Genomic DNA, 113,229 nt, shown 5'->3' on the forward strand with positions numbered 1-113,229 from the left:
CCTTGGCTGCGGACTCCTTCGCCTCCTCGGCCGCGGCCTCCGCCTTGGCCGCGCCCGCCTTCTCCGCCGCCGACTTCGCGGCCGCAGTGCGTGCCGCGCTCGTTCGTGCCGCCGTGCGCTTAGCGGCCGCGGAACGCGCCGCCGCCGCCTGGCTCTCCGCCTTCACCCGCGCCGTCTGCGCGGTCGTCGCTCTGGCGGCGCCGGACGGCGAGCGCCGAGGCTTTGTCGGAGGAGAGGAATCCTTGGGCGCGCGAGGGTCATTGGGAGCTCCGGTCATGCCCTTCACGGTAGCAACCGGCGGTGAGGTGCACGGGGCCGACGACCCGAAGTGACGGGATCCGACGCACAGGATGTCGCCCATGACCAACCTGGGAATGAACCGAGCAGTATGTAACGGAATGGCATCGCACCCTCTCTGCGCATGAAGGACTCAGGGCGGATCGATACCATGATCTCCGGCACGAGGAAGTGTCCCATCGGTGACGTAACCGTGAACACACGTAACAGGAGTATTTCTGTGACTCTTCAGACCATCATTCTCGCTGCCGGGATGGGCTCGCGCCTCGGGCGCTCCCTCCCGAAGCCGCTGACCGAGCTCAACGACGGGCGTTCGATCATGCGGCAGCAGCACGACAACATCCACGCCGCTTTCGGCGACGACGTGCGCATCACGACCATCGTGGGCTATCGTGCGGAGACGATCATCGAGGCGTTCCCCGATGTGAACTACGTGCACAACGAGCGCTACGACCAGACCAACACCTCCAAGAGCCTCCTGCGCGGCCTCGCCGCCACGGGCCGCAAGGGTGTGCTCTGGATGAACGGCGACGTCGTGTTCGACCCGCGCATCCTGGGACGCGCGATCGCCTACATCGAGCGCGACCAGTCCTTCGTCACGGTCAACACCGCCAAGGTCAGCGACGAAGAGGTCAAGTACACGGTCGACACCGAGGGCTTCATCAAGGAGCTCTCCAAGACCGTCAAGGGCGGCATCGGCGAAGCCGTCGGAATCAACTACATCTCGTCCCGCGACAAGCAGGCGTTCATGCGCCAGCTGCAGCGCGTGGACGACCAGGACTACTTCGAGCGCGGGCTCGAGCTCGCGATCGTCGAGAACGGCCTGCTGCTCGAGCCGATGGACATCTCCGACCTGTACGCGGTCGAGGTGGACTTCGCCGAGGACCTGGAGCGCGCGAACCTCTTCGTCTGACGCTCCTCACGCAGAGAGAGCCCGTGCCGCGACTGCCGCGCACGGGCTCTTTCCGCATTGCGAGCGTTCTCGCAGGGCCGTCGACATAGGCTCTGCTCCATGGGGCGAAAAGAAGGCAAGGGCAGGGACGACAGCACGATCCATCGGATCCACTCCCTGCCGGATGACGCGCCCTGGGCGGGCGGCCTTCCGCCCACCGGATCCTCGGAGCACCCCGCCCACATCCGCGGCCTCGACCGCGTCCTGGCCGTGCAGCGGCCGCTCGTGCTGGCGCACATCCGCAGCATCCGGCTGCGCCACCCCGACGCGACTCCGGCGCAGATCATCACGCTGCTGGAGCGGCGCTACCTCGCCGCCGTCACGACCGGCGGTGCGGCGGTCGGAGCGACCGCGGTGATCCCCGGGATCGGCACGGGAGTGACCCTCGCCCTCTCCGGCGTCGAGACGGCAGGGTTCGTCGAGACCACGGCCCTGTTCGCCCAGTCGATCGCCGAGGTGCACGGCATCACGGTGACGAACCCCGATCGCGCGAGAGCCCTCGTGATGACCCTCATGCTCGGCAAGGAGGGGGTGGATCTGATCCGTCAGCTCGCCGGGCAGGCCGGGGGCAAGGGGGTGGGCCGGCCCGCCTACTGGGGCGAGCTCGTGACGAAGTCGCTGCCGCGCGCCGCCGTGGGGCCGCTCGCGGATCGGCTGAAGAGCATGCTCATCAAGCAGTTCGCCGGCGTGGGCGGCGCATCGTTCCTCGGGAAGGCGCTGCCTTTCGGCGTCGGTGCGGTGATCGGCGGCGCGGGGAACCACGTGCTCGGCCGCAGGGTGCTCGCCAGTTCGCATCGAGCGTTCGGCCTTCCGCCCCAGGCGCTGCCCGCGGAACTCGAACCCGTGCCGGGCGCGCGACGCATCGAGCACCGGATCGCCCGCGGTGCGCAGCTGGCAGGATCGGCCGTGGCCGGAGCGGCCGGCAGCGCCGCTCGAGGCGTCGGCTTCGTCGGCCGCAAGGCCGTGGAATCGCTGCACCGCAAGCCCGCGCCGATCTCCGCCCCGGAGGCTCCGGGACCCGAGCTGCACCCGATGGAGCCCGACCGCGACCTCTGATCGGTCCGCACAGTCGCACGCACACGCGGGTTCTGCACCATGCCCGTGACCGCGGGGCAAGACGTCGTCCCCGCGTCGGCGCCCGCCCCTAGCGTGACGCCATGACCCGCTCCCCCGGCCCTCCGCAGCCGCTCATCCCCCCTCCGTCGTACCCCGTGCCGTGGGACGTCGACCGCCGCGACCGCACGCACCCGATGCTGACGAACCAGGGTGCGGCGGTGCAGTTCGCCCGTGTCTTCGCCCGCACCTCGCGCGATCCGGGGCGCACCCTCCTGTGGGGACATGTCGAGCACGGCGACCAGCTGGAGGTGTGCCTGTGCGACACGGACGTCGACGACGTCGTCGTCACGCTCGCCTGGTTCCGCCCCGAGGACGGGCGGGAGTACATCTGGCGATTCGTCGTGTGAACCGAGGCACGGGTCGGATCGACGAAGGACGACTGCACCGTGCCGAGCCTGTTCGGTGCTGCTCGGAGGCCGGAGTGCGACTCCGGCGTGAACGCCCCCATCGGGTCCGACGGCCTGGTGTACTCTCGAATCCCTCCCTGGGAGACTCCTGAGCACGAAGGACGGGATCATGAGCTCAGCACTGACCGGCAACAGCCGCACGACCCGCCTGGCGCTCCTCGTGGGCGTCGCCGCCGCGACCGTCGGCATCATCTACGGCTACGACTCGTCGAACATCGGCGGGGCCATGCTGTACCTCGCCAAGGACTTCCACCTCGACGCCGCCGGGCAGTCGTGGGTCACGACCACGGTCGTGATCGGCGAGATCCTCGGGGCTCTGTGCGGTGGCGCGCTCGCCAACCGGATCGGCCGCAAACCCACCATGGTCGCGGTCGCCCTGTGCTTCGCGCTGTTCTCCCTGCTGTCGGGTGTCGCCCCGTTCCTGTGGGTGCTCGTGGTCGCCCGGTTCCTGCTCGGACTGACGATCGGCATCTCGGTCGTCGTGGTCCCGGTCTTCGTGGCCGAGTCGGCGCCCACCCGCTCCCGCGGCGCGTTCCTCGTGCTCTACCAGGTTGCCACCGTGTCCGGCATCATCCTCGGTTATCTCGTGGCGATGGCGCTGGCTCCGACCGAGAGCTGGCGGTGGATGCTGGGACTCGCGGCGATCCCCGGCGTGATCATCACCCTCGTGCTGCTGCGGCTGCCCGACACGGCCCGCTGGTACGTGATGAAGGGCCGCACGGCCGAGGCACGGACGACCCTCGCCCGGATCGAGGGCCCGGAGGTCGACGTCGACGCCGAGATCGAGACGATCACCGCCGGTTTCGCGGCCGCGCACACCACGTCCTGGCTCGACCTGCTGCGCAAGCCCTTCCTGCGCGCGACACTGTTCGTCGTAGGGCTGGGCTTCTTCGTGCAGCTGACCGGCATCAACGCGATCGTCTACTACAGCCCGCGCATCTTCGAGGCGATGGGCTTCACCGACGACATCGTCAAGCTCGGCCTCTCCGCCCTGGTGCAGGTGGCGGGCCTGGTCGCGGTGTTCATCGCGCTGCTCGTGATCGACCGGATGGGTCGCCGGCCCGTGCTGCTCATCGGCATCGGCACCATGATCCTGGCCAATCTGCTGCTGGTCATCGTCTTCGCGATCGGCGGTGGCCACTTCGACGGTGCGCTCACGATCGCCGGCTTCATCGGTCTCGTGCTGTTCACCGCGGGCTTCACCTTCGGCTTCGGATCCCTGGTCTGGGTCTACGCCGGTGAGGCCATGCCCGCACACCTGCGCTCCCTCGGTGCGAGCGTGATGCTCACGAGCGATCTCGTCGCCAACGTCATCGTGGGCGCGTTCTTCCTCACGATGCTGAACGCTCTGGGAGGCGCCGGCGCCTTCGCCGTGTTCGGGGTGATCGCGATCATCGCCTTCTTCTTCGTGGTGTGGCTGGCGCCCGAGACCAAGGGCCGTCCTCTCGAGGACATCGGTCGGTATTGGGAGAACGGCGGGCGCTGGTAATCCGGCGCGCCCGGAGCCTGCGCCCTGGGGCCACGCAGGTCCGGCATGAAAGGATCGACGCGTGAGCCATCGCGATCCGTCCTCCCCCGACGCGGGCGCCCCGCTGTCCGGCGCGGGCGTGTCGTTCGTGATGCCGGTCCTCAATGAACGCGCCTACCTCGAGCATGCCGTGGCATCGGTCCTCGCGCAGGACGTGGATGGACCGACCGAGCTCGTGCTGGCGCTGGGCCCGTCCTCCGACGGCACCACGGAACTGGCCGAGCGCATGGCCGCGCGCGAGCCACGACTCCGGATCGTGCACAACCCCGCCGCCGACATCCCGGTCGGGCTGAACGCCGCGATCCGCGCCAGCAGGTATCCCACCGTCATCCGCGTGGACGCGCACTCCGAGCTCTCGTCCGGATACGCCGCACGCGCGCTGGCCACCCTCGAACGCACCGGAGCGGGGAACGTCGGCGGCGTGATGCGCGCCGACGGTCGCACACCGTTCCAGGCCGCCGTCGCCCGCGCCTACAACTCCCCGGTCGGTCTCGGCGGCGGCAGCTACCACGGCGGCACCCGGGAAGGCAGGGCGGAGTCCGCGTACCTGGGCGTCATGCGCCGTGCCGTCCTCGACGAGGTCGGGCTCTTCGACGAGTCCATCCGACGCGGTGAGGACTGGGAGCTGAACCTCCGGATCCGTCAGGCCGGGCACACGGTGTGGTTCGATCCGCAGCTCGCGGTGACGTACTGGCCGCGGGAGAGCTGGATCCGACTCGCCCGCCAGTTCCGCTCCACGGGCGCCTGGCGTGGCGAGCTGGTGCGGCGCTACGGCCGCAGCAACGGGGTGCGCTTCTTCGCGCCGCCCGCTCTGCTCGTGATCCTGGCGCTCGCGGTCGTCGTCGCAGTGCTGCAGCTGACCGGGGTGCTCACCGGCGTCGGCTCGATCGCCGCCTCCGCCGTGTATCTGCCGCTCATCGCCTATGCGCTGCTCGTCATCGCGATGGCGCTCACTCCCGCGCGCCCCACGGACCCGTCGCGCAGCCCACGAGAGCGCCTCTGGACGCTCGCCGTGCTGCCGACCATGCACCTCTCCTGGGGGCTGGGCTTCCTCATGGGGGTGCTGCGCGGCGCGCACGACACCGTCGACACCTCGCGGCTCGGCTCTCGCAACACACCGCTGCCCTGACCGGCGGGCGGATGCGCTCCGTCGAGGGCGCGGCGGCTGTCAGGCCTCCAGCCAGCCCAGGTCCAGGATCCGGTCGACCACGCGCACCGAGGCGGACCCGTCGTCGCGTCCATTGAACTGCGCCTGCCAGGCGACGTACGCGGCCGCGTGCGCCGCCACCGCCGACACATCGGAGAGCGCCGCGACCAGCTCCTCCTGCGTCCGCAGGAGCGGCCCGGGCGCACGTGCGGCCAGGTCGAAGTAGAAGCCGCGCAGTTTGCCGCGGTAGTGCTCGAGATCCGGCACCAGGAAGTACATCGGCTTGCCCGTCGCGCTGAAGTCGAACATGACGGAGGAGTAGTCGGTGACCAGGGCATCGGCGACGAGCAGCAGCTCGGCCGTGTCGGGGTAGCCGGTGACGTCGATCACGCGGGATCCGGCCTGGTCGCGCCCCGGGCGGATCGTGCGGGAGTGCCCGCGCACGAGCACGACCGCATCGGCGGCCGCCGCGAGCGCGTTCGGATCCAGGAAGTCCACCATCTCGGAGCGGTCGTCGCGCCAGGTCGGCGCATACAGCAGCACCCGCTCGTCCTCCCCGATCCCGAGCGCCGTGCGGATGCGTGCGGCATCGCCCGTCAGGAGCACGTCGTTGCGCGGATAGCCGTCGACCCAGATCGGCTTGCGCAGGAACGCGTAGGCCTTGCGCAGCACGCGCTCCGCATAGGGGTTCTGCGCGAGCAGCACGTCCCAGCGCCGCGACTCGCGGATGACCGCGAGCCAGCGCCGGGGGTGCAGCCCAGGGCGGTGCAGAGCCAGGCGCTTGAGCGGGGTGCCGTGCCAGGTCTGCAGCACGCGCTGGCCGGGCTTGCGGTCGAAGCGCCGGCGCAGCCAGTCGTTCACGACGAGCAGCCGCGCGTCCGCGCGCGCCCGCCACCACTCCGGCGACCCTTCGACGACCGCGATCGCTCCCTCGGGCACGGGGACGGACAGGTCCACGACGCTCCAGTACCGGACCACACCGGGTGCGCGTCGCGCGAGCTCGCGGTCGATCGCACCGGGATTGCAGCCACTGGACTGCCCGTAGAAGGCCTCGAAGAACACCGCGTTCTCGCGGGCGCCGGGCAGTGCCGCATAACGGCCCTCCAGCGCGAGGCGGCCCTCGGCGGTCTCGTAGGCGGGATCGATCGGCGGCGCGATGCGCACCGCCCCGCCCGCAGCGGCCACACGGAGTCCGGCCAGCAGCGTGCTCTCGATCTCGAGGTCATCGACCGGCACTCCGTCCACGGTGACGGCGTAGTCCCCGCTCGGCAGCGGAAGCTCGGCCCCGCCCCATCGCGAGGCCCGCAACGGGAGCGTGGCGTTCCACGCATCCGGACCGTCCTCGGCGATGCGCGCGGTCACGACGGCACGGCGGCCGGCGAGCTCGACCTCGCCCGGCGCGGAGCCCTCCCCCGTGACAAGCAACGCCTGCCGCTCCTCATCGACGCGGATGGACGTGACGCGGGGGGTCGTCATGCGGTTCCCTTCGGGGCGGGGGTAGGAGATACGCGGGTCGTCGCGGCGGGGACCGGCACGGCCCGGCCGGTGGCCGCGCCGGTGCGCGCGAGGATCGCGGCGAGCACCCGTGCGGTGTTGCCGCCGTCGCGGTGCGCGTGCATGTGCGCACTGAGATCTCGGGAGAGGCCGGACCGGCGCTCGAACTCCGCGCCGTCCTCCAGGGTCGCCTGCAGCTGCGCCGCGGCGGCGGTCCAGTCCGCGGCGGGGTCGGGGCCGGCGACCTCGGCGTAGTCGCCGTAGAAGCCGCGCGAGGTCGCATACGCGACCGGATCGGGGGCGAGGTAGATCACCGGCATGGCGAGCAAGCCGACGTCATAGGCCATCGACGAGTAGTCGGTCACGAGCACATCGATCGCCGGCAGCACCGGCGTGATGTCGGGCACGAGAGCCGAGCCGATCGCCCGAACGCGCTCCGAGGGCACGGGAGGGCGGTACTCGCCCTCGCCCAGCGGATGCGAACGCACCAGCAGCACGCTGTCGGTGCGTTCGAGGACCTCGAGGATCCGCTCCCACTCCGCCTCGCTCGGCACGGCGGGGTCGGGGGCGCCGTCGCGCCACGTCGGCGCGTACAGCACCACACGGGCGCCGTCGGCGATCGCGCCGACCGCGGCATCGCGGCGCGCGACCGCATCGGCGCGACGTCGGGCTGCGTCCCCGGTGGAGAGCACGTCGACGCGCGGTTCGCCGGTGACGAGCACCTGCTGCACGCCCAGCCCGAATGCCGACTCCAGGCGCCCTCGGGAGCGGTCGGACGCCGCGGGCAGCACGCGGATGCGCCGGCTCTGGGCACGGTAGAGCAGCCCGAGCAGCTTCTGCAGCGGCACGAAGCCGGGCAGGAACGCGCTCTGCACGGTCGCCGGGGAATCCAGCCCGATGCGCTTGAGCGGGATCCCGTGCCAGAGCTGGACGAGGTAGGCGCCCGATGTCGCATAGCGGTTGACGTCGCCGAATCCGTGGGTGACGACGACCACGCCGGCACGAGCCGTGGCCCACCAGCCGCGAAGTCCGTTCTTCGGGATCGCGCGGATGCCGAAGGCTGCGGCGTCGCGCTGCTCGCGCTCGGATCCGGTGAGCCAGAGCGGCTGCAGACCCGCTTCGCTCGCTGCCCGCCAGAGAGCGAGGGCTCCGTCGCCGATCCCCGCGCCGCAGCCGATCACCCAGCCCTGCCCGCGCGGGACCAGCAGCGTCCCCACGCGGCCGAGCAGATAGAGCGGGATCCTCAGCAGCTTGCCGGCGTTGCCCGCACGGAAGGAGAAGGACGCCACCCCGCGAGCCTACCCGTCGACGGGGCCGACGAGGAAAGCCGGCGCGACGTCGGCGGAGCCAGGAGCAGAAGGAGCGCCGTGCAGGCGGAGCCGATGACCTGGTTGCCCCGTACACGCGAAGGACGCCACCCGCGATGTGCTGCGAGGTGGCGTCCTTCGTCGGATGCAAGATCCCGGTCGAGTGGGAGCGATGGCCCGATCAGAGGGGGCGGATCACTGGGACAGAGTGCCCAGCGTGACCTTGATGTCCTGCGACTTCCCGTCGCGGTTCACCGTGAGGGTCGCGGAGCTGCCGCCGGCGACCGAGCGGACCTGCGCCGTGAGGTCGCTGGCGTCGGTGATCGGGTTTCCGTTGAAGCCCGTCACCACGTCGCCGGCCTGGATGCCCGCGTTCGCCGCGGCTCCCCCGCTGGTGACCGAGGCGATCGCCGCGCCCACGACCGTGGCGCCCTTCTGGCCGCTCGCGTCCTGCACCGTCGCACCGAGCAGGCCGTGCGTGGCCTTGCCGTCCGCGATGATGTCGTTCGCGATGCGCTTGGCGATGTTCGAGGGGATCGCGAAGCCGACGCCGATGTTGCCCGACTGCCCCGACGAGGAGGACGAGGATCCTGCGCTCGCGATCGCGACGTTCACGCCGATGAGCTTGCCGTTGCTGTCCACGAGCGCGCCGCCCGAGTTTCCGGGGTTGATCGCGGCATCGGTCTGGATCACCGAGATCGAGATCGTCGCCGCCGCGCTCTGGGAGCCGGATCCGCGGCCGGGGATGTCGAACTGGAACGGCTGCTGCGAGCCGTCCTGGTTCGGGGTCTGCTGCTGGTCTCCGTTGGAACCCTGCGACGGGGCGGCGGAGGACTGGATCTGGATGCTGCGGTTGAGCGCGCTGACGATACCGGTCGTGACCGAGTTGGACAGACCCAGCGGCGCACCCACGGCGACCGTCATCGATCCGACGTTGAGCTTGGACGAGTCGGCGAACTCCATCGGGGTCAGGCTCGAGCCGTCCTTGACCTGGATGACCGCCATGTCGTAGGTCGCGTCGATTCCGACGACGGTGGCGTCGAGGATCCGACCGTCCGAGGTGGTCACCTTGATGGTGGGGTTGGAGACCTCGCCGTCCAGCGTCACCACGTGCGCGTTGGTGAGGATGTGGCCCTCCTTGTCGAGCACGATGCCCGATCCGGATCCCGCGGCGCTGGATCCGGAGACCTCGATCGTGACCACGGAGGGCACGGCCTTGGCAGCGATCGCGGTGGCCTCCGACACGGACTCCGGGTTGTTCACCGTGACGGTGCTCGGGCCGGTGCTGGTCTTGGTCGACGAGGAGTTCGATGCGGTGAGCGAGCCGTACCCAACGGCTCCACCGACGCCGGCGATGCCCCCGACGAGAGCCGCGGCGATGATGATCGCGGCGATCTTGCCACCGCCGACGCCGCTCTTGACCTTGTGCTCCGCGACCGGGGCCGCCGTCGCGGCGGTGCCGAACGCGGCACCGGCGTGTGCGCCGGAGTGCCCGGGATTCACGGGTTGCGTCGGCTGCGTCTGCTGCGGCATCGCAGAGGCGACGGTGGGCGGGATCGGCGCGGTGGGCGCCGTGGCTCCGTCCGGGATGGGGGCGCCCGGGGTGGGCACGGGGGTGGACGAGAACGACGGGGGCACGGAGTGTCCGGCGTCGGGGTGAGGCGTCTGCTCGTTCATGTCTGCTCCTTTTGAACCTTGCCCTTACAGACTGACGGCCGTTTCTGTGTTTTTCTTATGCCCGCTGGGAGATTCCGCTATGGCGTTACCCTGGGCGGCATGGGAATCCTGCCTGGCGCCTGGCGCCGCACGGCGGCCGGCGCCGGACTGCTCTCCGCAGCCGGCGAGGTCGCCCCTACCATCTTCGCCGAGATCTCCGCACTCGCGGGCCGTACGGGGGCGATCAACCTCGGGCAGGGGTTCCCCGATGAAGACGGTCCGGCCGAAGTGCTCGAGACCGCCCGTGCCGCGATCCTCGGCGGCGCGAATCAGTACCCGCCCGGACGCGGCGTGCCCGACCTGCTGCAGGCGATCTCCGAGCACCAGCGGCGCTTCTACGGCCTGGACGTCGATCCGGACCGGGAGATCGTCGTGACCGCCGGCGCCACCGAGGCCATCGCCGCGGCTCTGCTCGCACTCGTGGACGGCCCTGAGGACGAGATCGTCGTGTTCGAGCCGTTCTACGACTCCTATGCCGCGATCGCGGCGTTGAGCGGCGCCACCCTGCGCACCGTGCCGCTGCGCCTGCCCGACTTCCAGCCCGATCCCGACGAGCTCGCGGCGGCGATCACGGATCGCTGCCGCGTGATCCTCGTGAACGACCCGCACAATCCCACCGGCGCCGTGCTGAGCGAGGCCGTGCGGGCCGAGATCGTGAGGCTCGCGCACGAGCACGATGCCGTCATCATCACGGACGAGGTGTACGAGCACCTCGCCTTCACCGCCCCGCACGTCCCGATCGCCACCCTGCCCGGCGCGGCGGAGCGCACGCTCACGATCTCCTCGGCGGGCAAGACGTTCTCGGTGACCGGGTGGAAGATCGGCTGGATCCACGGGCCCGCCGAGCTGATCACCGCGGTGCTCAGCGTCAAGCAGTTCCTCACCTACGTCAACGGCGGGCCGTTCCAGCCTGCGGTGGCCGCGGGGCTGCGCCTGCCCGACGCGTTCTTCACCGACGCGGCGGGACGGCTGCGTGCGAAGCACGACCTCCTCGCGGAGGGCTTGGCGGCGGCCGGTTTCGAGGTGCATCGCCCGGACGGCGGCTACTTCACGGTCGCCGACGCCACCGCGATCGGCGGGGCGGACGCGGACGCGTTCTGCCGGACGCTGCCGGAACGGATCGGCGTCGCCGCGATCCCGCTCACCGCGTTCGTGCGCCCCGAGCATCGTGACGCGTACCGCGGCCTGGTGCGCTTCGCCGCATGCAAGCGCCCCGAGGTGATCGCGGAGGCGGCGGAGCGCCTGGCGGGACTGCGCGCCGGGGTCTGACGGGCGTCAGCGCGGCACGACCCGGTAGCGGCGCAGCCGCAGCACCGGGTTGATCTCGCGCGTGCGGGCGACGAGCGCCGGGTCCAGCTCGGCGACGGCCACTCCCTCCCCCGTGCCGACGCCGGCCACCGTGACGCCCTGCGGGTCGATCACGGCGGAGTGCCCCACGCCGACCGGCGTCGGGTGGTCCGCGGCGACGACGTAGGCGGTGCTCTCGATCGCGCGCGCCGCCAGCAGCGTGGTCCAGTGGTGCTCCTTGAGCGGGCCGCGCACCCACTCCGCGGGCACGACGAGCGCCTCCGCGCCGGCGTCGACGAGGGTGCGCGCGACCTCGGGGAAGCGCAGGTCGTAACAGGTCATCAGCCCGAACGTGAGGCCGTCGACGACGAAGGTCGCCGCATCGCCGACCTCTCCCGCCTCGATCCAGCGCGACTCGGACTGCCCGAAGGCGTCGTACAGGTGCTGCTTGCGATAGACGGCGAGCAACCCCGCGCCGTCCACCGCCACGAGGGTGTTGCGGATGCGTCCGGCGCTCGCACGCTCGACCAGACCCGCGACGATCACGACCCCGTGCCGGCCCGCGAGCTCCCGCAGACACCCGGTGAACGCGTCGTCCACCTCCTCCGCGTTCGCGGCGAGCGTCTCGTCCAGCGGATCCACGAAATAGCTGGAGTACTCCGGCAGCACGATGAGCCGCGCCCCGCGGCCGGCCGCCTGCGCGACGAGGTCCCCGATCCTCTCCCGGTTCGCCGCACGATCGGCGACAGGCGCGAACTGGCACACGGCGACGGAGACGGCGGTCATCGCTCCATCATCCCGCACCCGGACCGGTCGGGAATCCGCGCGCCCGGAGTGGCCGGAACCCGCGACCGCCGCCGTCGGCGGGAGGACAATGGAAGCACTGGCCCGCGGCACGTCACCGGAGCCGGAGGAGGCGGTCCCCATGACCCCGCTCATCATCATCTCCGTCGCCGTGATCCTCGCGATCATCGTCTTCTTCATGGCGGCTCGGATCGTCCGGCAGTACGAGCGCGGCGTGGTGCTGCGCTTCGGCCGGCTGCACAACGTGCGCGAGCCGGGGATCCGGTTCATCTTCCCGATCGTGGACGTGCTCATCCCGGTCTCGCTGCGGATCGTGACGATGCCGATCCAGTCGCAGGGCATCATCACCAAGGACAACGTCACGGTCGGCGTCTCCGCGGTGGCGTACTACCGGATCATGGATCCGGTGAAGTCGGTCATCGCGATCGAGAACGTGCGGGCGGCGATCGACCAGATCGCGCAGACCACCCTGCGGCGCGTCGTGGGCCAGCACCACCTCGACGAGATCCTGTCCGACACCGCCGCGCTCAACGCGAACATCCGCGAGATCCTCGACGTCACCACGGTGGACTGGGGCGTGGAGGTGACCCTCGTCGAGCTGAAGGACATCCTGCTCCCCGACACGATGAAGCGCGCGATGGCGAAGCAGGCCGAGGCCGAGCGCGAGAAGAGGGCGAAGATCATCGCCGCGGAGGGCGAGGCTCTCGCCGCCGCCCAGCTGGGCACCGCGTCCGACACGATGATGTCGCACCCGCTCGCCCTGCAGCTGCGCACGCTGCAGACGCTGGTCGAGATCGGCGTGGACAAGAACACGCTGGTGATCGCCCCGGCGCCGCTCGTGAACTCGATCGGCGACGTGATGAACATGATCGACCGGGAGGCCGCTGTCGCGCAGATGCGCGCGCACTGAGCGGACGGGAGGGCGGCGCCGTGACGCCGCCCTCCCGGGTCGTCATGCGACGGGTTCGAGCGCCGGGTAGTCGATGTAGCCCTCTGCCGTATCGCCGTAGAACAGCTCGGGTCGCGGCGTGTTGAGCGAGGCGTCCTGCGCCCAGCGGGCCGCCAGGTCGGGGTTGGCGATCACGGGCCGACCGACGGCGACCGCGTCCGCCCAGCCCTCGGCGACGAGCGTCTCCGCCTCCTCCTTGACGGTCACGTCCGCGAAACCGGAGTTGACGATGAGCGGCGTGCCGGCGGTGCGGCGGAGGTGCTGCACGATCTCCGCCGTGGGCTGCGCGTAGAGGACGTCGATGAACGCGAGGTCCAGCGGGGCCAGCCCCTGGGCGACCGCCGTGTACGTGGCCCGAGCGTCCGCGTCGTCCTGCTCGAGAACGCCCTGGATGTTGTGCTGGGGCGACAACCGGATCCCGGTCCGCTCCGCGCCCACCGCGTCGGCCACGGCGCGCGTGACCTCGACGGCGAAGCGGGCGCGGTTCTCGGGAGAGCCGCCGTACCCGTCCTCGCGGGTGTTGGATGCCGGAGAGAGGAACTGATGCACCAGGTAGCCGTTCGCGCCGTGCACTTCCACCCCGTCCATGCCGGCGGCGATCGCGTTGCGCGCCGCATCCACGAACTGCGCCACCACCGCCGTGATCTCCTCTTCGGTCAGCGCGTGCGCGACCGGGAGCTCGGCCTTGCCGTGGGGGGTGCGCGTCTCCCCCGGCGCGGCGAGGGCACTGGGGCCGACCACGCGCGGCTCACCGGAGATGTCAGGGTGGGAGATCCGGCCGCCGTGCATGAGCTGCATCACGATCGTGCCGCCCGCCGCGTGCACGGCATCGGCGATCCGACGCCAGCCGTCGATCTGCGCGGGGGTCACGATGCCCGGCTGTCCCGGGTAGGACTTGCCCTCGGCGGACGGCCAGGTGCCCTCGGTGAGGATGAGGCCCTGTCCGGACCGCTGCCGGTAGTACTCCTCCATCGTCGCCGTGGGCACCCCGTCCTCCCGGGCGCGGGTGCGGGTGAGGGGCGCCATGACCACGCGGTTGGACAGCTGCAGGGCGCCGAAGACGGCGGGTTCGTAGAGATTCACAACGGGGGGTAAGGCGCGGTGTGCGCACGGTATTCCGGCTTCGGCATGCGGATCATCGCAACGCCGGATCCCACCCTCGGCGCGACGCACGATCGTCGTATGACGAAGGCCCCCTGATCAGATTTTCCCTGATCAGGGGGCCTTCTCTTGTTGCGGGGACAGGATTTGAACCTGCGACCTCCGGGTTATGAGCCCGGCGAGCTACCGAACTGCTCCACCCCGCGGCACAAGGAATAGCCTAACACGGGATCTCGCAGTGCGCGAATCGAGCGCTACTTGGTGGTGCTGCTCCCGCTCCCCTCGAGCGCGATCAGCCGGTTCACGGCGTCGGTGAGCTTCTGATCCTGCACGGCGAACTCCGAGAGATTCCCCGCCTTCAGCGCGGCGTCGCGGGCGACCATGGCCGCCTTCGCATCCGACAGGGCCGCCTGGAACGCCGCGTCGCCGGTGGGCGGCGTGGTGCCGGTTCCCGTTCCGGGGGTCGGCGTGGGCGTGGGCGTGATGTTGTTGTCGCCGCCTGCGGCGCCCGAGTCACCGCCGAACAGCTGATCCAACGCCTCGGTGAGCGTGTCGGCGAAGGCGATCTTGTCGCCGAACGCGACGAGGATCTTCTGCAGACGCGGCACCTGGGTGCCACCCGACGACTGCACGAACACCGGCTGCACGTACAGGAACCCGCCTCCGACGGGCAGCGTCAGCAGGTTGCCGTGGGTCACCTTCGACTGCCCCTGCTTGAGCAGGTTGAGCTGCTGGCCCACGGTGGGATCCGAGTCGAACGAGTTCTGCACCTGGCCGGGGCCGGGCACCGTGGTGTCCGCGTCGATCTCCAGCATGCGCAGCTTGCCGTAGGAATCCGACTTCTTCCCCGCGGTCGAGCCCGCGTCGGCATCGACCGACAGATAGCCCATCAGCACGTTGCGGCTGTTCGACCCCTGCGAGGCGGGGATGAAGCTCGTGTACATGGAGAACTGGGACTGATCCTGTCCCGGCATCTTCATGGTCAGGTAGTACGGCGGCTGCAGCTCGGGGTTGGCCGAATCGCTCTGCGGGTCGTTCGGGGTCTCCCAGAGGTTGTCCTGCCGGGCGAACGAGGCGGCATCGTTGACGTGGTAGGTGCCGAGCATCGCGCGCTGCACCTTGAACAGGTCGGTCGGATAGCGCACGTGGCTCATGAGCTGCGCCGACATGTCGCTGATCGGCTTGAGGGTCTGCGGGTAGATCTTCTGCCACGTCTTCAGCACCGGGTCGGTCGGATCCCACGCGTACAGCGTGACCTTGCCGTCATAGGCGTCGACGGTGGCCTTGACCGAGTTGCGGATGTAGTTGATGTCGTCCGTCACGAACCCGGGCTGCGTGTTCACCGAGTCGCTGATGGCCTTGGGCAGGTTGACCGTGGTCGAGTACGGGTAGCTCGAGCTCGTGGTGTAGCCGTCGACGATCCAGACGATCCGACCGTCCACGATGCTCGGGTACGGGTCGCTGTCCAGCGTCAGGTACGGCGCTGCCTTCTGCACGCGGGTCGCCGGATCCCGGTCGTACAGGATCTGCGAGTCCGCGTTCACGCTCTCCGAGAAGAGGATCTGCTCGGACTGGAACTTCAGCGCGTACAGCAGCTTGGCGAAGAAGTTGCCGATGCGCGGGCCGCCGTCACCCGTGAAGGTGGTCTTCGTCTGGTTCTCGCTCGAGTCCTGCCCGCGCGGGTAGTCGATCTCGACCGGAGAGGTGCCCTTCGGAGCCCCCACGATCGAGTACGCCGGCGAGTTCTCGCCGAAGTACACCCGCGGCTCGAACTTCTCGGTGCTGGTGAGCGCCCCGGACGTCGGGATACCCCGCTCCAGGAACACGGGCTCGCCGTCATCCGTGCGCTTGTTTCCCGCCGCGGCCACGAGCCCGTAGCCGTGCGTGTAGACCAGGGTGCTGTTGTTCCAGGTGGGGCTGGGGATCCGGCCGGTGTCGATCTCACGGACCGCGACGACGGCATCCTGCGTCTTGCCGTCGAGCGTGTAGCGGTCGACGTCGAGTTTCGACGGGAACTTGTAATAGCTGCGGTACTGCTCGAGCTGCTGGAACGTCGGGCCGATCACGTTCGGATCCATGATCCGGATCGATGCCGTCGTGTCGGCGTCGCTGCGCAGCTGCCCGGACTCGGCCGTGGTCTGCGCCTTGAACGGAGTGGTCTCCACGCCGTCGATGCCGTACGCGGCCTTCGTCGCCTTCAGGTTCCGCTCGTAGTACTGCGCCTGCAGTTGGTTCTGGTTCGGCTTCACCTGGAAGGTGTTCACCGCCCACGGGTAGGCGATGCCGAGCACGAGGGCCGCCACGATGAGCAGCGCCGTCGCCGCCAGCGGGAAGCGCCAGTGCCCGATCACCGCGGTGACGAAGAACAGCACGGCCACGAGCGCGGCGATGATCGCCAGGATCGACAGACCCGGGATCACGGCGTTCACGCCCGTGAAGGCCGCGCCCGTGATCTTGTCCTCGGTGGTCGTGAGCGTCTTGTACCGGTCCATCCACAGGCTCACCGCCTGGGTCAGCAGATAGACGCCGGCGATGACGGCCAGCTGCACGCGCGCCGCCTTGGAGATGCGCAGCTCGCCCTGGCCGATCCGCACCGAGCCGTACAGATAGAGCACGAGCGCCGACACCAGCAGGCAGAGGATCAGCACCGCGGAGATGAAGCCGAGCAGCGCCTCGTAGAACGGCAGGTCGAACAGGTAGAAGCCGGTGTCGAGGTGGAACTGCGCGTCCTTCTGGCCCGTCGCCGTCCCGTTGGCCCACTGCCAGACGGTCTCCCACTGTCCCGCGGCGGTGAAGCCGGCGAACAGGCCGAAGAAGACCGGCATCCCCCACATCGCCAGGCGACGCAGCGGCTCGACGACCTCCTGGTACCGATCCAGCTGCGAGCTCAGCCGCACGTAGACGGGCCGCATCCGGTACGCGAGCTGGATGGCGATGAACATCGGCGCCGCCATGCCCAGGAAGCCGACCACGAACATCGTGGCGGTCGCGATCCAGCGGGTGGTGAGCACGCCGGCGAAGTTCAGCTGGTCATACCAGAGGAAGTCGGTGTACATCGTCGCGAACACGAAGAACGCGGCGATGAGCACGGCGAGGATCACCACCGTCGCGAGGACGATGCGTCGGGCAGTACGGGGCGCGGCCGGTGCGGGTGAGGTGGTCACGGTCCCATCCTAGGTCGGGCACTTTGGCGAGTCCCCGAGCCGTGCGCGTACCGGCTTCGCCCGTCGCGAACGCGCTCGCTACTTCTTCACGTCCCCGGCGGTGCAGGTGGGCAGCGCCGCGACGTCTCCCCCGTCGGCGATGACCTTCAGCGCATCCAGCGACTGCTTCAGGTTGTCGGTGCGGACCACCGTGAGCCCGGACGGGACGTGTCCGTACACCTCGTCGCAGTTGGATCCCGGCGCGAGGAAGTAGTCCGCGCCCGCCGCGCGGGCGCCGTACAGCTTCTGTCGGATGCCGCCGATCGGGCCGACCGTGCCGTCGCCGGTGATGGTGCCGGTGCCGGCGACCTGCTTGCCGCCGTTGAGGGCGCCCGGGGTGAGCGTGTCGATGATCCCCAGCGCGAACATCATGCCGGCGCTCGGGCCTCCCACATTGTCCAGCTGCAGCTTCACGTCGATCGGGAAGTGATACTTCTGCTGCAGCGTGATGCCGAGCAGCCAGCGAGCGGTCCCGTTGTCGGTCTGCTTCTTCGGGGTGATCGAGACGTCCTGCTGCGTGCCGTCGCGCTCGATCGTCAGCGCGATCGGGGAGCCGCCGGACTGCTGGATCTCGGCGCGCATCGCGTCCGTGTCCGCGGGGTTCGCCCCGTTCACCGCGATCACGGTGTCGCCGGCCTCGAGGATCCCGTGCGCGGCGCCGTCGGCGGTGACGGACGCCACCTGGATCGTGACCGGCACGTCATGACCGAGCTCGCGGAGGGCTGCGGCGGTCGCCTCCTGCTGGGAGTCGACCATCATCAACTGGTTCGCCTGGTCGCGCTGCGTCGTGGTGACACCCTGCGGGAACACCGAATCGACCGGCACGACGGCCTTGGAGGGATCGAACCAGGCGAGCACGAGCTGCATCCAGGACGGCGGGTTCTCTCGATTGCCCACGACCTGCACCGTGGTGAGATCCAGCGCGCCCTTGGTCGGATGGGTCTCGGCGCCCGTGACTGAGATCAGCGGCACGGCCTTGCCCTTCGCGTCCTTGACCTCGCCGAGCGTGTTGAAGACGGGTCCCGGCTGCTCGATCACGTAGGGCAGCGGGAGGAAGGTCAGCACGAGCAGCGCGACGAGTGACGCGATGAACGCGATCAGCCCGATCCTGGTGCCCCGGGATGCGCGCCGCGCCACGCGGATCGCGACCGCGTCGGACTCTTCCGGTCCGGTCTGCTCGGGACCGCTCGACGCGGGACTGATCGTCACAGGGCCTCCAGGCCGGGGTATCGGATGCTCGTTCGCGAGCGGCGTACAGCTGAGCGGTCCGTTCCCGGCGCATCCTGTGGTGGTGCAACTAGCGTAGTCAGCACGGGCTATACACGTGCTGAGAGGGCTTCCGATGGCTGAGAACGACCCGAACCCCGACGACTTCATGGAGATGCTGCGCCGCATGCTCGGCGGATCGGCGGAGGGCTTCGATCTGAGTGCCCTGCAGGGCATGGAGGGGCTGAACCTCGACCCCGCCATGATGCAGCAGATGATGCAGCAGATGCAGAACGCCATGAGCAGCGACCCGTGGGAGACCACGCTGCGCCAGGCCCTGCACATCGCCAACCGCGACGGACAGGGCATCGACGCGGGCTCCCGCTCGTCCATCGCCGACGCCTTCGCCCTCGCGGATCTCTGGGTGGGCGAGGCGACCACGATCTCCGAGCTCGGCTCCGCCCCGCGGGCGCTCACACGCGGCGAGTGGGTCGAGCAAACCCTGCCGGTGTGGAAGGAGGTCGCCGCCCCTGTGTCCACGAGCATCGCCGACGCACTGATGAGCGCCCTCGAAGGGCAGACTCCCGAGGACATGCAGGGCATGGTGCAGGGCGCCGGGCGCCTGATGCGCGGAATCGGCAGCTCGGTGTTCGCGATGCAGTTCGGCCATGTGCTCGGCAACCTCTCGCTCGAGGTGGTCTCCGGCGGCGATGTGGGCATCCCCGTGCTGCCGGCCGGCACCGCGGCCGTCATCCCGCAGAACCTCGCCGCGTTCGGCGAAGGGCTCGAGATCCCCGAGGACCAGATCGCCCTGTACCTGGCAGCCCGGGAGATCGCGTACGCGCGGCTGTACCGGCACGCGCGCTGGCTGCATCTGCACGTGATGACCCAGATCACCGAGTTCGCGAAGGGCGTGACGGTCGACGTCGACAAGCTCGAGGACGTCGCGGGCCGGCTGGATCCATCGAACCCCGAGGAGCTCCGCGAGGCGATCGAGGGCGGCGCCCTCCTGCCCGAGCTGTCGGACGTGCAGCGCGAGGCGCTGGAGCGCCTGGAGAACCTCATCGCGACGATCGACGGATGGGTCGACGTGGTCACCACGCAGGCCACCTCTCGGCTGCCCGACAGCGTGCGGATCGCCGAGGCGGCGCGTCGCCGCCGTGCCGCGGGGGGGCCCGCCGAGGACGCGCTGGGCGCCCTGGTCGGGTTGAAGATCCGCCCGCGCCGGCTGCGCGAGGCCGCCGCGATGTGGCGCGCCGTCACCGAGGCGGTCGGCGTGGAGGCCCGCGATGCCCTGTGGGACTACCCCGACCTGATGCCGGACGCCTCCGACATCGACGACCCGGCCGCGCTCGTCGCGCGGCTGCAGGCGCGTGCCCGCGGTGAGCAGCCAGCGCCCGACGAGATGGACGAGGCCCTCGAGCGGCTGCTCAGCGGCGACGACTTCGGCGGGCCGGCCGACGCGGACGGTCCTGCGGAGGAAGGTCCTGCTGCGGAAGGTTCCGCCGACGAAGGTCCGGACGACGGCGGCACGGGCGACGCCGGCGGATCCGGCGACGGGTCCGGCGAGAAGCCGGTCTGACCGAGTTCTCCACCGATTCCGCATCGCGCTCCCGCTCGGGGCGCGGATCCGGTCATGATCGGGGCATGTCCACGATCCGACTCGATCCCGCGCACCCGGTGCTGTGGCGCGACGCCGACACCGTGCAGCTCGGCGTCGACCAGGCGCTGACGCTGCCCGTGGACGCGCCCTGGATCCCCCGTATGCTGCAGGAGCTCGCACACGGGATCCCCGCTCGCGCCTTCGAGGTCGTCGCCCACGGGGTCGGGGCCCCGTTGCCCGCCGCCCGCAGACTGCGCGCTCAGTTGGATCCGGTGCTCATGGAGGTCGTCCCCCGCTCCGCGGTGCGACTGATGCCTTCTCCGGTCGTCGGCGCCCGCACTCTGCTGCGCTTCGAGGAGGCGCTCGCAGATGCCGGCGTCGATGTCGTGGATGACGCGGAGTCGGTGACGGTGGTCGTCCGGCACGGCGCGGTGCCTGCAAGGGACGTCGCGGCGCTGCTGGCCGAGGACCGGCCGCATCTGCCGCTGGCCTTCGACGCGGGAGGATCGACGGTCGGGCCTCTCGTGCTGCCGGGACGGACGCCGTGTCTGTCCTGCCGCGACTCGCACGACCGCGAGCGGGATCCGGCCTGGGCGGCACTGCATGTCCAGCTGCTCGAGCGGGATCCGGGCCGGGTCGCGCTCGGCTCGATCGCGACCGCCGCGGAGGCGATCGCGGATCTGCTCCGCACCAGAGCCGAGGCGGTGCGGGACGGCTCGGGTCGGCAGATCCGGATCACCCGCGACGGGCGCCGATCATCGCGGACGGCGGGATTTCACGCAGACTGCCTCTGCCGATCTCCGCAAGGAAGCGCGACGGCCGCCGCCCCGCACGATCAGCGTCCCTCGACCAGGTCATCGTCAGCGCTCGCGCGGCCCGCGTGACCCCGACGTACGCGAGCCTGCGCTCCTCGTCGATCGCGTCGAAGCCCGTCGCGTAGGAGATCGGCAGCAGTCCCTCCGAGCAGCCCACGAGATACACGTGCGGCCATTCCAGGCCCTTCGCGGCGTGCAGTGTCGACAGGGTCACCGTCCGCAGCACGGGCTCGTGCTGATCCTTCGCCCGGGCGAAGAGATCGTCGGCGAAGCCACGCATGGTGGTGCCGGTCGGAGCGTCCTCCGCGAGGCGCAGCACGGCGCGGCGGGCCTCCCAGGCGTCGCGCAGTGCTCCGCCGGCCTCGGGCGGATCGTCGGTGTAGCCGAGACCGCGCAGCACATCGCGCACGGCCCCGAGGAACGAGTGCTGCTGCGGCGCGACGGCGGCGGCGCGCAGGGCCTGCACGGCCTGGCGCACCTCGGGCAGGTCGAAGAAGCGCTTCCCGCCGAGCACCGTGGCGGCGACCCCGGCCGCGGCGAGCGCCTGCAGCAGCGCCCCGGACTGCGAGTGGGCACGGTAGAGCACCGCGATCTCCTCGGGCGGGACGCCGTCGGCGATGCGCGCGGCGATCGCCGAGGCGACGCCGCGGGCCTCCTCGGCATCGTCGTCGAACGCGACCACGACCGGATCCGGAACGCTGATGGCCGGAGGATCGGCAGACGCCGGGGCTGCGGCCGGCACGAGCTCGAGCGCCCCGGGACGCCCCTTCATGAGCGCGTTCGCGACGCCGAGCACTCCTGCTGCGGAACGGTAGTTTGTCTCCAGCCGCACCACGGTGGCATCGACGTGGCGGCGCTCGAAGTCGAGCAGGTAGTGCTGGTCGGCGCCCGCGAAGGAGTAGATGGTCTGCGAGGCGTCGCCGACCACGCACAGGTCCCCGCGGTCGCCGACCCACAGTTCGAGCAGTCGGTGCTGCAGCGGCGAGACGTCCTGGAACTCGTCGACGGTGAAGTGCCGGTACTGCTCGTGCACCGCGGCGGCGACCCGGGGTTCGGCCTCGAGCATGCCCGCGCATGCGAGCAGCACGTCCTCGAAGTCGAGCTGATGCCGGTCGTCCTTGAGCGTCTCGTAGGCACGGGAGAGCTCGGCCACCTGGTTCTCGTCGAACCGTCCGACGGACCGTCCGCGCTGCGCCGCCTCCTCGATGGACAGCATCGAGACCTTGCGCCACTCGATCGCCGATGCCAGATCGCGCAGCGTGGCGGTGTCGGGTCGCAGGCGCAGCATGTCCGCGGCCTGGGCGAGCAGGCGCACCTTGTTGTCCACGATCGCGGGGGCCGGGACGCCGGCCAGCTGCGGCCAGAAGAAGCCGAGCTGCGACAGGGCCGCGGCGTGGAAGGTGCGCGCGGCGACGCCCTGCACGCTGAGCGCCCGCAGCCGACCGCGCAGCTCCCCCGCCGCTTTCGCGGTGAACGTCACGGCCATGACGCGCGACGGCGTGTAGGCACCGGTCTCGACACCGTGCGCGATGCGATGCGTGATCACGCGGGTCTTGCCGGTGCCCGCACCCGCGAGGACCGCAACCGGGCCGCGCAGCACCGAGGCGGCCTCGCGCTGACGTTCGTCGAGGCCGTCGAGGGCGCTCACCGCCGGAGCCAGTCGACGATGAGACGGTGCGCGATCGAGGCCGCGCCGGGCAGCCCCACGGGACCGTTCCCGTCCAGAGCGGATGCGACCTCGGCGCGGGTGAGCCAGCGCACGTCGATGATCTCCTCGCCGTCCCCCTGCACGTCCTCCTCGTCGACGGCGGTGGCGTGGAAGCCGACCATGAGCGAGCGAGGGAAAGGCCAGGGCTGGGAGGAGAAGTACGCCACATCGCGCACGCGCACGCCCGCCTCCTCGAACAGCTCGCGGTGCACCGTGGTCTCGAGCGACTCCCCCGCCTCGACGAAGCCCGCGAAGCAGGAGTAGAAGCGTCCCTTCCACTGCGCGTTGGCGCCGAGCAGAAGCCGTTCGCCGTCGGCGCTCTGCACGGCCACGATCACCGCGGGGTCGGTGCGCGGAAAATGCTCGCGCCCGCACGAGGGGCAGTGCCGGGACCAGCCGCTCTGCCGCAGCTCGGCGGCGCTTCCGCAGGCCGGACAGAATCCGGCATCGCGCAGCCACCCGGCCAGGGCGATCGCGGCGACGATCAGCTCGCCGTCGGCGGCGTCCACTTCGGGAAGCGCTTCGCGCAGGTCGCTCCAGCGCGGCGCCCAGGATGCCTCCGCATCGGTGTCGTCCTCCGGGTCCTGCACCGCGAGGAGCAGGCCGGATCCGTCGGCACGTCGTCCCAGGAGCGCCCAGTCCCGGGTGCGGGCGAGGACGGAGTCATTCGCGGAGAGGACGATGAGGCCATCCCCCAGGGGAACGCGGCGCTCGCGCACGACCAGGACCCCGGTGCGCGCGTCGGCGCGCAGCCGGTCGATCGTCCGCGGGTCGTCGCGCCACTCCGCCGCTCTATCGAGCGCCGCACCCTCGGGGGCGCCTCCGTCGAGCGCTGCGCCCTCCCCGGCTGCTCCTCCGACGTGCGGTTCGGCGTCGGCGTTCGGTTCGGGGACGGTCTCCGGCACGGTCTCGACTCCCCTTCTCACAGGCGTGGCGGGCCCTGTGCGGACGAGGCTCGACCTACCCTGGTGACATGGCTCGCTCACCCTTCACTCTAGCCGCGGCCGTCACTGCGGCGGTGCCCGGAGCCGATGTCGTCGGCGCGCGCGCCCTGTCCTCCGGCGGCGACGGCCGTTTCGATTCGGCCGTGGCGACGCTCGCCGACGGCACGGAGGTGGTGATCCGCGCCTCCAACGACGACGAGACCGCCTCCGAACTCGCCAAGGAGAGCCTGGCGCTGCGCGCCCTCACCGCAGGCGCACGGTCGATGCTGCGCTTCGCCGCCCCCGAGCACCTCGGCGACGGGCGTGTCGGGGAGACGCGTGCACTGGTCACGACTCTGCTGCCCGGCTTCCAGATCGACGCCGCCGACGTGCCCCCCGGACCCGGCGCCGCTGTCGCGATCGGCAAGGCCATCGCGGGCGTGCACGCCCTGCCCGCGTCCGTCGTCCGCAGCGCGGGACTCGCGGAGCGGACGGCCGCCGAGGCGCGCGACGAGGTGCGCCTGCTCATCGATCGCGCCGCGGCCACCGGCCGCGTCTCGGCACGTCTCACCGTGCGCTGGCGCGAGGCGGTCGACGCCGACGACCTGTGGCGCTTCGAGTCCGCCGTGACCCTGGGCGGCGCACATGCGGAATCGTTCGTGTTCGCGGACGACGACGAGCGCGGTCCCAGGGTCACCGGCATCGTCGGGTGGCATGCGCTGTCCATCGGCGACCCCGCCGTGGATCTCGCCTGGCTGACCCTCGCCGCCGACGCACGCTCCGACGTGCTGGACGCCTATGCGTCCGCGACGCTGCGCGCTCCCGATGCGGGTCTCGCCACGCGCGCCAGGCTGCTCGCCGAGCTCGAGCTCGCGCGCTGGCTCCTGCACGGGCATGACACGCATCGCACCGACATCGTCGACGACGCCGCACAGCTCCTGGATGCCCTCGCGGAGGGGATCCATGACGACCTCGCCCCGCGCGCGGGCGCCGGCGCCGGTGTGGACGAGGCGATGTCGGCTCTCGACCGGGTACCCGCCACCGGCGCGACTCGCATCGACACCTCCATGCAGACCGACACCTACGATGCGAGAGCGTTCGCCGGGATCTCGATGGACGACACCTCCGCCTTCGGTCCGCGCGGAGCCGAACGAGCGGAGGAGGACGAGGCCGACGGCACCTCCGGGACCGCCGAGAAGGACATCGAACCCGATGACGCCACGACGGACGGCACGTCCGGAGAGGACTTGACCGCGACGGGCCCGATCGAGGACCTGGATCCGAACGCGACCGAGGATCTCGGGGATCTGCGCGCGTCGCTCGCACCCACCGGCACCGCCTCGCGGGGATCCGCGGACGGGGACGACGAGGACCGCCGGGAACGGCCCGGCACACTGCTGCCGAGCGAGGGCGGCATCGCAGGCTCCGACTCCGACGTCGCGGAGGCTCACCGCGCGGCGCGGGCCGCGTTCCAGCGCTGGACCAGCGCCTCCTCCGAGTAGACGGTGTCCCCGCGCAGTACGAGGTCGTCGGCGACGTAGAACAGCGCCACGTCGATCTCGTCCAGCGGCACGCCGAATCGGCGGTGGTAGGCGAGACGGTACAGCGCGAGCTGCAGCATGCGCTCCTCGCGCTCGGCGGCTGACGCCGGGGGCCTGCCGGTCTTCCAGTCGACGATCTCGATCCGCCCACCGCGATCCTCGCGCCGATAGACGGCATCGAGCTTGCAGATCACGATGCGCGCCGGTTCGCCCTCGCCGACGGGCAGGGCGAAGTCGATCTCGGTCTCCACGGCGATCGGGCGGAGGGACGCCCACTCGCTGCGCTCGAAGATCTCCCGGAGGCGCGCCAGGTCCTCGGCATCGGCGCGGGCGATCTCGTCCCCGGCGTCGCCCTCGGACGCGCCTGCGCCGTCCCCGGCGAGGGAGAGCTGATCATCGTCGAGGTCCCACAGTGCATCGTCCAGCGACGTGCCGACGCCCACCGCGCCGGAGCGGTGCTCGACCCAGGCATGGAAGAGCGTGCCGAGGCGGGTCTGCCGGTACGGGCGCTCCGGCATGGGACGCGCGATCGTGCGGACCGTGCCGCCGTAGTCGGTGACGTAGTCCTTGAAGCGCGAGGCCGGCACGCGCGTGGGCGCGTCCGCGACCACGCCGCGCTGCCGCGCCGCCCGCTCGGCGAGCAGCCGGGAGAGCTCCTCGCTCGGCGCCGGTGCGTTCGGATCCGCCATGGCCCGGCGCACCTCCTCGGCGGCACCCGCGACGCGCTCCCTGCGCCCGCCGAGCGGATCCATCGGCCAGGTGCTCGTCCGCGCCGCACCCTCGTACGGGTTGTCCTCGGACTGGGGGCCGGGCAGCGGGTCGAGTCCGAGCTCCTCGATCGCCTCGAGCAGATACGGGCTGGGCTTGCGCATGTTCTTCTGCCCGGACCAGTGCGAACCGGTCATCAGAAGGTCGGTGCGCGCCCGGGTGACCGCGACGTACGCCAGCCGTCGTTCCTCGGCGCGCTGGTAGTCGCGATAGGCATCCTTGAACCGTCGCAGCGCGCCGCCGTGCGGGTAGGCCTTGGTGACGCCCGCCGCCAGCGAGTCCAGTGCGGCCTTCTCCCGCTTGCGGGGGTCGTCTCCGGCCGCGTCCCTGGCGGACTGCGGATCCCACGCGAACCGCGGCAGCGCGTCGCTGTCCCCGCGCAGCGCGAACGGCACGACGCCGAAGCCGAACCAGCCCTGCGCATCGGCGATGCGTCCTGGCAGCTCGTCCTCCACGAGCCGGACCACGGCGACCGCGTCCCACTCCAGCCCCTTCGAGCCGTGGATCGTGAGCAGCTGCACCACGCCCGGCTCGGGCGGCTCCGTGCGCGGCATGAGCTCGTCCGTCATCTCGGCCTTGTCCAGCCAGGCGAGCAGGCTCGAGATCGTGCCGCGATCGTCGGCGACGAGGAACGCGCGCACCTCGTCGCCGAAGGCGCGCAGCTGGGTGGCGGCGACCCTCGCCGGACCGCGCGTCTCGTTCACGGCGAGCTCGATGTCCAGGCGCAACTCCGACTCGATCCTGCGGATGAGTTCGAGGATCGGCTGACCGGCCGCCCGGCGCAGGCGCTCCAGGGTCTCCCCCGCCGCGCGCAGCCGCGCACGCCCCGTGGGGCTGATCCGCTCCAGCAGTCGGTAGTCGTCGCGCGCGGTGCGCACGAAATCGACCGCGTCGACGATCGACACCGCCTCGTCGGCGCCGCGCGACGAGCGCAGGCGCTGCTTCAGCTCGTCCGTCAGCGGGGCGAGCGCGCCGTCCCGCACCGCGAGTTCGCGCGCCAGGTCGTACAGCGCCGCCATGTCCGCGACGCCGATCGCGAAACGAGGACCGACGAGCAGCCGGATCAGCGCGGAGCCCGCGGTCGGGTCGTGGATCACCCGCAGCGCCGAGACCACGTCGACCACCTCGGGCGTCGCCAGCAGCCCGCCGAGGCCGAGGATCCGGTGCGGGATGCCCTGTGCCGCGAGGGCACCCGCGAAGGTCTGCATGTGCCGCTTGGACCGGAACAGGATCGCTCCCGTGTGCGGGCGATGATCGGGCGAGCCCGCTCCGGCTGCTTCGTCGTGCGCGGCGCGGCGCTCCGCGAACCACGTCGCCACCGCCTCGGCCTCGTCGTCCGCGGTCTCGCGGTACTGCACCTGCACCCGGCCGACGCCGGATCCGGGACGCGGTTCGAGGGCCGGGACGTCCAGGCCCGGACGCTGGAGCGGAAGCAGCAGGCGATTGGCGACATCGAGGATCCGCTCGTCGTTGCGCCAGCTCGTCATCAGGCTGTAGGTCTCGGCGCTCCGCTCTTCGGCGAACGTCCGCCCGAAGGCGTAGAGGTTGTCGGCGCTCGCGCCGCGCCACCCGTAGATGGACTGGTGCGGGTCGCCGACCGCCATCACGGCTCCGTCCCGGAACAGCGCGGCGAGGAACCGGGTCTGGATCACGGACGTGTCCTGATACTCGTCCAGCAGCACGACGCGGTGCTGCGCGCGCAGCTCGGCACGAACCTCGGGCGACGCCTGCACGATGTCGAACGCGCCGCCGACCTGGTCGGCGAAGTCGAGCACGCCGCGGCGCCCCTTCTCCGCGATGTACTCGCGCACCAGATCCGCGAGGATCGGCATCGTGCGGAGGTTTTCCACCGCCTTGGCCACGTCGACGTTGCCGCGGAAGGGCTCGAAGTCGGAGGCACACGAGACGGCGATGCGGACCATCGCGTCCAGGTCGACCCGATGGTCGAGCACATCGCCCGCGAGACGCTGCACGGCATCGATCACCCCGTTCAGCGATCGGTCCACCTCGTCGAGGCCGTCCAGCTCCGCGCGCAGCACGACCGCGCGGGCGATGAGCCACGACGCCGACTGGCTGAGCATCGCCGCATCGGGATCGCGGCCGATGTGCGCGGCGTGCTCGCGCACGATGCCGTCCGCGAATGCGTTGTAGGTCGACACGCGGGGCCGGATGATGAGATCCTCCGCAGCGCGGGGAGCCGTCGGATCCCACCCGGTGTCGAACCGCACGGCGAGTTCGTCCAGCACCTCGCGCTGCACGGCGGCGCGCTGCGCGGGACCGGTCGCCGCCCCCACCCGGTCGAGCGCGCCGGTGCGGACGATCTCCGCAAGATGCGGCAGCAGGCCCCTGCGTCCGTACTCGTCGATGCGATCGAGGCGCAGCGCGATCCGCTCGGCGAGCTCGCCGGCGGCCTTGCGGGTGAAGGTGAGCCCGAGGATCTCGTCTCTTTCGACGTGACCGTTCGCGACGAGCCAGACCACGCGGCCCGACATGGTCTCGGTCTTGCCGCTGCCTGCGCCGGCCACGACGAGCGCCGGCGCAGGCGGCGCCTCGATCACGCGCTGCTGCGCCAGGGTGGGCGTGGGCAGCCCGAGGGCCGCGGAGATGTCGGTGGCGGCGATGCCGTGTCCCGGGCCCCAGCCGCCCTCGACGGCGCCGTCCAGCAGGGGGGTGCCCACGCCGCCCGGCGCGCCCGCGCCGCTCACGCGCTCACCGCCGGGATCGTGTGGATGCGGCACGGGCTGATCCGCACCTGCGTGTCCGCGCAGTGCGCCTCGACCTGCGCCGTGAAGCTGGACGCGGCCATGCCGCGGCCGGCCTCGGCGACGCGCGCCAGGAACGCGGTGCGCGCCTCGTCGCCCAGCCGATGCTGGTGCGCGACGCGATAGGGGCTCTGCCCGATGGTCTGGGCGACGAGCACGAGGCGCGCACCGGCGAGCGCCGCGGGGTCGGCGTCCTCGACCTGCCCCTGCTCGACCGCGAGCTGATACGCGGCCAGTTGGGCGTGCTCGGTCACGAGCGCCTCGGTGCCAGGCTCGTACTTGCCGGTCTTCAGATCCACGACCACCACGCGCTCTCCTCCGGCGCCGTCCGCCATCGTGTTCCAGGTGCGTCCGCGCGCGGCCTCGTGCTCGCCGGAACCCGCCGGATACGCCTCCACACGATCGATGTAGCCGCTGACGACCGCCTGCTGCGACGGCTTCTCGGGGTCGACGGGATGTGCGGACGGCTCGGCGGCGAGATCGACGGCGAAGCGGAATCCGCCCTCGGAGGCGACCACGCGGCCGCCCTCGCGCTGCACCTCGGCCAGGTAGTCGTGCAGGCGCTGCAGGTACAGATCCGCCCTGCGGCGCTCCTTCGCGTCGATCCACGGCGTCTCGAAGTCGAGCTCACCCCAGCGCTCCTCGAGGATGCGTCGCATGGCCTCGAGGTCGCCATCGGGCACGTGCTCCATCGCCGCGTGCACGATCGTGCCGATCCCCGCCGAGGGCGGAGCCACGGTGTCACCGCCGAGCGCCGCCACCGCCCAGTTCACCCCGCACTCCTCGAACGCCTCGAGCCGCGAGGGCGAGACCGGCACGGATCCGGTCTCGAGATCCCGCAGTGGCCGGTCGTCGGACGGTCCTCGCACACCGAACCACTCCTCGGGATCCGCCCCGGGCGCCTCCGCTTCGGCCAGCAGTCGCAGCTGCGCGGCCGCCTCGGACCGCGCGGCCGGGTCCGGCGAGGTCGTGAGCACTCGGCGGTGCTTGGCGACGAGGCCCCGCAGCGTCAGCGGATGGGCGTGCCGCTCCTGCGCGGGGAGCGGATCCGGCAGGAATCCGAAGAACGCACTCGGACTCTGGTCGTCGTCGTCGACCGCGGTCACGAGGAGCCGGTGGCGTGCGCGGGAGAGCGCCCGAACGAAGAGACGCAGCTCGTCGTGCAGCGCCGCGCGACGTCGGTCGAGCGTGGAGTGCTCGTGCTCCGGCTCGCCGGAGCGGGCGGCGGCGACCGCCTCACCGAGCCGCCAGGTCTCGAGCAGTCCGCCGCGCAGCCGGACGTTCGGCCACACCCCGTCCTGCAGGCCGGCGATCACGACAGCGTCGAACTCCGTGCCGAGGGCGGTGGCCGGCGTCATCAGGGTGACCGTGGCAGGGCGTTCCGGCGCGGAGAGGGAGTCCTCGGGCACTTCGCTGTCGAGGATGTCGTGGATGAACGCCTCCGGTCCCTTCTCCGGCGCGCGTTCGACCGAGCGCTTGGCCGCGTCGAACAGCGCGACCAGCGCGTCCAGGGCGCGTGCGGTCTCGGCGCCGGAGGGAGAGCCCGCGGCTTCCTGCCAGGCGAGCGCGAGGCGGCGTCCGTCGGCGGCGCGCGAGGAGTCCCATACGCGCCAGAGCAGCTCGTGGATCGTCTCCCCGCGCAGCCGGGCCTCGCGCACCTCGTGCAGCACGGTGCCGAACCGATCCGCGGTGCGGGCCTCCGCGGTGTCGATCCGGGCGAACCGCGCGGGCTCCGCGAGCCCGTCACGCAGCAGCAGCCGGGCCGGGGCGGATCCGCCGGCCTCCAGCTCGAGATGACGCAGTCGCGCGCGCAGCCGGCGCAGCCCCACGCCGTCCAGTCCTCCGAACGGCGTGCGCAGCGCCTCGGCGAGCAACTGCGGATCGCGCTCCGTCGGCTCGGTGAGCGCGAGCCGCACGATCCCGACGATGTCGCGCACCGTCGTCTCGGTGCCGAGCGGGCGCTGCACGCCGGCCGCTCGCGTGGGCACCTCCCGGGCGGCGAGCTCGGCCTCCAGCGCGGCGACCTGGCGGGTGTCGTGGGCGATCACCGCCATGCGCTCCCACCCGATGCCTCGCAGCAGGTGCCATTCCCGCAGCGTGTGCGCGATGAGGTCGTGCTCCTCGTGCGGCGAGGGAGCGACGAACGCCTGCACGGCGTCCCCGGCGTCCCCGGCCTCGGTCGCGCTCGGCGCCCGACGGTGCTCGACCCGCCCCGAGGCGCCGATCGTCTGCACCACGGTGCGGGTGAGCGCGGTGAGCGGCGGATCCTGCCGATGCGCCGCGTCGAGCACGTGCACGTCGCCGAGCATCGCGGCGAGTCGCGCGAACAACTCGGGACCGGCGCCGCGGAACGCACCCGACGAGATGTCCGGATCCCCGAATGCGAGCACCGCGATACCGCGCTCGCGCAGGGCTTCGACCAGTGCCACCCCGCCCGCGGTGAGCTCCTGCGCATCGTCGATGAGCACGACGCGCAGCCCGCCGAGCGGGCCCAGCATCTCGGGTGGCGCGGTGCGCAGGATCGCGGCCGCCTCCGCGAGCAGATCGGCGGCATCGCGGTGCGCGGCGCGCGCACGGTCCAGCACCCTCCGGTAGGACTGCGCGAAGGATCCGACGGCACGCCAGGCCGGGCGCTCCGACCGTCCCAGCTCAGCCGGCGTGACGCCGAGCTCCGTGCACTCCGCGAGGAAGGCGCGCAGCTCGGAGCGGAACGCCCTCGACGAGCGCACCGTGGCGGCCAGGTTGTCCGGCCAGCGGCTGCGGAGCCCGTCGACCTCGTCCTCCGCATCGCCGGAGAGCAGATCCGCGATGATGCGATCCTGGTCGGCACCCGTGAGCAGCGCCGGCGGTTCCTGCCCGGCATGCACCATGGTGCCGCGGACGAGCTGGAACGCGAACGAGCCCAGCGACCGGGCGAGCGGGCCCGGCGTCGCGACGCGCACGCGCACGCCGATCCGGTCGCGCAGGGCCGTGGCCGCCTGCCTGTTCGGAGTCAGGGCGAGCACCTGCTCCGGGGCGAGACCGGCGTCGATGAGAGCGGCGACCCGCTCCACCAGCGCGTGCGTCTTGCCCGTTCCCGGCGCACCGATCACGGTGCCGACCGCCGTCGCAGGGGCGCCGATCACGGCCGCCTGCGCGGGCGTCGGAGCAGGCTGTGCAGGCATGCTCCCACGCTATCGGCCGCGGCGGACATCGCGTCCCCGGGCTGCTCCGCGACACCGGGCAATCGCCCTCGGCGAACACCGCCCGGCACGCGGTCCCGCCCGCTCGCCCCCGCGATAGAGTGACGGGACATCGACCTTTCAAGGAGCATTCCGTGGAGATCCGCATCGGCATCATCAACACCGGCCGCGAGCTCAGCTTCGAGACCTCGGCATCCGCCGACGAGGTGCGCACGCAGATCGCCGGCGCCCTCGATCAGGGTGCGAGCCACGTGACGCTGAGCGACACCAAGGGCAACTCCTACATCGTGCCGACCGCGAACCTCGGCTATGTCGAGCTCGGGACCGAGGAGTCCCGCCGCGTCGGCTTCGTGGCCTGACGCGGGCCAGGGCCGCATGTACATCCTGCTCGCGCTGATCGCCGCCTGCGCACTCGGCGTCGTGGTGCACTTCGCGATCCCCCACCGGGAGCTCCGCGGGGTCGCGCTCGTCCCGGCGATCGCCACCGCCGTCGCGGCGGCGGCCTACGCGCTCGGCCAGTGGGCGGGGCTGAAGGAGTCGAACGCGTGGCTGTGGCTGATCGCCCTCGGCGGAGCGGTCGTGATCTCGGCCGCCGTCGGCGCGGTCCTCACCCGCGTGCGTCGTCACGGCGACGCCGTGCGCCGCGCCGAGCTCGGCGTCTGAGCCTGGCGTGACCGCCTCCGGGCGCGGGGATCGCGCTCGCACGCTGCGCGGGATCCGGCTCTGTCTGGGAATCCTGATCGTCGGCCTCGTCGTGAGCGGCGTCACCGCGTTCCCCCTCCGCGAGGAGCTGCGTCTCGCCGCAGGGGTTCTGGACGGTTCGGTCCTGTCCGCGCTGCTTCCGGATGCGACGGCGTGGGTGAACCGCGTCGCGGACGCCCTCGCCGACACCGGGACGCGGTATCCGTTCATCGCCTATGGCACCGACTGGCTCGCCTTCGCCCACCTCGTCATCGCCGTCGTCTTCGTGGGCCCACTGATCGACCCTGTGCGCAACATCTGGGTGATCCAGTTCGGCGTGATCGCCTGCGCCGGGATCGTTCCCCTCGCCCTCATCGCCGGATCGGTCCGCGGGATCCCCTTGGGATGGCAGCTGATCGACATGTCGTTCGGCGTCCTCGGGGTGATCCCTGTCGCTATCGCCTGGCGGCTGACCCGTCGCCTGGAGCGCATGGACGCCGCCCGTTCGACGGATCCGCCGGACGATGTCGAGAACAGGGATCCGGTTCCGTCTCCTCTGTGAAGCGGCCAGAATGGGCCGCACCGACAGGGAGGTCGACATGACCAAGTATCTGATGCTCAAGCACTACCGCGGAGGTCGTCCGTCGGCGAACACGACGCCGATGGATCAGCTCGCCCCTGAGGACTGGGCCGCGCACATCCAGTACATGCAGGACATGGAGCAGCGGCTCATCGCCTCGGGAGAGATGGTGTCCGCAGAGGGACTCTCGATGGATGGCGCGTGGGTGCGCTTCGACGGCGAGGGTCGCCCTCCGATCGTGGACGGCCCGTTCGCCGAGACGAAGGATCTCATCGCGGGATGGATGCTCGTCGAGGTCGACTCGTACGACCGCGCTCTGGAACTCGCCGCGGAGCTCTCGGCGGCGCCCTGGGCCGGCGGCGAGCCGCTCGGCGAGTGGCTGGAACTGCGCGAGGTCATGAGCGCGCCGCCCGCCGAGCTGGGATGACGCCCGAGGACGCGGCCGCGCTGCGCCGCGCGATCCCCGAGGTCGTCGGCATCCTCGTCCGTCGCGGGGCGGACTTCGCCTCGGCCGAGGATGCCGTGCAGACGGCGCTGGTGCGCACCGTCGAGCGGTCGGGCGCCCCGCCACGGGATGTGCGAGCGTGGCTCGTGACCGCGGCATGGCGCGCGTTCATCGATCAGGTGCGCAGCGACTCCGCGCGGGCGGCGCGTGAGGAGCGCGTCGCCCGCGAGCCGGATGCCGGCGCCGTGCCGCAGCACGACGACACGCTCGGTATGTACTTCCTCTGCGCGCACCCGGTGCTCACGTCCGCCTCGGCGATCGCCTTGACGCTGCGTGCGGTGGCGGGACTCACCACGCGGCAGATCGCCGAGGCGTTCCTCACCCCGGAGGCGACGATGGCGCAGCGCATCAGCCGTGCCAAGCAGCGACTCGCCGGCATCCCGCTCGACCGCCCCGGGGATCTGTCCCGCGTGCTCGGGGTGCTGTACCTGCTCTTCAACGAGGGGTACTCGGGCGAGATCGATCTCGCGGCCGAGGCGCTGCGCGTCACCCGCCAGCTCACCGCGCTCGTCGACGAGCCCGAAGCGCACGGGCTGCTCGCCTTGATGCTGCTGCATCACGCCCGGCGGCCCGCACGGGTCGTCTCGGGCCGCCTGGTGCCGCTCGCCGCGCAGGATCGCCGGCGGTGGGACGTCGCGGCGATCGCCGAGGGAGTGCAGATCCTGCAGGCCGCACTCGCCCGCGACCGCCTCGGCCCGTACCAGGTGCAGGCCGCGATCGCCGCCCTGCACGCCGACGCCGCGAGCGCGGCCGACACCGACTGGGTGCAGATCGTGGAGTGGTACGACGAACTGCTGGCGTTCTCGGATTCGCCGGTGGTCCGCCTCGGTCGCGCGATCGCGGTCGGCGAGGCGGACGGCCCGCAGGCCGGCCTCGTGGCGCTCGGGGCCGTGGACGAGAGCGTTCCACGCCATCGCGCGGCGCTGGCCTACATGCACGAGCGCGCCGGAGACCTCGAGACGTCGGCAGCCGACTACGCCGAGGCCGCGCGGCGCGCGACCAGCGTCCTCGAGCAGGAGCACCTGCTCCGCGAAGCCGAACGACTTCGACGTCGCTCCTAGGAGGCGAGCCCCATCGCGTCCATCCGCCGGGCGTGCGCGCCCATGAGCTCGGTGAACACCGGCTCCAGCTTGTCGTCCTCGGCGCCGGGGAGGTGCGGGCGCAGCGCCGCCCGCGCCACGAGGATCGTGTCGCCCACCAGGCGGCGCCCCCACATCGACAGCAGGGAGCGCCACTGCTCGTCGCTCGCGATCGTGGCCTGCACGATGCCGATGATCTCGTGCCGGTCGTCGGCCTCGGAGAGGATCCTGGCGACCTTCGCCCCCGTCTCGCCGTAGCTCGACGCGAGAGCGAGATAGAAGTCGTCAAGCATGCCCGCGGTGAGGTACACCGCGAGCATGGTCTCCGCGATGCGCGGGCCGAGCGTCTTGCGGCGGAAGGCGTCGAGCTGCTCGCGGAACGGCAGCATCACCTCGGTCGGCCTGTCGCCGTGCGCCGAGATGATCGCGACGATGCCATGGTGCTTGGCGAGGGCCGCCCCGGCGGCTCGGGAGAGGATCTCCTTCTCCGCGAGATCGTCGGTCGCGCGGATGAGGCGGGTCAGCGTCTCGAAGTAGCCGAGCTGCAGATAGGCGGCCTGACCGAGGAAGGTGTTCAGCTCGGGCGCCAGTTCCGCGAAGTCGACCCGGGTCGCGTCACCCGCATCGCCCCGGGAGCGGAGCACCAGCGTGCGCCGCGGCGCCTTGTCGCGCTGCCAGAACCACCTCACCACGCGCCCAGCCTAGTCGAGCCGTCGCCCGCGAACCGGGGCGCCGCGCACGCCGATCATTCCGATCCCGGAGAGGAGAGCCCGCTCCGGTAGGCTGGATCCCGCTCCGGCGACGGATCGGAGCCCCGCGCCTGTGCATACGGATTCGGCGTGGACCCCATCAACGAGGCGGCGCCCGCGATCGCAAGGCCCGCCGGACAGGCAATCAAAGACTGTGACTTCTTTCGCCGATCTCGGCATCGATCAGGACATCGTGGACGCCCTCGCGGCGAAGGGCATCGTCGACGCCTTCCCGATCCAGGAGCAGACCATCCCCCTGGGCCTGCCCGGCCAGGACATCATCGGACAGGCCAAGACCGGCACCGGCAAGACCTTCGGATTCGGCATCCCCGTGGTGCAGCGCCTCGGGCTCGACCCCGAGCCGGGCGTCAAAGCGCTCATCGTCGTGCCCACCCGCGAGCTCGCGGTGCAGGTGTACGAGGACATGGACCTGCTGACGAGCAATCGCTCGACCAGCGTGGTCGCGATCTACGGAGGCAAGGCCTACGAGGGTCAGATCGACCAGCTCAAGGCCGGTGCCCAGATCGTCGTCGGCACCCCCGGCCGTCTCATCGACCTCGCGGGCCAACGGCTGCTCGATCTCTCGCACGCGACCGAGGTCGTGCTCGATGAGGCCGACAAGATGCTCGACCTCGGCTTCCTGGCCGACATCGAGAAGATCTTCTCCAAGGTCCCCGCCGTGCGTCACACGCAGCTGTTCTCGGCGACGATGCCCGGACCGATCGTGGCGCTGGCGCGCCGGTTCATGACGAACCCGATCCACATCCGGGCCAACGACCCCGACGAGGGCCTCACCCAGGCCAACATCAAGCACCTGGTCTACCGTGCGCACTCGCTGGACAAGGACGAGGTCATCGCCCGCATCCTCCAGGCCGAGGGTCGCGGCAAGACGGTGATCTTCACGCGCACCAAGCGCGCGGCGCAGCGACTGGTCGACGAGCTGAGCGACCGCGGCTTCAACGTAGGCGGCGTGCACGGCGACATGGGCCAGGATCAGCGCGAGCGCTCCATGGCCGCGTTCAAGGCCGGCAAGAAGGACGTTCTGGTCGCGACCGACGTCGCCGCTCGCGGCATCGACGTCGATGACGTCACCCACGTGATCAACCACACGATCCCGGACGAGGACAAGACGTACCTGCACCGCGCCGGTCGCACCGGTCGCGCCGGCAAGACCGGCATCGCGGTCACGTTCGTCGACTGGGAGGACCTGCACAAGTGGGCCCTCATCAACCGCGCGCTCGAGTTCGGCCAGCCCGAGCCCATCGAGACCTACTCGTCGAGCCCGCATCTCTACGAGGACCTCGACATCCCGGCCGGCACCAAGGGCCGCCTGGTCACCGCCCCGGTGTCCGAGAAGCCGGCCCGCAAGCAGCGCGAGCCCCAGCGAGCCGCCGACGCGGCCGCAGAGGGCACGAGCGAGGGCACCACGCGCCGTCGCCGCCGCCGCCGCAACGCGGAGGACGAGGTCGGGTCGACCTTCGCCGAGGGCGCCGACGCTCCCGCCGCCAAGGCCTCGGGATCCGGTGACTCCGATCGCGCCGCCGAGGGATCCGGAACCCACGACGGCCAGGGCGCCGAGCACCACGACGGCAAGCCCGCCGCACAGCGTCGTCGCCGCCGTCGCCGCCGCCCCTCCGGCGGTGCCGCCGCGGGCAGCGCCCCGCAGCCCGGGGCCTGACCGCCCCCGCTCTCACCGACGCTCCCGTCACAGAAGGTGGGGCGCGAGCGCCGAGACCCCCACTGAGCGTCGAAACCCCCTCACAGCGACGGATCTGCAAGGGGGTTTCGACGCCAGAAGGGGGTTTCGGCGATGAAGGCTCGAAACGCTCCGACCCGGGCAGGCGACGATCGACGCGGGCAGGGTCAGCCCGCGCGGGCAGGGTTACCCGACCGGATACACCGGCGCCGAGCCGGAGCCGCGATCGATGATGCGCTGCAGCATGGCCGGATCCGTCGTGTTCTCACCGGGAACGTTGGGCTTGCCCGCGCCGTGGTAGTCGCTCGAACCGGTCACGATGAGGTCGTGCTCCACGGCGATGCCGCGCAGCCATGCGCGCCCCTCGGCCGTGTTCTCGCGATGGTCGACCTCCAGTCCGCCCAGGCCCGCATCGATGAGGCGCCGCAGGGTCGCATCGGTCATGCGCTCGCGGCCGGCCGGATGCGCGATCACCGGCACTCCCCCTGCTCCGACGACGAGCTCGATCGCCGTGAGCGGATCCGGTGCGTAGTGCGCCTCGTAATATCCCTGGCGCGGATGCAGGATCCCGTCGAAGGCCTCACTGCGGTCCCGCACGATCCCGCGCGCGACGAGCGCATCGGCGATATGCGGCCGCCCCACGGTCGCGCCGGGATCGGTCTGCTCCAGCACGTCCTCCCAGCGCAGCGCGTAGTCGCGGCCGATGTTGCGCACGATGCGCTCGGCGCGCCCGATGCGGTCGTCGCGGATGCGCGCCGTCTCGGCGAAGAGATCCGGATCCGTCGGGTCGAACAGGTACGCGAGCACGTGGACGCTGCGCCAGCCGTCCTTGGACGACAGCTCCATGCCGGGGATGAACGTCATCCCCCGCTCCGTCGCGGCAGCGGCGGCATCGACCCACCCGGCCGTCGTGTCGTGATCTGTGAGGGCGATCGTGCGCAGCCCCTCGTCCGCCGCGCGGGCGACGAGGGTCGCGGGATCCTCGGTGCCGTCCGAGCGGTTCGAATGCAGATGCAGATCGATCGGCCCGTCGAAGAGGGCGGGGCGTGACGTCGGATCGGCATCGGTCATCCTCCGAGCGTAGCGATCCCCCGACGCTCGGACCTCCGCGGCCTCGACGGCAGGGCGGATCCCCGGCTGCGCACCAGATGCCTCACAGATCCGCTCGCCTAGGCTCGAAGGCGATGTTTCGACTGATCGGGATCCTCCTCACCGTGCTCTTCGCGATCGCCACGGCGATCGTGACCTGGCCGCAGTTCTTCCACCTCGAGCAGACGTTCCCGATCACGCAGATCGTGGCCTCACGCGCGGTGCTCGTGCTCGCGTTCGGCGCGATCCTGGTGCTGGCGCTGCTGCTCCTGCTGGCCCGGCCGCTGCGCGGGTTCGCGGCGTCGATCGCGCTCGTCGCCCTGCTCGGCGGCGGCGCGTCCGCGGCCATCCTCGCGGTGCGCGGCGTCGACACCGCCGACGCTCTGCCGGCCAAGACCGCGACGAGCGTGCGCGTGCTCGCCTGGAACACCGCGGGCGAGGCGGTCTCGGCGAACGAGATCGCGACCACGATCGTCGCCCAGAAGGCAGATGTCGTGGCGCTGCCGGAGACGACCGAGGCCGTGGGCGAGGAGATCGCGCTCACGCTGCGCGAGGCGGGGCACCCGATGTGGGTGCATCACGTGCAGTACCGGCCCGAGGTCACCCAGGGGCCGGATTCGTGGCAGACCACGGTGCTCATCTCGCCCGCACTCGGCGACTACGCGGTCATCCCCTCCTCCGCCGACGGGTCCAGCAACACGTCCTCGGTTCCGAGTGCGGTCGTGATGCCCGTCGACGGCGACGGTCCCATCGTCGTCGCCGTGCACACCGTGGCCCCGCGCCAGGACGAGATGGCGGACTGGACGCAGGATCTGCGGTGGGTCGCCGACCAGTGCCCTGCCGGGAAGAACGTGATCCTCGCCGGAGACTTCAACGCGACCCTGGACCACATGGGCGGGCTCGGCACCGGCGGCGGCGACCTCGGCGCCTGCCGCGACGTGGCATCCCGCTCCGCCTCCGGGGGCGTCGGCACCTGGCCGACGACGGTGCCGGCCCTCCTCGGCGCCCCGATCGACCACGTGATGGCGAGCGCGCACTGGCGCGCGACCGGATCCGCCGTCCTCCCTGCCGGATCAGGCGGCAGCGATCACCGCGCCCTCATCACGCAGCTGGAGCCCGTGACCCCGTAGCGTGCAGGCGCAGGCTCGTTGGTCGGGACGCTCAGCGATGCGCACGCGGCCGGACGACGAGCGCCGCGATCGCGCGCCATCCCCCGAGGAACACCAGCAGCGAGACCGTCGCGACGATGATGAACGCGACCGCGGTCGTGCCGCCGCTCACGACCCGCAGGATCATCCCGAGCACGACCGTGACCACGGCGAGCAGCACTCCGGTGCGCACCGGTGCGGCCGGTGCCCGCCACGCCCGGAGCACCAGCCAGCCCGCCGCGAGTCCCACCAGGAACGGCCATGCCGTCTCCAGCACGCCCAGCGCGTCGACCGCGCGCTCATGGCTCGCCCGGCCGATCACCGCGAAGACGATCACCAGCACGGCGTCGATCCCCAGCGCCCACGGCCAGGACGGAACGGATCGGCGGACGGAGGCGGCTTCGGTCATGCCTCCACGCTAGCTCGGCGGGCTGTGCGTCGCGTCCTGGGAGGATCCGCTGCCCTCCTCCTACCCTGATACCCGGCTATCAGCAAGCATTGAAATGGCTGGGAGCGCCCGCTAGAAACGATGCAGGGCCATCCGCCCGCGCCGACCTGTCGGCACCCACCCCCACGAGAGGACCCTCACCGATGAGGATGCCAACCCCCCACCGCTCGTTCCGCACCATCGCCTGCACCGTCGCGGCGCTGGGCCTGGTTCTGGCGGGCTCCGTCAGCGCCACCGCGGCGACGAGCGAGCCTTCGACGCCCGTCCCGATCACCCCGCCGGACGGCACGGTCATGAGCTACGTGGTCAACACCGGCCAGGCGAACCCGGGCCAGACGCGCAAGGCGGAGAAGGCGGTGACCGACGCCGGCGGCGTGGTCGTGCAGAGCTGGCCCGAGATCGGCGTCGTGATCGCGCAGTCCGATCGCGCGGCGTTCCGCGAGAACGTGAAGGCCAAGGGCCGCAACGTCGTCGCGTCGGTCGGCGCGACACGCACGGTCGAGGTCAAGGACAAGGTCACCGGCCCGCAGGCGCCCTGGGGTCCCGGTTCCTCGGGCTGGAAGCAGGGCAAGAACAAGCCCGTCAATGGCGACGAGCCCACCGAGCCGGTGCCCGCGACCGGTTCGGACTCGCTCGAGGGTCAGCAGTGGGACATGACGATGATCCAGGCGGATCAGGCGCACAAGGTCACCGACGGCAGCCGCAACGTCCTCGTCGGCGTGCTGGACTCGGGCATCGACCCGACCCACCCGGACCTGCAGGCGAACATCGACGTCGCCGACTCGGTCAACTGCACCACCGGCGGGCGCCCCGACCAGACCGACGGCGGCTGGTACCCGACCACGTCCGACCACGGCACGCACGTCGCGGGCACGATCGCGGCAGTCCGCAACGGCGTCGGCATCGTCGGGGTCGCCCCGAATGTGCGCCTCGCGTCGGTGAAGGTCGTCAACGACGACGGGTTCATCTACCCGGAGTACGCGGTCTGCGGCTTCATGTGGGCGGCTCAGCGCGGCATGGACGTCACGAACAACAGCTACTACATCGACCCGTTCGAGTTCTGGTGCGACGACCAGCCCGACCAGGCGGCGGTCCGCGAGTCCGTCGCCCGCGCCGTGAACTGGTCCAACTCCAAGGGTGTCGTGAGCGCGGCCGCGGCCGGCAACTCCGGGCTCGACCTCACGGTCAACACGCGCGACGAGGGCAGCCCCGACGACGCCGCGCAGCCGACTCCGCGCACGATCAACCAGGGCTGCAAGGACATCCCGGCGCAGGTCCCCGGTGTCGTGACGGTGTCGTCGCTCACCCAGACCGGTCAGCTGTCCTACTTCTCCAACCGCGGTCTCGGCGAGATCGACGTGGCGGCGCCCGGATCCCGGATCCTGTCCACGATCCCCGGTGCGAAGTACGGCCTCAAGAGCGGCACCTCGATGGCGTCCCCGCACGTCGCGGGCGTGCTCGCCCTGATGAAGTCCGCGCACCCCGAGCTGACCCCGGCTCAGATGGTGCAGAAGCTCGAGGACGACGCGACGCCGACCGAGTGCTCCGCCCCGCAGTACGACGAGGGCGCCGCCTGCGTCGGCACTGCCGAGCTGAACAGCTACTACGGCCACGGCATCGTGAACGCGCTCAAGGCCGTGCAGTGATCTGACGCGGTTCGCACGAAGGGGCCCGGGGCGCTGCGAGGCGGTCCGGGCCCCTTCCGCTGCCGCGGCGGGCGGATCCGGCTCCCGTCCGCCGGTGAGAGGATGGATCCATGACCTCCGAGCACGACACGATCGAGCAGCAGGGCGACGCCGCCACCGCGACCACCTCGACGACGACCAACCGCCGCCAGCCCTTCCCGCAGGGCTTCCTGAACACCATCTCGACGGGCTGGGCCGAGCGCCCCGAGTCGCTTCCCGCTCCGCGCGCGCAGGCGCCGTACGCGGCCGCCCGCCGCGCCGCCGTCTCCGCGGCCTTCCCCGGCAAGCGCCTGGTGCTCCCGGCCGGATCCCTCAAGCAGCGCAGCAACGACACCGACTACCCGTTCCGCGCGCACTCGGCGTTCGCGCACCTCACGGGATGGGCCGCCGACTCCGAGCCCGACTCGCTGCTGGTCTTCGAGCCGACCGCGGACGGCCACGACGTCACCCTGTACTTCCGCGAGCGCGCCGACCGCACCACGAGCGAGTTCTACTCCGACGCCACGATCGGCGAGTTCTGGATCGGGCCGCGTCCCGCACTCGCCGGCGTCGCCGCCGACCTGGGCGTGGCCACCGCGCATCTCGACGACTTCTCAGCGGGCGACCACGATCTCGTGGTCGACGACGACGACGAGCTCACGCAGTTCGTGTCCGAGCTGCGCCTCGTCAAGGACGCCTACGAGGTCGCCGAGATGCGCCGTGCCGTGGAGATCACCGCGAACGGCTTCGACGACATCATCCGCGACCTCCCCCGCGCGATCGCGCACCCGCGCGGCGAGCGCATCGTCGAGGGCGTCTTCCACCAGCGCGCCCGCAGCGACGGCAGCTGGGAGGGCTACGACACGATCGCCGCGTCCGGGCCGCACGCCTGCTACCTGCACTGGACCCGCAACGACGGCGCGGTGCTGCCGGGCGACCTGATCCTCATCGACGCCGGGGCCGAGGCCGACAGCCTCTACACCGCCGACATCACGCGGACGCTGCCGGTGAACGGCACGTTCAGCCACGTCCAGCGCCGCATCTACGACACCGTCGTCGAGGCCGCGGACGCCGCGTTCGCCGCCGCGAAGGTCGGCGTGCCGTTCCGCGAGGTGCACGCGGCCGCGATGGACGTGATCGCCCGCCGCACCGCCGAGTGGGGTCTGCTGCCCGTCTCCGCCGAGGAGGCGCTCGACGCCGACAAGGGCGGCCAGCACCGCCGCTACATAGTGCACGGCACGAGTCACCACCTCGGCATCGACGTGCACGACTGCGCCCAGGCGCGCCGCGAGATGTACTACGACGGCCTCATCGAGCCGGGCATGGTGTTCACGATCGAGCCCGGTCTGTACTTCCAGATCGACGATCTGACGGTTCCCGAGGAGTACCGCGGCATCGGCGTGCGCATCGAGGACGACATCCTCATCACCGCCGACGGCCCCCTGAACCTGTCGGCCGCCATCCCGCGCACCTCCGTCGAGGTCGAGGCGTGGATCGCCCGCGTGCAGGGAACCGCGTCCTGACCGAGGACATGCATCCGGATCAGGCTCCGGTTGAACGAGGCCGCCGCGACCGAGAGGATCGCGGCGGCCTTTCCCGCACTCGCGGAGCTGCCCGTCCACGCGCTGTCGACGCCCGGCACGGTGAACGCGCTGTTCCGGATCGGCGACGCGCATGTCGCCCGGTTCCCGCTGCAGTCGGCGCCCCTCGACGACGTCTCCGCGGAGGCGCGCGCCCTCGACGAGTTCGCGACGTGCTCGCTGTTCCCCGCGCCCGTCGTGGACGGCGTCATCGACCGGGATGAGGACTACCCCTCCGCGTGGTCGGTCCAGACCTGGATCCCTGGGCGCACCGCCGCCGAGACGCTGTCGGAGGAGGATCCTGGTGCACTCCCGCTGCTCGCCGACGATCTGGCGCGGCTGATCGGGGCCCTGCGTCTCACACCCCTGCGGGGGCGGACGTTCGACGGCCGGGGCCGCGGCGGCGAGCTGCACGCCCACGAGGAGTGGATGGCGGAGTGCTTCGCGAGGAGCGGGCACCTGCTGGATGTTCCGGCCGCGTGTGCGCTCTGGGAGCGCCTGTCGCGGATCCCGCATCCCAGCACCGAGGTCATGTCGCACAAGGATCTGATCCCGCCGAACCTGCTGGTCTCGGACGATCGTCGGCTCGCCGGCGTGCTGGACGGCGGGTCCTTCGGAGCCGCGGATCCGTCGCTCGATCTCGTGGTCGCGTGGCACCTGCTCGGACTCGACGACCGGCGCCGGCTCCGGGCCGCGCTGGGCTGCGATGACGACGAGTGGCGCCGTGGCGCCGCGTGGGCGCTGCAGCAGGCGATGGGCCTCGGCTGGTACTACGAGCGCACCAATCCCGTCATGGCCGCCCTCGGCCTGCGCACCATGCGACGGCTGCTCGCCGATCCGGATCTGGGCTGAGGCCCCGCTCTCCGGCGGAGCGGTCGCGGCCCTCAGCCTGCGTCGTGCTCGCAGAGCGCGGCGGCCATCTGGCGCACGGCCTGCTCGATGACCGGGCGGGGCGTGGCGAGGATGAACCGCAGATAGCCCTCCCCTGCGGCGCCGCAGGCGATGCCGTCGGTCATCGCGACCCCCGCGTGCTCCCGGAAGAACGCGGCGGGCGAGCCCTCGATGCCGAGTGCTCGTGCGTCGAGCCAGGCGATGTACGTACCCTCCGGTGCCCGGTAGCCCATGCCAGGGATGTGCTCGGCGAGCAGCTCGCCCAGGAGGCGTCGGTTGCCGTCGAGGTAGTCGAGCGTGTCGTCGAGCCAGTCCCGGCTGTCGTCGAAGGCGGCCGTGGTCGCGATGACGCCGAGGTTCGCCGTGCCGTGCTCCGCCCAGGCGACCTCGGGTCGTGCCCACGTCTCGGCATCCGCGTCGTTCGTCAGGATCACCTGCGCCGCCTTGAGGCCCGGCAGATTGAACGCCTTCGAGGCGCTGGCCGCGGTGATCGTGTGCCCCGCCGTCACCGCGCTGATGCTCGCATAGGGCACATGCCGATGCGGGGCGAAGACGAGCGGCGCGTGGATCTCGTCTGAGAACACGCGCGCGCCGTGCCGTGCGACGACCTCCGCGACGGCCTCGAGCTCTGCCCGCTCGAACACCCGCCCCAGGGGGTTGTACGGGTTGCACAGGATCAGCAGGCCGCCGCCGTCCGCGAACGCCCGGTCGATGCCCTCCAGGTCGTAGACGTGGCGACCTGAATCGACCAGCATGGGCACCTCGACGATCTCGCGATCGTGCATCGCGGGGATCGTCAGGAACGGCATGTACGCGGGCGTGGGCAGCACGATCTTCGAGCCGGGCTCGGTGAAGAAGTCGATCGTCGCACGCAGGGCGGTGAGAACGTCGGGCACGGCGCGGATCCGATCCGCCGGCACGTCCCAGCCGTAGCGCTCCTTCTGCCAGCGCGCGGTCGCCTCGGTCATACGCGTCCGCACGGCCGCCGGCAGGTATCCGGTCAGGCCGTCGTCGATCGCGTCCTTCATGGCGGCGGCGATCGCCGGCGCCGGAGGGAAGTCCATCTCGGCGACGAAGGCGCCGATCGCCTCGGGGAAGACCGACCACTTGAGGCTGCCGATCTCACGCAGCCGGTCGATCCCGATCGCGTCCCATTCCTGCGCCGTGCTCATGCGTCTCCCTCTGCGGTCCTGCCGGATGCGCCGGTCGTCGACGCGTCCGCGCCGGCCCCCGACCGTGCGAACTCCGCGACGAGGGGCGCGAGATCGGCCCCGACCTCGGCGGCCGGGCGCTTGCGGCCCTTCACCTCGAACGAGTGCCCGCCGCCGTCGATCCAGACGATCCGCGCCTCCTGGCAGGCGGCGACCGCCTCCTCGAGCTGCGACAGCGGCTGCACGAACGGGTCGTTCGTGCCCTCGACGAACAACTGCGGCTGCGGCACCGCGGGCAGGTGCTCGATCCGCGGCTTCTCCGGCTTGCCCGGCTGATGCAGCGGGTAGCCCAGATAGACCAGCCCCGTCACGGCGAGACCGCCCTGCTCAGTGGCGGCCATCGATGCCATCCGTCCGCCGTACGACTTGCCGCAGGCGATGACGGATCCGGAGCCGCGTTCGCGCGCCGCAGCCGCCACGGCGTGCCAGGCGAGCATCGCGTGCGCCGCCGGCCCGGGCATGCGCCGGCCCGCCTCGACGTAGGGGAAGTTGAACCGCAGCGTATGCAGTCCCACGGCGCGCAGACCTGCGGCGAAGCCGAGGAGGAACGGATGATCCATGCCCGCACCCGCGCCGTGCGCGATCGCCACGATCGGCGCATCGGCACCGGCGCGATCCTCAGCGGCGGGGCCGAACGCGGCCGACACCTCGATCGGCCCGGCGGGCAGCGGAACCGCGATCCGGAACCGCTCCTCGACCGTTCCCATCATCGCGAGGCGCCGTCTCCCGCCGGGTTCTCGCCCTCGGCGGGGGCTTCCGCCGAGGGCGGCGTCTCCAGAGGGTGGTTCTCCGCGGGCGCGGCCGGGGCCGTATCGGGTGCAGGGGCATCGTCCGTTGCCGTGGGCACGGCGGGCTGCACCGACGCGACCGGCGGCGCCGGCGGCATCGGCGGGCGCGGCGGCGCGATGCGCTCGCCGTAGCGCGGCGGCTCCTCGACCCGCTCGCCGTACTGCGGGGGCGCTGCCGCGGTCGTTCCGGCGGCAGGAGCGGGCTGCGGGATCGGGCTCACGGCACGACCGAGCACCTGCCGCGCCTTGCCGACCGAGTCGGACAGCACGGTCACCTCGTAGTGATCGGCCTTGAGCTGCATCACGCTGGCGTAGTCGCGGCGACGACGCACGATCGAGTACGTGATGAGGCTCAGGATCATGCCGATCGCGACGCCGACGAACAGGATCCCCACGAACGCCTGCATCGGCACCGCGGGATTGCCCAGCACGAAGATCGCCGAGAGGAAGAGGCCGATGAGCACGCCGTTGACCGCGCCGGAGCGCGCCGCGTTGGCGTAGCCGAGCCGGCCGGTCACGCGCTCCACGGTCTGCACGCCGACGCCAACGATGGCGATCGCCCTCGCCGGGATCTCCCCCGCGATCAGCTGCGAGACGAGCTTCTGCGCCGCCTCGTACTCCGAGACGGAGGCGACCGTCTCGCCGATCTCGCCCGCGGTGCCTGAAGCGTTCATCATGCTCATCGGTCCATTGTTCCATGCGCCCGCGACAGGGCCGCCGGATGCCGTCACCCGCCCCGGATCCGGGGGCGCAGGACACTACGCTGGAACCATGAGCACACAGCGGGTATTCGTCGCACGCCTGGCCGGGTGCGCCGTGTTCGACCCCGCCGGCGACCGGATCGGGAAAGTCCGTGATGTCGTCGTCGTGTACCGAAGTAGCGCGGCACCGCGTGTGATCGGCCTGGTGTGCGAGATCCCCGGCCGCCGGCAGGTGTTCCTCTCGATCGGACGGGTCGGATCCATCAGCACCGGACAGGTCATCACGTCCGGGCTGATGAACGTGCGCCGCTTCAAGCCGCGCAACGGCGAGGTGCGCATCATGGCCGAGCTCATCGGCCGGCGCGTCGACTTCTCCGACGCCTCGGGCACCGCGGTCATCGAAGACGTCGCGATCGAGCCGAACCGGCTCGGCGAGTGGTCCGTGAGCCAGCTGTTCCTGCGCAAGCCGAAGACCAGCGCCTCGCCGTTCGCGAAGGGCCCCACCACGTTCGCGACCTGGAACCAGGTGCACGAGCACAACCGCCCGGGCGAGGCGCAGTCCGCCGAGCAGCTGGTCGCCACCTATTCCGAGATGCACCCCGCCGACCTCGCGAACACCCTGCTCGACCTGCCCCAGCAGCGTCGCATCGAGGTCGCCGAGGAGCTGCCGGACGAGCGGCTCGCCGACGCCCTCGAGGAGATGCCCGAGGACGATCAGATGGACATCCTGGATCGCCTCGGCGACGAGCGCGCCGCCGACATCCTCGACCAGATGGAGCCGGACGACGCCGCCGACCTGCTCGCGCAGCTCCCCCAGGGCCGTCTGGAGCACCTGCTCGAGCTGATGGAGCCGGAGGAGGCGGAGGACGTGCGCATGCTGCTGCGCTACAGCCCCGACACCGCGGGAGGTCTGATGACCCCCGAGCCGATCATCCTCTCCGCCGACGCCACCGTGGCCGAGGCGCTGGCGCTCATCCGCCGGCACGAGCTGCATCCTGCCCTGGCCGCTGCGGTCTTCATCACGCTGCCGCCGTTCGAGACGCCCACCGGGCGCCTGCTCGGCGTCGTGCACTTCCAGCGGATGCTGCGCTATCCCCCGCACGAACGGCTCGGCGCCATCGTCGACGACACTCTGGAACCCGTCCCCGCGACCGCGTCGGCGGCCGAGGTGGCGCGCATGCTGGCCAGCTACGACCTCGTGTCGCTGCCCGTCGTGGACCAGGCGCACCGACTGGTCGGCGCGATCAGCGTCGACGACGTGCTCGACTACCTGCTGCCCGACGACTGGCGTTCGCACGACGCGGATGACCGCCCCGGATCCGCGTCGTCCGTGCCGACCCAGGGAGCGGCCGGATGATGGCGAAGTCGGGCCGTCGCGGGCTTGACCTGCCCCGCGGCCGCTCCAGCATGCTCGGACGCGGCACATCGACACCGTCGAGCGACACGTTCGGGCGGTTCTCCGAGGCGTTCGCGCGGGCGATGGGCACCTCGGGCTTCCTCATCGGGATGTCGGTGTTCGTCATCGTCTGGCTGTGGTGGAACATCGCCATGCCCAGGGAATGGCAGTTCGATCCCGCCGCGACGAACTTCACGCTCCTCACGCTGATCCTCTCGCTGCAGGCCTCCTACGCCGCCCCGCTGATCCTGCTCGCGCAGAACCGTCAGGACGACCGCGACCGCGTGCAGATCGAGCAGGACCGGCAGCGCGCCGAGCGCAACCTCGCCGACACCGAGTACCTGGCGCGGGAGATCGTCGCGTTGCGCATGGCGCTCGAGGAGCGCTCCGCGCAGGGCGTCACCCGCGAGGTCCTGCGCGCCGAGCTCCGGGCGATGCTCTCGGAACTCCGTAACGAGGATCCGGCGGAGCCGACTCCGTGACCGGCGAGCTCGCCGACGCGGTCCGCCGCGCGGTCGGCGCCGTCACCGACCCCGAACTGCGCCGCCCGCTGGCCGATCTCGACATGCTCCGCGACATCACGGTCGCCGGCGCGGTCGCCCATGTCGGCATCGCGCTGACCATCGTGGGCTGTCCCGCTGCGAACCGGATCGAGGCCGACGTGCGCGCCGCCGCGGCCGCCGTGCCCGGGATCGACGCGGTCGAGGTCGCCGTGGGCGTCATGACGCCGGAGGAGCGCCGCGCCCTCACCGAGCGTCTGCGCGACGGCAGGGCGCCCCGGCAGATGCCGTTCGGCCCGGATTCGCTCACGCGCGTGATCGCCGTCACGAGCGGCAAGGGCGGGGTCGGCAAGTCCTCGCTCACCGCCAACCTCGCGGTCGCTCTGGCGGCGCGCGGTCGCAGGGTCGGGCTCATCGACGCCGACGTGCACGGCTTCTCGATCCCCGGCCTGCTCGGGATCGCCCCCGGCACGCAGCCCACCCGGATCGACGACCTCATGCTGCCCCCGGTCGCCCACGACGTGAAGGCGATCTCGATCGGCATGTTCCTGCGGGAGGGTGAGTCCGTCGTCGCGTGGCGCGGGCCCATGCTGCATCGCACCGTGCAGCAGTTCCTCACCGACGTGTTCTTCGGCGATCTCGACGTGCTGCTCATCGACATGCCGCCCGGCACCGGCGACATCGCGATCACGCTCGGCCAGCTGCTCCCCCATGCCGAAGTGCTGGTCGTGACCACGCCGCAGGAAGCCGCGTCCGACGTGGCGATCCGCAGTGGGCTCGTGGCCCGGCAGACCGGGCAGCGCGTGATCGGGGTCGTGGAGAACATGGCCGCGCTGACGCTGCCCGACGGCACCGTGCTCGATCTGTTCGGATCCGGTGGCGGGCAGGCCGTCGCGGACGCGCTGTCGCGGGACGCGGACCCGGTTCCGCTGCTGGGCTCGGTGCCGCTGAGCCCCGCATTGCGCACGGGCGGGGACGCGGGAGTTCCCGTAGTGCTGGCGGATCCGCAGGATCCCGCGGCGCGCGCCATCCTGGCGGTCGCCGATGCGGTCGATCAGGGTGGGCGCGGCCTCTCCGGGCGCCGGCTGCCGGTCAGCCTGGGTTAGACGTCAGGTCGCTTCGCTGTCGTAGGGCGGGAGCTCCTCGGCGGAGAACACCTTCGGCGCCTTCGACACGGGAGCGGACTCGCCCCCGGCGGACGCGGCGTTCATCGCGGTCGCCGTGGCCAGCAGAGCGGCCGCCGAACCTGCGGCCGCAGGGGCCGCGACCGGCTCGGCCTCGGCGACCGGGGCGGCCGGACGCGGGGGCGCCGGGGTGTCGTCCATCAGCGCGTCGCGGATGATGCGACGCGGGTCGTACTGCCGGGGATCCAGCTTGCGCCAGTCCAGCTCGTCGATCTCCGGCCCGACCTCCTCGCGCATGCGGTCTTTCGCGCCGCGCAGGTAGTCGCCGGCCCTCTTGACCAGGCGCGCGAACGACTCCGCGTAGCGCGGGAGCCGCTCAGGGCCGACGAGAAGGGCTGCGATCACGCCGATCACGATCAGCTTCTCGAAGGTGATGCCGAAGAACATGTCACAAGGGTACCGCCGCGCCTGGCCCCCGGAGACACGGGGGACGCCTACGCTGGGGGAACATGCGGAGCATTGAGCGACCGCCAGGGAGTCGAAGTGAGCGAGCAGGACGCCAACGCACGGTACGTGCGCGAAGCAATCGTCGAGCCGGATGAGATCGTCAGGGCGCGCGCGCACGCGGTCGAACTCGGTGCGCAGCCGATCAGCGCCGCCGTCGGCGCGCAGATCGCCGTGCTCGCCGCGGCCACCGGCGCGCGCTCGATCGTCGAGATCGGCACCGGCGCCGGCGTCTCCGGGCTGTGGCTGCTGCGCGGCGCCCCGAAGGCCGTGCTCACGTCGATCGACAACGAGCCGGAGCACCTCGCCGCCGCGCGCAGCGCCTTCCAGGACGCACGGATCGCCCCGACCCGTGCGCGCTTCATCGCCGGCAGAGCCGCCGATGTGCTGCCCCGGATGAACGAGGCCGCCTACGACATCGTCCTGGTGGACGCGGATCCCGAGAACGTGATCGAGTACGTCGAGCACGGCCTGCGGCTCGTCCGTGCCGGCGGGACCGTGCTCGTTCCGCGCGTGCTGGCCGGCGGAAGGGTCGCGGATCCGGTGCAGCGCGACGACGTCACCGTCGCGTATCGCTCGCTCATCCAGGAGACCCAGCAGTCCCCGGCCGTGCTCGCCGCGCTGAGCACCGTCGGCGAGGGGCTGCTGCAGCTGACCGGCATCGCGGAATGACGAAAGGCCCGCAGGAAGCGGGCCTTTCGAAGATCTGAGAAGATCTGGATTCTGTGCAATCGTGCGGTCAGGCGGCTGCCACGACGCTGCTGAGCACGTCGTGAAGCTCCTTCGCCTCGGCGTCGTTGACGGAGACGACCAGACGCCCGCCGCCCTCGAGCGGCACGCGCACGATGATCAGCCGGCCCTCCTTCACGGCCTCCATAGGTCCGTCGCCAGTCCTCGGCTTCATCGCTGCCATCGCGGTGCTCCCTTTCCTCGGTGGTCTACAGCTCCCATATTAGTGGGTGCTGGGACACCGCTTACCGCGGCGTGGCCGGGCCGGGTGGTGCGCGCGCCGGCTCAGGGCACGCGCCAGAAGGTGTTCGCCAGGCCGTACACGTTCGCGATCCACAGCGCCTGCAGGCCGATGCACGCCACCAGCACGGCGATGCGCAGCCACCAGGAGCGGCGCCAGCCGACCGCGCCCCAGAGCGGTGCGAGCGGGAACAGGAGCCGCAGCGTGCTGGACTGCGGGAAGAACACGGCGAGCAGATACAGTGCGTAGCTCGCCGCGAAGAGCCGGATCTCCGGACCGAGTCGCCGCACCCCGGGGCCGAAGATCAGCGCCGCGGCGAACAGCAGCACGAGCAGTGCCAGCGCGACGAGCCCGAGCCATCCGGGCAGACCCAGCAGCTGCGCCCAGTACGGCATCGCGCTCAGCCACCCCTCGAACGGCGAGAAAACGGTGTGCCCGTCCTGCGGCATCCAGAACCCGCGCCAGCTCAGCTCGGTCTCCAGGTAGGCATTCGGCACGCCCGTCGCGATGCCCGCGATCACCTGCCAGGCGAAACCCACGACGACGCCCAGCGCGCCGAGTCCGAGGTAGTGCGCGATCTCGCGTCCGGACAGCGGATCCGACTTCCGTCGGATCCAGCGCACCACGAGCATGAGGCCGAGCATCAGCGCGAACGACAGCACGCCGGGGCGCGTGAAGCCCATCAGCACGATCAGCGGGTACAGCCGCACGTAGCGGCGGCGGATCAGGCCGTCGAGCGCGAGCAGCAGGAACAGCATGTTCAGGACCTCGGCATAGCCCACCTGGAACAGGGCTCCGAGGGGCCCGGAGGCGAAGAAGACGACGGTCCACACGGCCGCCATCCGGCCGATCCGACCACGCATCATCCGGAACAGCACGAGGCAGCAGAGATATCCCGCGACCAGGGACACGAGAGCCGCTCCCACTCCCCAGCCGCCATCGCCGAACGGAAGCGCGAAGACCTGTGAGACCCAGGGGTACACCGGCAGGAAGGCCCAGGAGTTCTGGGTGATGTGCCCGTCCGCCCCGAGCGGGAGCGTGGTCGGATAGCCGTACACGACGATGTACCAGTACCACTGCGCATCCCAACCGGTCACGAATGAGGCGATCGACGCCCCGTGCCCGAACCGCGAACCCGGAGCGCCGGAGAGACCGGTCGCCCACAGCAGCAGGCCCGTGGTGATCAGGCGCGCTCCGAGGTAGATCGCGAGGATTCCGGCCCACGCGGGGGTGCGGGAGTAGCTCCGGGCTGCCCAGCGCGGCCCGGTCGCCGCAGAACGCGGGCGGCGCACCGCCGCTGCAGCGAGCTCAGACACCGCTGAGCCAGGAACGCAGGCCCCGTTCGGTGGCCGTGATCTGCGTGAGCGGCACCCGCTCCTCGTCGTGATGGGCGAGATGCGGATCCCCCGGTCCGTAGTTGACGGCGGGGATGCCCAGCGCGGAGAAGCGTGCCACGTCGGTCCACCCGTACTTCGGCTGCGGGGTCGCGCCGACGGCGGCGAGGAAATCCTGTGCGATCGGGGCGTCGAGGCCGGGGCGCGCACCCTCGGCGACGTCCGTGATCTCGACCGCGAACCCGGCGAACACGTTGCGCACGTGCGCCTCCGCATCGGTCGCGGACTTGCTCGGGGCGAATCGGTAGTTCACCTCGACCTCGCAGGCATCGGGGATCACGTTGCCGGCGATGCCGCCGCTGATCCGCACCGCGTTCAGCCCCTCGCGGTACACCAGAGCGTCGACCGCGATCTCGCGCGGACGGTACTCGGCGAGACGCGCGAGGATCGGTGCGGCACGGTGGATCGCGTTCTCGCCGATCCATGCGCGTGCCGAATGCGCCCGCACGCCGGTCGTGCGGACGACGGCGCGCAGGGTGCCGTTGCAGCCGCCCTCGACCTCGCCGTTGGAGGGCTCGCCGAGGATCGCGAAGTCGGCCTGGAACAGATCCGGGCGGCGATCGGCGAGGAGCTTGAGGCCGTTGCGCGCGGCCTCCACCTCCTCGTTGTCGTACCACATCCACGTGATGTCGACCACGGGCTCGGTGAGCTCGGCGGCGAGCTTGAGCTGCACGGCGACCCCGGCCTTCATGTCTACTGTGCCGCGCCCCCAGATCAGCGCCTCGCCGTCGATGACCACGTCGCGCGTCGGCACGTTCGCGTTGATCGGGACCGTGTCGATGTGCCCGGCGATCGCCACGCGCTGCGCGCGACCCAGGTTCGTGCGGGCGACGATCGTGTTGCCCTCGCGCAGCACCTCGAGATGGCCGAGCGCGCGCACGGCCTCCTCGATCAGGTCTGCCAGGGGCTTCTCCTCCCCCGAAACGCTGGGGATGTCGCAGATCGCGCGGGTGATGTCCGCCGCGGAGGCGGTGAGATCGAGCGGCATGGTCCCCACCCTAGCGCCGCGTCATGAAGGGGAAGCTGGGGGCGGGCGTTCGGTAGCGTGGAGGCATGAGCGACGCGCGCATGATCCACGGCTCCGGCCTGACCACCATCGCCGGCGACGGCACCGTCCTGGACGCCTGGTTCGCCGAGATCGGCGCGGCCGAGCCGTCCGAGGCAGAGCTCGCCGCGTCCGCCATGACCCTCGAGGCCCTCGCCGGTGCGGACGAGCGCCGCAACGTCACCGTCGAGACGGTGCAGCTCTCGATCGACCTGGATGCGGCTCCCGCCTCCACCGCCGACGCCTACCTGCGCCTGCACGCCCTCTCGCACCTGCTGGTGCGCCCCAACGAGCTGAACCTCGACGGCATCTTCGGGCACCTCCCGAACGTCGCCTGGACCAGCGCCGGCCCGATGCTCCCCGCCGACGCCGCACGACTGCGTCCGCTGCTGCAGCGTTCCGGGATCCAGATCTCGGGCGTGGACAAGTTCCCGCGGCTCACCGACTACGTGCTTCCGGAGGGCGTGCGGATCGCGGACGCGTCGCGGGTGCGCCTGGGCGCCCACCTGGCGCCCGGCACCACGGTCATGCACGAGGGCTTCGTGAACTTCAATGCGGGCACGCTCGGCGCCTCGATGGTCGAGGGCCGGATCTCCCAGGGTGTGGTCGTCGGCGACGGATCCGACATCGGCGGAGGCTCCTCGATCATGGGCACGCTGTCCGGCGGCGGCACCCACCGGGTCTCGATCGGCGCGCGCACCCTGCTCGGCGCGAACGCCGGCATCGGCATCTCCCTCGGTGACGACTGCATCGTCGAGGCGGGGCTCTACGTCACGGCCGGCACGAAGATCGTGCTCGCCGACGGCGCCCCCCTGGCCGACGGCGGACGGCCCGTCGTCAAGGGCGCGGACCTGAGCGGCGAGAACGGGATCCTGTTCCGCCGCAACTCCCTCTCCGGAGCCGTCGAGGCCGTGCGCCGCGCCGGCGTGGGCGTGACGCTGAACGAGGCCCTGCACGCCTAGAAGCGCAGGGGCCGTGCGCCCCGGCCGTACGCGGCCTGTGCGCCGCGCACGGAGATGTACGCGATCATCGGAGCGATCTCGCGAATCCGTCCGAGATGAGTGCACTTCTCCGAGCGAACGGCTCGGAGATCCGCCCCCTCGGGCAGAGCTCAGGAGCGCAGCGATCCGATCGCGAGGCCGAGCACGCGACGGCGCTGCTCCTCGTCGTCGTAGGCCACCGCGCTCACTCCGGCGACGAGCTTGACCACGTCGGCGATCGCGAGATCCGCCTTGACGGCGCCGTCCTCCTGCGCACGGGCGAGCAGCGGCTCCCCCGCACCCAGCATCACGCCGCGGCACTCCGCGAACACCGACGACTCCCGGTTCAGCCCGTCCAGGAGCACGTGCTTGGTGCCGACGTACTCGATGAACCGCCCCAGCCAGGCCTCGAGCGCCGGCCACGGCGCCAGATCGGCCACCTCGTCCGCCGCGTCGGCGAGCGCGGCGACCTCGCGGAGGTAGAGCGTCTCGATCAGGTCGTCCCTGGTCGGGAAGTTGCGATACAGCGTGCCGATGCCGACCCCGGCCCGACGAGCGATGTCCTCCAGCGAGGCGCCGGAGCCGTCTTCCGCGAAGGCCTCGCGGCCGGCGGCGACGAGGGCGTCGAAGTTGCGAGCGGCATCGGCGCGGCGCGGCCGCCGCTCCTCCAGCGTCGTCGTCGCACGGTTCTGGCCACCCATCGTGCCGTCCTTCCAGAAAGTCTCGGTCGACCCCTTGCAAAACGGAGGGACCCTCCGGTAATCTCAATCCGGAGGCATCCTCCGTTCGGAGGTCTCCCTCCACTTTACCCCTCTTCTCCAGGCTCCGGAAGGGAACTCATGTCCCGCTCATCCACCTCGATCCTGGTCGCGATCGCCGTCGCGGTCTCCTCCATCGCTCTTCTGCAGAACCTCGTCATCCCCCTCGTCCCGCTCATCCAGGCCGAGTTCGGCGTCACCGCGGATGCGGCCAGCTGGACCATGACCGCGTGGCTCATCGCCGCCGCCGTCGCCACGCCCACCCTCGGCCGCATCGGCGACCTTCGTGGCCGGCGCACCACGTTTCTGATCACCCTGGGCGTCACGGCGGCCGGCGACGTCCTCGCCGCGATCGCCCCGACTCTCGAGGTGCTCATCGTCGCCCGCGTGCTGCAGGGCGTCGGCGGGGCACTGTTCCCCCTCGCCTACGGACTGCTGCGCGACGCCCTGCCACGCGAGCGCGTCACCGGTGCCATCGGCGTGGTGAGCGCCGTCATCGGCATCGGCGGTGCGGCGGGTACCGTGCTCGCCGGTCCGCTGGCAGACCTGGTCGGCTGGCGCGGCACCTTCGCCGTGCCGTTCCTGGTCGCGGCGCTCGGCGCCTTCCTCACGCTCGCCGCCGTGCGCGACAGCGGCGCCCGCGCCCGCGGGCGGGTGAACACGCGCTCTTCCGTGCTGCTCTCGACCTGGCTCGTCGCGCTGCTCGTGCCGCTCAGCACCGGCTCCCGCTGGGGCTGGACCTCGCCGGCCGTCCTCGCGCTGTTCGGGCTCGCCGTGCTCGCCTTCGCCGCCTGGATCGTCTCGGAGCTGCGCTCCGCCGAGCCGCTCGTGGATCTGCGGCTGCTGGCCTCCCCCGCGATCTGGCCGGTGAACGCCGCTTCGCTCCTGATCGGGGCCGGCGTCTTCGCCTTCTGGGGCTACCTGCCGCAGTTCCTCGAGCTGTCGGCCTCCGCCGGCGGTTCCGGTCTCACCGTGCGCGACGCCGGGCTCATGCTCGTCCCGATGCTCATCGGCATGAGCGGGGTCGGCTTCGCCACCGGCGCGCTGAACCGGATCCTCTCGCTGCGCACCCTGCTCGTCATCGGCGCACTGCTCATGGGCGCGTCCGGCGCGAGCGCCGCGCTCGCGCATTCGTCGCCGTGGCAGCTCGCCCTCGCCGGCGCCGGCTTCGGCATCGGCTGCGGGCTGGCCTACGCGGCGTCGGCCGGCATCGTCGTCCAGAGCGTGCCCGCCTCGGTCACCGGCGTCGCGACAGGCGTGAACGCGAACCTCCGCACGATCGGATCCGCGATCGGCTCGGCGGCGACCGGCGCGATCGTGTTCGGCTCGGCTCCGCACGGAACCGGATCCGGCTTCGCCACCGCATGGGGGCTCGTCGCCGTCGTCACGATCCTCGCCGGCGCGATCGTCTGGGCGGTGCGCACTCGCCCCCGCGTCACGACGTCGGCGACCGCGCTCCCCGAGCTCGTCGAGGCCTGAACCGACGATCGGGCGATTCACGATAGGATGGACGGGATGTCGGATCTTCCGGCATCTCGTCGCCATCCCGGATCCCCTGGATTCGATCCCTGGAAGTGGAGCCCTGCTCCCCCTCGCGATCCGGTTCTCGAGCGGCGACCTCTCGCGTCGATCAGACGCCCGTATGCGACCGGAGATCCGGTCCAGGAGATATCCATGCCTTCCTTCCTCGAACTCGGCGTGCCCGCCGAGCTCGCCTCCGTCCTCGCCGCCGACGGCAAGACCGAGGCCTTCCCCATCCAGCAGGGCACCCTGCCCGACTCGCTCGCCGGTCGCGACCTGCTCGGCCGTGGCCGCACCGGCAGCGGCAAGACCCTCGCCTTCGCGCTCCCGCTCGTGGCGCGCCTCACCGGCGTCAAGGCCCGGCCGCAGCACCCCCGCGGCCTCGTCCTCGCGCCGACCCGCGAGCTCGCCTCGCAGATCGCCGCGACCATCGCCCCGCTGGCCAAGGCCGCGGGCCTGCGCGTGACCACGGTGTTCGGCGGCGTCAGCCAGCGCCCCCAGGAGGAGGCGCTGCGCCGCGGCGTGGACATAGTCGTGGCGTGCCCCGGCCGTCTCGAGGACCTCATGAAGCAGGGCCTGGTGCGCCTGGACGAGGTGCGGATCACCGTGCTGGACGAGGCCGACCACATGGCCGACCTCGGCTTCCTCCCCGGCGTCACGCGCATCATGACCGCGACGCCCAAGGAGGGCCAGCGCCTGCTGTTCAGCGCGACCCTCGACAACGGCATCGACGTGCTCGCCCGCCGCTTCCTCTCCCGCCCGGTCAAGCACGAGGTCGACGAGGCCAGCGTGCCGGTCGGCGAGATGACGCACCGCGTGTTCGAGGTGGCCGATGCCGACGCGAAGAAGACGCTCGTCAACGCGCTCGCCTCCGGGACCGGACGACGCATCCTGTTCACCCGCACCAAGCACCAGGCCAAGAAGCTGGCCAAGGCGCTCACCAGCGCGGGCATCCCGGCCGTGGACCTGCACGGCAATCTCTCGCAGGGTGCACGTGAGCGCAACCTCGCCGCCTTCTCCGCCGACCCGGCGGACGGCGGAGTCCGCGTGCTCGTCGCGACCGACGTCGCCGCGCGCGGTGTGCACGTGGACGACGTCGACCTCGTCGTGCACGTCGACCCGCCCGCCGAGCACAAGGCCTACCTGCACCGCTCCGGCCGCACGGCGCGTGCGGGAGCCGCGGGCACCGTGGTCACCGTGCTGACGCCCGAGCAGCGCCGCGACGTGAAGGACCTGCTGCGCAAGGCGAAGATCAGCGTCGAGATCGAGCAGGTCTCCCCCGCCTCGCCCGCTGTGGCCGCGCTCATCGGCGAGACCGCCGCCTACGTCAAGCCGGTGGCTCCCGCCCCGCAGCCGCAGCGGCAGACGCCCAAGAAGAAGCCGGCCGCACAGGGCACGTCGCGCCAGGCGCAAGGACAGGGCACGCCGCGCCAGGGACAGGCCCACGGCCAGCGTCGCCCGATCGCCGTCGGCGAGGCGATCGCGCCGGCCCGGCGCCGCCGTCGTCGTTCCTCGCGCCCCCAGGGCACGCCCACGGCGCGCTGACGACCGCACCCACCACGCAACGGCGACGGCCGCGAGACCTCCTGTCTCGCGGCCGTCGCCGTTGCCGTGCGGATGACGATCACGCGGGCTTCGCGTAGCCCTTCACGCCGGTGTCGAGGAAGACGCAGGCGGTGTCACCGACGGTCCAGGCATCGTGGCCGGGACTCAGGTCGACCACGTCGCCCGGACCCAGGTCGAGCTCGGTGCCGTCGTCGAACCGCACGGTCATCTGTCCCTCGAGGCAGATCCCGGTGTGGTGGGTCTGGCATGAATCGGTCCCGGCGATCGGCTTGACGTCGTTCGACCAGCGCCAGCCCGGTTCGAAGACCCCGCGTCCCAGCGTGAAGTCACCCAGCGTGACGACGTCCATGTGGCCGTGGTCGTGAAAAGGTCGTCGCTCGTGCGGCGTCTCGATGTTGTGCTTGTCGGACATGAGAACCTCCCACGGGTGATCGGGCGACCGACGTCGGCAGCGCTCACCCGGGACGCTCGTGACGCCGCGACGGTTGCGCCCGGGCGCAGCCGTTCCGCCTGGCTCTCATCGTCGTGTGCGGCGTTCAGGACCACGGCACCGCCCTGGTCCTGAACCGTCTCGCGGCGTCGTCAGGTCGATCCCGACCGTTCCCGACCGCCCCCAGTCATGAGAGTCCTACACCCGTCGCCGGGCACCGTCAAGGGAGACGGGCACGATCCTCGATGTCTCAGCCGCGGCGGAACTCGCGCTCCGGCGAGCCCGTGTACAGCTGCTGCGGGCGGCCGATCTTGGTCTGCGGGTCGAGGTTCAGCTCGCGCCACTGCGCCAGCCAGCCCGGCAGGCGGCCGATCGCGAACAGCACGGTGAACATGCGCGTCGGGAAGCCCATCGCCTTGTAGATCACGCCGGTGTAGAAGTCGACGTTCGGGTACAGGCGACGCTCCTGGAAGTAGTCGTCCGCGAGCGCCACCTCTTCCAGCTCCCTCGCGAGGTCGAGGAGCGGATCCGTCACGCCGAGCTCGGCCAGCACCTCGTCCGCCGCGGCCTTGACCAGCTTGGCGCGCGGGTCGTAGTTCTTGTACACCCGGTGCCCGAAGCCCATGAGCTTCACGCCGTCTTCCTTGTTCTTCACGCGCTCGACGAACCGCTGCACGCTCTGGCCCGAGTCCCGGATCTGGCCGAGCATCGTCAGAACCGCCTCGTTCGCACCGCCGTGGAGCGGGCCGGAGAGGGCCTGGATGCCGGCCGAGATCGAGGCGAACTGGTTCGCCCCGGTGGATCCCACCAGCCGCACGGTCGACGTGGAGGCGTTCTGCTCGTGGTCCTCGTGCAGGATCAGCAGCAGTTCGAGCGCCCGTGACATGACCGGGTTGATCTCGTACGGCTCGCTGTGCACGCCGAAGTTGAGCTTGAGGAAGTTGTCGACGAAGCTCAGCGAGTTGTCCGGATAGAGGAACGCCTGCCCGACACTCTTCTTGTGCGCGTACGCCGCGATCACCGGGAGCTTGGCGAGCATGCGCACCATGTTCAGCTCGACGTGCTCGGGATTGTGCACGTCGGTCTCGCCCTCGTAGTAGGTCGAGAGCGCGGCGACCGCGCTGGAGAGCACCGACATCGGGTGCGCGGTGTGCGGCAGGGCCGAGAAGAAGTGCTTGAGATCCTCGTGCAGCAGCGTGTGCCGGCGGATCTTCTCGTCGAACTCCGCGAGCTCGGAGGCGGTGGGCAGCTCGCCGTAGATGAGCAGCCACGCGACCTCGAGATAGGAGCACGTGTTCGCGATCTGCTCGATCGGGTATCCGCGGTAGCGCAGGATCCCCTTGTCGCCGTCGATGAACGTGATCTCCGACTTGGTGGAGGCCGTGTTCACGAAGCCGTAGTCGAGGCCTGTGTGGCCGGTCTGCCTGGTCAGGGTGGAGAAGTCGATGCTGGCGTGCCCGTCGGTGCCCTGCAGGATCGGGAACTCCGCGGTCTTGTCGCCTACTGTCAGCGTCGCCTTCGTAGGCCGCTCGCCCGCTGCGCTCACGCAGACCTCCTATGCGTCTGTCTCGTGTGGGGGATGCGCGATCGGCGCCGGTGGGCCCGCGATCGCGTCGCTCATACAGCCTAGTCCGCGCGCAGACCTACTGTGAAAACGGCCAAGAGTTAAGCCCGAGGCCCTGTGGAAAGCTACGAAGCCATACCGCGCAGGCGCGCCGCGGCCGCCTCGATCCGCTCGAGCGGCGCGGTCAGCGAGAGCCGCACATGCTGCGGAGAGTGCTCGCCGTAGAAGGGTCCAGGGCCCGCCAGGATCCCGAGATCGGCGAGCACCCCCATGGATTCCCAGGCGTCGCGGCCCTGCGTGACCCACAGGTACAGACCCGCCTCGGAACCGTCGATCCGGAATCCCGCGTCGAGGAGCGCCGGTCGCAGCACGTCACGGCGCTGCCGGTAGCGCTCCTTCTGCACCGCCACGTGCTCGTCGTCGCGCAGCGCCACGGCCATGGCGTGCTGCACCGGAGCGGGCGGCATGAGGCCGAGGTGCTTGCGGGCGGTGAGGATCTCCCCCACCACACGGGCGCACCCGGCGACGAAGGCGGCGCGGTAGCCGGCGAGATTGGACTGCTTGCTGAGCGAGTAGACACTGAGCAGGCCCGCCCTGGTGCCGCCGGTGACCCGCGGATCCAGCACCGAGGGCACGGGCTCGCTCGCCCACGGCCCGTCCCAGCCGAGCTCGGCGTAGCACTCGTCGCTCGCGAGAATCGCGCCCAGCTCGCGCGCGCGACGCACGGCGGCGGCGAGCTCGTCGACGGCCCAGGTGCGTCCGTCCGGGTTGCCCGGAGTGTTGATCCAGATGAGCTTGGCACCCTCGGGCCAGCGCGCGGGATCGTCCTCGCTCACGACGGTCGCTCCGGCCACCTGCGCTCCGACCGCGTAGGTCGGATAGGCGACACGGGGCTGCACCACGATGTCGCCCGCACCGAGCCCGAGCAGGGTCGGCAGCAGTGCGACCAGCTCCTTGGAACCGATCGTGGGCATCACGTTGTCCACGCGCAGGTCGGGCACGCCGCGGCGCCGCGCGTACCAGTCCACAATGGCCTCGCGCACCGCAGGGGTCCCGACGGTCTGCGGATACGAATGCGCGTCGGTGGCCTCGGCGAGGGCATGGCGGATGATGTCGGGGGTCGGGTCCACGGGGGATCCGATCGCGAGGTCGACGATGCCGCCCGGGTGCGCAGCCGCGCGCTCGCGGAACGGGGCGACCGCGTCCCAGGGGTAGTCGGCGAGATCGCGAACGCTCACGGGGCTACTCGCCCTGCGGCGGGAGGACGGCGATGACCGGATGGTCGTGATGGATCACGCCGACCTTGGCGGCCCCGCCCGGAGATCCGATCTCGTCGAAGAACTCGACGTTCGCCTTGTAGTAGTCGGCCCATTCCTCGGGGAGGTCGTCCTCGTAGTAGATCGCCTCGACGGGGCACACCGGCTCGCAGGCGCCGCAATCGACGCACTCGTCCGGGTGGATGTACAACGATCGCTCACCCTCATAGATGCAGTCCACGGGGCACTCGTCGACGCAGGCACGATCCTTCACGTCGACGCAGGGAAGGGCGATCACATATGTCACGGACTCAGTCTACGACCCGTCGACGGACGCTTCTCCCGCCAGCCGGCTGCGCGCGGCCTGCTCCTGCTGCAGACGACGGATGCGCGAGAAGTCCGGCCATGCGACGATCAGCAGCACGATGCCGGCGATGGTCCAGGTCCAGGTCACGCCGAGCAGATCGTTCGGCACGATCACCGACCCGCCGGGGCCGCGACCCGAGATCACCACCATGCCGACGAGCACGCCGAGTCCCGTCACCAGCGCACCCCAGCGGTCGTGCAGCAGCAGCCGCACGGCGAGGAGCATGCCGCCGCAGGCGACGGCGCCGAGCACCAGCCCGACCCACGGCAGCCCCCACACGGAGGTCGAATGCGTCACGGTCGTCGCGAGGCCGAAGACGGCGCCCACCGCGAACAGGGCCACCCACGACAGTGCTCTGCTGAGCCATGATCCACGCACGGCTCGAGCTTACGCGGCCCAGCCGAGGAGCCGCAGGAGAGCAGCGACGACGGCGGCGGCGATCACCACGACGAGGAAGGACTGCCGCAGTGCCAGCAGCCCTGCCGCGACGAGCACCGCGGGCACGCGGGCGTCCACGACGATGTGCGGGCCCGTCGCGAGCGCCTGCACCGAGACGAGCGCGGCGAGCAGTGCGACCGCGAGCAGGTCGGTGATCCGGGCGGGCCGGGGCGCCTCCAGGACGGAAGCCGGCACCAGATAGCCCGCTCCTTTGAGGACGAGGCAGCCGATGGCGGCCAGCAGCACGGCGTTCCACAGGGTCATGACGTCTCCTCCGCGGCCGCGCGGACAGCCGCCTTCGACCCGAACCAGTTGAACCAGCCGACGACGATCGCCACGAACGCCGCCACGAGCACCGGCAGCCCCGGGATCAGCACGGGCGTGAGCGCCGTCGCGACCGCGGCAGCCGCGATGCCGACGGCGATGGCCTGCCGTGTGCGCAGACGCGGCCACAGCAGCGCGAGGAACGCCGCAGCCGCCGCCGCGTCCAGCCCGTAGGTCTTCGGATCCCCCAGCACGTCCCCGAGCAGCGCGCCGAGCAGAGTCGCCAGATTCCAGCCGACGTAGATCCCCACCCCGGTGATCCAGAAGCCGACCGTGCGCGCCCGCGGCGACCGCTGTGCGAGCGAGACGGCGGTGGATTCGTCGATCGTGAACGGGGCCGCGAGCGCACGCCGGGCCGTTCCGCGTCCGATCACCGGCGACATGCGCATGCCGTACGCGACATTGCGCACGCCCAGAAGCAGGGCGGAGGCGATGGCCGCGGGTGCCGCCGCGAGCCCACCCGCCCCGATCACGCCGACGAAGGCGAACTGGGATCCGCCGGTGAACATCAGCAGGCTCAGCACACAGGTCTGCCACACGTCGAAGCCGCTCGCGACCGCGAGCGCGCCGAACGAGATCCCGTAGGCACTGGTCGCGAGGGCGACCCCGATCGCCTCCCGGCGCGCGACGCGCACCTCGGCGGCGGCATCCTCCGGGCCACGGTCGATCGTTCGCTCCTCTGAACGCATGACGATCATTCTGAACATCCGCAAATCGTTTGTCAAGATGAACGAACGTTTGGAATACTGGCCGGATGGATGATCTCCGTGAGCGCATCTCCCGGTCCCTGCGTCGCGAACGCGAGGCCGTGGGGATCTCCGTCTCCGAGCTCGCCCGCCGCGCCGGCGTCTCCAAGGCCACCGTGTCGCAGCTGGAGAGCGGATCCTCAGGACCCAGTGTCGAGACCCTGTGGGCGATCGCCGACGCACTGGGCGTGCCCTTCGCGGCCTTCGTGGAGGAGCGCACCAACGCGCCGACCCTGATCCGGGCCGGCGACCACGCCGGGGTGCCATCCGCCGCGGCGCCGTACCTGGCCACGCTCATCGCGGCCTGCCCCCCAGGCGCGCGTCGAGACCTCTACATCATCCAGGCCGAGCCCGGCGAGCCCCGCCGCTCGACGCCGCACCACATCGGCACCACCGAGCACGTCGTGCTGATCAGCGGTCGCGCTCTGATCGGCCCTGCCGAGGCTGCCGAGGAGCTGCGGCCCGGCGACTACCTCTCCTACCCCGGCGATGCTTCGCATGTGTTCGAGGCGCTCGAACCCGGCACCTCCGCGGTGCTCATCTCCGAGCTGCGCTGAGGGGCCTGCACGCGGAACGGCCCGCCTGCCGGCCCGCCCCTCACCGCCGAGACCCCCACGCAGAGTCGAAACCCCCACGCAGATCCGTGGATCCGTGGGGGTCTCGACAGCACGTGGGGGTCTCGATGTGCCGTCCGGCGACGACTTACGCGTTGACGTCCTGGCGCTTCTGGCGCGAAGCCTCGCGGCCACGGACGGTCGCGTCCAGGATCACCTTGCGGATGCGCACCTTCTCGGGCGTGACCTCGACGCATTCGTCATCGCGGGCGAACTCGAGGCTCTCCTCGAGGGTCAGCAGGCGCGGCGGCGTCATCGACTCGAAGTTGTCGGCCGTGGAGGAGCGCATGTTGGTGAGCTTCTTCTCCTTGGTGATGTTCACGTCCATGTCGTCGGCGCGCGAGTTCTCGCCGATGACCATGCCCTCGTAGACCTCTTCGGTGGGCTGCACGAAGAACGACATGCGCTCCTGCAGGGCGATCATCGCGAACGGCGTGACGACGCCCGAGCGATCGGCGACGATCGAGCCGTTCTGACGGGTCGTGATCTGGCCGGCCCACGGCTCGTAGCCGTGCGAGATCGCGTTGGCGATGCCGGTGCCGCGGGTCGTGGTGAGGAACTCGCTGCGGAAGCCGATGAGGCCGCGCGACGGAACGATGAACTCCATGCGCACCCAGCCGGTGCCGTGGTTGGTCATGTTGTCCATGCGGCCCTTGCGGTTCGCGAGGAGCTGGGTGATCGCGCCGAGGTGCTCCTCCGGCGTGTCGATCGTGAGGTGCTCGAACGGCTCGTACGTCTTGCCGTCGATCTTCTTCGTGACCACCTGTGGCTTGCCGACGGTGAGCTCGAAGCCCTCGCGACGCATGTTCTCGACGAGGATCGCGAGCGCGAGCTCGCCGCGGCCCTGCACCTCCCAGGCGTCCGGGCGGCCGATGTCCTCGACCTTGAGCGAGACGTTGCCGATGAGTTCGCGGTCGAGGCGGTCCTTCACCATGCGCGCCGTGAGCTTGTGCCCCTTGACCTTGCCCATGAGCGGCGAGGTGTTGGTGCCGATCGTCATCGAGATCGCGGGGTCGTCGACCGTGATGGCCGGCAGCGGACGCACGTCCTCGGGATCCGCGATCGTCTCGCCGATCGTGATGTCGGCGATGCCGGCGATCGCGACGATGTCGCCGGGACCGGCCTCCTCCGCGGGGTAGCGCTCGAGGGCGCGGGTCTTGAGCAGCTCGGTGATGCGGGCGTTGCTGCTCGAGCCGTCGCCGCGCACCCAGGCGACGGTCTGGCCCTTCTTCAGGGTGCCGTTGAAGACGCGCAGCAGCGCGAGGCGCCCGAGGAACGGCGAGGAGTCGAGGTTGGTGACCCACGCCTGCAGGGGCGCCTCGTCGTCGTAGGCCGGGGCGGGCACGTGCTCGAGGATGGCCTCGAACAGCGGCTCGAGATCCTCGTTGTCCGGCAGCGATCCGTTGTCGGGGCGGGTGCGGGACGCGGCGCCGGCACGACCGGAGGCGTACACGACGGGCACGTCGAGCAGGGCGTCGACGTCGAGGTCGGGCACGTCGTCGACGAGGTCGGACGCGAGGCCCAGCAGCAGGTCGTGGGCCTCCTCCTCGACCTCGGCGATGCGCGCGTCGGGGCGGTCGGTCTTGTTCACCAGCAGGATCACCGGGAGCTTGGCCTCGAGCGCCTTGCGCAGCACGAAACGGGTCTGCGGCAGCGGGCCCTCGGAGGCGTCGACCAGCAGCACCACGCCGTCGACCATGGACAGGCCGCGCTCGACCTCGCCGCCGAAGTCGGCGTGGCCGGGGGTGTCGATCACGTTGATCGTGATCGGGGTGTCGGTGTGGATGCCGTTGTAGGTGATCGCCGTGTTCTTGGCGAGGATCGTGATGCCCTTCTCACGCTCCAGGTCGTTCGAGTCCATCGCGCGCTCTTCGACGTGCGCGTGCTCGCCGAAGGATCCGGTCTGGCGGAGCATCGCATCCACGAGCGTGGTCTTGCCGTGGTCGACGTGCGCGACGATGGCGACGTTGCGGAGATCGGAGCGGAGGGCGTGCGCCATGAAGGTGTCCTAAGCAGATGGGGTTTCGCCCGGGAATCCGGACTCTTCAGGATACAACACCGCTCCTGGACGTCCTCTGCGGGGCTCATGCATACCGGCTCGCCGTACGCTCGACCCATGAGGATCGCGCTGCCCCCTCCCCCGCCGGACGCACCGTCGCGGGCACGGATCGGCTGGGAGATCGCGATCGTGCTCTGTCTCGGGCTCGGTCAGTCCGCGGTGTACGCGATCGTGCAGCTGCTGGACCGCCTGTCGCTGTCGACGCCGCTGGCGGATCAGACCGCGACCCTGAACCCCTCGCAGTCCAGCCGCGAGCTGTTCGACCTGGTCTATCAACTGCTCGGGATCGGCTTCTCCGTGGTGCCGGCGCTGCTGGTGTGCTTCCTGCTCTGGCGCCCGGCGCGCCCCCGCCTCGGTGCGCTGGGGTTGGACGACGCCCGCATCGGCCGGGACACGGGAGGCGGCCTTCTGCTCGTGCTCGCGATCGGGATCCCCGGGCTGGCGCTCTATGTCGTGGGGCGGCTGAACGGCTGGTTCGTCGCGGTGGACCCGGGGGCCCAGAGCACGTACTGGTGGACGATCCCCGTGCTGCTCCTGTCCGCGGCGCGCGCCGCCGTGCAAGAGGAGTTCGTGGTGCTCGGCTACCTCTTCGCGCGGCTGCGCCAGCTCGGCTGGGGGCCGTGGACGATCCTCGTCGCCACGTCGGTCCTGCGCGCGAGCTACCACCTGTACCAGGGACCCGGCGCGTTCCTCGGCAACCTCGGCATGGGGCTGCTGTTCGGCTTCCTGTTCCTGCGCACCGGCCGGCTGCTGCCGTTCCTCGTCGCGCACTTCGTCATTGATGCCGCGGTCTTCGTCGGGTACCCCTGGGCGGCGGCGATGTGGCCGACGCTGTTCGGCCTGCCGGCGCACTGACTCTCCGCCCCGCCCGTCCCGGCCGCACGCCCGAATCTCGGATCCAGATCCGCGAGACCGAATCTGCGTCTCGAGACCGACGATAAGAACTTCGATCTCGAGACAGATGTTCGGTCTCGCGGTCGGCATCCGCTCGTCCTCCACAGGTTCCGACGAGGCGGTGTTCCGCGCGGTTTCCGCAGGGGCCCTCTCATGTCGCACGCGGAGAGACGAAGATCGGGGCGATGAACACCCGTTCCGATTCCGTCGCGGAAAGCGCCCTCGTCTGTGCTCCCGTCGAGCTGCTCCGACCGAGCGGAGCAGCGAACGCCAGTCTGATGAATCGCGCCTGGCATCGAGGCGAGCTCATCCGGGTGATGCCCGGCGTCTATGCAGAAACGAGAGCCTGGCGTGAACTGCCGCGCTGGAGCCGCTACCTCGCGCAGGTGCATGCGGTCGCCATGAAGGATCCGAATGCCGTGTTCTGCGGGCTGTCGGCGGCCGCCCTTCGCGGGGTCTACCTCGGCCGGGTCGATGAGCCGATCCACGTGCTCGAGCCTCTTGGATCCAGTCGAATCGCGGGCAGGATCCGTATCCATACCGGCGCCCTGGATCGTGCGATCGAGGAGCTCGACGGCACCCTTCTCACGGGGATCCCGGACACCATCGTGGATGTCGCTCGATCCGTACCTCCGATCGAAGGTCTCGCCTACGCAGATGCGCTTCTGCGGCGCACGCAGTACCCGAATCCGGAGCAGCTACGAGCGATCAACGAGAGTCGTAACACGTCACGCGGGCGCCGGAACGCGCGATGGGCGCTTGAACGTGCCACCGGCGTGCCCGAAAGCCCGCTCGAGTCGCTGAGCCTCGGTGTCATGGAGTCGGCGGGATTCGAGATTCCCGAGCTGCAGGTCGAGTTCCGGCTCGACGGCTACGTGGACCGCGCCGACTTCTTCTGGCCGAGCAGAAGACTGATCGGCGAGGCAGACGGCGGGATCAAGTACGACGGAACACTCCAGGACCCGACCGGGGCGATCCTGCGTGAGAAGCGGCGCGATTCCCGCCTTCGCCGCCAGGCTTCGGGCCTCATGCACTGGGGCTGGAGCGAAGTCCGGGACTCCGACCTTCTGACCACGATTCTGGCGAACGCCGGTGTGCCCCGTCCGCATCGCCGCGACGCTGCCTTGCTCGCCACACTCCGCGACCTCGCGTGACCACGGTCGACAGCCACGGCACCATGGCGCATGGTGCCGCATGCTGTGACCGCGAGACCGAACCTGCGTCCCGAGACCGCCGATAAGAACGTCCGTTTCGAGACAGAAGTTCGGTCTCGCGGTCAGTACGGGAGCGGCCGGACCTGCCGAGCGGTCAGCGGGTGACCGCGACCGCGATCACGGCTCCGACCGCGATCACGACGAGAGCGCCGATCGCCGGCCAGTCCCAGCTGCGCCGGATCGGCGCGTCCACGCCCACCCCCGCGGCTCCCCGCGGGCGCTCGACGGCGTTCTCCCAGCGGGTGCGCACCTCCGTGAGCGTCTGCAGGCTCTGCGGCACCTTGACCTCGCCCGAGCGCCTGCTCAGCCGCGGCGACTGGATGCGGCCGGGGCCGCCCCAGCACGCCAGCTTCCGACCGTCGTCGAGAGCGAAGTCCAGCTGCCAGCGCAGGTCGAGCTCGGCGACCCGGCGCCAGCCGAACGTCGTGCGGCGCAGGAAGTTCTGCACGGTCGCGCCGTCCTCGTCCACCCGCACCATCGACACCACGCTGATCACGTAGACGAGCCACAGCACCAGCAGCACCCACGGCGCGTACAGCAGCATCTGGGCCCAGCTGCCGCGCACCACCGCGTCGCCGAGCAGGAAGACGGCGAGCACCGCGCACAGCACGAGCACGGCGATGCCCGTGGACGCGCGGTACGTCCGCGCGCCCACGGGCATCTGGTCCATCGAACTCACGCGCTGCGACCGCCCAGGGCGATCGAGACGCCGGGGATGGCCTGGAGCAGCCGCTCCGTGTACTCCTGCTGGGGGTTGGCGAAGATCTCGTCCACCGTGCCCTGCTCGACCAGCTTGCCCTTCTCCATCACGCAGACCAGGTCGGCCGCGACGCGCACGACCGCGAGGTCGTGCGTGATGAACAGGTACGTGAGGTCGAGCTCGCTCTGCAGCTCGGCGAGCAGCTTCAGGATCTGATCCTGCACCAGCACGTCGAGCGCGGAGACCGCCTCGTCGAGGACGACGATGTCGGGCTTGAGCGCCAGCGCACGCGCGATCGCGACGCGCTGACGCTGACCGCCGGACAGCTCGTTCGGATACCTGGTCGCCAGCTCCCGCGGCAGCGAGACCTGATCCAGCAGCTCGAGCACCCGCTCCCGGCGCGACGCCTTGTCGCCCACCCCGTGGATGTCCATGGGCTCCGAGATGGTGTTGCCGATGTTCCGCAGCGGATCCATGGATCCATACGGATCCTGGAACACGGGCTGCATGCGTCGGCGCAGTGCGAGCGTCTCACGGCCGGAGAGGCTGGAGATGTCGACGCCGTCGATCGCGATCGAGCCGCTCGTCACGTCCTCCAGCTTCAGCACCATCTTCGCGACCGTCGACTTCCCCGAGCCCGACTCGCCGACGAGCGCCAGCGTCTTGCCCTTGGGGATGTCGAACGAGACCGCGTCCACCGCGCGGAACGGCACGCTGCGGAACTGGCCCTGACGGATCCGGTAGTCCTTGGTCAGATCGCGCACGGAGACCGTCGGCGCGATGCCGGCGATGTCCTCGCTGGTCTCGATGCCCTGCCGCTCGTGGACGGCCTGGATGCGCTGCGACGCGATGCTGGGAGCCGCGGCCACCAGCTTCTTCGTGTACGGGTGCAGCGGGTTCTCCAGGATCTCCCGGCTGGGCCCGGCCTCGACGATCTCGCCGTTCTGCATGACGATGATCTTCTCGGCGCGCTCGGCCGCGAGACCGAGGTCGTGCGTGATCAGCAGGACCGCCGTCCCCTTCTCCTTCGTCAGCGACGCCAGGTGATCCAGGATCACGCGCTGCACCGTGACGTCCAGCGCCGAGGTGGGCTCGTCCGCGATGAGCAGCTTCGGGTCGGCCGCGAGGCCGATGCCGATCAGCGCGCGCTGGCGCATGCCACCCGAGAACTGGTGCGGGTACTGGTGCAGACGCTTGGCGGCGTCCGCGAGACCCGCCTGCTGCAGCACCTCGACGGCCCGCGCCTCGATCTCCTTGCGCCCGGTGGCGAGACCGTTCGCACGGATCGCCTCCTTGACCTGGAAGCCGATCGACCACACGGGGTTGAGGTTGGACATCGGATCCTGGGGCACGTAGCCGATCTCGCGGCCGCGGATCTTCTCCATCTGCCCCTCGGTGAGCCCGGTCAGCTCCTGACCGTCCAGCGTGATGCTGCCCGCGGTCACGTGACCGGTTCCGGGCAGCAGGTTGACGATCGCGGATGCGGTCGTCGACTTGCCGGATCCGGACTCGCCCACGATGGCCAACGTCTCGCCTGCGTACAGGTCGAGGTTGACGCCATGCAGCACCTCGCGCGAGCTCTTCTGGGTGTCGAACGCGACGCGCAGGTCGCGGATCCGCAGCAGCGGTGTGTCAGCGTTCGCGCTCATCGGCGAGCCCTCGCTCTCGGGTCGAGGGCGTCTCGCACGAGCTCGCCCAGCATGATGAACGCGAGCACCGTGACGGTCAGCGCGATCGACGGGTAGATGAGGGCCATCGGCGCGACGCGCAGCGACTGCTGCGCCTGGCTGATGTCGTTGCCCCAGCTCATGGTGCCGCTGCCGAGTCCGACGCCGAGGAACGACAGCGTCGCCTCGGCGACGATGGCGGCGGCGAGGCTCAGGGTGGTGACGACCAGCAGCGGTGCGATCGCGTTGGGGATGACGTGCGACATGAGGGTGCCGAACCGCGACTTGCCGAGCGCACGCGAGGCCATCACGAAGTCGGCCTGACGCACACGCAGCACCTCCGCTCGCACGACGCGTGCCGTGGATGCCCACGCGAACCCTCCGATCGCCACCGCCAACGTGAACACGTTGCGGTACTGCGCGAACACGCTCATCACGACGACGGCAGCGAGGATGTAGGGGATCGAGAAGAAGATGTCGCCGACGCGCGACAGCAGGCCGTCAAGCCAGCCGCCGTAGAACCCGGCCAGGGCCCCCATGATGAGACCGATCGAGGATCCGATCAGGGTCGCGAGCAGGCCGACCGAGAGCGAGGTGCGAGCGCCCCACACGGTACGGGCGTAGATGTCGCAGCCCTGGAACGTGAAGCCGAGCGGGTGCCCAGCGGTCGGTCCCCCGTTGGAGTTGGACAGCTGACAGTTGCTGTTCGGCGGGGTCTGCGTGAACAGCGTCGGGGCGACGGCCATGACGAGCACGATGAACACGATGACGAGCGAGATCCAGAACATCGGCCGGCGGCGCATGTCCGCCCAGGCGTCCCGCCAGAGGTTGGACGGCTTCTCCGCGATCTTGATCGCGTCGACCGCGATCGTGCCCTCGGGAATGGGAGCGACGTAGTGCGTCGCACTGGTGTCAGACATAGCGGATCCTCGGGTCGAGCAGGCCGTACAGCAGGTCCACGAGCAGGTTGACCAGCACGTAGATGATCACGAACACGGTCACGAAGGAGACGATCGTCGGCCCCTCGTGCTGCAGAATCGCGTGGAACAGCGTGTTGCCGACGCCGGGGACGTTGAAGATGCCCTCGGTGACGGTCGCGCCGACGAGGAGCACACCGAAGTTCGTCGCGGAGTTGGTGATCACCGGGATCAGGGAGTTGCGCAGCACGTGCACGGGGATGACGCGTCGTCGCGGCAGGCCCTTGCTGTAAGCGGTGCGCACCCAGTCCTGGTTGAGGGTGTCGATGACCGAACCGCGCATGAGTCGCATGCTGGTGGCGTACAGGCTGACACCGAGCACGATGGCCGGCAGCCACAGGTCGCCCCAGTCGTTCTCCGCCCCGACCGTGGGACTGAACCACTGCAGCTTGACGGCGAGGAAGTACTGGGAGAGGAACGCGATGACGAAGATCGGCAGCGAGATGAAGATCAGCGAGACGACCAGCATCGAGTTGTCGAAGATCTTGCCCTTGCGCAGCGCCGAGAAGGTGCCGATGATGATCGCGAGCGTGAACTCGAGTCCGATCGCCATGACCGCCAGACGCCCTGTGACCGGCAGCGTCGCCGCCAGGACGTCGTTGACGGACCGACCGGAGAACGTGGTGCCCATGTTGCCCTGGAAGATGCCGACCAGGTAGTACCAGTACTGCACGATGAACGGCTGATCAAGGTGATACTGGGCCGTCAGCGCGGCGAGCAGCTGCTTGCTCGGCTGCTTGTCGCCGAAGAGTGCGGCGATCGGATCGCCCGGCATGGAGAACACCAGGAAATAGATGAGCAGGGTGGCCCCGAGGAACACGGGGATCACCTGCAAGAGGCGTTTGAGGATGTACCCGACCATGCGCCCCTCCTTTCAGATGAGGAGGCGCCTCGGGAACCCGCACGATCCGTGCCGGTGCGACGCCTCGCTGAGAGCATCGTGTCACGTGTTCGACGTGCACGACACTTTTGATTTGCGCTGAGTTGACAGCGCGCGAGGCGGTGACGTGATCGTCACCGCCTCGCGGGTGTGATCCCTCGGGCCGGTCAGCCCTTGGTGATCTCGTAGTACAGCGGAACCGAGTTCCACCCGAACTGGACGTTGTTCACGCCCTTGGCGAAGCCGCCGTTGACGTTCGAGTACCACAGCGGGACGGCGGGCAGGTCCTTGAAGAGGATCTCCTGAGCCTGCGCGTAGTCCTTCGTGGCCGCGGCCTGGTCGGTGGCCGAGGCGCCCTTGGCGATCAGCTTGTCGAAGTCGGGGTTCGAGTAGTCGCTGTCGTTCGACGAGGCCTTGGTGCCGTAGATCGGCTGCAGGAAGTTGTACTGCGCCGGGTAGTCGGCCTGCCAGCCGGTGCGGAACGCGGTCTTGATGGTGCGCGCGTTCACGTCCTTGCGGAGCGAGGCGAAGTCGACGTACGGGTTGCCGGAGGCGTCGATGCCGAGGTTGTTCTTCAGCTGGTTCGACACGGCGTCGACCCAGGCCTGGTGGCCACCGTCGGAGTTGTACGCGATCTGGAAGGTGCCGCTCCACGGCGAGATCTTGTCGGCCTCGGCCCACAGCTCCTTCGCCTTCTTCGCGTCGAACTTCAGCACGTCCGCACCCTTGATGGAGTCGGACCAGCCCGCGATGACCGGCGAGGTGAAGTCGCTGGCCGGAGTGCGGGTGTTGTTGAAGATCGTCTTGGTGATCGCGGCGCGGTCGATGGCCATCGAGATGGCCTGCTTGCGCAGCGCACCCTCGTCGCCGGTGAAGTGCTCGGCGTTGCCCGGGATCGTGAACGACTGGAAGATCGCAGCCGGCTGGTTGACCGCACGGTCACCGAGGTCGGACTCGAACGTCTGCTGAGCGGAGGACGGGATCTGGTCGATCACGTCGATCTTGTTGCTGAGCAGGTCGGCGTACGCCGCGTCGGGGGTCGCCTCGAAGACGAACGTCACGCCGCCGTTCTTCGCCTGACGGCCACCCTTGTAGGAGTCGCTCTTGACGAGGTCGATCTCGACGTTGTGCTGCCAGGCGCCGTCCTTGGCCAGCTTGTACGGGCCGTTGCCGATCGGGTTCTCGCCGGCCGTGGCCATGTCCTTGAGGGACGCGGCGGGCAGCGGGTAGTAGGCCGAGTAGCCGAGGCGCTGCGACCAGTCCGCGGCGACCGGGTTGGACAGCTTCACGGTGAACGTGTAGTCGTCGACCTTCTTCAGACCGGTCAGGTCGGCGTCGGCGTCGGCGCTGAAGCCCTCGATGTCGGAGAACCAGGAGCTGTTCAGCTGCTTGTTCGAGAACTTGGCACCGTACTGCCAGGCGTTGATGAAGCTGTCGGCCGTGACCTTCTCGCCGTTGGAGAAGGTGTTGCCCTGCTTCACCTTGATCGTCAGGTCGGAGTCGTCGTCGACCTTGATCGACTCGGCCATGTCGTTGACGAGCTTGCCCTTGGCGTCGTAGTACGCGAGGCCTGCGAACAGGGAGTCGAGGATCTTGCCGCCGCCCACCTCGTTGGTGTTCGTCGGGATCAGCGGGTTCTCGGGCTCACTGCCGAGGGCCCGGATGACGGCCTTCGAGTCACCGCCGGCCGAGGCGGTGGCGTTGCCACTGCCGCTGTTGCTGGAGCAGCCGGCGAGGGCGAGTGCGCCCACCGCAAGCAGTCCGATGCCCGCGAGGGCGATCTTGTTGCGCTTCACGTTGTGTCCTCCTGTGGACAGTTGACAGCAATCTGCGCACTCGTCGTCGAGCGCTCAGGGATACCTGAGCCTAACCGCCCGTCCGCCGATCGCACGAATGCGTACCGTTAACCGTTACTTACTGGTGACCTGAACGACGAGGCGTCCTGGGAGCGGTTCCCAGGACGCCTCGTCGTTCTTCGGATCGTGCGGATCCCTACAGCGCGAACGCCTCCACCGGCGGGCAGGCGCACACCAGGTTGCGGTCTCCGTAGGCGTTGTCGATGCGGCGCACGGGCGGCCAGTACTTGCCGGCGATGAGCGCGTGCGTCGGGTACGCGGCCTGCTCACGGGTGTAGGCGTGGTCCCACTCCCCCATCAGCAGGGCCGCCGCCGTGTGCGGCGCGTGCACGAGCGGGTTGTCGTCTCGCGGCCAGACGCCCGCGGCGACCTCGTCGGCCTCGGCCTTGATCTGGATCATCGCCTCCACGAAGCGCTCGAGCTCGCCGAGATCCTCCGACTCCGTCGGCTCCACCATGAGCGTGCCCGCGACGGGGAACGACATGGTCGGGGCGTGGAAGCCGTAGTCGATGAGGCGCTTGGCGACGTCGTCGACCGTGATCCCGGTCGCCTCCTTGAGCGGACGCAGATCGAGGATGCACTCGTGCGCCACCCGGCCCTGTTCGCCCGAGTACAGCACGGGGAAGTGATCGGCCAGGCGCGCGGCGACGTAGTTCGCCGCGAGCACGGCGGCCGCGGTCGCGTCGCGCAGGCCGTCGGCGCCCATCATCCGCACGTACGCCCACGAGATCGGCAGCACGCCCGCGGATCCGTAGGGCGCCGCAGAGACTGGGCCGCCCTCGAACACGTAGCCGCCCGCGTGCTCGGCACGCTGCGCCTGCGGGTGACCGGGCAGGTACGGCGCGAGGTGCGCCTTCGCCGCCACGGGGCCCACGCCGGGGCCGCCGCCGCCGTGCGGGATCGCGAACGTCTTGTGCAGGTTGAGGTGCGAGACGTCGCCGCCCAGGTCGCCGAATCGGGAGTAGCCGAGCAGCGCGTTGAGGTTCGCGCCGTCGATGTAGACCTGACCGCCGGCCGCGTGCACCGCAGCCGTGATGTCGAGCACGTCGTGCTCGTACACGCCGTGCGTGGACGGGTAGGTGATCATGAGCGCCGCGATCTCGTCGGCGTGCTGTGCGATCTTCGCGCGCAGGTCGTCGAGGTCGACGTTGCCCAGCTCATCGGTCGCGACGACGACCACCTTCATGCCTGCGAGCACCGCGGACGCGGCGTTGGTGCCGTGCGCGGAGGACGGGATCAGGCACACGGTGCGGTGGTCGTCGCCGTTGGCGAGGTGGTATCCGCGGATCGCGAGCAGGCCCGCGAGCTCGCCCTGGGAGCCGGCATTCGGCTGCAGGGACACCGCGTCGTAACCGGTGACGTCCGCGAGCCACGCCTCGAGCTGGTCGATGAGCTCGAGCGAGCCCTGCACATCCGCCTCGGGGGCGAACGGGTGCAGCTGCGCGAACTCCGGCCACGTGATGGCCGCCATCTCGGTCGCCGCGTTGAGCTTCATCGTGCAGGATCCGAGCGGGATCATGCCCCGGTCGAGCGCGTAGTCGCGGTCGGCGAGGCTCTTCAGATACCGCATCATGGCGGTCTCGGAACGATGCGCGTGGAACACCGGGTGCGTGAGGTACTCGTCCTGGCGGGCCAGGGCCCCCGGCACGCTGGTGACGGGGATGTAGGCGAACGAGCCCTCTCCCGCGCCGAAGACCGTGGCCACGGCGAGGATGTCCTCGTAGGTCGTGGTCTCGTCGGTGGCGATGCTCACCGTGTCCGCGTCGACGGGGTTCAGCAGGATCCCCGCGTCGTGGGCGGCGGCGACGATCGCCTCGGCCCTTCCGGGAACCCGCACCGTGATCGTGTCGAAGTAGTCGGCATGCACGATCTCGGCGCCGGCCTTCTCCAGCTGCGTGGCGAGGAAGCGGGCCTTGGAGGCGACGCCGGAGGCGATCTCCTTCAGTCCCTCCGGACCGTGGTACACCGCGTACATCGCGGCCATGACGGCCAGCAGCACCTGGGCGGTGCAGATGTTCGAGGTGGCCTTCTCGCGGCGGATGTGCTGCTCGCGGGTCTGCAGCGCCAGGCGGTAGGCCGGGTGGCCGTCCGCGTCCTGAGAGACGCCGACCAGGCGCCCGGGAAGCTGGCGCTCCAGGCCGGACCGCACGGCCATGTAGCCGGCGTGCGGGCCGCCGAAGCCCATCGGCACGCCGAAGCGCTGCGTGGTGCCCACGGCGACGTCCGCGCCGAGCGAGCCCGGCGAGGCGATCAGGGTGAGCGCGAGCAGGTCGGCCCCGACGACGGCGAGGCCGCCGGCGAGGTGCGCCGCATCGATCACCGCGGACGGATCCCAGATCCGCCCCGAGGCGCCCGGATACTGCACGAACACCCCGAACAGCTCCTCGGGCAGGGTCTCCCCGCCGCCGAGGTCGCGCTCGACGAGCTCGATCCCGAGCGCCGCCGCACGCGTGGCCAGCAGCGCCTTGGTCTGCGGCAGAGCGTCGGCGTCGACCACGAACACGGACGATGGGGACTTGGATCCGCGCCGCGCGAGCAGCATGCCCTCGGCGACCGCGGAGGACTCGTCGAGCATCGACGCGTTCGCCGTGTCGAGACCCGTGAGGTCGGAGACCATGGTCTGGAAGTTGATCAGCGCCTCCAGGCGACCCTGCGAGATCTCCGGCTGATAGGGCGTGTACGCCGTGTACCAGGACGGGTTCTCCAGGACGTTGCGCTGGATCACGCTGGGCGTGAGGGTGCCGTAGTAGCCCAGACCGATCATGGGGCGGTTCACGGCGTTGCGATTCGCGAGCGCGCGCAGCTCGGCGAGGGCTTCTGCCTCGCTCGCCGCGGCCGGCAGCACGCTGACGCGATCGGCGGCCGAGCGGATCGAGGCCGGGACGGCCTCGCGCATGAGCGCATCGACGGGGCGCTCGTCGGCGCCGTAGGAGATGCCGATCGCGTCGAGCATCGCCTGCTGGGCGTCGGCGGTGGTGCCGATATGGCGGTCGAGGAACGCGGTCACTCTCAGCCCTCCGTGTGAGCGACGTAGGCGTCGCGGTCGAGGAGACCGTCGACGGCGCCCGCGGCGATGGAGACCTTGATCAGCCAGCCACCGTCGAACGGTGCGGAGTTGACCAGCGACGGGTCGTCGATCACGGCGTCGTTGATCTCGACGACGGTGCCGTCGACCGGCGCGTACAGCTCGGAGACCGACTTGGTCGACTCGGCCTCGCCGAAGACGTCGCCGCGGCTGAAAGAGGTGCCGACGGCGGGCAGCTCGACGAAGACGATGTCACCGAGGGCGTCCGCGGCGAAGTCCGTGATGCCGATGGTCGCGGAATCGCCGTCGACGGCGACCCACTCGTGCTCTTCGCTGTAGCTCAGGGTGTTGAGATCGGTCATTTCTTCCTCCGGTAGAAAGGCAGGGCGGTGACGGTCGCGGGGATCTTCGTCCCGCGGACGTCGAGGAACAGGGGGACGGAGCCGTCGGCGACGGCGGGATCGACGAAGGCCATGGCGATCGGGTGGCCGAGTGTGGGGCTCAGCGCGCCGCTGGTGATCTCGCCGATCACCGCGCCGTTCTCCGTCACCACCGCGTACTCGGCACGGCCGGCCCGGCGGCCCTCGGCGGCGAGGCCGATCAGCACACGTGCACCCTCGGCCGGCGTGACCTCGCCCTTGCCGACGAAGTCGTCCTTGTCCTCGACGACCACGCGGCCCAGGCCCGACTGCGCGGGCTTGGTCTCGCGGTTGAGCTCGTGGCCGTACAGCGGCATGCCCGCCTCGAGGCGCAGCGTGTCGCGCGCGGCGAGACCGGCGGGGACGAGGCCGTGGTCGGCGCCCGCGGCGAGCGCGGCGTCCCACAGCACGGCGGCGTCCTCGGCGGCGACGAGCAGTTCGAAGCCGTCCTCGCCGGTGTAGCCGGTGCGCGCCAGCAGCAGCGGCTTGCCGTTGTAGGTGGCGGAGGCCCAGGCGTAGTACTTCTGCTCCGACCACGGGATCGAGACGTCCGCGATGCCGTCGATCGCGGCGACGATCGCCTCGGCGTTCGGGCCCTGCACGGCGATGAGCGCGTAAGAGTCGGAGACGTCCTCGACGACGACCTCGCGACCCGTGGTGCGGGCCAGCAGCGCCTCGCGCACGGCGTCGCGGTTGCCCGCGTTGCTGATGATGAGGAAGTCGTCGTCGCCCAGTCGGTAGACGATCACGTCGTCGATGATCCCGCCGTCCTCGGCCAGCAGCAGCGAGTACTTCGCCTTGCCGACCGCGAGGGCGGAGAGCCGGCCGGCGAGCGCGTAGTCGAGATACGCCGCCGCACCGGTGCCGATGATCGTGAACTCCGCCATGTGCGAGATGTCGAAGATGCCCGCGCTCTCGCGCACCGCGTGGTGCTCGGCGAGGTCGGACGTGTAGCGGACCGGCATCTGCCAGCCGCCGAAGTCGGTGAAGGAGGCTCCGAGTGCCTCGTGACGCTCTCGGAGCGGTGTGTAACGGGCCTGTGAAGGTGGAGATTGTGTCATGGAGCTCTCCCGTGCGGATCGGTGAGGATCCGCACGGCGCGCGGATCCGAGAACTCCCCCTCTGTCATGAGCCTGAGAGCTTCGCCCGCGCGCGTGCGCAAGGGCTTTCACCGTCGGCGGATCTCTCACGCGAGAAGTGGGGAGCCGCGAGGATCCTCTCACCAGGGTTTCGGCTCGGGCGCCTTCGGCGTCCTCGCTCAACCCGATTTCTCGCTTCGCTTGAAATCGCTTTTCAGAGCGGCCGGGTCTGCGCGGTGCGGTTACCTGAGAGATTGGCGGGGAGGCTTGCTCCTTCGGTGTCCGGCTGCGATCACCGGACTCTCCCGCGCGGACCATGCGGCCACGTGTTCAGTTGATGCCCCCAGCATAGCGGCACGGTCCGCGCGGGCGCAGGGGCCGGCACGGGCTGTCGTCGCTCGAACCGGAGTCCTCACCCTAGGCTCTTGGTGTGACCGAGGCGAGGACAGAGGACGACGCGATCCGCGTCGCCGTGTCGGCCGTCATCTTCTCCCTGCGCGCCTCGGACGACGGCGACCGGCTCATGCTGCCGCTCGTCCGGCGCACCCGGGAGCCATACCGCGGCCTTTGGGCGCTGCCAGGCGGCTGGCTGGGCGTCCACGAAGACCTGGATGCGGCGGCGGCGCACACCCTGGCCGACACGACCGGACTCACACCGAGCTACCTCGAGCAGCTGTACACGTTCGGCGACGTCGATCGCTCGCCGAACCGGACGATCTCGGTGGTCTACTGGGCTCTGCTCCGCTCGGATCTCGTCGACGCCCAGCGCTCGGCGGCCGGGGCGCCGGAGAACGTCGAGTGGCTGGACGTGGACGCGATCCCCCCGCTCGCCTTCGATCACAACCGCATCGCCGCGTACGCACTGGACCGACTGCGCAACAAGGTCGGCTACAGCCGGATCGCGGCGGGGCTCCTGCCCGATGAGTTCACCCTCGCGGAGCTGCGCGAGGTCTACGAGACCGTGCTCGGGCGGCGCCTGGACCCCTCGAACTTCCGCCGCCTGCTCGAGGGCTCCGGCGAGCTGGTCCCGACCGAGTCGTTCCGCACCGGGAACCACCGGCCCGCGCGCCTGTACCGCTACTGCTCCGAGAGCTGAGCCCTCCCGCGCGATGGACTCCCGCGGCACTCCCCCCGCCCCGCTTGCACTTCTGGTCAGTTCGACTTAATGTGCACTCAGTGACACTAAATGTCGATTCGACCAGAAGGCGGCGCGCCATGTCCTCCTCCCCCCTCCTCGATCCCTCCGTCGATCACGCGCTCCGGCTGATCGTGACCGGCGCGTCCACTGAGGAGACCTGCACCACCGATCTCGCTGCGGGTCCGTGGAACTTCGACACGATCCCCGGGTACGGGCCTGGCTCGTCCATGGGCGACGTGATCCCGACCGGCGCGCCGCGGCAGGGCGAACTGCCCGCCGCGTATCGCGAAGCCGGCGAGGACGAACTGCACGAGCGGATCCGAGCCGCCAAGGCGACCCTCGGCGAGCGCGTCGTGGTGCTCGGGCACTTCTATCAGCGCGAGGAGGTCGTGCAGCACGCCGACCATGTCGGGGACTCGTTCCAGCTCGCGGGCTTCGCGAAGCAGCACCCCGACGCGGAGGCGATCGTCTTCTGCGGCGTGCACTTCATGGCCGAGACCGCCGACCTGCTCTCCGGACCCGACCAGGCCGTGATCCTGCCGAACCTCGCCGCCGGGTGCTCGATGGCGGACATGGCCGACATCGACCAGGTCGAGGACTGCTGGGAGCAGCTCGCGGAGGTTCTCGGCCCGCTGGACCAGCCCGACGCCGACGGCCTCGTGCCGGTGATCCCCGTCACTTACATGAACTCCTCCGCCGCGATCAAGGGTTTCGTGGGGCGGCACGGCGGCATCGTGTGCACCTCGTCGAACGCCCGCACCGTGCTCGAGTGGGCGTTCGCGCGCGGGCGGCGGGTGCTGTTCTTCCCGGACCAGCACCTGGGCCGCAACACGGCGAAGGCGATGGGCGTGCCGCTGGAGCAGATGCCGATGTGGAATCCGCGCCGCCCGCTCGGCGGATCCTCCGCGGAAGAGGTGCAGGACTCCCGCGTCATCCTCTGGCACGGCTTCTGCTCGGTGCACCGTCGTTTCACCGTCGCCCAGATCGGCCAGGCCCGCGCCGAGCATCCGGGCGTGCGCGTGATCGTGCACCCGGAGTGCCCGATGGAGGTCGTGGACGCCGCCGACGAGGCCGGGTCCACCGACTACATCCGCAAGGCCATCGATGCGGCGACCGAGCCCACCACCTTCGCGATCGGCACCGAGATCAATCTCGTCCGCCGGCTCGCGGCACAGTATCCGCAGCACGAGATCTTCTGCCTGGATCCGGTGGTCTGCCCCTGTTCCACGATGTACCGGATCCACCCCGGCTATCTGGCCTGGGTGCTCGAGGAGCTCGTGGCCGGGCGCACGCCGAACCGCATCACCGTGCCGGCGGACGTGGCCGACCCGGCGCGCGTCGCGCTCGAGCGCATGCTGGCCGCACGCCCTCCGGTGGCGGTGGCCTGATGCGCACCCCCGGCGAGCACCGCGCCCCCGGCGCTCTGCGCGTCCTCGTGATCGGCGGCGGGATCGCGGGGCTCACCGCAGCGCTGCACGCGCACGAGGCCGGCCATCGTGTCGAGGTCGTGGTCAAGGACGCTCTCGGCGACGGCGCGACCGCGCTGGCCCAGGGCGGGATCGCCGGGGTCTACGGCACGGACGCCGACGGCGTGGCCGACTCCCCCGCCGCGCACGCCGCGGACACGCTCACCGCCGGAGCCGGACTCTCCGACCCCGCGGTCGTGGACGTGCTCGTCGGAGAAGCGCCGGCACGGATCGCCGAGCTGATCGCCCGCGGGGTGCCCTTCGATCGGGACCCCCAGGGGCGGCTGCTGCGCGGCCTCGAAGCGGCCCACTCCGCCGCGCGGATCGCACACGCTGGCGGCGACGCCACGGGAGCGGCCATCTCCGCCGCCCTCGTCCGCGCCGTGCAGGAGGCGGGGATCGCCATGCGCGAGCATGCGATGCTGATCGATCTGGTCGTCTCGGACGGGGTGGTGCACGGAGCCCGACTGCTCACGGCGGGGCGGATCGCGGAGGTCGGCGCGGACGCCGTGGTCCTCGCGACGGGTGGCGCCGGGCGGCTGTTCCGGCACACCACCGCGCCGGCCGTCTGCACGGGCGACGGGATCGCCGCGGCGCTGCGGGCCGGCGCCGCGGTCGAGGATCTGGAGTTCGTGCAGTTCCACCCCACGATCCTGGCCGCCCCCGGGCCCGCGTTCCTGATCTCCGAGGCGGTGCGCGGAGAAGGCGCGACGCTCATCGACGACGAGGGCCGGCGCTTCGCCTTCGACGCGCACCCCGACGGTGAGCTCGCGCCGCGCGACGTCGTGACACGCGCCGTCGTCCGCCGCGCGCAGGAACAGGGCGGCCCCGTGCGGCTCGACGCCACGGGGCTCTGCGACCGAGAGGGCTGGAGCGCGGAGCGCCTCGCCCGGCGCTTCCCCACGATCGATCGGGTGACGCGGGAGCGCGGCTTCGACTGGACCCGCGAACCCCTCCCGGTCACCCCGGCCGCGCACTATCTGATGGGCGGCGTGGTCACCGACGCCGACGGCCGCACCACCCTGCCCGGCCTCTACGCCGTCGGCGAGACCGCGCGCACGGGCGTGCACGGTGCGAATCGCCTCGCCTCGAACTCCCTACTCGAGGGGGCGGTGTTCGGCGCGCGGGCTGCGGCGGCGCTGGACACCCCGTGGTCCGGCCCCGTCACCGACGCCCGCGGATGGGCCGGCCAGGTCGACGTCCGCGATCGGGACGTGGCATCGGATCCGTTCTCCCGGCCCGCCCTGCAGGAGCTCATGTGGGACCTGGTGGGCCCGCTGCGCACCCTCGACGGCCTCGAGGAGGCGCTGACGACGGTCCGTTCCTGGAGCGCGCCGGAGGCCCTCACCCGCACCGCCGTCGAAGATCGCAACCTGCTCCAGGTCGCGGAGGCCATGATCGCCGCCGCGCTCGCCCGCCCGGTCTCGATCGGCGCCCACCACCTCGAACCGTCGCCCGCCCTGATCGGAGTCTGATGCTCACCCCCGCCCTCCTCACCCGCGTCGTCGGAGCAGCTCTCGAAGAGGACGCCCCCTGGGGCGACCTCACGAGCACCGCCCTGCTGCCCGCCGACGCGACGGCGACCGCCGACCTCGTCGCGCGCGAGTCCGGAGTGCTCGCCGGCGGCGAGGTGTTCGCCGCCGCCTTCACCCTCACGGATCCGGCCACGGTCGTCGACCTCCATGTCGCGGACGGCGACGCCTTCGAGGCCGGAGACGTGTTGGCGACAGTGACCGGCTCCGCGCGCAGCCTGCTCACGGCCGAGCGCGTGGCGCTGAACTTCGCGCAGCGACTGAGCGGCATCGCGACCCTCACCGCCGCCTACGTCGGCGCCGTCGACGGCGCCGGTCCCGACGGCAAGCAGGTGCGCATCGCCGACACCCGCAAGACGACGCCCGGCCTGCGCGCCTTCGAGCGGCACGCCGTCCTCGCGGGCGGCGGACGCAACCACCGGTTCTCGCTGTCCGACGCGGTGATGGCCAAGGACAACCACCTCGCCGTGCTGACCCGCGGCGGACGCGACGTCGCGACGGCCCTGCGTGAGGCGATCGCGACCCTGCCGCACACCACGCACGTCGTGGTGGAGGTGGATCGGCTCGACCAGATCCCCGCAGTGCTCGACGGCGGCGCCCACACGGTGCTGCTGGACAACTTCTCCCTGGAGGACCTGCGCACGGGCGTCGCCCTGATCGGCGGACGCGCGACGGCGGAGGCCTCGGGCGGCGTGAGCCTCGACACCGTGCGGGCGATCGCAGGCACCGGGGTCGACGTCATCTCGGTGGGCGCGCTCACCCACTCCGCGCGGGCGCTGGATCTCGGGCTCGACGTGCGGATCGACTGAGCATGTCCGTCCCGCTCTACCTCGACCATGCGGCGACCTCGCCGATCCGGCCCGAGGTGCTCGAGGCGATGGCGCCGTTCCTCACCCGCACGTTCGGCAACCCGTCCAGTCATCACACCGTGGGCGAGGCGGCGAGCGCCGCGCTCGAGGACGCCCGCGCGCGAGTGGCCCGTGTGCTGGGGATGCGCACCGGCGATGTCGTCTTCACCGCAGGGGGCACCGAGGCCAACAACCTCGCGGTCAAGGGCATCGCGCTGGCCGCGCTTCCCCGGGGCGGGCGGCACGTGGTCACGACGCCGATCGAGCACGAGTCGATCCTGGAGTCGGTCGGGTATCTCGAGCGGTTCCACGGTGTGACGTCGACCCAGGTCCCAGTCGACGACGCCGGACGGGTGGATCCGGCCGCCGTGGCCGCTGCGATCCGGGATGACACCGCTCTGATCGCGGTGGGGCACGCGAACAACGAGATCGGCACGATCCAGGACGTCGCGGGCTTCGCCGCGGTCGCCTCCGCCCACGGCATCCCGCTGCACGTGGACGCGGTGCAGTCCGCGGGATGGCTGGCGCTGTCGGACCTCGGCGCGGATGCGATCGCGCTCGCCGGGCACAAGCTCGGCGCACCCAAGGGCATCGGCGCGCTCGCAGTGCGCGGACGTGTGCCGCTCGAGCCCCTCCTGCACGGGGGCGGGCAGGAGCGCGGCCGCCGCTCCGGCACCGAGAACGTCGCGGGCGCCGTCGGACTCGCGGCCGCGCTGGAGCAGGCCGAGGGCGAGCGCGCAGAGGCCGCCGCCCGGGTCGGGGCGCAGTGCGCCCGGTTCATCGCCGGAGTCCTCGCGGCGCTGCCGTCGGCGCGTCTCACCGGGGATCCGGTGCACCGGCTGCCAGGCACGGCGAGCTTCGCCTTCGCGGACGTCTCCGGCGAGGCGGTGCTGCTCGAGCTGGAGCGGCGCGGCGTGGTGTCGTCCAGCGGTTCGGCGTGCGCCGCGGGCAGTGACGAGCCCTCGCACGTGCTGCTGGCCTGCGGCCTCGCCCCCGTGACCGCACAGACCGCAGTGCGCTTCACGCTCGGCCGCGCAGGGTTGCCGGACGACGGCCCCGAACGGCTCGCGGCACTGGTCGCCGACGCCGTGGCCGCCGTGCGCTCCTAGACTGGCGAGGTGCCCGCTCCGCTCGTGACCGTGATCGTGCCCGGTCGCGACATCGCCGAATTCGCTCCTGCCGCCCTCGACTCGCTGCGCGCGCAGACGGAGACGTCCTGGCGGGCGATCCTCGTCGATGACGGGTCCCGCGATGACACCGGCCGGATCTTCGACGCCGCCGCGGATGCGGATCCGCGCTTCACGGTCCTGCGTCACGCGGAGGCCCGCGGACTCGGCGGCGCTCGCAATGCCGCGCTCGAGCTCGTCGACACCGAGTACCTCGGCTTCCTCGACGGCGACGACGAGCTGACGCCGACCGCGCTGGAGCGGATGACCCGCACGCTCGCCGCGACCGGGAGCGACTTCGTGGCGGGCGCCTACGTGCGCTCCCGCTGGGACGGCGAGACCTACGCGCCGGGCCGTGTTCAGCCCTGGGTCGCCGCCGCGACGGACCCGCAGCGTCTGCGCACCACGATCTTCGCGCACCCTGCGGCGTCGGCGAACATCGTGGCGTGGTCGAAACTGAGCCGCAGCGCGTTCTGGCACGACCTCCGCTTCCCGGAGGGCGTCGCCTACGAGGATCAGGTGGTGGCGCAGCGCATGTACACATCGGCGCGCGCCTTCGACGTCATCCCCGACGTGGTGGTGCGCTGGCGACTGCGGGAGAACGGATCCTCCATCACGCAGGGCAAGCACCGGCTCCGCGTTCTGCGCGACTACCTCGCAGCCCTCCGCGGAGGCATCGATGAGCTGCAACAGGCGGGCGCGCATGCCGCCGTCGTCGCTAGGCTCGACCTCATCCTCGCGATGGATCTGCCGCCGCTCCAGGAGATCGCCGGCACCCACACCGACTCCGCGTATCCCGCGGCGGTGCGAGCGTTCGTGCAAGACCTCGAGGCACTCCCCGAGTTCGCCGACGCCCGCGTGGACCCCACTCTCGTCGCCGCGCTGCGCTGGTAGCAGCCCGCACTGCCCGGACGGCCGGCGCTCCCGTGCGCGTCGCTCCGTCCAGAATCAGGACCATCATGAACGCCTACCTCTCCGACCTCTTCTCGCTCGACGGCCGCACCGCGGTCGTCACCGGAGGCAGCTCGGGCATCGGCCGCGGCATCGCGACCGCGCTCGCCCGTGCGGGCGCCGCCACCGTGGTCGTCGCCCGCGGAGCCGAGCGGATCGACGAGACGGTGCGCGAGCTCGCCGCGGCCGGCTGCCGCGTCGCTGGAGTCGTCGGCGACCTCGGCACCCGCGAGGGCATCCTGGCGACGGCGGACGCGGCGGCGCGCCCGTTCGGCGAGCCGGACATCCTGGTGAACTCGGCCGGCATCAACATCCGGCCCGCCTTCGCCGACATCACCGAGGCGGACTGGGACGCCACGATGACCGTGAACGCGCTCGCCCCGTTCCTGCTCGGTCAGCGCTATGCGGTGGGCATGGCCGAGCGCGGCTACGGCCGCCTCATCCACATCAGCTCGCAGCAGGCGCACCGCGCGTTCGTCGGCAGCGGCGTCTACGGCGTCTCGAAGGGCGCGGTCGAGTCGCTGATGCGGTCGGAGGCGGAGGCCTGGGGCGGGACCGGCGTCACCAGCAACACCCTCGTGCCGGGGTTCGTGCTGACGCCGCTCAACGCCCGCCTTCAGGAGGATCCGGTGCAGATCGCCGCGCTCGCCGGGCGCACTATGATCGGCCGCAACGGGCTGCCCTCCGACTTCGCCGGCGCGGCCGTGTTCCTCGCCGGAGCCGGATCCTCGTACGTCACGGGCCACTCGCTCTTCGTGGACGGCGGGCTGAGCGCGCACTGAGCGCGGCCGCCGCGCGCACGACCGCCGGCCGGACCCGCCCAGCGGCGGTCAGGCCGAGCGGACGTCGTCGTCGATCCTCGCCGCGGCCACCTGCTGCGCGGCGAGGTCGGCGTACAGCCCGCCCTGCGCGAGCAGCTCGGAGTGGGTGCCCGATTCGACGATCCGCCCCTCCTGCACGACGTGGATGACGTCCGCGCCGATCACCGTGGACAACCGGTGCGCGATCGTGAGGGTCGTGCGGCCCTTGGCGGCCTCGTCCAGCGCCTCCTGCACGACGCGCTCCGACACGGTGTCGAGGGCGGAGGTGGCCTCGTCCAGCAGCAGCACCGGCGGATCCTTGAGCAGCACCCGCGCGATCGCGATGCGCTGCTTCTCGCCGCCCGAGAGCCGGTAGCCGCGCTCTCCCACCACGGTGTCGTAGCCGTCCTCGAAGCCGGCGATCACATGGTGGATATTGGCGGCGGTGCAGGCGGCCACGAGCTCCTCGTCGGTCGCATCGGGCTTGGCGTAGATCAGGTTCTCGCGGATCGTCGCATGGAACAGATACGTCTCCTGCGACACGATCCCGATCTCGTCGATGATCGACTCCTGCGTGAGGTCGCGCACGTCGGCGCCGTCGAAGAGGATCGCTCCCTCCGAGGCCTCGTAGAGCCGGGGCGCGAGATAGAGGATCGTCGTCTTGCCCGCCCCCGAGGGGCCGACGAAGGCGACATGCTGCCCCGGGTCGGCGGTGAACGAGATCCCCTGCAGGGTGTCGCGCGCGGCGGGCGACGCGTCCGGATAGCGGAACCGCACATCACGGAACTCGAGACGCCCGCGGGGGCCGGGCGCTGCGGATGCCGTCGTCGCATCCGGCGCGTCCTGGATCTGCGGCACCAGGTCGAGGTACTCGAAGATGCGCGCGAACAGAGCCTGCGAGGTCTGCACGTCGAGCGCGACGCGCATGAGCCCGATCAGCGGCATGAGCAGACGCGCCTGCACCGTCGTGAAGGCCACGATGGCGCCGGCGGTGATGGATCCCGTCCCGCCGGCGACGAGGAATCCGGCGACCAGGTAGATGATCGCCGGCACGCTGGACATCAGCACGGACACCACCGCGAAGAAGCCCTGGCCGCTCATCGCCGTGCGCACCTGCAGGCGGATCTGCGTGCGGTTCTGCGCCTGATACCGGGCCGACTCGGAGCGCTGCCGGTTGAACGACTTGGACAGCAGGATCCCCGACACGCTCAGCGTCTCCTGCGTGATGGCGGTGAGCTCCGAGAGCGACTCCTGCGTCTCCCCGGCGATCCGTGCGCGCACCTGTCCGACGCGCCGCTGCACGAGCACCAGGATCGGCATGACGCACACGGCGATGATGGTCAGCCGCCAGTCCAGCAGGATCATCGCCACGAGCGAGGCGATCACCGTGACGGTGTTCCCGAGGATGCTCGTGACCGTGCTCGTGAGCACTCCGGACACCCCGCCGACGTCGTTCTGCAGACGGGACTGGATGACACCGGTCTTGGTGCGGGTGAAGAAGCCCAGCTCCATCGCCTGCAGATGCTCGAAGAGGCGCACGCGCAGATCGCCCGTGACGCTGTTGCCGACCGTCGAGGTGAGCCAGGTCTGCACGACGCCGAGTCCGGAGGAGAGCAGGTACAGCCCGATCATCGAGACGACGAGCACCACCAGCAGTCCGAGCTGCGGCCCGCCGCCGCCGTGCGGGAACAGCGCGTCGTCGAAGACCTTCTGCACCAGCAGCGGCGGGATGACCCCGAGCGCGGCTCCGAGGACGACCAGCAGAACCGTCATCAGGATCCGGTTCCGGTACGGCCGGAACAGCGCCACCACGCGGCGCCCGAGGTTCGGGATGCGGGGCGCGTCCGCGTTCTGCCTGCGCTGAGCCGCCTCGTCCACGGGCCGCCCGCCGCGCGCGCCGCCCATCCTGGCCATCATGCTCATCCGCTCACCCCTGCCCGCCGTCGGTCACCTGCACCTTCGGCACCTCGCAAGCGTAGATCCCCGCGCCGACGCCGAGGCGCCGCTGCCGCGCGCGTCCGCTCAGGGCGCAACGCTGCCGAGAGCAGTATCGGGCGGCCGACGGGAATGGAATGTCCGACCCTGTGGTTACGCTGAAAGTCGCTCGCAGCTCCGCGCAGCTCATCCCCCCTTTTTTCGCCCCCGCCGAGCCGGAGGAAACACATGTCCGCCATCGAAACCGGATCCGTGCCGACCAGCACCGGATCCTCCCTCATCCCCCGCCGAGACATGGCGGTCATCTGGGTGCTCCTGGCCGCCGCCTTCGTCGCGATCCTCAACGAGACGACGATGAGCATGGCCATCCCGCACCTCATCGACGATCTGAGCATCACCCCGCTCGCCGCGCAGTGGGTGACCAGCGCGTTCATGCTGACCATGGCCGTGGTGATCCCGACGACCGGCTTCCTCCTGCAGCGCTTCACGACCCGGCAGATGTTCCTCGGCGCGCTCGCGCTGTTCTCGGCGGGAACGCTGATCGCCGCGCTCGCGCCCGGCTTCACCGTGCTGCTCATCGCGCGTGTCGTGCAGGCCTCCGGCACCGCGATCATGATGCCGCTGCTCATGACCACGCTCATGAACCTGGTCCCCTCGGAGAGCCGCGGCCGGATGATGGGCCGGGTCAGCATCGTCATCTCGCTCGCGCCGGCGATCGGCCCCACGCTGTCGGGCTTCCTGCTGGACCACTTCAGTTGGCGAGCGATCTTCGTGGTCGTGCTGCCGATCGCCCTGGCCGCGATGTTCATCGGCTGGCGGTGGCTGACGAATGTCGGCGAACGCACCGACGCGCCGCTCGACGTGCTGTCGATCGTGCTGAGCGCCTTCGGCTTCGGCGGGCTCGTCTTCGGTCTCAGCCAGATCGGCGCCCTCGCGGGAGGCGGCGGATCCCCCGTTCCGCTGGTGATCGCACTGGTGGTGGGCGTGGTGGGCCTGGTGGCGTTCCTCTGGCGGCAGGTCATCCTGCAGCGCAAGGACGACGCCCTGCTCGACCTGCGGGTGTTCGCCTCGCGCGACTTCACCCTGTCGATGGTGCAGATGTTCCTGCTGTCGCTGGCGTTCTTCGGCACGCTCACGGTGATCCCGCTGTTCCTGCAGAAGGCGCTCGGCCTGGAGACCACCGAGGCGGGGCTGGTGCTGCTTCCCGGCGCCCTCGCGATGGGACTGCTCGGACCGGTGATCGGACGCATCTACGACGCCCGCGGCACGAAGATCCTCCTGATCCCCGGCTCGATCCTCACCGCAGCCACGCTGTGGTTCTACACGACGCTCGCCACGAACACCTCGGTGTGGATCGTGCTGGTCGCGCAGACCCTGCTGTCGATCGGGCTCGCGCTCTCGTTCACGCCGCTGTTCACCGCGTCGTTGGCCTCGCTGACGCCGAAGTTCTACTCCTACGGCAGCGCGGTCATCGGCACCGTGCAGCAGGTCGCCGGCGCCACCGGCATCGCCGTGATGATCGCGGTGTTCACGCTCATCGTGAACGCGAACGGCGGTACCGAGGTGCCCGACGCGGTCGCGGCGGGCTCGCGCAGCACGTTCGTGATCGGCGCGGTCATCGCGACGGTGACGATCCTGGGCGCCTTCATCATCCGCAAGCCCGAGGACCAGCCGCACGAGGCGGGAGCTCCGGAGGGCGCCGCCCCGGCGATGCACTGACCCGGCACACCTCGCATCCGAGTCGTCCCCCTGAGCACGATCGAGAGATCGTGCTCAGGGGGACGACTTTGGTGAGGGGTCAGTCCTTCGCGCCGGGCAGGCGGCAGACGCCGCCGATGCACAGTCCGGTGTCGTCCGCGTTGAGACCGGGGAGCAGGGACAGGCCGCCCGGAACGGCGCTCAGCGCCGGAAGCGCGGCGTCCGTGGGGGTCTGCTGCTCGGAATCGGCTGCGGTGGTCATCCCTCGATGCTACGCCCGTGCACGGCGGTGGGCGCCGTTGAGGCGTTCGCCCCATGTCCCGGGCCCGGCGCCCGGCGTAGTCTTCGCACGTGCGCCGGGTTCGCCGCCTGCGAGAACGCCCCGACGCGGATGCGAAGGAGCCTCCCATGATCATCAGCACTCCCCCGGCCGAGACCGCCGAAGGCCATGCCGCTGACATGTACGCGGAGGACGTCGCCGATGTGGGCTTCGTCTTCGCTCACACCCGGGTCATGGCGGTGAACCCCGAGGCGCATGAGGCCTTCATGGCGCTCATCCGCGCGATCGTGCCGTCCATCGGGGTGAGCGTGTACGAGGCGGCGACGCTCGGCGCCGCTCGCGCGATCGGATCCCCGCACTGTCTGCTCGCGCACGGACGCAAGGCACTCCGCGCGGACGTCCTCACGAGCGACGGCCTCGAGGCGTTCGCCCGCCAGGACGACAGCGGCTTCTCTGCCGCCGAACAGGCCGTGGTGCAGTACGCGGCAAGGCTCTCCGTCGATCCGCGCGGCATGACCGATGCCGACACGCGCGCTCTGCGAGACGCCGGTTACGACGACCGTCAGATCGTGGACATCACGTTGGCCGCGGCGGCGCGCAACTATTTCAGCCGCGCGCTGCTCGCCCTCGCCGTGCCGACGGAGGAGGTTCCGGGACTGGATCCCGAGACGGCCGCAGCTCTGCGCGCCGCGGCAGGCTGAGGCCGGTCGCACGCGATGCGCGCCCAGGTGGGAAGAACCTCCGAATCGGGTCGAATCGCCGCAGAGCGGTTGAGAGCTCGAGCCCGAAGGGGAATCGTGGCCCGGACACATGCCGTGACCTCGGCATGTCCGCAACCGGAAGGAGTGCCTCGTGCTCACCTTGACCGACAACGCCACCGCGCTGGTCACCACACTCGTCCGTCGTCGCACCGACACGGAGGGTGCGGGACTGCGCATCCACACGGCCGACGCCCCGGGACAGGCGGGCGAACCCCGCCTCGCTGCCGACGTGGTCGTCTCGCCCGAGCCCGACGATCAGATCCTCGATCTGCCGGGCGCCCCGGTCTTCCTGGAAGGGGAGGCCGCCATCGTCCTGGACGACAAGGTCCTCGACGCGAACGTGAATGAGGAGGGCGCCGTGTCGTTCTCCCTGATGCCTAAGGTCGCCTGACCGGCAGGCCGCCTGGCCCACGACAACCGAATGGGCGCATGGCTCGGACCCTCCGTCCGGCCATGCGCCCATTCCGTTCTCGCCGCGTTCATGCAGTGCACGGCATGGGCGCCCCTCTACGGTTGACGGATGCTCCGACGCCTCGCCGCCCGCCTGTTCTGGATGTTCAGCCGATGGACGCTCGCATCCGAGCCGGCCCCGACCCGCCCCACCGTGCTGATCGGCGCCCCGCACACCTCGAACTGGGACTTCGTGCTGATGCTCGGCATCGCCTGGCGACTCGGCATCGACGTGCACTGGCTCGGCAAGAAGAGCCTGTTCCATGGCTGGCGCGGCCCGCTCATGCGCCGTCTCGGCGGCATTCCGGTGGATCGATCGGATCCCTCCCGCGTCGTCGATGAGGTCGTGGCACAGGTGCACGGCGGTGCCGTGTTCGGATTGGTCGTCACACCCGACGGCACCCGCGGCGGCAATGCCTACTGGAAGAGCGGCTTCTACCGCATCGCCCGGGAGACCGGCATGCCGGTGACGCTGGGGTTCGTCGATCGCACCACCATGACGACCGGGCTCGGACCGACGTTCGAGCTCACCGGCGATGTCGCGGCCGACATGGATCGGATCCGCGCGTTCTACGCCGACAAGGCGGGTGTGCGCCCCGAGCGCCGCACCGAACCGCGCCTGCGCGAGGAGCTCTCCGCAGTCACCCCAGTCCCGTGACGAGGTTGATGATCGTGCCGAGGATCAGCGCGCCGAACACGTAGGCGATCGTGGTCTGCGCGATGACGATGCGCCGGATGGCGTTGCGCGTGACGTTGGTGTCCGCCACCTGATAGGTCATCCCGAGGCCGACCGAGAAGTACGCGAAGTCGGTGTATTCGGGGTCCTCGTTCTGGTTGAAGATGATGCCGGCGGATCCGTCGTAGTAGAGCTTCGCGTACCGCAGCATGTAATCGGTCTGGATCAGCCCCCACGAGGCGGCGACGCTGAGGACGGCGCTCCCCGCGAGGGCGAACTGGGTCCAGCCCTCCGCGTGGCGGGCCTGCAGCACGACGACCAGCACGGCCGCGATGCTGACGAAGCTCCCGATCACCGCGACCACCCGGGCGATGCGTCGACCGGGGTCCTCCTCAGTGGCATGCGAGCGCGTCTGTTCGGCGTTCATCGGCCATACGACGAGCAGGATCCACACAGTGCTGACGAGCGCCAGCGCACCCCAGGCCGAGAGCAGGCCGGCGGCCAGGCCCAGGAAGGGCGTGACGATGAACCCGACCGCGATTCCGACCAGGATCGCGACCGAGGTGCGCACGCGCCAGCGATGGCGCAGGGGAAGCGGGCTCACCTCGGAATGCTAACCCGCAGGCGAGCTCACGCCGTGGAGCGCTCGGGCTGGCAGTGCGGGCAGAGCTGTGCGGACGCGCCGGAGAAGACATGGTCGACGATGGTCGTGCCGCAGACCGGGCAGGCTTCGCCGCCGCGCCCGTGCACGGCCATCGCGGCGACCTTGGCCTGCTTGAGCCGGTCGGGCGGCAGTCCCCGCCGATCGGCGAGCGCGCCCCGCAGCACGTCGACCGTGGCGTGGAAGAGCCGTTCCCGCTCCGCGTCGTCGAGCACCGCGGCATGCACCGCGGGTGAGATCTTCGCGCGGTGCAGGATCTCGTCGGAGTAGGCGTTGCCGATGCCCGCGAGCGATGTCTGCTCCTGCAGCAGCGCCTTGATCTGCTTGCGTCGCGTGCCGAGGGCGCGTTCGAACGCAACGCGGTCGAAGTCCGCAGCGAGCGGGTCCGGTCCGAGCGCCGCGATGCCTGCGACGTCGCCAGGTGCGTCGACGACGTTGGCGGTCACCGCCAGGAAGTCACCCAGATCCACGATCTGCATCACGGCACCGTCATCGAGTGCGATCCGCACGACCTCGGGGACAGGCTCATCGTTGCGCGGTGCGTCGGGCGCCGACCAGCGGATCCAGCCGTTGCGCCCGAAGCCGATCATCAGCCAGCCCGCGTCGGTGTCGAAGCCGACATGCTTGCCGAAGCGCTCCAGGTGCCGGATCCGTGCACCGACCAGCGCGCCGGGCGGGCGGTTGCGGGTCTTGACGATGCGGAACTCGCCGACATCCAGGTCGGTGATCGCACGACCGCGGATCCGCTCGTCGAGGAACTCGACCAGCGCCTGCACCTCCGGAGACTCGGGCATGCGCCCATCCTCGCACCGGGGTCGGACATCCGCGCGACGCGGCGGTCAGGCGAACGTGACCTCGTCGTGCCGCAGCGCCGCGAATTCCTGCCCCGGGTAGCGGAGACCGGCGAAGTACATGTTCGTGTGGGCGATGATCTGCTCGCCGGAGATCGGGACCCCGTCGGCGGTCGCGTCGACCGTGGTGTGCACGTCGCGCACGAGCGTGACGTCGTAGCCGTCCGCGGCCGCACGCTGCGTCGTGGTGCGCACGCAGAAGTCGGACTGAGCGCCCGCGACGACCAGCCGGGTCGCGCCGTAACCGTCGAGCACCGCCCGCAGATCGGTCTCTGCGAACGCATCACGGTAGCTCTTGCGCACGACGGGCTCATCGTCGGCGCGGACCAGCGGTGCGGCCAGCTCCCACTCCGGCGTGCCCACGCCGACGGGGTCATGGTGCACCCACACGACGGGAATCCCTTCGTCGCGAGCCCGGCGCACGAGCGCCTCCGTCCGCGAGAGCACACCGCGCTCATCGAAGCAGCCGGGCATGACACCGGCCTGCATGTCGATCACGAGCAGGACGGTGCGGGCTTCCGTCCGCGCAACGGTGCCGGGCATCAGTCCCAGGCCAGGTAGTCCTCGATCGCGAACGCGGTGTCGACCGGGTCGCTCACGGGGAACAGATGCCCGCCGCCCTCGATCGTCACGACGCTGGCGCGCTCGACCGCGGATGCGCGCAGCTTCTCGCCGTTCGCCGGGGGCATGACGTCGTCCGCGGATCCCTGGATGATGAGGATCGGCACGGACGGTGCGATCGGCACGTCAACGTCTTCGACGCCCAGCAGCAGCACGCCGAGGGCGCGGTCCGTGCGCTTCGCGGAGAGTGCGCGGGCGACCGTGCCACCCACGCCGTGGCCGCCGATCCAGGTGGCGCCGATGCCGACATGGTCCATCACGTCGCTCGCGTCCTGAACGCGCTCTTCCAGCGTCGCGGCGTCGTCGGCACGACTGCCGATCCGGAGCACCCTGATCCCTTCACCGGCGAGGATGTGCGCCACCGAACCGAGCGCGCCACCCTCCAGACCACGCCCCGGGATCAGCACCAGAACGGGTCCGTCGCCCTCCGACATCTCGTCGACGTAGGGGATCGCGCGGCCATCGGGTTCGAAGATGCTGTTGTTCTCGGTAGTCACCGAGCCATCGTATCGAGTCTCCCCGAGGCTCCTCCTGCGGCGTAGCATCGCGGAAGGCGCGGGGACCGACGAGGAGCGACGATGAGCCAGTACATCATCTACTTCAACCAGCAGTGGGTCGGCGAGCACAGCGACGAATGGTTCGCCGAGCGCGGCGCACTCTGCAACGCCGTCGTGTCGGACATGCGTGACAGCGGAGTCCTCGTGTTCGCGGGAGGAGTGCACGAGGACATGGATGCCGCCTTCACCGCCGATGCCTCCAGCGGCACGCCAGTGATCGCTCAGGGGCAGTTCGCACCGACGGAGCAGTACATCGGCGGCCTCACGATCATCGACGTAGCCGATGACGATGCTGCGAAGCTCTGGGCCGGCAGGATCGCCGTGGCCTGCGGCTGGCCGCAGGAGGTCCGGCAGGTCAGCTGACCTGGTCCCCCTCATCGGGCTCGGCGCGGAGCAGGTCGGCGATCTCCTCCTCCGGACGGGGCGCGATGTTCTCGTCCGCCTCGAGCTCGGGGATCGACGGCTCACCGGGCTCCGGCACATGCGGACTCGTGGACCGCTCCTCGTTGTCAGCCATGGCGGCGTCTCCTCTCGACGACATCGCCAGCCTACGAGCGCGGGCGCGGATGCGACAGGTCGACGCGGGCCCGTACGCTGGGTAGCGCCGCGACCCGTGCGCGAAAGGAACGGCATTCCATGAACATCACCCAGCTTCGGCGGTTCGTCGCCGTCGCGGAGGAACTGCATTTCCCACGTGCGGCAGCCGGACTCGGGATCTCCCTCGCCGCCCTGTACTCATCGATCGAGAAGCTCGAGGAAGAGGTCGGGCACCCGCTCGTCACCCATGGCGGAGCCACCCGTCTGACCAGTGCCGGGCTTCTCCTGCTGCCGGAGGCGCGCAACAGGATCGCCGCAGCTCCACCGGTTCAGCGCACGTCGGACAAGCCCACTGGCGGCAAGGCCAAGGCGTCCAAGGGGAAGGGTCGCGCCCCTGTGGTGAAGGGGCAACCCAAGCCCTACAAGAAGCGCCAGGGCCGCTGATCCGGTCCGGTACCGGCGACACGGACGGTGTTGCTGACGGTATAGACCGCTTCGGGCGCATCCGCATCGCTGAAGCCGCGGCGGATCCAGGTGTAAGAGGTCGATGGGATCCCGCGCGTCGGCCGTGCCCGTGAACCGGCCGATCGATGTCGGGGGTGCCTCGTACCCTCGATGCATGGCCACCCTCGACGATCTGCGCACCGTGGCCGCGCGGCTCCCCGGCAGTGAGGAGCGGGCGACGACTGGCGGTGCGGCGTGGTTCGTGCGGAACAAGCTGTACGCGTGGGAGTGCCACCCGTGGCCAAGCATCCCTGACCAGGTCCGCGCGATCATCGCATCGGAACTCGTGGTCGGCGTGAAGATCGCCGACACAGACGACGCGCTCGCCCTCCGCGAGATGGAGCCCAGCGTCTTCCTTCCGGCGACGACCCGCTGGGGCGAGCCCAAGATCGCGTTCCGCATGGCGGCGATCGACCCCGAGCACTTCACCGAGCTCGTGACCGAGGCATGGCGGGTGCAGGCACCGAATTACCTGCGCCGCGAATTCGATGCATCGACGACGCACGGAAGCGGCGGCTCTGGCAGCGCATGACAGCGCTCGTGGACGAGTTCGACACGCTCCCCGCCGGGGCAAGGTCCTCCGCGCCTTCGCCCTCAAGATCTACCCGATCCCCGATCGTCCCCGGCTTCCGGACGCGTCGGCTCGGGTCCCGCCGGACGAACCGTTCAGACGTTGAAGCGGAACTCCACCGGGTTGCGCCATCGTTAGGCATTTCCGAGGTTCGCGGGAGACATCGTGTTCCGCTGTCAAGGCGTTGAGTAGTCAGAGGTTCTTATGCCGTGGACGGTCCCAGACCTTGTGGGGCCTTCAGCGGTCCCCGCAACTGTGGAGTCGGTGTGAAGGACTGTCGCTAGGCCCTTCGCCAGCGGGCGAGGAGAGTGCTCCGGGGTCCACGACTCCGGGGCATTCTTGCAAGTCTGAACGGCGTGCATGCGACACCTCATTGGTGTCTTGGCTCGTTGGTATGGTTCGTCCATGACGACGCTCTTGGACGAGATCATCGACGGCAGCAGCGATGAGAGCGTGAGGACCACTGATCTACTGCGAAAGGTCCAGGTCGCGGCAACACGAATCGGCGCTCCGGGCGTCGTGGAGTGGGTCAAGCGAGAGCTCCAGGGATACTCCGATGAGGATGACCTTCCCGACTACCGGAGGATGATCACGTCAGTCACGGGTCATTTCACGGGTCCGATGCAGAGTCAGATCAAGAAGGCGCTACCGCCTTACCCAGGCTTCGAGAAGGACTTTCAGGTCGAGATGCGCCAGCCGCTGATCACGCTGCAGTCGTTCGCAGACGCGGCGGAGGATCCTCAATTGCAATGGCCCGCGTGGCGTGTGGAGGAGTATGAGAAGTCGGGGGCGTTCGCGATCCAGTTCTTTGGCTTGTTCGGCGCGTGGAATGTGATCACCCGGCAGTCGCTCCACGGCGTCATCGACACGGTTCGCTCGAAGGCGATGGAGTTCGCGTTGGAACTTCAGATGAGCTTCCCGGATGCAGGCACAGTCGACGGACCGTCTGTTGCGACTAACACGGCGGTGGCGCCGGTGGTCTTCAACACCACGAACAACATCTATGGGCATGGAGCGAACATCGCCACGGGCTCCGATATTGCCCAAAAGAGCATTATCAAGGGCAATATCCAGGAGTTCGAGCGCCAGGTGAAGGCGCTGGGGCTGGGAGATGCAGACGCAGCCGAGTTCGCGACGATCGTCAAGGACGATCAGTCGCTTGAAAAGCCGCGCGCGAAGGCCTTCCTGGAGAAGGTTCGGGCGGGAGCGATCGCCGTGGGATCAGCAGTCCCGTCTGACGTGATCGCGGGTTCTCTAATCGAACTGGGAAAGATGTTCCTCGGCCTGTCCTGAACTGATCAGGCCCCATCCTTCTGCACGGGCATTGGAGCGAAGAGCGCGCCGAGGGCGTGCCGCGGATCGGGTGGATCCGGGAGCTCCAGGTGTGCTCGGATGCTTTCGGGCGTGGCGCCGGTCTCCATGACCTCGGCGACGGCGCAGGCTTGCTTGTAGATCTCGAGTTTCTCGCCGTGCTCCGCTTCGAAGCGGAGCTTCTGAACGACCGTGCCGAGGCCCATCAGGAGAACGAGAAACAGACCCTGCATTGTGTCGGCGGGCTGGACGTCGCGAACGGTGGGAAAGCTGATCTTGCGGAGCCGCTCCTCACCCAGTCCGCGCTCCCGGGCCTGCTCGTTCCATCGTTCTGCTTCGGCAGCGCGCTCTTCGATTCCGACAGAGACGACGTCGTCGACGGCCTTCCGGATCCGAGCGGGGAGCTTGCTGAGCAGCACGGCAAGCCGCTCGTCGGTCACGATGGCATCCAGACGATGTGCGAGGTGGTTACGTTCGCGGTTCACGAGGCGTATGGCAGTGACAAGGTGCTCGTCGAGGAGACCGAAGCCGTCGCAGAGGTTCAGCTTTGTGCTGAAGGATGCCCGTTCGAGAAGCACCTTCGTGCGGGCGCCTTGGAGTTCGATGATTGTCGTCATCGCCTGCTCGATCACCAGGTGCCCGCGCAGGAAGATCATTCCTATCTGTGCCTGCTGGTCGAAGAGGAGCCGACCGAACTCTTTTGTTCCTGCGAAGCTGCCCACAGGCGGCATTCAACCAGCATCCCGGCATCGATCGCGAATGCAAGGTGCCTCCCGCGACAAGAGACGTGCTATCGACCCGTGCTCGGTGTGAAGAGAGTGCACCGAGAGCGTGGAGCGGATCGGGCGGTTCGGGGAGACTCAGGCGGGCTCAGGTGCTTTTGGGCGTGGCCGCGGCTCTCAGAGTCTCGTCATTCAGGTATTCGTCCCAAAGAGCTTTGAGTCTCTGCCGGCACTCGGCTTCGTACCGAAGGTGCTGGACGACGACACCGAGCGGCATCAAGAGAACGAAGAAGATCGCCTGGATCGTGTCAGATGGCACCGCTTCTCGAATGTTTGCAATGGTGGAAGCAAAAGGCCGCTACAAACACCATGTTCCTGGCCGGCTTTTGGCGGCCAACAGCATGCTGACCAGGCATTCAGACGTTGAAGCGGAACTCCACCACGTCGCCGTCCTGCATGACGTAGTCCTTGCCCTCCAGGCGCGCCTTTCCCTTCGAGCGGGCCTCGACGACGGATCCGGTCGCGACGAGGTCCTCGAACGAGATGACTTCGGCCTTGATGAAGCCCTTCTCGAAGTCGGTGTGGATCACGCCGGCGGCCTGCGGGGCCTTGTCGCCCTTGTGGATCGTCCAGGCGCGGGCTTCCTTCGGACCGGCCGTGAGGTAGGTCTGCAGGCCGAGGGTGTCGAAGCCGATGCGGGCGAGCTGGTCGAGACCCGACTCGTCCTGACCGGTGGAGGCGAGGAGCTCCGCGGCATCCTCCGGATCCAGGTCGATGAGCTCCGACTCGATCTTCGCGTCCAGGAAGATCGCCTGCGCCGGGGCGACGAGGGCGGCGAGCTCAGCCTTGCGGGCGTCGTCGGTCAGCACGGCCTCGTCGACGTTGAAGACGAAGATCACGGGCTTGGAGGTCAGCAGGCCGAGCTCCTTGATCGGGGCGAGGTCGATGCCGCTCGTGGAGAGCAGCTGCCCGCGCTCGAGCGCGTCCTTGGCGGCGTTCGCGGCCTCGAGCACCGAGGCATCGGTCTTGCGGCCGCGCACCTCCTTCTCGATCCGCACGATCGCCTTCTCGAGCGTCTGCAGGTCGGCGAGCATGAGCTCGGCGTTGATCGTCTCGAGGTCGTTCTTCGGGTCGATCGCGCCCTCGACGTGCACCACATCGTCGTCGGCGAAGCCGCGCACGACCTGCGCGATCGCGTCGGCCTCGCGGATGTTCGCGAGGAACTGGTTACCCAGCCCCTCCCCCTCGCTCGCGCCGCGCACGATGCCCGCGATGTCGACGAACGACACCGTCGCGGGCAGGATCCGCTCGCTGCCGAAGATCTCGGCGAGCGTGTTCAGCCGCACGTCGGGCAGGTTCACCACACCGACGTTCGGCTCGATCGTCGCGAACGGGTAGTTCGCCGCGAGCACGTCGTTCTTGGTGAGGGCGTTGAAGAGGGTGGACTTGCCGACGTTGGGCAGTCCTACGATTCCGATGGTGAGAGCCACGGGGTACGAGTCTACCGGGGCTCGCGCCGGCTCAGGATCCGCGGATCGCGCGATAGGCGGCGGTGACGTACGGCATCGACAGCGTCGTGCCCTCGACGAGCCCGAGCTCGTCGAACAGCTCGTCCATGGCGGCGGCGATCCGCGCCTTCTCCGCATCGGACGACGTGATGATGAGGCTGCGCGAGCTGGCCATCGCATGCAGCTCGGCGCGCGTCATGTCCCGGGTCCACTCCCAGCGCCGCTCCTCGAGGGGGCCGAACGGCGCGGCGACGCGCACGGCGTTCTCGCCGATCATCTCCTCCGCCGCGCTGCCACCCATGATCGCGGTCAACCGGCGCACCCATTCGGTCCGGTCGTCGCGGACGTTCCAGATCAGCCCGAGCACACCACCCGGGCGCATCACGCGGCCGATCTCGGCGGACGCCGCGACCGGATCCACCCAGTGCCAGGCCTGGCCGAGCGTGGCGGCGTCGACGCTCGCGTCGGCCAGAGGCAGCGACTCCGCGGTGCCACCCACCGTCTCGACGCCGGGTGTCTTCTCGCGCAGCGCCTCCAGCATCTGCGGATCCGGATCCACGGCGACGACGCTCGTGCCGCCGAGGGCGAGCACGGCCCGGGTGAGCTTGCCGGTGCCCGCACCGATGTCGACAACCGCCTTCTCGGCGTCCGACAACGGCTCCAGGAGCCAGGCGACCGCGTCCGACCGGTACTCCGGACGCCCCTTCTCGTAGCTGCCCGTCTCGGATCCGAAGCTCGTCGCACGTTCCACCATGCTTCGAGACTACGCCCGCCGATCTGCACCACCTCGGCGCGCCTGAGCGGTCCCGGCTCCTCGGCGGCAGAGGGTGGATGCGTGGCCCTGGACTTCACCGCGATCGACTTCGAGACGGCGAACTCCTCCCCTGCTTCCGCCTGCGCAGTCGGGCTGGTGCGCGTGCGCGACGGCATCGTCGTCGCACAGACCGGATGGCTGATCCGCCCGCCGGCCGGGCACGACGCCTTCCAGGAATGGAACGTTCGGATCCATGGCATCCAGCCGCACGAGGTCGTGGACGCGGACGGCTGGAGCGAACAGCTCGACCGGCTCTGCGCATTCGCCGGTGCCGACGTGCTCGTCGCGCACAACGCGGGCTTCGACCTGAACGTGATCCGTCGTGCCTGCGAGGCCACCGGCGACGAGTGCCCGCCGTACCGGTCGCTGTGCAGTCTGAGCGTGGCGCGCAAGGTGTACGACCTCGACTCCTACAAGCTCCCGGTCGCCGCGGCCGCCGCCGGCTTCGGGGCCTTCCCGCACCATGACGCCCTGGCCGATGCACGGGCGTGCGCGCAGATCGTGATCGACGCCGCCCGGCGCACCGAGTCCGGCACCGTGCACCAGCTCGCCGAGGCGATCGGCGTGCGTCTCGGCGACCCCCTCGCTCCGGCGGCGCCCTCCAAGGTGCGCGCCGCGGCCTGACGCCGTTCCGGGCTGCCTTCCGGCCCACTACGGCCGCGCTCCCCGGCGATGTCGGCGGCCCCGCCCATGATGGACGCATGGACGCGCTCGCACTGCTCATCGCCGCACTCACCGCCGTGGCGGGCCTTGCGGTCGGCTGGCTCCTCGGCCGCAACCGCGGCGCGGCCGACCTCGCGCGCTCCGATGCCGAGCTCTCGGTCGTGCGCGAGGACCGCGACCGTCAGCACGACCTGTACCGCGATGCCGTCGAGCACGCCCGCCGCGAGCAGCACGACGCCGCGGAGCGCGTACGGCAGGAGAACGCCGTGCTCACCGCGCTCGCCCCGGTGCGGGAGAGCCTGCACCGGATGCAGCAGACCGTCACCGTGCTGGAGCGCGAGCGCCAGACGCAGTTCGGACAGCTGAGCGAGCAGCTCCGCCGCTCCGAGGAGAACGGCGAGGCGCTGCGCTCCACGACCGAGTCCCTGGCCGGCGCGCTGCGCTCGACCTCCGCACGCGGCGTGTGGGGCGAGACGCAGCTGCGCCGCGTGGTGGAGGCCGCCGGCCTCACCCGGCACGTCGACTTCGACCTGCAGGCCACGATCCACTCCGATGCGGGCCATGGCCGCCCCGACATGGTGATCCGTCTCGCCGGCGGCGCGTCGATCGCCGTGGACGCCAAGGCGCCGCTCGACGCATTCCTGGCGGCGGGCGCTCTCTCCTCCGAGGACCCGCAGCGGCGCTCGCTCATGCAGCAGCACGTCAAGGCCGTGCGCGCGCACGTCGACGCGCTCGCGAAGAAGGCCTACTGGTCGGGGCTCGACGTGAGCCCCGAGTTCGTCATCTGCTTCCTGCCCAGCGAGTCACTGCTGTCGGCCGCACTCGACGAGGACCCGACTCTCCTCGACTACGCATTCGGCAAGCGGGTGGCGCTGGCCACCCCGGTGAACCTGTGGGCCGTGCTGAAGACGGTCGCGTACACCTGGAAGCAGCAGGAGCTGTCGGCCGAGGCGGCCGTGCTCCTCGATCTCGGCACGCAGCTGTACGACCGGCTCGGCGTGCTCGCCGGCCATGCCGACGACCTGCGTCGTGCACTCGAGCGCACCGTGGACAGCTACAACCGCTTCGCCGGATCCCTGGAGAGCCGGGTGCTCGTGACGGCCCGCCGTTTCCCGGGCGTCGATGCTGACGCGCTCACCGCGCCTCCGACGCTGACCAGCGCCACGCGACGGTTCACCGCCGACGAGCTGGTGTCATCCGCCGACGAGGATCAGGCAGAGGGTATACGCGCGGACCTCGGCGAGCTGCGGGGCCGTCTGAGCGAAGACGCCGACGCCGCGCTGATCGATCAGGACGCAGGTCGCCCCGGGCACGACGATCGGCGCGAGGCTGAGGATGAGGTCAGGCGCTCCCGGGAACAGCGCTGAGCAGGAAGACCACAGTGGCGGAGAAGAGCACGAAGGCCCCGACCATCCACCAGGCGCTGATCTCGTGGCCCTCCTCGCGGCGGACGCGGAACAGCACATCGGTGCGGCGAGCGGCATCCATCTCGACGATCTTGACCGATCCGGTGTCGGTGACCGTCTCCTGGCGGTAGATGTTCTCCGCAGCCATCGTCCACGCTCCCCTACTCCGCATTCCGAACCGCGCTGAATGCGCCGTGCACGCCGGTCGGCGCCCCTCCATTGTGACAGGTGCGGCCGGGAAGACGCGGAATGCGATCAGGTCGTTATCGCACCGGGCTCGCTCAGGACCCCGGTGCGACGGGGAATCCCGCTCAGAGCCACTTGGAGACGAGGTGCTCCGAGGCGATCCGGCGCAGTGTGCCGGAGGCGCTGCGCAGCACGACGCTCTCCGTATAGAGATAGTCGCCCTCACGCCGGACGCCGGCGACGAGCTGACCATCGGTCACACCGGTCGCCACGAAGATCGTGTTGTTGCCGCTCACCAGGTCGTCGGCCTCGTAGACCTTGTCCATGTCGAGCCCGGCGTCGATGCCGCGCTGGCGCTCGTCGTCGTCGCGCGGCCACAGCCGGCCCTGGATGTGCCCGCCGAGCGCCTTGATCGCGCACGCCGTCACGATGCCCTCCGGGCTGCCGCCCACACCGATGCACATGTCGGTGCGCGCGCCGTGCCGGGCCGCGTTGATGCCGCCGGCGACGTCGCCGTCGCTCATCAGGCGGGTGCCCGCTCCGGCATCCCGGATCTCCTGGATCAGCTTCGCGTGACGCGGACGGTTCAGCACCGAGACCACGATCTCCTCGACCGGCTTGCCGAGGGATCCGGCGAGGCGCTTGATGTTCTCCGCGACGGGGAGGCGGATGTCGACGACGCCGACACCGGCCGGCCCCGTGACGAGCTTGTCCATGTAGAAGACGCTCGAGGCGTCGAGCATCGTGCCGCGGTCGGACACGGCGATGACGGAGACCGCGTTCTGCCGGCCGTCGGCGGTGAGCGTGGTGCCGTCGATCGGGTCCACGGCGATGTCGTACTGCTGCGCCCATTCGACGCCGCTGCCGACGTGCTCCCCGTTGAAGAGCATCGGGGCGTTGTCCTTCTCACCCTCGCCGATCACCACGAGACCGTCGAAGTCGACGGTTCCGAGGAAGGCGCGCATCGCATCGACGGCAGCGCCGTCAGCCGCCTCCTTCGCACCGCGTCCGATGAACGGGACGGCGCGGATCGCCGCGGCCTCCGTCGCACGGACGAGCTCCAGTGCGAGGTTGCGGTCGGGGCTGAGGGGGCTGAGATCGGCTGTGAGGCTCACCATGCCCCCAGCGTAGGGGCGGGCGGGTTACGGATCCGCAGATTTCTGCGCGGGGAAAGCGAAAGATGCGCCCTTCTTTACCAGGGCGAAGATCCGCCCTCCCGAGCCCGCCGTCACGCGCTCTGAATCGCCGATCCTGCGGCGCTAGAGTGGCACCGACCCCCGTCATCCAGCACAGGAGATGCCATGCCCGTTGCCACCCCGGATCAGTACGCCGAGATGCTCGACCGCGCGAAGGCGGGCGGCTTCGCCTACCCGGCGTTCAACGTCTCCAGCTCGCAGACCATCCACGCCGTGCTGCAGGGTCTGACCGAAGCCGGATCCGACGGCATCATCCAGGTCACCACCGGCGGCGCCGACTACTTCGCCGGCCAGACCGTCAAGGCCCGCGCCACCGGCGCCCTCGCCTTCGCGAAGTTCGCCACCGAGGTCGCCAAGTCCTACCCCGTCACCGTCGCGCTGCACACCGACCACTGCCCGAAGGACGCGCTCGCCGGCTTCGTGGAGCCGCTCATCGCCGCCTCCGAGGAAGAGGTGCGCGCCGGGCGCAACCCGATCTTCCAGTCGCACATGTGGGACGGCTCGGCCGTGCCGCTCGCGGAGAACATCGAGATCGCGAAGGATCTCCTCCCCCGCATGAAGGCGATCAACGCGATCCTCGAGGTCGAGATCGGCGTCGTCGGCGGCGAGGAGGACGGCGTCGCGCACGAGGGCTCGAACGAGGCGCTCTACACGACCTTCGCCGACGTCGACCAGGCCGTGCAGGCGCTCGGCCTCGGCGAGCAGGGCCGCTACATCGCCGCACTCACCTTCGGCAACGTGCATGGCGTGTACAAGCCGGGCGGCGTGAAGCTGCGCCCCGAGCTGCTCGGCGAGATCCAGCAGCAGGTCGCCGCGAAGTACGGCACGGGCGCCAAGCCGCTCGACCTCGTCTTCCACGGCGGATCCGGTTCCACCGACGCCGAGATCGCCCTCGCGGTCGCGAACGGCGTCGTCAAGATGAACATCGACACCGACACCCAGTACGCGTTCACCCGCTCGATCGCCGGCTACATGTTCAGCAACTACGACGGCGTCCTGAAGGTCGACGGCGAGGTCGGGAACAAGAAGGTCTACGACCCGCGCGCCTGGGGCAAGGTCGCCGAGACGGCGATGGCGCAGCGCGTCATCGAGTCGACCCGCCAGCTCGGCTCGTACGGCCAGTCGAAGAGCTGACGACCAGCGCCGTCCAAGAGCTGACCGCGCCTCAGCACAGTCCAGGAGCGTCGCCGGGATCCGTCCCTGCGGCGCTCCTGTCGTCTGCGGATCAGCCGCCGATGTCGTGGCGCAGGATGACGGCTCCCGCCGCGGTGCGGATCTCCACCGACCGGATGTCCTTCAGCGCTGCCGCCGTCCCCGCCGACAGCGTCGCCGTGCGCCCCGGCTCCGCTTTCCAGGTCGACAGATCCGTCGTCGTGCCGTCGCGACCCACGACGGTGAGCACGTACGTCCACCCGGCGTCGGGAGCATCCGCCGCGTACAGGCACGCCATGTCGATCTTCGTCCCCCAGGGGACCGGCGTCAGCGACACGGTGGCGCTCACCGGCACCGTGGTGGCCCCCTCCAGCGCGACCTCGACCGCAGGGCGAGGGGCGAGGGCGGCGATCGTGACCGGCACGGCGACGGCGAGCGCCGCCGCGATGCCGACACCGGTCCACAGCGCACGACGCCGGGAGCGTCTGCGGGCGCGGGCGATCGACAGCAGCTTCGGCCCGGCTGCGTCCGCGTGCTCCACGCCGATGCGGGCCGCGTCATCGGCGTGCACTCGGGACAGCAGCCCCACGGCGGGCACGAGGTCCGCGACCGCTTCCCGGCATTCGGCACAGCCTGCGAGGTGTGCCTCGTACCGCGCTCGGTCCGCGGCGGACAGCGCGCCCATGACATAGGCGGCGTCCCACATCGCGAACGGATCCGCGCTCACCGGATCACCCCTCTCTCCTGCAGTGCGAGCCGCAGGGCCCGCAGCCCGTAGTGCATCCTCGATTTCACCGTGCCCCCCGGGATCCCCTGCTCGGTCGCGATCTCCGCGACGCTGCGCCCCCCGTAATAGGCCGCGACGATCACGGCACGGTGCTCGGGGCTGAGGTCGGCGAGCGCGTCCTCGATGAGGATCGCGTCGAACAATCGGTCCGTGACATCGCCGGAGGCCCGCTCGGGAAGCTCGGCGACAGGATGCTCGTGTCGGCGCCGGGCGCTGCGCGCCTCGTCGATGACGAGGTGCCGGGCGACGGTGAACATCCAGGCCCGCGTCGTCGTCACCTCCTGTTCCAGGATCCGCGGCGTGCGCCAGGCGCGCAGCAGCGTCTCCTGCACGACGTCGTCCGCCGAGGCGCTGCTTCCCGTGAGATGCACGACGTAACGACGGATCGGCCCTGCGTGCACGTCGTAGAGCGCGGTCAGCCGCTCGTCGTCGTCATCCACAGTCGCCTCCTCAGTGGGAAACGAGGCGCGGGCCCCGAAGGTTCACCGGCAGGAGGATCCCGGATCCGACCGCGTGCGGACCTGGATCCCCGACCTGTCGTCCTCTCAGTATGGCCGCGTTCCCCGCACCGGATCCCGCCGCCGGATCATCCGCTCGGCGACGCGGGAAGTAGCCGATCGGCTGATGTGGGCGATGCACCCTGATTCCTAACGTGGAGGACATGAACATCTCCTTCTCGCGCAAGCTCATCGCCGCCTCGACCATCGCCCTCGCCGCGGTCGCCATCGTCCCGACGACCGCTGCGGCGGCCGCCCCGACCGCCGTCTCCGCGTCCCACGCGGCCGGCAACAAGGCGCTGACCCCGTCCGAGACGCTGGCCTCCACCCCGTGGAAGACCACGAGCGCACGCGACGCCCAGGGCGACCGCGTGGCGCTGGACGACCCGGCCGTGTCGAACTTCGTGGGCTGGGCGTACTTCAAGGCCGACGGCACCTTCACCATGTACAACCTCGACAACAGCCCGAAGATGCACGGCGACTGGTCCGTCCCGGCCGATGGCTCCTCGCGCTGGATCGCCGCGAAGGATGCGAACGGCAACGTGCTGTTCCAGCGCGTCGTTCCGATCGTCGAGCTGAACAAGAACGTGTTCACCTACCGCGTGTTCCCGAACGCGGCCGACCAGACCGTCTACTACGACATCGTGCACACCAAGACCAACCACGTCGAGCCCGGCACCGACGGCCGCGGCCCCGGCGCCAACGGCCACGGCACCACCGGCAACGGCGACTACCACTTCAACAACGGCAACGCGCGCTGATCCCGCGACCGCCCGCAGAACGCGATGAGCCCGGCACCCCGAGGGGGCCGGGCTCATCGTCGTCTCAGGAAGCTACTGCTGCATCCGCTCATTCAGGTAGGAGATGACGGCCGGATCCGTGAAGAACGGCACCATCATGCAGATGGTCGTCAGCAGGACGAACACGACACCGCCGGCGACCGGCAGCCACCAGGTGAGCTTGCCGCGCCGCAGCCGGAGCACCGTCCACGCGGCGGTGGCAACCCAGCCCACGATCAGCAGGATGCCGGCGACGATTCCCCAGACCCGCGCCTGCTGGTAGTTCGAGAACGTGCCGGAGATCCCCACGGCCTGCATCATCGTCGCCATGAGCGACGACGGGTTCAGGAACGCGAAGGTCGAGGTGATCACGTTCCAGAGCCCGTAGGCGAGGAGCGCGATCGACGCCATCCGGTCGACCGGGTGCGCGGGCCGCTCCGCCACGTCCGCGGCGGGAGCCCCGGGCTGGGCGACGGGCGCGGCCGCGGGCGGCGTGTGCACGACGGGGGGCGGCAGCGGCCTTCCCGCCCGCCTGCTCTGCTCCTCCGGCGTCGCGTACTCGCCGAAGGCCGGCCGGCGAGACTGCTCCGCGGAGCCGGAATCGGTCATCGGCTGCGTCCGCCCAGCGCCCGCTCGTCGCGCTGACCGGAGATGTCCTGGCGCAGCTCCTTCGGCAGCGAGAACATGAGGTCCTCCTCCGCGGTGCGCACCTCCTCGACGTCGCCGTATCCGGCCTCGGCGAGCACCTGCAGCACCTCCTGCACGAGCACCTCGGGCACCGACGCGCCGCTGGTCACTCCGACCGTCGCGACGCCGTCCAGCCATTCCTGCTGCACCTCGTCGGCATAGTCCACGCGGTAAGCGGCCTTCGCACCGTACTCGCGCGCCACTTCGACGAGGCGCACGCTGTTGGAGGAGTTGGCGGACCCGACCACGATCACCAGATCCGCGTCGGCCGCGACCTTCTTGATCGCGACCTGGCGGTTCTGCGTCGCATAGCAGATGTCGTCGGAGGGCGGGTCCTGCAGCTCGGGGAAGCGCGTGCGCAGCCTGTTCACGGTCTCCATGGTCTCGTCGACCGACAGCGTGGTCTGCGACAGCCAGACGACCTTGGACGGATCGCGCACCTCGACGGTGTCGGCCTCGGCCGGGGAGTTCACGACGGTGACGTGATCCGGCGCCTCACCCGCGGTGCCCTCGACCTCTTCGTGCCCGTCGTGGCCGATGAGCAGGATCTCGAAGTCGTCGCGGGCGAAGCGCACGGCCTCGCGATGCACCTTCGTCACCAGCGGGCAGGTCGCGTCGATCGCGTGCAGATGCCGATCCTCGGCCGCCGAGACGACCATCGGCGAGACACCGTGCGCGCTGAAGACGACGTGCGACCCCTCGGGGATCTCGTCCACCTCGTCGACGAAGATCGCGCCCTGGGCCTCGAGCTCGGTGACCACGTGGATGTTGTGCACGATCTGCTTGCGCACGTAGACAGGGGCGCCGTAGCGCTGGAGGGCCTTCTCGACGGCCACCACGGCACGGTCGACGCCGGCGCAGTAGCCGCGCGGGGCGGCGAGCAGCACGCGCTTGCGCCCGTCGACGGGACGGTCCTGGAGCGGCTCGCGCACGGCCGTGGGGCGGCGGCGAGGGATCTGCGGCACGGGCAGAGCGACGGGTGAACTCACGCCCCGATTCTACCGGCGGCGTCCTGACAGCAGGCCGGGATGCGGCGGATGCCCATTGCTACGCTGGGGAGGCGATGACCGTCTTCGAAGCAGCCTCCGTCCCCGGTGAGGCCCCGCCCGCCGACTCCGTCGCGCCGCGCGAGTCCTCCGCGGATGCCCCGACCTCGATCGCACGGCTGAACGCCACGATCCGCGATTTCGTGGCGCAATGGGGCACGGTCTGGGTCGAGGGCGAGATCACGAGCTGGAACGTGCGCGCCGGCAACGTCTTCGCGCGGCTCAAGGACACGCGCTCCGACGCCCAGATCTCGATCCGGGTGTGGTCGAGCGTGCGCGCGCGGATCCCCGCCGATCTCGCCGTGGGCGATCACGTCGTCGCCGCGGTCAAGGCCGACTACTTCGTCAAAGCGGGCGACTTCAGCTTCACGGTCTCGGCGATGAAGCACGTGGGCCTCGGCGATCAGCTCGAGCGCCTGGAGCGGCTGCGCCTGCAGCTGCGTCAGGAGGGCCTGTTCGACCCCTCCCGCAAGAAGCCGCTCCCCTTCCTCCCGCACGTGATCGGGCTCATCACGGGCGAGAACTCCGACGCCGAGAAGGATGTGCACCGCAACGCCGAGCTGCGTTGGCCGCAGGTGCGCTTCCACACCGTGCACGCCGCAGTACAGGGCGACCGCTGCGTACCGGAGACACTCGCCGCGCTCAAGAAGCTCGACGCGGATCCCGATGTCGACGTCATCGTCATCGCGCGCGGCGGCGGGGATCCTCAGACGCTCCTGGGCTTCAGCGATGAGCGGCTGGTGCGCGCCGTCGCGGCCGCACGCACGCCCGTGGTCAGCGCGATCGGACACGAGAACGATCATCCGCTGCTGGACGACGTGGCGGATCTGCGTGCCTCGACTCCGACCGACGCCGCCAAGCGCGTGGTGCCGGACGTCGGCGAGCAGCGGGCGCTCGTCGCCCAGCTGCGCGCACGCGCGACGACCCGGGTGTCGCAGCGCGTCGCGCACGACATCGCCCAGCTCGAGCAGTTGCGCTCGAGGCCCGTCCTGCGGGATCCGGATCCGCTCATCGAACGCCGCGCGCATGAGGTGTGGCTGCTCGCCGCCCGCTCCCGAGACACGCTCGGCCGTGCGGTCGATGCCGCGGGCCGGCGCACGGCCGAACTGCGCGCCTCCTTGCGCGCCCTCTCGCCGGCGGCGACCCTGGCACGCGGGTATGCGATCGCGCACCGCGAGGACGGCCTGATCGTGCGCGATGCCGCCGATGCTCCGGCCGGCACCGCGCTCACCCTCACGGTGGACCGCGGCTCGCTGCGCGCCGTGTCGGAAGGCGAGATCGCCGAGTCGGACGGGGATGCCGTTCGCCCGGGATCCGTGGCTCCGGGAGCGACCGACGCGTCCTCCGCCTCACCGGCGGAGGGCTCCGACGCGCGCCGGTAGGATGGAGGCGTGACTGTGTCGAACGAGCCGTCCGCCTCCGCAGGGAGTTCTGCGCCGACCGTCGCCGATCCCGCGAGCCTCAGCTTCGAGCAGGCCAGGGATGAGCTGGTCCGTGTCGTCGCCGAGCTCGAGCAGGGCGCCCCGACCCTCGAGCAGTCGCTCACGCTGTGGGAACGCGGCGAGGCGCTCGCCGCGCGCTGCGAGGAGTGGCTGCTGGGCGCCAAGCGCCGCCTGGACGCTTCTCGCCCCGAGAACGGCGCCGCTTCGCGCGCCGCCGAGGAGGACGCCCGATGAGCCGTGCCCCGAAGCAGCCGCCGGTCGTCGCCGAGCTCGGTCGCCCCGAGACCGCCGAGGAAACGGCCGACCGCAAGGCCGCGTCGTCCGCCGCCTATCGCTCCAGCCAGACGTTCCGCGGCCTCATCGCCGCCCTGATCGCGACCGTCGGCGTGGTCCTGCTCATCGTGCTCATCGTGCCGCGCGGCGACTTCACCGGATCCAACGCCGTGGATCTGCCGGCCGCTGCCAAGAACGCGCAGAGCACCCTGGACCGCCCGGTGCTGCTGCCGACGCCGCCCAACAACTGGCGCGTGAACAAGGCGGTGCTGATCGATGGCAAGCCCACGGTGTGGGACATCACCGTCGCACCGCAGGCCGACGACGCCCGCGGTTACGCGCACATCGCCCAGGCGTTCGACGCCGACGCCGACTGGGCGGCCACGCCGCTGCGCGGGACGTCGTCGAAGGGCACCGTCAAGATCGGCGGACGCACCTGGGACGAGTATGTGATCCCCAACCCGGACTCGGCGGCGAACATCAACTACGCACTCGGCACCCAGGTCGGCAAGGACTACGTCCTCGTCTACGGCGCCCTCGGCAAGGCGGGCACGGCAGAACTGGTCGCCAAGATCAGCCCGCAGATCGACCGACTCGGAAGCGAACGATGACCGACACCACCACCCTGACCCCGGACGAGGCCTGGCGGCTCATGAGCGAGGGGAACCGGCGGTTCGTCGCGGGCGACCCCGAGCATCCCAACCAGGACGTCGGCAAGCGCCACGAGCTCGTGGACGGGCAGGCGCCCCTGGCGACGCTGTTCGGCTGCTCCGACTCGCGTCTCGCCGCGGAGATCATCTTCGACAAGGGCCTCGGCGACCTGTTCGTGGTGCGCAATGCCGGACAGGTGCTCGGCGAGTCGATCGTCGCGAGCCTCGAGTACGCCGTGGCGATCCTCGGCGTGCCCCTCATCGTGGTGCTCGCGCACGACAGCTGCGGGGCCGTGCGCGCGGCGATCGACGGCACCGCGATCGACGCCGCCCCGCTCCCCCCGCACATCTGGCGGCTGGTCGCCCCGATCGTGCCGGCCGCCCGCAAGGTGCTCGCCGAGCAGGGCGGATCCACCGTGGCCGACATCGATGCCGAGCTCGTCGGGCAGGAGCATCTGCGCAACACCGTGCACGACCTGCTGCAGACCTCGGAGCTGATCGCCCAGGCCGTCGCCGACGGCAAGCTCGGCATCGTCGGCGCCAACTACCGACTGAACGAGGGCACGGCCGTGCCCGTCGTCACCGTGGGCCTCAGCGACGCCCGCGCCTGAACATCCCCCTCATCACACCGTCACATCTGGAGGAACAGCAGTGGCTGACATCGAGTACCGCGTCGAACACGACACCATGGGCGAGGTGCGCGTGCCCGTGAACGCTCTGTACGGAGCGCAGACGCAGCGCGCCGTGGAGAACTTCCCGATCTCCGGCAAGGGTCTGGAATCGACGCAGATCGCGGCCCTCGCCCGGATCAAGAAGGCCGCCGCGCTCGCCAACAAGGAGCTCGGCACGCTCGACGGCGCCATCGCCGACGCGATCGCCCAGGCGGCGGACGAGGTCGCTGCGGGCAAGCACGACGGCGAGTTCCCGGTCGACACGTACCAGACCGGATCCGGCACGTCCTCGAACATGAACATGAACGAGGTTCTCGCGACTCTCGCGACCCGGATCCTCGGCGCGACCGTGCACCCGAACGACCACGTGAACGCCTCGCAGTCGTCGAACGACGTCTTCCCGACCTCGGTGCACATCGCCGTCACCCAGGCGCTCATCGACACGCTCATCCCCTCGCTCGACCACCTCGCGGTCGCGCTCGAGGCGAAGGCGGAGCTGTGGAAGGACGCGGTCAAGTCCGGCCGCACCCACCTCATGGACGC

General features: G+C 70.6%; 108 protein-coding genes, 1 tRNA gene and 2 riboswitches (1 of these 111 only partly in view). Of the genes, 53 read left to right on the forward strand and 56 right to left on the reverse strand.

What is annotated here, in order from left to right:
• A partial coding sequence (locus LXM50_RS13695) for a hypothetical protein (protein ID WP_233311915.1) occupies positions 1-277 on the reverse strand: 277 nt, incomplete at its 3' end.
• 240 nt (positions 278-517) lie between these two features.
• Between LXM50_RS13695 and LXM50_RS13700 the strand changes: the two genes are divergently transcribed.
• The 5 genes from LXM50_RS13700 to LXM50_RS13720 all read left to right on the forward strand — a co-directional run bounded on the left by LXM50_RS13700 (position 518) and on the right by LXM50_RS13720 (position 5,429).
• On the forward strand, positions 518-1,210 hold the full coding sequence (locus tag LXM50_RS13700) for an NTP transferase domain-containing protein (protein ID WP_233311916.1): 693 nt from the start codon (positions 518-520) through the stop codon (positions 1,208-1,210).
• Between the two features lie 99 nt (positions 1,211-1,309).
• Complete coding sequence (locus LXM50_RS13705) at positions 1,310-2,305, forward strand: hypothetical protein (protein ID WP_233311924.1); 996 nt, start codon at positions 1,310-1,312, stop codon at positions 2,303-2,305.
• A gap of 101 nt (positions 2,306-2,406) precedes the next feature.
• Positions 2,407-2,712 (forward strand): hypothetical protein, encoded by a 306-nt coding sequence (locus tag LXM50_RS13710; RefSeq protein ID WP_233311926.1) that lies wholly within the window; start codon positions 2,407-2,409, stop codon positions 2,710-2,712.
• A 169-nt stretch (positions 2,713-2,881) separates the two neighbouring features.
• Positions 2,882-4,261, forward strand: coding sequence for a sugar porter family MFS transporter (locus LXM50_RS13715; protein ID WP_233311928.1), 1,380 nt, complete (start codon positions 2,882-2,884; stop codon positions 4,259-4,261).
• A 130-nt stretch (positions 4,262-4,391) separates the two neighbouring features.
• Positions 4,392-5,429 carry a glycosyltransferase family 2 protein gene (locus LXM50_RS13720; RefSeq protein ID WP_233312096.1) on the forward strand — a complete coding sequence of 346 codons (1,038 nt, stop codon included), beginning with the start codon at positions 4,392-4,394 and terminating at the stop codon, positions 5,427-5,429.
• Between the two features lie 39 nt (positions 5,430-5,468).
• On the opposite strand, the gene LXM50_RS13725 is transcribed toward LXM50_RS13720, so the two are convergent.
• From LXM50_RS13725 to LXM50_RS13735, 3 genes are all read right to left on the reverse strand, one after another.
• Positions 5,469-6,923: a CDP-glycerol glycerophosphotransferase family protein gene (locus LXM50_RS13725; protein ID WP_233311929.1), complete on the reverse strand. Its 1,455-nt coding sequence runs from the start codon at positions 6,921-6,923 to the stop codon at positions 5,469-5,471.
• Entirely contained in the window at positions 6,920-8,230 is a 1,311-nt protein-coding gene (locus tag LXM50_RS13730; RefSeq protein WP_233311931.1) for a CDP-glycerol glycerophosphotransferase family protein, read from the reverse strand. Before LXM50_RS13730 ends, LXM50_RS13725 begins: the two co-directional genes overlap by 4 nt.
• A gap of 213 nt (positions 8,231-8,443) precedes the next feature.
• Positions 8,444-9,925, reverse strand: coding sequence for a S1C family serine protease (locus tag LXM50_RS13735; protein WP_233311933.1), 1,482 nt, complete (start codon positions 9,923-9,925; stop codon positions 8,444-8,446).
• Between the two features lie 99 nt (positions 9,926-10,024).
• On the opposite strand from LXM50_RS13735, the gene LXM50_RS13740 reads away from it, so the two are divergent.
• Positions 10,025-11,233 carry an aminotransferase class I/II-fold pyridoxal phosphate-dependent enzyme gene (locus LXM50_RS13740; RefSeq protein WP_233311934.1) on the forward strand — a complete coding sequence of 403 codons (1,209 nt, stop codon included), beginning with the start codon at positions 10,025-10,027 and terminating at the stop codon, positions 11,231-11,233.
• 6 nt (positions 11,234-11,239) lie between these two features.
• Here the strand turns inward: LXM50_RS13740 and LXM50_RS13745 are convergent, their stop codons facing one another.
• Positions 11,240-12,037, reverse strand: a complete 798-nt coding sequence (locus LXM50_RS13745) for a carbon-nitrogen hydrolase family protein (protein WP_233311937.1) — start codon at positions 12,035-12,037, stop codon at positions 11,240-11,242.
• Between the two features lie 139 nt (positions 12,038-12,176).
• Here LXM50_RS13745 and LXM50_RS13750 point away from each other — a divergent pair, with 139 nt between their 5' ends.
• Positions 12,177-12,965 carry a slipin family protein gene (locus LXM50_RS13750; protein ID WP_233311939.1) on the forward strand — a complete coding sequence of 263 codons (789 nt, stop codon included), beginning with the start codon at positions 12,177-12,179 and terminating at the stop codon, positions 12,963-12,965.
• 42 nt (positions 12,966-13,007) lie between these two features.
• On the opposite strand, the gene LXM50_RS13755 is transcribed toward LXM50_RS13750, so the two are convergent.
• The 4 genes from LXM50_RS13755 to LXM50_RS13770 all read right to left on the reverse strand — a co-directional run bounded on the left by LXM50_RS13755 (position 13,008) and on the right by LXM50_RS13770 (position 18,445).
• Positions 13,008-14,087, reverse strand: coding sequence for an alkene reductase (locus LXM50_RS13755; RefSeq protein WP_233311941.1), 1,080 nt, complete (start codon positions 14,085-14,087; stop codon positions 13,008-13,010).
• Between the two features lie 150 nt (positions 14,088-14,237).
• Positions 14,238-14,311, reverse strand: a tRNA-Met gene (locus tag LXM50_RS13760).
• A gap of 48 nt (positions 14,312-14,359) precedes the next feature.
• Positions 14,360-17,269: a UPF0182 family protein gene (locus LXM50_RS13765; protein ID WP_233311942.1), complete on the reverse strand. Its 2,910-nt coding sequence runs from the start codon at positions 17,267-17,269 to the stop codon at positions 14,360-14,362.
• A 78-nt stretch (positions 17,270-17,347) separates the two neighbouring features.
• The gene (locus LXM50_RS13770; RefSeq protein WP_374107835.1) at positions 17,348-18,445 is read right to left on the reverse strand and encodes a PDZ domain-containing protein; all 1,098 of its coding nucleotides are present in this window, start codon (positions 18,443-18,445) and stop codon (positions 17,348-17,350) included.
• 205 nt (positions 18,446-18,650) lie between these two features.
• Between LXM50_RS13770 and LXM50_RS13775 the strand changes: the two genes are divergently transcribed.
• A complete protein-coding gene (locus LXM50_RS13775; protein ID WP_233311946.1) occupies positions 18,651-20,096 on the forward strand; it encodes a zinc-dependent metalloprotease in 1,446 nt (481 codons plus the stop codon).
• Between the two features lie 756 nt (positions 20,097-20,852).
• Here LXM50_RS13775 and LXM50_RS13780 read toward each other — a convergent pair.
• Positions 20,853-22,580 (reverse strand): ATP-dependent helicase, encoded by a 1,728-nt coding sequence (locus LXM50_RS13780; protein WP_233311948.1) that lies wholly within the window; start codon positions 22,578-22,580, stop codon positions 20,853-20,855.
• The gene (gene nudC, locus LXM50_RS13785; RefSeq protein ID WP_233311949.1) at positions 22,577-23,545 is read right to left on the reverse strand and encodes an NAD(+) diphosphatase; all 969 of its coding nucleotides are present in this window, start codon (positions 23,543-23,545) and stop codon (positions 22,577-22,579) included. Before nudC ends, LXM50_RS13780 begins: the two co-directional genes overlap by 4 nt.
• A 68-nt stretch (positions 23,546-23,613) precedes the next feature.
• Between nudC and LXM50_RS13790 the strand changes: the two genes are divergently transcribed.
• Positions 23,614-25,065, forward strand: coding sequence for a phosphotransferase (locus LXM50_RS13790; protein ID WP_233311951.1), 1,452 nt, complete (start codon positions 23,614-23,616; stop codon positions 25,063-25,065).
• Here the strand turns inward: LXM50_RS13790 and LXM50_RS13795 are convergent.
• Together LXM50_RS13795 and LXM50_RS13800 are read right to left on the reverse strand one after the other, a co-directional pair.
• Positions 25,011-28,535 carry an ATP-dependent DNA helicase gene (locus LXM50_RS13795; protein WP_233312097.1) on the reverse strand — a complete coding sequence of 1,175 codons (3,525 nt, stop codon included), beginning with the start codon at positions 28,533-28,535 and terminating at the stop codon, positions 25,011-25,013. The genes LXM50_RS13790 and LXM50_RS13795 overlap by 55 nt on opposite strands.
• A 38-nt stretch (positions 28,536-28,573) precedes the next feature.
• Positions 28,574-31,798, reverse strand: a complete 3,225-nt coding sequence (locus LXM50_RS13800) for an ATP-dependent DNA helicase (protein ID WP_233311954.1) — start codon at positions 31,796-31,798, stop codon at positions 28,574-28,576.
• Between the two features lie 152 nt (positions 31,799-31,950).
• On the opposite strand from LXM50_RS13800, the gene LXM50_RS13805 reads away from it, so the two are divergent.
• Genes LXM50_RS13805 through LXM50_RS13825 form a run of 5 tightly spaced genes read left to right on the forward strand, consistent with a single transcriptional unit; the run spans position 31,951 to position 34,643 of the window.
• On the forward strand, positions 31,951-32,175 hold the full coding sequence (locus LXM50_RS13805) for a DUF3107 domain-containing protein (RefSeq protein ID WP_233311956.1): 225 nt from the start codon (positions 31,951-31,953) through the stop codon (positions 32,173-32,175).
• A 16-nt stretch (positions 32,176-32,191) separates the two neighbouring features.
• Positions 32,192-32,479, forward strand: coding sequence for a hypothetical protein (locus tag LXM50_RS13810; RefSeq protein WP_233311958.1), 288 nt, complete (start codon positions 32,192-32,194; stop codon positions 32,477-32,479).
• 7 nt (positions 32,480-32,486) lie between these two features.
• Entirely contained in the window at positions 32,487-33,059 is a 573-nt protein-coding gene (locus LXM50_RS13815; RefSeq protein WP_233311960.1) for a hypothetical protein, read from the forward strand.
• Positions 33,060-33,096: 37 nt separating this feature from the next.
• A complete protein-coding gene (locus LXM50_RS13820; protein ID WP_233311962.1) occupies positions 33,097-33,504 on the forward strand; it encodes a YciI family protein in 408 nt (135 codons plus the stop codon).
• A complete protein-coding gene (locus LXM50_RS13825) occupies positions 33,501-34,643 on the forward strand; it encodes an RNA polymerase sigma factor (protein WP_233311963.1) in 1,143 nt (380 codons plus the stop codon). Before LXM50_RS13820 ends, LXM50_RS13825 begins: the two co-directional genes overlap by 4 nt.
• Here LXM50_RS13825 and LXM50_RS13830 read toward each other — a convergent pair.
• Complete coding sequence (locus LXM50_RS13830; protein WP_233311964.1) at positions 34,640-35,353, reverse strand: ferritin-like fold-containing protein; 714 nt, start codon at positions 35,351-35,353, stop codon at positions 34,640-34,642. The genes LXM50_RS13825 and LXM50_RS13830 overlap by 4 nt on opposite strands.
• 211 nt (positions 35,354-35,564) lie before the next feature.
• Between LXM50_RS13830 and LXM50_RS13835 the strand changes: the two genes are divergently transcribed.
• Positions 35,565-37,088, forward strand: coding sequence for a DEAD/DEAH box helicase (locus LXM50_RS13835; RefSeq protein ID WP_233311965.1), 1,524 nt, complete (start codon positions 35,565-35,567; stop codon positions 37,086-37,088).
• Between the two features lie 204 nt (positions 37,089-37,292).
• Here the strand turns inward: LXM50_RS13835 and LXM50_RS13840 are convergent, their stop codons facing one another.
• The gene (locus LXM50_RS13840; protein ID WP_233311966.1) at positions 37,293-38,177 is read right to left on the reverse strand and encodes a PHP domain-containing protein; all 885 of its coding nucleotides are present in this window, start codon (positions 38,175-38,177) and stop codon (positions 37,293-37,295) included.
• 113 nt (positions 38,178-38,290) lie between these two features.
• Here LXM50_RS13840 and LXM50_RS13845 point away from each other — a divergent pair, with 113 nt between their 5' ends.
• The gene (locus LXM50_RS13845; protein ID WP_233311967.1) at positions 38,291-39,325 is read left to right on the forward strand and encodes an endonuclease/exonuclease/phosphatase family protein; all 1,035 of its coding nucleotides are present in this window, start codon (positions 38,291-38,293) and stop codon (positions 39,323-39,325) included.
• A gap of 31 nt (positions 39,326-39,356) precedes the next feature.
• On the opposite strand, the gene LXM50_RS13850 is transcribed toward LXM50_RS13845, so the two are convergent.
• Positions 39,357-39,752 (reverse strand): DUF3054 domain-containing protein, encoded by a 396-nt coding sequence (locus LXM50_RS13850; protein ID WP_233311968.1) that lies wholly within the window; start codon positions 39,750-39,752, stop codon positions 39,357-39,359.
• A 182-nt stretch (positions 39,753-39,934) separates the two neighbouring features.
• Between LXM50_RS13850 and LXM50_RS13855 the strand changes: the two genes are divergently transcribed.
• The 3 genes from LXM50_RS13855 (at position 39,935) to LXM50_RS13865 (ending at position 43,887) form a co-directional block, all read left to right on the forward strand.
• Complete coding sequence (locus LXM50_RS13855; RefSeq protein WP_308192528.1) at positions 39,935-41,437, forward strand: S8 family serine peptidase; 1,503 nt, start codon at positions 39,935-39,937, stop codon at positions 41,435-41,437.
• Between the two features lie 110 nt (positions 41,438-41,547).
• Complete coding sequence (locus LXM50_RS13860) at positions 41,548-42,978, forward strand: aminopeptidase P family protein (protein WP_233311969.1); 1,431 nt, start codon at positions 41,548-41,550, stop codon at positions 42,976-42,978.
• A gap of 30 nt (positions 42,979-43,008) precedes the next feature.
• The gene (locus LXM50_RS13865; protein WP_233311970.1) at positions 43,009-43,887 is read left to right on the forward strand and encodes a phosphotransferase; all 879 of its coding nucleotides are present in this window, start codon (positions 43,009-43,011) and stop codon (positions 43,885-43,887) included.
• A 32-nt stretch (positions 43,888-43,919) separates the two neighbouring features.
• On the opposite strand, the gene LXM50_RS13870 is transcribed toward LXM50_RS13865, so the two are convergent.
• The 3 genes from LXM50_RS13870 to LXM50_RS13880 are packed head-to-tail and all read right to left on the reverse strand — an operon-like array spanning position 43,920 to position 46,608.
• Positions 43,920-45,098 (reverse strand): MalY/PatB family protein, encoded by a 1,179-nt coding sequence (locus LXM50_RS13870; protein ID WP_233311971.1) that lies wholly within the window; start codon positions 45,096-45,098, stop codon positions 43,920-43,922.
• Complete coding sequence (locus tag LXM50_RS13875) at positions 45,095-45,844, reverse strand: alpha/beta family hydrolase (RefSeq protein ID WP_374107836.1); 750 nt, start codon at positions 45,842-45,844, stop codon at positions 45,095-45,097. The genes LXM50_RS13870 and LXM50_RS13875 overlap by 4 nt, the downstream gene beginning before the upstream one ends.
• Positions 45,844-46,608: a general stress protein gene (locus tag LXM50_RS13880; RefSeq protein ID WP_233311973.1), complete on the reverse strand. Its 765-nt coding sequence runs from the start codon at positions 46,606-46,608 to the stop codon at positions 45,844-45,846. The genes LXM50_RS13875 and LXM50_RS13880 overlap by 1 nt, the downstream gene beginning before the upstream one ends.
• 88 nt (positions 46,609-46,696) lie before the next feature.
• On the opposite strand from LXM50_RS13880, the gene LXM50_RS13885 reads away from it, so the two are divergent.
• From LXM50_RS13885 to LXM50_RS13895, 3 genes are read left to right on the forward strand one after another with little or no spacing between them, the layout of a single operon-like run.
• Positions 46,697-47,983, forward strand: a complete 1,287-nt coding sequence (locus LXM50_RS13885) for a magnesium transporter (RefSeq protein ID WP_233311974.1) — start codon at positions 46,697-46,699, stop codon at positions 47,981-47,983.
• Positions 47,983-48,504: a DUF1003 domain-containing protein gene (locus LXM50_RS13890; RefSeq protein ID WP_233312100.1), complete on the forward strand. Its 522-nt coding sequence runs from the start codon at positions 47,983-47,985 to the stop codon at positions 48,502-48,504. Before LXM50_RS13885 ends, LXM50_RS13890 begins: the two co-directional genes overlap by 1 nt.
• Entirely contained in the window at positions 48,501-49,628 is a 1,128-nt protein-coding gene (locus LXM50_RS13895; RefSeq protein WP_233311975.1) for an Mrp/NBP35 family ATP-binding protein, read from the forward strand. Before LXM50_RS13890 ends, LXM50_RS13895 begins: the two co-directional genes overlap by 4 nt.
• A gap of 3 nt (positions 49,629-49,631) precedes the next feature.
• On the opposite strand, the gene LXM50_RS13900 is transcribed toward LXM50_RS13895, so the two are convergent.
• Positions 49,632-50,093: a Sec-independent protein translocase TatB gene (locus LXM50_RS13900; protein WP_233311976.1), complete on the reverse strand. Its 462-nt coding sequence runs from the start codon at positions 50,091-50,093 to the stop codon at positions 49,632-49,634.
• Between the two features lie 96 nt (positions 50,094-50,189).
• On the opposite strand from LXM50_RS13900, the gene LXM50_RS13905 reads away from it, so the two are divergent.
• Positions 50,190-50,822, forward strand: coding sequence for a class I SAM-dependent methyltransferase (locus LXM50_RS13905; RefSeq protein ID WP_233311977.1), 633 nt, complete (start codon positions 50,190-50,192; stop codon positions 50,820-50,822).
• A gap of 67 nt (positions 50,823-50,889) precedes the next feature.
• On the opposite strand, the gene LXM50_RS13910 is transcribed toward LXM50_RS13905, so the two are convergent.
• From LXM50_RS13910 to dapE, 3 genes are all read right to left on the reverse strand, one after another.
• Positions 50,890-51,063: a DUF3117 domain-containing protein gene (locus LXM50_RS13910; protein ID WP_082072398.1), complete on the reverse strand. Its 174-nt coding sequence runs from the start codon at positions 51,061-51,063 to the stop codon at positions 50,890-50,892.
• 101 nt (positions 51,064-51,164) lie between these two features.
• Positions 51,165-52,436 carry a hypothetical protein gene (locus tag LXM50_RS13915; protein WP_233311978.1) on the reverse strand — a complete coding sequence of 424 codons (1,272 nt, stop codon included), beginning with the start codon at positions 52,434-52,436 and terminating at the stop codon, positions 51,165-51,167.
• Entirely contained in the window at positions 52,429-53,502 is a 1,074-nt protein-coding gene (gene dapE, locus LXM50_RS13920; RefSeq protein WP_233311979.1) for a succinyl-diaminopimelate desuccinylase, read from the reverse strand. Before dapE ends, LXM50_RS13915 begins: the two co-directional genes overlap by 8 nt.
• A gap of 65 nt (positions 53,503-53,567) precedes the next feature.
• On the opposite strand from dapE, the gene dapD reads away from it, so the two are divergent.
• Positions 53,568-54,521, forward strand: coding sequence for a 2,3,4,5-tetrahydropyridine-2,6-dicarboxylate N-succinyltransferase (dapD, locus tag LXM50_RS13925; protein WP_233311980.1), 954 nt, complete (start codon positions 53,568-53,570; stop codon positions 54,519-54,521).
• A gap of 149 nt (positions 54,522-54,670) precedes the next feature.
• Here the strand turns inward: dapD and LXM50_RS13930 are convergent, their stop codons facing one another.
• Positions 54,671-55,240: a TetR/AcrR family transcriptional regulator gene (locus LXM50_RS13930; protein WP_233311981.1), complete on the reverse strand. Its 570-nt coding sequence runs from the start codon at positions 55,238-55,240 to the stop codon at positions 54,671-54,673.
• Between the two features lie 138 nt (positions 55,241-55,378).
• Between LXM50_RS13930 and LXM50_RS13935 the strand changes: the two genes are divergently transcribed.
• A complete protein-coding gene (locus tag LXM50_RS13935) occupies positions 55,379-56,776 on the forward strand; it encodes an MFS transporter (RefSeq protein ID WP_233311982.1) in 1,398 nt (465 codons plus the stop codon).
• Between the two features lie 195 nt (positions 56,777-56,971).
• Positions 56,972-58,363, forward strand: a complete 1,392-nt coding sequence (locus LXM50_RS13940; RefSeq protein WP_233311983.1) for a DEAD/DEAH box helicase — start codon at positions 56,972-56,974, stop codon at positions 58,361-58,363.
• Between the two features lie 79 nt (positions 58,364-58,442).
• Here LXM50_RS13940 and LXM50_RS13945 read toward each other — a convergent pair whose 3' ends face one another.
• The 7 genes from LXM50_RS13945 to LXM50_RS13975 form a co-directional block, all read right to left on the reverse strand.
• Positions 58,443-58,796 (reverse strand): cupin domain-containing protein, encoded by a 354-nt coding sequence (locus LXM50_RS13945; protein ID WP_233311984.1) that lies wholly within the window; start codon positions 58,794-58,796, stop codon positions 58,443-58,445.
• A gap of 268 nt (positions 58,797-59,064) precedes the next feature.
• The gene (locus LXM50_RS13950; protein WP_233311988.1) at positions 59,065-60,360 is read right to left on the reverse strand and encodes a citrate synthase; all 1,296 of its coding nucleotides are present in this window, start codon (positions 60,358-60,360) and stop codon (positions 59,065-59,067) included.
• 143 nt (positions 60,361-60,503) lie between these two features.
• Positions 60,504-61,616 (reverse strand): succinyldiaminopimelate transaminase, encoded by a 1,113-nt coding sequence (gene dapC / locus LXM50_RS13955; protein WP_233311989.1) that lies wholly within the window; start codon positions 61,614-61,616, stop codon positions 60,504-60,506.
• 4 nt (positions 61,617-61,620) lie between these two features.
• Positions 61,621-61,941: a ferredoxin gene (gene fdxA / locus LXM50_RS13960; protein ID WP_045272231.1), complete on the reverse strand. Its 321-nt coding sequence runs from the start codon at positions 61,939-61,941 to the stop codon at positions 61,621-61,623.
• Between the two features lie 9 nt (positions 61,942-61,950).
• Positions 61,951-62,379 carry a histidinol dehydrogenase gene (locus tag LXM50_RS13965; RefSeq protein WP_233311990.1) on the reverse strand — a complete coding sequence of 143 codons (429 nt, stop codon included), beginning with the start codon at positions 62,377-62,379 and terminating at the stop codon, positions 61,951-61,953.
• Positions 62,380-62,388: 9 nt separating this feature from the next.
• Positions 62,389-62,703, reverse strand: coding sequence for an AzlD domain-containing protein (locus LXM50_RS13970; protein ID WP_233311991.1), 315 nt, complete (start codon positions 62,701-62,703; stop codon positions 62,389-62,391).
• The gene (locus LXM50_RS13975) at positions 62,700-63,452 is read right to left on the reverse strand and encodes an AzlC family ABC transporter permease (protein WP_233311998.1); all 753 of its coding nucleotides are present in this window, start codon (positions 63,450-63,452) and stop codon (positions 62,700-62,702) included. Before LXM50_RS13975 ends, LXM50_RS13970 begins: the two co-directional genes overlap by 4 nt.
• A gap of 65 nt (positions 63,453-63,517) precedes the next feature.
• Between LXM50_RS13975 and LXM50_RS13980 the strand changes: the two genes are divergently transcribed.
• Positions 63,518-64,066 (forward strand): helix-turn-helix domain-containing protein, encoded by a 549-nt coding sequence (locus LXM50_RS13980; RefSeq protein ID WP_233311999.1) that lies wholly within the window; start codon positions 63,518-63,520, stop codon positions 64,064-64,066.
• A gap of 145 nt (positions 64,067-64,211) precedes the next feature.
• Here the strand turns inward: LXM50_RS13980 and typA are convergent, their stop codons facing one another.
• Positions 64,212-66,122, reverse strand: a complete 1,911-nt coding sequence (typA, locus tag LXM50_RS13985) for a translational GTPase TypA (RefSeq protein WP_233312000.1) — start codon at positions 66,120-66,122, stop codon at positions 64,212-64,214.
• A gap of 117 nt (positions 66,123-66,239) precedes the next feature.
• Here typA and LXM50_RS13990 point away from each other — a divergent pair, with 117 nt between their 5' ends.
• Together LXM50_RS13990 and LXM50_RS13995 are read left to right on the forward strand one after the other, a co-directional pair.
• Positions 66,240-67,037 carry a CPBP family intramembrane glutamic endopeptidase gene (locus LXM50_RS13990; RefSeq protein ID WP_233312001.1) on the forward strand — a complete coding sequence of 266 codons (798 nt, stop codon included), beginning with the start codon at positions 66,240-66,242 and terminating at the stop codon, positions 67,035-67,037.
• Between the two features lie 224 nt (positions 67,038-67,261).
• The gene (locus LXM50_RS13995; RefSeq protein ID WP_233312002.1) at positions 67,262-68,230 is read left to right on the forward strand and encodes a hypothetical protein; all 969 of its coding nucleotides are present in this window, start codon (positions 67,262-67,264) and stop codon (positions 68,228-68,230) included.
• Between the two features lie 154 nt (positions 68,231-68,384).
• Here the strand turns inward: LXM50_RS13995 and LXM50_RS14000 are convergent, their stop codons facing one another.
• The 8 genes from LXM50_RS14000 to gcvT form a co-directional block, all read right to left on the reverse strand.
• Positions 68,385-68,960 (reverse strand): PH domain-containing protein, encoded by a 576-nt coding sequence (locus LXM50_RS14000; RefSeq protein ID WP_233312003.1) that lies wholly within the window; start codon positions 68,958-68,960, stop codon positions 68,385-68,387.
• Between the two features lie 5 nt (positions 68,961-68,965).
• Positions 68,966-70,639, reverse strand: coding sequence for an ABC transporter ATP-binding protein (locus LXM50_RS14005; RefSeq protein WP_233312005.1), 1,674 nt, complete (start codon positions 70,637-70,639; stop codon positions 68,966-68,968).
• Complete coding sequence (locus LXM50_RS14010) at positions 70,636-71,577, reverse strand: ABC transporter permease (RefSeq protein ID WP_233312006.1); 942 nt, start codon at positions 71,575-71,577, stop codon at positions 70,636-70,638. The genes LXM50_RS14005 and LXM50_RS14010 overlap by 4 nt, the downstream gene beginning before the upstream one ends.
• Complete coding sequence (locus LXM50_RS14015) at positions 71,570-72,496, reverse strand: ABC transporter permease (RefSeq protein ID WP_233312008.1); 927 nt, start codon at positions 72,494-72,496, stop codon at positions 71,570-71,572. Before LXM50_RS14015 ends, LXM50_RS14010 begins: the two co-directional genes overlap by 8 nt.
• Positions 72,497-72,681: 185 nt before the next feature.
• Positions 72,682-74,310 (reverse strand): ABC transporter substrate-binding protein, encoded by a 1,629-nt coding sequence (locus LXM50_RS14020; RefSeq protein ID WP_233312009.1) that lies wholly within the window; start codon positions 74,308-74,310, stop codon positions 72,682-72,684.
• Between the two features lie 196 nt (positions 74,311-74,506).
• A complete protein-coding gene (gcvP, locus tag LXM50_RS14025) occupies positions 74,507-77,323 on the reverse strand; it encodes an aminomethyl-transferring glycine dehydrogenase (RefSeq protein ID WP_233312101.1) in 2,817 nt (938 codons plus the stop codon).
• 56 nt (positions 77,324-77,379) lie between these two features.
• Complete coding sequence (gcvH, locus tag LXM50_RS14030) at positions 77,380-77,757, reverse strand: glycine cleavage system protein GcvH (protein ID WP_233312012.1); 378 nt, start codon at positions 77,755-77,757, stop codon at positions 77,380-77,382.
• Positions 77,754-78,875 carry a glycine cleavage system aminomethyltransferase GcvT gene (gcvT, locus tag LXM50_RS14035; RefSeq protein WP_233312013.1) on the reverse strand — a complete coding sequence of 374 codons (1,122 nt, stop codon included), beginning with the start codon at positions 78,873-78,875 and terminating at the stop codon, positions 77,754-77,756. Before gcvT ends, gcvH begins: the two co-directional genes overlap by 4 nt.
• Positions 78,876-78,926: 51 nt before the next feature.
• A riboswitch (glycine riboswitch) is annotated at positions 78,927-79,050 on the reverse strand.
• 67 nt (positions 79,051-79,117) lie between these two features.
• Positions 79,118-79,211, reverse strand: a riboswitch (glycine riboswitch).
• A 112-nt stretch (positions 79,212-79,323) separates the two neighbouring features.
• On the opposite strand from gcvT, the gene LXM50_RS14040 reads away from it, so the two are divergent.
• The 7 genes from LXM50_RS14040 (at position 79,324) to LXM50_RS14070 (ending at position 86,776) form a co-directional block, all read left to right on the forward strand.
• Complete coding sequence (locus tag LXM50_RS14040; protein WP_308192530.1) at positions 79,324-79,989, forward strand: NUDIX domain-containing protein; 666 nt, start codon at positions 79,324-79,326, stop codon at positions 79,987-79,989.
• A 119-nt stretch (positions 79,990-80,108) separates the two neighbouring features.
• Complete coding sequence (gene nadA, locus LXM50_RS14045; protein WP_233312014.1) at positions 80,109-81,419, forward strand: quinolinate synthase NadA; 1,311 nt, start codon at positions 80,109-80,111, stop codon at positions 81,417-81,419.
• On the forward strand, positions 81,419-82,972 hold the full coding sequence (gene nadB, locus LXM50_RS14050) for an L-aspartate oxidase (RefSeq protein ID WP_233312015.1): 1,554 nt from the start codon (positions 81,419-81,421) through the stop codon (positions 82,970-82,972). Before nadA ends, nadB begins: the two co-directional genes overlap by 1 nt.
• A complete protein-coding gene (nadC, locus tag LXM50_RS14055; RefSeq protein ID WP_233312019.1) occupies positions 82,972-83,838 on the forward strand; it encodes a carboxylating nicotinate-nucleotide diphosphorylase in 867 nt (288 codons plus the stop codon). Before nadB ends, nadC begins: the two co-directional genes overlap by 1 nt.
• A gap of 2 nt (positions 83,839-83,840) precedes the next feature.
• The gene (locus LXM50_RS14060) at positions 83,841-84,986 is read left to right on the forward strand and encodes a cysteine desulfurase family protein (RefSeq protein ID WP_233312021.1); all 1,146 of its coding nucleotides are present in this window, start codon (positions 83,841-83,843) and stop codon (positions 84,984-84,986) included.
• Positions 84,987-84,995: 9 nt separating this feature from the next.
• Positions 84,996-85,937: a glycosyltransferase family 2 protein gene (locus LXM50_RS14065; RefSeq protein WP_233312023.1), complete on the forward strand. Its 942-nt coding sequence runs from the start codon at positions 84,996-84,998 to the stop codon at positions 85,935-85,937.
• Between the two features lie 65 nt (positions 85,938-86,002).
• A complete protein-coding gene (locus LXM50_RS14070) occupies positions 86,003-86,776 on the forward strand; it encodes an SDR family NAD(P)-dependent oxidoreductase (protein ID WP_233312025.1) in 774 nt (257 codons plus the stop codon).
• Between the two features lie 48 nt (positions 86,777-86,824).
• On the opposite strand, the gene LXM50_RS14075 is transcribed toward LXM50_RS14070, so the two are convergent.
• Positions 86,825-88,708, reverse strand: coding sequence for an ABC transporter ATP-binding protein (locus LXM50_RS14075; protein WP_374107837.1), 1,884 nt, complete (start codon positions 88,706-88,708; stop codon positions 86,825-86,827).
• Between the two features lie 249 nt (positions 88,709-88,957).
• Here LXM50_RS14075 and LXM50_RS14080 point away from each other — a divergent pair, with 249 nt between their 5' ends.
• Entirely contained in the window at positions 88,958-90,448 is a 1,491-nt protein-coding gene (locus tag LXM50_RS14080; protein WP_233312027.1) for an MDR family MFS transporter, read from the forward strand.
• A gap of 79 nt (positions 90,449-90,527) precedes the next feature.
• Here the strand turns inward: LXM50_RS14080 and LXM50_RS14085 are convergent, their stop codons facing one another.
• Positions 90,528-90,689 (reverse strand): hypothetical protein, encoded by a 162-nt coding sequence (locus tag LXM50_RS14085; protein WP_233312028.1) that lies wholly within the window; start codon positions 90,687-90,689, stop codon positions 90,528-90,530.
• 146 nt (positions 90,690-90,835) lie between these two features.
• Here LXM50_RS14085 and LXM50_RS14090 point away from each other — a divergent pair, with 146 nt between their 5' ends.
• The 3 genes from LXM50_RS14090 to LXM50_RS14100 all read left to right on the forward strand — a co-directional run bounded on the left by LXM50_RS14090 (position 90,836) and on the right by LXM50_RS14100 (position 92,576).
• Positions 90,836-91,408, forward strand: a complete 573-nt coding sequence (locus LXM50_RS14090; RefSeq protein ID WP_233312029.1) for a carboxymuconolactone decarboxylase family protein — start codon at positions 90,836-90,838, stop codon at positions 91,406-91,408.
• 151 nt (positions 91,409-91,559) lie between these two features.
• The gene (locus LXM50_RS14095; RefSeq protein ID WP_233312031.1) at positions 91,560-91,859 is read left to right on the forward strand and encodes a Fe-S cluster assembly protein HesB; all 300 of its coding nucleotides are present in this window, start codon (positions 91,560-91,562) and stop codon (positions 91,857-91,859) included.
• Positions 91,860-91,988: 129 nt separating this feature from the next.
• Complete coding sequence (locus LXM50_RS14100; protein ID WP_233312033.1) at positions 91,989-92,576, forward strand: 1-acyl-sn-glycerol-3-phosphate acyltransferase; 588 nt, start codon at positions 91,989-91,991, stop codon at positions 92,574-92,576.
• Here LXM50_RS14100 and LXM50_RS14105 read toward each other — a convergent pair.
• From LXM50_RS14105 to LXM50_RS14120, 4 genes are read right to left on the reverse strand one after another with little or no spacing between them, the layout of a single operon-like run.
• Complete coding sequence (locus LXM50_RS14105; RefSeq protein WP_233312035.1) at positions 92,560-93,198, reverse strand: DUF1345 domain-containing protein; 639 nt, start codon at positions 93,196-93,198, stop codon at positions 92,560-92,562. The two genes, LXM50_RS14100 and LXM50_RS14105, sit on opposite strands and share 17 nt — an antisense overlap.
• Before the next feature lie 26 nt (positions 93,199-93,224).
• Entirely contained in the window at positions 93,225-94,049 is an 825-nt protein-coding gene (locus LXM50_RS14110; protein WP_233312037.1) for an Fpg/Nei family DNA glycosylase, read from the reverse strand.
• Positions 94,050-94,094: 45 nt separating this feature from the next.
• The gene (locus LXM50_RS14115; protein ID WP_233312038.1) at positions 94,095-94,649 is read right to left on the reverse strand and encodes an isochorismatase family protein; all 555 of its coding nucleotides are present in this window, start codon (positions 94,647-94,649) and stop codon (positions 94,095-94,097) included.
• Positions 94,649-95,224 carry an alpha/beta fold hydrolase gene (locus LXM50_RS14120; RefSeq protein ID WP_233312040.1) on the reverse strand — a complete coding sequence of 192 codons (576 nt, stop codon included), beginning with the start codon at positions 95,222-95,224 and terminating at the stop codon, positions 94,649-94,651. Before LXM50_RS14120 ends, LXM50_RS14115 begins: the two co-directional genes overlap by 1 nt.
• An 81-nt stretch (positions 95,225-95,305) precedes the next feature.
• Between LXM50_RS14120 and LXM50_RS14125 the strand changes: the two genes are divergently transcribed.
• Entirely contained in the window at positions 95,306-95,647 is a 342-nt protein-coding gene (locus LXM50_RS14125) for a YciI family protein (protein WP_233312042.1), read from the forward strand.
• Here LXM50_RS14125 and LXM50_RS14130 read toward each other — a convergent pair.
• Entirely contained in the window at positions 95,640-95,801 is a 162-nt protein-coding gene (locus LXM50_RS14130; protein WP_233312044.1) for a hypothetical protein, read from the reverse strand. The two genes, LXM50_RS14125 and LXM50_RS14130, sit on opposite strands and share 8 nt — an antisense overlap.
• A gap of 119 nt (positions 95,802-95,920) precedes the next feature.
• Here LXM50_RS14130 and LXM50_RS14135 point away from each other — a divergent pair, with 119 nt between their 5' ends.
• The 3 genes from LXM50_RS14135 to LXM50_RS14145 all read left to right on the forward strand — a co-directional run bounded on the left by LXM50_RS14135 (position 95,921) and on the right by LXM50_RS14145 (position 98,189).
• Positions 95,921-96,265 (forward strand): LysR family transcriptional regulator, encoded by a 345-nt coding sequence (locus LXM50_RS14135; RefSeq protein WP_233312046.1) that lies wholly within the window; start codon positions 95,921-95,923, stop codon positions 96,263-96,265.
• Between the two features lie 175 nt (positions 96,266-96,440).
• Positions 96,441-96,857, forward strand: a complete 417-nt coding sequence (locus LXM50_RS14140) for an MmcQ/YjbR family DNA-binding protein (protein WP_233312047.1) — start codon at positions 96,441-96,443, stop codon at positions 96,855-96,857.
• A 444-nt stretch (positions 96,858-97,301) separates the two neighbouring features.
• Positions 97,302-98,189 carry a hypothetical protein gene (locus tag LXM50_RS14145; RefSeq protein WP_233312048.1) on the forward strand — a complete coding sequence of 296 codons (888 nt, stop codon included), beginning with the start codon at positions 97,302-97,304 and terminating at the stop codon, positions 98,187-98,189.
• Between the two features lie 5 nt (positions 98,190-98,194).
• On the opposite strand, the gene LXM50_RS14150 is transcribed toward LXM50_RS14145, so the two are convergent.
• The 3 genes from LXM50_RS14150 to LXM50_RS14160 all read right to left on the reverse strand — a co-directional run bounded on the left by LXM50_RS14150 (position 98,195) and on the right by LXM50_RS14160 (position 101,191).
• Positions 98,195-98,929 carry a hypothetical protein gene (locus LXM50_RS14150; protein ID WP_233312049.1) on the reverse strand — a complete coding sequence of 245 codons (735 nt, stop codon included), beginning with the start codon at positions 98,927-98,929 and terminating at the stop codon, positions 98,195-98,197.
• A 416-nt stretch (positions 98,930-99,345) separates the two neighbouring features.
• The gene (ychF, locus tag LXM50_RS14155; RefSeq protein ID WP_233312053.1) at positions 99,346-100,419 is read right to left on the reverse strand and encodes a redox-regulated ATPase YchF; all 1,074 of its coding nucleotides are present in this window, start codon (positions 100,417-100,419) and stop codon (positions 99,346-99,348) included.
• Positions 100,420-100,450: 31 nt separating this feature from the next.
• Complete coding sequence (locus LXM50_RS14160) at positions 100,451-101,191, reverse strand: class I SAM-dependent methyltransferase (RefSeq protein ID WP_233312054.1); 741 nt, start codon at positions 101,189-101,191, stop codon at positions 100,451-100,453.
• Positions 101,192-101,272: 81 nt separating this feature from the next.
• Between LXM50_RS14160 and LXM50_RS14165 the strand changes: the two genes are divergently transcribed.
• Together LXM50_RS14165 and LXM50_RS14170 are read left to right on the forward strand one after the other, a co-directional pair.
• Entirely contained in the window at positions 101,273-101,875 is a 603-nt protein-coding gene (locus LXM50_RS14165) for a 3'-5' exonuclease (protein ID WP_233312055.1), read from the forward strand.
• Positions 101,876-101,952: 77 nt separating this feature from the next.
• The gene (locus tag LXM50_RS14170; RefSeq protein ID WP_233312057.1) at positions 101,953-103,281 is read left to right on the forward strand and encodes a DNA recombination protein RmuC; all 1,329 of its coding nucleotides are present in this window, start codon (positions 101,953-101,955) and stop codon (positions 103,279-103,281) included.
• On the opposite strand, the gene LXM50_RS14175 is transcribed toward LXM50_RS14170, so the two are convergent.
• Together LXM50_RS14175 and glpX are read right to left on the reverse strand one after the other, a co-directional pair.
• Positions 103,256-103,468, reverse strand: a complete 213-nt coding sequence (locus LXM50_RS14175; RefSeq protein WP_233312059.1) for a UDP-N-acetylmuramyl pentapeptide phosphotransferase — start codon at positions 103,466-103,468, stop codon at positions 103,256-103,258. The two genes, LXM50_RS14170 and LXM50_RS14175, sit on opposite strands and share 26 nt — an antisense overlap.
• 163 nt (positions 103,469-103,631) lie before the next feature.
• Positions 103,632-104,624, reverse strand: coding sequence for a class II fructose-bisphosphatase (gene glpX / locus LXM50_RS14180; protein ID WP_233312061.1), 993 nt, complete (start codon positions 104,622-104,624; stop codon positions 103,632-103,634).
• A 183-nt stretch (positions 104,625-104,807) separates the two neighbouring features.
• Between glpX and fbaA the strand changes: the two genes are divergently transcribed.
• Positions 104,808-105,836, forward strand: a complete 1,029-nt coding sequence (gene fbaA / locus LXM50_RS14185) for a class II fructose-bisphosphate aldolase (protein WP_233312062.1) — start codon at positions 104,808-104,810, stop codon at positions 105,834-105,836.
• Positions 105,837-105,927: 91 nt separating this feature from the next.
• Here fbaA and LXM50_RS14190 read toward each other — a convergent pair whose 3' ends face one another.
• Positions 105,928-106,581 (reverse strand): zf-HC2 domain-containing protein, encoded by a 654-nt coding sequence (locus tag LXM50_RS14190; protein ID WP_233312064.1) that lies wholly within the window; start codon positions 106,579-106,581, stop codon positions 105,928-105,930.
• A complete protein-coding gene (locus tag LXM50_RS14195; RefSeq protein WP_233312066.1) occupies positions 106,578-107,081 on the reverse strand; it encodes a sigma-70 family RNA polymerase sigma factor in 504 nt (167 codons plus the stop codon). The genes LXM50_RS14190 and LXM50_RS14195 overlap by 4 nt, the downstream gene beginning before the upstream one ends.
• Before the next feature lie 221 nt (positions 107,082-107,302).
• Between LXM50_RS14195 and LXM50_RS14200 the strand changes: the two genes are divergently transcribed.
• A complete protein-coding gene (locus LXM50_RS14200) occupies positions 107,303-107,899 on the forward strand; it encodes a DUF4822 domain-containing protein (RefSeq protein WP_233312067.1) in 597 nt (198 codons plus the stop codon).
• A gap of 72 nt (positions 107,900-107,971) precedes the next feature.
• Here LXM50_RS14200 and LXM50_RS14205 read toward each other — a convergent pair whose 3' ends face one another.
• Complete coding sequence (locus LXM50_RS14205; protein WP_233312069.1) at positions 107,972-108,526, reverse strand: DUF6264 family protein; 555 nt, start codon at positions 108,524-108,526, stop codon at positions 107,972-107,974.
• Positions 108,523-109,536 (reverse strand): 4-hydroxy-3-methylbut-2-enyl diphosphate reductase, encoded by a 1,014-nt coding sequence (locus LXM50_RS14210; protein WP_233312104.1) that lies wholly within the window; start codon positions 109,534-109,536, stop codon positions 108,523-108,525. Before LXM50_RS14210 ends, LXM50_RS14205 begins: the two co-directional genes overlap by 4 nt.
• Before the next feature lie 131 nt (positions 109,537-109,667).
• Here LXM50_RS14210 and xseA point away from each other — a divergent pair, with 131 nt between their 5' ends.
• The 5 genes in view from xseA to LXM50_RS14235 are tightly spaced (at most 40 nt apart) and all read left to right on the forward strand, a layout consistent with a single transcriptional unit that may run on beyond the window.
• Complete coding sequence (gene xseA, locus LXM50_RS14215) at positions 109,668-111,032, forward strand: exodeoxyribonuclease VII large subunit (protein WP_233312071.1); 1,365 nt, start codon at positions 109,668-109,670, stop codon at positions 111,030-111,032.
• A gap of 15 nt (positions 111,033-111,047) precedes the next feature.
• Positions 111,048-111,326: an exodeoxyribonuclease VII small subunit gene (locus LXM50_RS14220; protein ID WP_233312105.1), complete on the forward strand. Its 279-nt coding sequence runs from the start codon at positions 111,048-111,050 to the stop codon at positions 111,324-111,326.
• Positions 111,323-111,976 carry a DUF4245 family protein gene (locus tag LXM50_RS14225; protein ID WP_233312072.1) on the forward strand — a complete coding sequence of 218 codons (654 nt, stop codon included), beginning with the start codon at positions 111,323-111,325 and terminating at the stop codon, positions 111,974-111,976. The genes LXM50_RS14220 and LXM50_RS14225 overlap by 4 nt, the downstream gene beginning before the upstream one ends.
• Positions 111,973-112,626, forward strand: a complete 654-nt coding sequence (locus tag LXM50_RS14230) for a carbonic anhydrase (RefSeq protein ID WP_233312074.1) — start codon at positions 111,973-111,975, stop codon at positions 112,624-112,626. The genes LXM50_RS14225 and LXM50_RS14230 overlap by 4 nt, the downstream gene beginning before the upstream one ends.
• A 40-nt stretch (positions 112,627-112,666) precedes the next feature.
• Positions 112,667-113,229 carry the beginning of an aspartate ammonia-lyase gene (locus tag LXM50_RS14235; protein ID WP_233312075.1) on the forward strand. It continues 832 nt past the right edge of the window, so the window shows 563 of its 1,395 coding nt (coding positions 1-563); its start codon is at positions 112,667-112,669; its stop codon lies beyond the right edge, outside the window.

This window comes from Microbacterium sp. Au-Mic1, from assembly GCF_021341785.1.
GTDB lineage: Bacteria > Actinomycetota > Actinomycetes > Actinomycetales > Microbacteriaceae > Microbacterium.

Coding starts and splice junctions, on each gene's coding strand:
- LXM50_RS14145 (WP_233312048.1), top strand. CDS start 97,302: ATGACGACGCTCTTGGACGAGATCATCGACGGCAGCAGCGATGAGAGC.
- LXM50_RS14140 (WP_233312047.1), top strand. CDS start 96,441: ATGGCCACCCTCGACGATCTGCGCACCGTGGCCGCGCGGCTCCCCGGC.
- LXM50_RS13945 (WP_233311984.1), bottom strand. CDS start 58,796: ATGTCCGACAAGCACAACATCGAGACGCCGCACGAGCGACGACCTTTT.
- LXM50_RS14015 (WP_233312008.1), bottom strand. CDS start 72,496: ATGGTCGGGTACATCCTCAAACGCCTCTTGCAGGTGATCCCCGTGTTC.
- typA (WP_233312000.1), bottom strand. CDS start 66,122: ATGGCGCACGCCCTCCGCTCCGATCTCCGCAACGTCGCCATCGTCGCG.
- LXM50_RS13890 (WP_233312100.1), top strand. CDS start 47,983: ATGGCGAAGTCGGGCCGTCGCGGGCTTGACCTGCCCCGCGGCCGCTCC.
- LXM50_RS14170 (WP_233312057.1), top strand. CDS start 101,953: ATGGACGCGCTCGCACTGCTCATCGCCGCACTCACCGCCGTGGCGGGC.
- LXM50_RS14010 (WP_233312006.1), bottom strand. CDS start 71,577: ATGTCTGACACCAGTGCGACGCACTACGTCGCTCCCATTCCCGAGGGC.
- LXM50_RS14115 (WP_233312038.1), bottom strand. CDS start 94,649: ATGCCCGGCACCGTTGCGCGGACGGAAGCCCGCACCGTCCTGCTCGTG.
- LXM50_RS13750 (WP_233311939.1), top strand. CDS start 12,177: ATGACCCCGCTCATCATCATCTCCGTCGCCGTGATCCTCGCGATCATC.
- LXM50_RS13940 (WP_233311983.1), top strand. CDS start 56,972: ATGCCTTCCTTCCTCGAACTCGGCGTGCCCGCCGAGCTCGCCTCCGTC.
- LXM50_RS13735 (WP_233311933.1), bottom strand. CDS start 9,925: ATGAACGAGCAGACGCCTCACCCCGACGCCGGACACTCCGTGCCCCCG.
- LXM50_RS13820 (WP_233311962.1), top strand. CDS start 33,097: ATGACCAAGTATCTGATGCTCAAGCACTACCGCGGAGGTCGTCCGTCG.
- LXM50_RS14100 (WP_233312033.1), top strand. CDS start 91,989: ATGCTCCGACGCCTCGCCGCCCGCCTGTTCTGGATGTTCAGCCGATGG.
- LXM50_RS13975 (WP_233311998.1), bottom strand. CDS start 63,452: ATGCGTTCAGAGGAGCGAACGATCGACCGTGGCCCGGAGGATGCCGCC.
- LXM50_RS13885 (WP_233311974.1), top strand. CDS start 46,697: ATGAGCACACAGCGGGTATTCGTCGCACGCCTGGCCGGGTGCGCCGTG.
- LXM50_RS14200 (WP_233312067.1), top strand. CDS start 107,303: ATGAACATCTCCTTCTCGCGCAAGCTCATCGCCGCCTCGACCATCGCC.
- LXM50_RS14060 (WP_233312021.1), top strand. CDS start 83,841: ATGTCCGTCCCGCTCTACCTCGACCATGCGGCGACCTCGCCGATCCGG.
- LXM50_RS14205 (WP_233312069.1), bottom strand. CDS start 108,526: ATGACCGATTCCGGCTCCGCGGAGCAGTCTCGCCGGCCGGCCTTCGGC.
- LXM50_RS13900 (WP_233311976.1), bottom strand. CDS start 50,093: ATGTTCTTCGGCATCACCTTCGAGAAGCTGATCGTGATCGGCGTGATC.
- LXM50_RS14080 (WP_233312027.1), top strand. CDS start 88,958: ATGTCCGCCATCGAAACCGGATCCGTGCCGACCAGCACCGGATCCTCC.
- nadC (WP_233312019.1), top strand. CDS start 82,972: ATGCTCACCCCCGCCCTCCTCACCCGCGTCGTCGGAGCAGCTCTCGAA.
- LXM50_RS14070 (WP_233312025.1), top strand. CDS start 86,003: ATGAACGCCTACCTCTCCGACCTCTTCTCGCTCGACGGCCGCACCGCG.
- LXM50_RS13810 (WP_233311958.1), top strand. CDS start 32,192: ATGTACATCCTGCTCGCGCTGATCGCCGCCTGCGCACTCGGCGTCGTG.
- LXM50_RS13870 (WP_233311971.1), bottom strand. CDS start 45,098: ATGAGCACGGCGCAGGAATGGGACGCGATCGGGATCGACCGGCTGCGT.
- LXM50_RS14230 (WP_233312074.1), top strand. CDS start 111,973: ATGACCGACACCACCACCCTGACCCCGGACGAGGCCTGGCGGCTCATG.
- LXM50_RS13935 (WP_233311982.1), top strand. CDS start 55,379: ATGTCCCGCTCATCCACCTCGATCCTGGTCGCGATCGCCGTCGCGGTC.
- xseA (WP_233312071.1), top strand. CDS start 109,668: ATGACCGTCTTCGAAGCAGCCTCCGTCCCCGGTGAGGCCCCGCCCGCC.
- nadB (WP_233312015.1), top strand. CDS start 81,419: ATGCGCACCCCCGGCGAGCACCGCGCCCCCGGCGCTCTGCGCGTCCTC.
- LXM50_RS14160 (WP_233312054.1), bottom strand. CDS start 101,191: ATGGTGGAACGTGCGACGAGCTTCGGATCCGAGACGGGCAGCTACGAG.
- dapD (WP_233311980.1), top strand. CDS start 53,568: ATGAGCGACGCGCGCATGATCCACGGCTCCGGCCTGACCACCATCGCC.
- LXM50_RS13715 (WP_233311928.1), top strand. CDS start 2,882: ATGAGCTCAGCACTGACCGGCAACAGCCGCACGACCCGCCTGGCGCTC.
- LXM50_RS14135 (WP_233312046.1), top strand. CDS start 95,921: ATGAACATCACCCAGCTTCGGCGGTTCGTCGCCGTCGCGGAGGAACTG.
- LXM50_RS13825 (WP_233311963.1), top strand. CDS start 33,501: ATGACGCCCGAGGACGCGGCCGCGCTGCGCCGCGCGATCCCCGAGGTC.
- fbaA (WP_233312062.1), top strand. CDS start 104,808: ATGCCCGTTGCCACCCCGGATCAGTACGCCGAGATGCTCGACCGCGCG.
- gcvH (WP_233312012.1), bottom strand. CDS start 77,757: ATGACCGATCTCAACACCCTGAGCTACAGCGAAGAGCACGAGTGGGTC.
- LXM50_RS13875 (WP_374107836.1), bottom strand. CDS start 45,844: ATGGGAACGGTCGAGGAGCGGTTCCGGATCGCGGTTCCGCTGCCCGCC.
- LXM50_RS13980 (WP_233311999.1), top strand. CDS start 63,518: ATGGATGATCTCCGTGAGCGCATCTCCCGGTCCCTGCGTCGCGAACGC.
- LXM50_RS13840 (WP_233311966.1), bottom strand. CDS start 38,177: ATGACCGATGCCGATCCGACGTCACGCCCCGCCCTCTTCGACGGGCCG.
- LXM50_RS13725 (WP_233311929.1), bottom strand. CDS start 6,923: ATGACGACCCCCCGCGTCACGTCCATCCGCGTCGATGAGGAGCGGCAG.
- LXM50_RS13745 (WP_233311937.1), bottom strand. CDS start 12,037: ATGACCGCCGTCTCCGTCGCCGTGTGCCAGTTCGCGCCTGTCGCCGAT.
- LXM50_RS13995 (WP_233312002.1), top strand. CDS start 67,262: ATGAACACCCGTTCCGATTCCGTCGCGGAAAGCGCCCTCGTCTGTGCT.
- LXM50_RS13720 (WP_233312096.1), top strand. CDS start 4,392: ATGCCGGTCCTCAATGAACGCGCCTACCTCGAGCATGCCGTGGCATCG.
- LXM50_RS13845 (WP_233311967.1), top strand. CDS start 38,291: ATGTTTCGACTGATCGGGATCCTCCTCACCGTGCTCTTCGCGATCGCC.
- gcvT (WP_233312013.1), bottom strand. CDS start 78,875: ATGACACAATCTCCACCTTCACAGGCCCGTTACACACCGCTCCGAGAG.
- LXM50_RS13850 (WP_233311968.1), bottom strand. CDS start 39,752: ATGACCGAAGCCGCCTCCGTCCGCCGATCCGTTCCGTCCTGGCCGTGG.
- LXM50_RS13710 (WP_233311926.1), top strand. CDS start 2,407: ATGACCCGCTCCCCCGGCCCTCCGCAGCCGCTCATCCCCCCTCCGTCG.
- LXM50_RS14090 (WP_233312029.1), top strand. CDS start 90,836: ATGATCATCAGCACTCCCCCGGCCGAGACCGCCGAAGGCCATGCCGCT.
- nadA (WP_233312014.1), top strand. CDS start 80,109: ATGTCCTCCTCCCCCCTCCTCGATCCCTCCGTCGATCACGCGCTCCGG.
- LXM50_RS14110 (WP_233312037.1), bottom strand. CDS start 94,049: ATGCCCGAGTCTCCGGAGGTGCAGGCGCTGGTCGAGTTCCTCGACGAG.
- LXM50_RS13930 (WP_233311981.1), bottom strand. CDS start 55,240: ATGGGTGGCCAGAACCGTGCGACGACGACGCTGGAGGAGCGGCGGCCG.
- LXM50_RS14000 (WP_233312003.1), bottom strand. CDS start 68,960: ATGGACCAGATGCCCGTGGGCGCGCGGACGTACCGCGCGTCCACGGGC.
- LXM50_RS14225 (WP_233312072.1), top strand. CDS start 111,323: ATGAGCCGTGCCCCGAAGCAGCCGCCGGTCGTCGCCGAGCTCGGTCGC.
- LXM50_RS14075 (WP_374107837.1), bottom strand. CDS start 88,708: ATGGCCAGGATGGGCGGCGCGCGCGGCGGGCGGCCCGTGGACGAGGCG.
- gcvP (WP_233312101.1), bottom strand. CDS start 77,323: ATGCTCGACGCGATCGGCATCTCCTACGGCGCCGACGAGCGCCCCGTC.
- LXM50_RS14005 (WP_233312005.1), bottom strand. CDS start 70,639: ATGAGCGCGAACGCTGACACACCGCTGCTGCGGATCCGCGACCTGCGC.
- LXM50_RS13855 (WP_308192528.1), top strand. CDS start 39,935: ATGAGGATGCCAACCCCCCACCGCTCGTTCCGCACCATCGCCTGCACC.
- LXM50_RS13790 (WP_233311951.1), top strand. CDS start 23,614: ATGGCTCGCTCACCCTTCACTCTAGCCGCGGCCGTCACTGCGGCGGTG.
- LXM50_RS13705 (WP_233311924.1), top strand. CDS start 1,310: ATGGGGCGAAAAGAAGGCAAGGGCAGGGACGACAGCACGATCCATCGG.
- LXM50_RS13880 (WP_233311973.1), bottom strand. CDS start 46,608: ATGAGCATGATGAACGCTTCAGGCACCGCGGGCGAGATCGGCGAGACG.
- dapE (WP_233311979.1), bottom strand. CDS start 53,502: ATGCCGCTCGATCTCACCGCCTCCGCGGCGGACATCACCCGCGCGATC.
- LXM50_RS13800 (WP_233311954.1), bottom strand. CDS start 31,798: ATGCCTGCACAGCCTGCTCCGACGCCCGCGCAGGCGGCCGTGATCGGC.
- LXM50_RS13740 (WP_233311934.1), top strand. CDS start 10,025: ATGGGAATCCTGCCTGGCGCCTGGCGCCGCACGGCGGCCGGCGCCGGA.
- LXM50_RS13860 (WP_233311969.1), top strand. CDS start 41,548: ATGACCTCCGAGCACGACACGATCGAGCAGCAGGGCGACGCCGCCACC.
- LXM50_RS14085 (WP_233312028.1), bottom strand. CDS start 90,689: ATGACCACCGCAGCCGATTCCGAGCAGCAGACCCCCACGGACGCCGCG.
- LXM50_RS14125 (WP_233312042.1), top strand. CDS start 95,306: ATGAGCCAGTACATCATCTACTTCAACCAGCAGTGGGTCGGCGAGCAC.
- LXM50_RS13910 (WP_082072398.1), bottom strand. CDS start 51,063: ATGGCAGCGATGAAGCCGAGGACTGGCGACGGACCTATGGAGGCCGTG.
- glpX (WP_233312061.1), bottom strand. CDS start 104,624: ATGGTGAGCCTCACAGCCGATCTCAGCCCCCTCAGCCCCGACCGCAAC.
- LXM50_RS13970 (WP_233311991.1), bottom strand. CDS start 62,703: ATGACCCTGTGGAACGCCGTGCTGCTGGCCGCCATCGGCTGCCTCGTC.
- LXM50_RS14175 (WP_233312059.1), bottom strand. CDS start 103,468: ATGGCTGCGGAGAACATCTACCGCCAGGAGACGGTCACCGACACCGGA.
- LXM50_RS13775 (WP_233311946.1), top strand. CDS start 18,651: ATGGCTGAGAACGACCCGAACCCCGACGACTTCATGGAGATGCTGCGC.
- LXM50_RS13990 (WP_233312001.1), top strand. CDS start 66,240: ATGAGGATCGCGCTGCCCCCTCCCCCGCCGGACGCACCGTCGCGGGCA.
- LXM50_RS14130 (WP_233312044.1), bottom strand. CDS start 95,801: ATGGCTGACAACGAGGAGCGGTCCACGAGTCCGCATGTGCCGGAGCCC.